114 protein-coding genes and 2 pseudogenes (2 of these 116 cut by a window edge) are annotated in these 111,587 nt (G+C 72.9%); 63 read left to right on the top strand and 53 right to left on the bottom strand.

All coding sequences use genetic code 11. The features are described 5' to 3' along the window. The 3 genes from O7622_RS02075 to O7622_RS02065 all read left to right on the top strand — a co-directional run. A protein-coding gene (locus O7622_RS02075) for a PPK2 family polyphosphate kinase (RefSeq protein ID WP_282311609.1) crosses the window boundary here: on the top strand, positions 1-346 show its 3' portion. It extends 605 nt beyond the left edge of the window; the window shows 346 of its 951 coding nt (coding positions 606-951); the start codon falls outside the window, past its left edge; the stop codon is at positions 344-346. Between the two features lie 149 nt (positions 347-495). Continuing rightward, positions 496-1,122 (top strand): DUF47 family protein, encoded by a 627-nt coding sequence (locus O7622_RS02070; protein WP_013288834.1) that lies wholly within the window; start codon positions 496-498, stop codon positions 1,120-1,122. Positions 1,123-1,126: 4 nt separating this feature from the next. Then, positions 1,127-2,131 carry an inorganic phosphate transporter gene (locus O7622_RS02065; RefSeq protein ID WP_262013238.1) on the top strand — a complete coding sequence of 335 codons (1,005 nt, stop codon included), beginning with the start codon at positions 1,127-1,129 and terminating at the stop codon, positions 2,129-2,131. Positions 2,132-2,179: 48 nt separating this feature from the next. On the opposite strand, the gene O7622_RS02060 is transcribed toward O7622_RS02065, so the two are convergent. From O7622_RS02060 to O7622_RS02050, 3 genes are read right to left on the bottom strand one after another with little or no spacing between them, the layout of a single operon-like run. Beyond that, the gene (locus O7622_RS02060) at positions 2,180-3,148 is read right to left on the bottom strand and encodes a Gfo/Idh/MocA family oxidoreductase (RefSeq protein ID WP_282311608.1); all 969 of its coding nucleotides are present in this window, start codon (positions 3,146-3,148) and stop codon (positions 2,180-2,182) included. 58 nt (positions 3,149-3,206) lie between these two features. After that, positions 3,207-3,398 carry a DUF397 domain-containing protein gene (locus tag O7622_RS02055; protein WP_282311607.1) on the bottom strand — a complete coding sequence of 64 codons (192 nt, stop codon included), beginning with the start codon at positions 3,396-3,398 and terminating at the stop codon, positions 3,207-3,209. Beyond that, complete coding sequence (locus O7622_RS02050; RefSeq protein WP_282311606.1) at positions 3,389-4,192, bottom strand: helix-turn-helix transcriptional regulator; 804 nt, start codon at positions 4,190-4,192, stop codon at positions 3,389-3,391. The genes O7622_RS02055 and O7622_RS02050 overlap by 10 nt, the downstream gene beginning before the upstream one ends. A 350-nt stretch (positions 4,193-4,542) precedes the next feature. Between O7622_RS02050 and O7622_RS02045 the strand changes: the two genes are divergently transcribed. Beyond that, positions 4,543-4,854, top strand: a complete 312-nt coding sequence (locus O7622_RS02045; protein WP_282311605.1) for a hypothetical protein — start codon at positions 4,543-4,545, stop codon at positions 4,852-4,854. Positions 4,855-5,214: 360 nt separating this feature from the next. After that, positions 5,215-6,042, top strand: a complete 828-nt coding sequence (locus O7622_RS02035) for an NUDIX domain-containing protein (RefSeq protein ID WP_282311604.1) — start codon at positions 5,215-5,217, stop codon at positions 6,040-6,042. A gap of 71 nt (positions 6,043-6,113) precedes the next feature. On the opposite strand, the gene pstB is transcribed toward O7622_RS02035, so the two are convergent. From pstB to O7622_RS02000, 7 genes are all read right to left on the bottom strand, one after another. Continuing rightward, entirely contained in the window at positions 6,114-6,890 is a 777-nt protein-coding gene (gene pstB / locus O7622_RS02030; protein WP_013288829.1) for a phosphate ABC transporter ATP-binding protein PstB, read from the bottom strand. 20 nt (positions 6,891-6,910) lie between these two features. Next, the gene (gene pstA / locus O7622_RS02025; protein ID WP_282311603.1) at positions 6,911-7,999 is read right to left on the bottom strand and encodes a phosphate ABC transporter permease PstA; all 1,089 of its coding nucleotides are present in this window, start codon (positions 7,997-7,999) and stop codon (positions 6,911-6,913) included. Then, on the bottom strand, positions 7,996-9,081 hold the full coding sequence (gene pstC / locus O7622_RS02020) for a phosphate ABC transporter permease subunit PstC (protein ID WP_282311602.1): 1,086 nt from the start codon (positions 9,079-9,081) through the stop codon (positions 7,996-7,998). The genes pstA and pstC overlap by 4 nt, the downstream gene beginning before the upstream one ends. Before the next feature lie 41 nt (positions 9,082-9,122). After that, entirely contained in the window at positions 9,123-10,220 is a 1,098-nt protein-coding gene (pstS, locus tag O7622_RS02015; RefSeq protein ID WP_282311601.1) for a phosphate ABC transporter substrate-binding protein PstS, read from the bottom strand. 233 nt (positions 10,221-10,453) lie between these two features. Further along, entirely contained in the window at positions 10,454-11,392 is a 939-nt protein-coding gene (gene mshD, locus O7622_RS02010; protein ID WP_282311600.1) for a mycothiol synthase, read from the bottom strand. A gap of 67 nt (positions 11,393-11,459) precedes the next feature. Beyond that, positions 11,460-12,311, bottom strand: a complete 852-nt coding sequence (locus tag O7622_RS02005; protein WP_282311599.1) for a polysaccharide deacetylase family protein — start codon at positions 12,309-12,311, stop codon at positions 11,460-11,462. Between the two features lie 151 nt (positions 12,312-12,462). Next, positions 12,463-13,182 carry a response regulator transcription factor gene (locus tag O7622_RS02000; RefSeq protein ID WP_282311597.1) on the bottom strand — a complete coding sequence of 240 codons (720 nt, stop codon included), beginning with the start codon at positions 13,180-13,182 and terminating at the stop codon, positions 12,463-12,465. 245 nt (positions 13,183-13,427) lie between these two features. On the opposite strand from O7622_RS02000, the gene O7622_RS01995 reads away from it, so the two are divergent. The 6 genes from O7622_RS01995 (at position 13,428) to O7622_RS01975 (ending at position 17,844) form a co-directional block, all read left to right on the top strand. Further along, positions 13,428-14,477 carry a hypothetical protein gene (locus tag O7622_RS01995; protein ID WP_282311596.1) on the top strand — a complete coding sequence of 350 codons (1,050 nt, stop codon included), beginning with the start codon at positions 13,428-13,430 and terminating at the stop codon, positions 14,475-14,477. A 79-nt stretch (positions 14,478-14,556) separates the two neighbouring features. Continuing rightward, positions 14,557-15,339, top strand: a complete 783-nt coding sequence (locus O7622_RS01990; RefSeq protein WP_282311595.1) for a DUF2993 domain-containing protein — start codon at positions 14,557-14,559, stop codon at positions 15,337-15,339. A 20-nt stretch (positions 15,340-15,359) separates the two neighbouring features. Further along, positions 15,360-15,488 (top strand): Ms5788A family Cys-rich leader peptide, encoded by a 129-nt coding sequence (locus O7622_RS29165; RefSeq protein WP_348774047.1) that lies wholly within the window; start codon positions 15,360-15,362, stop codon positions 15,486-15,488. A gap of 205 nt (positions 15,489-15,693) precedes the next feature. Next, positions 15,694-16,545 carry a sulfurtransferase gene (locus O7622_RS01985; protein ID WP_282311594.1) on the top strand — a complete coding sequence of 284 codons (852 nt, stop codon included), beginning with the start codon at positions 15,694-15,696 and terminating at the stop codon, positions 16,543-16,545. Further along, the gene (locus O7622_RS01980; RefSeq protein ID WP_135242226.1) at positions 16,542-16,880 is read left to right on the top strand and encodes a DUF1416 domain-containing protein; all 339 of its coding nucleotides are present in this window, start codon (positions 16,542-16,544) and stop codon (positions 16,878-16,880) included. Before O7622_RS01985 ends, O7622_RS01980 begins: the two co-directional genes overlap by 4 nt. 112 nt (positions 16,881-16,992) lie before the next feature. Next, on the top strand, positions 16,993-17,844 hold the full coding sequence (locus O7622_RS01975) for a hypothetical protein (RefSeq protein WP_282311593.1): 852 nt from the start codon (positions 16,993-16,995) through the stop codon (positions 17,842-17,844). Between the two features lie 2 nt (positions 17,845-17,846). On the opposite strand, the gene O7622_RS01970 is transcribed toward O7622_RS01975, so the two are convergent. From O7622_RS01970 to O7622_RS01960, 3 genes are all read right to left on the bottom strand, one after another. Beyond that, the gene (locus O7622_RS01970) at positions 17,847-19,925 is read right to left on the bottom strand and encodes a glycogen debranching N-terminal domain-containing protein (protein WP_282311592.1); all 2,079 of its coding nucleotides are present in this window, start codon (positions 19,923-19,925) and stop codon (positions 17,847-17,849) included. Continuing rightward, on the bottom strand, positions 19,922-20,311 hold the full coding sequence (locus tag O7622_RS01965) for an SCP2 sterol-binding domain-containing protein (RefSeq protein WP_282311591.1): 390 nt from the start codon (positions 20,309-20,311) through the stop codon (positions 19,922-19,924). Before O7622_RS01965 ends, O7622_RS01970 begins: the two co-directional genes overlap by 4 nt. A 73-nt stretch (positions 20,312-20,384) precedes the next feature. Then, positions 20,385-20,747: a DsrE family protein gene (locus O7622_RS01960; RefSeq protein ID WP_282311590.1), complete on the bottom strand. Its 363-nt coding sequence runs from the start codon at positions 20,745-20,747 to the stop codon at positions 20,385-20,387. A 23-nt stretch (positions 20,748-20,770) separates the two neighbouring features. On the opposite strand from O7622_RS01960, the gene mtfM reads away from it, so the two are divergent. Both mtfM and O7622_RS01950 read left to right on the top strand, forming a co-directional pair. Next, a complete protein-coding gene (gene mtfM, locus O7622_RS01955; RefSeq protein WP_013288813.1) occupies positions 20,771-20,875 on the top strand; it encodes a small membrane protein MtfM in 105 nt (34 codons plus the stop codon). A gap of 55 nt (positions 20,876-20,930) precedes the next feature. Further along, positions 20,931-21,521 (top strand): FABP family protein, encoded by a 591-nt coding sequence (locus O7622_RS01950; RefSeq protein ID WP_282311589.1) that lies wholly within the window; start codon positions 20,931-20,933, stop codon positions 21,519-21,521. Between the two features lie 80 nt (positions 21,522-21,601). Here the strand turns inward: O7622_RS01950 and O7622_RS01945 are convergent, their stop codons facing one another. Further along, positions 21,602-22,474 carry an aminotransferase class IV gene (locus tag O7622_RS01945; protein ID WP_282311588.1) on the bottom strand — a complete coding sequence of 291 codons (873 nt, stop codon included), beginning with the start codon at positions 22,472-22,474 and terminating at the stop codon, positions 21,602-21,604. 92 nt (positions 22,475-22,566) lie between these two features. On the opposite strand from O7622_RS01945, the gene O7622_RS01940 reads away from it, so the two are divergent. The 4 genes from O7622_RS01940 (at position 22,567) to O7622_RS01925 (ending at position 26,089) form a co-directional block, all read left to right on the top strand. Beyond that, on the top strand, positions 22,567-22,974 hold the full coding sequence (locus O7622_RS01940; protein WP_282314005.1) for a Fur family transcriptional regulator: 408 nt from the start codon (positions 22,567-22,569) through the stop codon (positions 22,972-22,974). After that, on the top strand, positions 22,971-24,080 hold the full coding sequence (locus tag O7622_RS01935; protein WP_282311587.1) for a folate-binding protein: 1,110 nt from the start codon (positions 22,971-22,973) through the stop codon (positions 24,078-24,080). Before O7622_RS01940 ends, O7622_RS01935 begins: the two co-directional genes overlap by 4 nt. Positions 24,081-24,192: 112 nt before the next feature. After that, positions 24,193-25,035, top strand: coding sequence for a 3-keto-5-aminohexanoate cleavage protein (locus tag O7622_RS01930; protein ID WP_282311586.1), 843 nt, complete (start codon positions 24,193-24,195; stop codon positions 25,033-25,035). Between the two features lie 94 nt (positions 25,036-25,129). Beyond that, positions 25,130-26,089 carry an asparaginase gene (locus O7622_RS01925; RefSeq protein WP_282311585.1) on the top strand — a complete coding sequence of 320 codons (960 nt, stop codon included), beginning with the start codon at positions 25,130-25,132 and terminating at the stop codon, positions 26,087-26,089. Positions 26,090-26,188: 99 nt separating this feature from the next. Here O7622_RS01925 and O7622_RS01920 read toward each other — a convergent pair whose 3' ends face one another. Further along, positions 26,189-26,986 (bottom strand): alpha/beta hydrolase, encoded by a 798-nt coding sequence (locus O7622_RS01920; protein WP_282311584.1) that lies wholly within the window; start codon positions 26,984-26,986, stop codon positions 26,189-26,191. Positions 26,987-27,099: 113 nt separating this feature from the next. Between O7622_RS01920 and O7622_RS01915 the strand changes: the two genes are divergently transcribed. The 5 genes from O7622_RS01915 (at position 27,100) to O7622_RS01895 (ending at position 30,561) form a co-directional block, all read left to right on the top strand. Then, entirely contained in the window at positions 27,100-27,735 is a 636-nt protein-coding gene (locus O7622_RS01915; protein ID WP_282311583.1) for a helix-turn-helix transcriptional regulator, read from the top strand. Beyond that, positions 27,732-28,541 (top strand): hypothetical protein, encoded by an 810-nt coding sequence (locus tag O7622_RS01910; RefSeq protein WP_282311582.1) that lies wholly within the window; start codon positions 27,732-27,734, stop codon positions 28,539-28,541. The genes O7622_RS01915 and O7622_RS01910 overlap by 4 nt, the downstream gene beginning before the upstream one ends. 72 nt (positions 28,542-28,613) lie before the next feature. After that, positions 28,614-28,928 carry a DUF2516 family protein gene (locus O7622_RS01905; protein ID WP_013288803.1) on the top strand — a complete coding sequence of 105 codons (315 nt, stop codon included), beginning with the start codon at positions 28,614-28,616 and terminating at the stop codon, positions 28,926-28,928. Continuing rightward, positions 28,925-29,812: an alpha/beta hydrolase gene (locus tag O7622_RS01900; RefSeq protein WP_282311581.1), complete on the top strand. Its 888-nt coding sequence runs from the start codon at positions 28,925-28,927 to the stop codon at positions 29,810-29,812. The genes O7622_RS01905 and O7622_RS01900 overlap by 4 nt, the downstream gene beginning before the upstream one ends. Before the next feature lie 11 nt (positions 29,813-29,823). Beyond that, the gene (locus tag O7622_RS01895; protein WP_282311580.1) at positions 29,824-30,561 is read left to right on the top strand and encodes an alanyl-tRNA editing protein; all 738 of its coding nucleotides are present in this window, start codon (positions 29,824-29,826) and stop codon (positions 30,559-30,561) included. Position 30,562: 1 nt separating this feature from the next. Here O7622_RS01895 and O7622_RS01890 read toward each other — a convergent pair whose 3' ends face one another. After that, positions 30,563-31,162 (bottom strand): ABATE domain-containing protein, encoded by a 600-nt coding sequence (locus tag O7622_RS01890; protein WP_282311579.1) that lies wholly within the window; start codon positions 31,160-31,162, stop codon positions 30,563-30,565. Between the two features lie 43 nt (positions 31,163-31,205). On the opposite strand from O7622_RS01890, the gene O7622_RS01885 reads away from it, so the two are divergent. Further along, on the top strand, positions 31,206-31,655 hold the full coding sequence (locus O7622_RS01885; protein WP_282311578.1) for a VOC family protein: 450 nt from the start codon (positions 31,206-31,208) through the stop codon (positions 31,653-31,655). A gap of 4 nt (positions 31,656-31,659) precedes the next feature. On the opposite strand, the gene O7622_RS01880 is transcribed toward O7622_RS01885, so the two are convergent. Next, positions 31,660-32,331, bottom strand: coding sequence for a nucleotidyltransferase domain-containing protein (locus O7622_RS01880; RefSeq protein ID WP_282311577.1), 672 nt, complete (start codon positions 32,329-32,331; stop codon positions 31,660-31,662). A 76-nt stretch (positions 32,332-32,407) separates the two neighbouring features. Between O7622_RS01880 and O7622_RS01875 the strand changes: the two genes are divergently transcribed. Then, positions 32,408-33,322, top strand: coding sequence for an SDR family oxidoreductase (locus tag O7622_RS01875; RefSeq protein WP_282311576.1), 915 nt, complete (start codon positions 32,408-32,410; stop codon positions 33,320-33,322). Here the strand turns inward: O7622_RS01875 and O7622_RS01870 are convergent. Beyond that, complete coding sequence (locus O7622_RS01870; protein WP_282311575.1) at positions 33,313-34,305, bottom strand: YafY family protein; 993 nt, start codon at positions 34,303-34,305, stop codon at positions 33,313-33,315. The genes O7622_RS01875 and O7622_RS01870 overlap by 10 nt on opposite strands. Positions 34,306-34,345: 40 nt before the next feature. Between O7622_RS01870 and O7622_RS01865 the strand changes: the two genes are divergently transcribed. After that, positions 34,346-35,137, top strand: a complete 792-nt coding sequence (locus O7622_RS01865) for an EI24 domain-containing protein (protein ID WP_282311574.1) — start codon at positions 34,346-34,348, stop codon at positions 35,135-35,137. A gap of 1 nt (position 35,138) precedes the next feature. Continuing rightward, a complete protein-coding gene (locus O7622_RS01860; RefSeq protein WP_282311573.1) occupies positions 35,139-35,657 on the top strand; it encodes an O-acetyl-ADP-ribose deacetylase in 519 nt (172 codons plus the stop codon). On the opposite strand, the gene O7622_RS01855 is transcribed toward O7622_RS01860, so the two are convergent. From O7622_RS01855 to O7622_RS01825, 7 genes are all read right to left on the bottom strand, one after another. Continuing rightward, positions 35,650-36,555: a GNAT family N-acetyltransferase gene (locus O7622_RS01855; RefSeq protein ID WP_282311572.1), complete on the bottom strand. Its 906-nt coding sequence runs from the start codon at positions 36,553-36,555 to the stop codon at positions 35,650-35,652. The two genes, O7622_RS01860 and O7622_RS01855, sit on opposite strands and share 8 nt — an antisense overlap. Before the next feature lie 123 nt (positions 36,556-36,678). Continuing rightward, positions 36,679-37,686: a LacI family DNA-binding transcriptional regulator gene (locus O7622_RS01850; protein WP_282311571.1), complete on the bottom strand. Its 1,008-nt coding sequence runs from the start codon at positions 37,684-37,686 to the stop codon at positions 36,679-36,681. Between the two features lie 19 nt (positions 37,687-37,705). Then, the gene (locus tag O7622_RS01845; protein ID WP_282311570.1) at positions 37,706-39,073 is read right to left on the bottom strand and encodes a GH1 family beta-glucosidase; all 1,368 of its coding nucleotides are present in this window, start codon (positions 39,071-39,073) and stop codon (positions 37,706-37,708) included. After that, positions 39,070-39,903, bottom strand: coding sequence for a carbohydrate ABC transporter permease (locus tag O7622_RS01840; protein WP_282311569.1), 834 nt, complete (start codon positions 39,901-39,903; stop codon positions 39,070-39,072). The genes O7622_RS01845 and O7622_RS01840 overlap by 4 nt, the downstream gene beginning before the upstream one ends. Further along, positions 39,900-40,889, bottom strand: coding sequence for a sugar ABC transporter permease (locus O7622_RS01835; RefSeq protein WP_282311568.1), 990 nt, complete (start codon positions 40,887-40,889; stop codon positions 39,900-39,902). The genes O7622_RS01840 and O7622_RS01835 overlap by 4 nt, the downstream gene beginning before the upstream one ends. Before the next feature lie 70 nt (positions 40,890-40,959). Then, a complete protein-coding gene (locus tag O7622_RS01830) occupies positions 40,960-42,267 on the bottom strand; it encodes an extracellular solute-binding protein (protein ID WP_282311567.1) in 1,308 nt (435 codons plus the stop codon). Positions 42,268-42,442: 175 nt separating this feature from the next. Next, entirely contained in the window at positions 42,443-43,198 is a 756-nt protein-coding gene (locus tag O7622_RS01825; protein WP_282311566.1) for a maleylpyruvate isomerase family mycothiol-dependent enzyme, read from the bottom strand. A gap of 70 nt (positions 43,199-43,268) precedes the next feature. On the opposite strand from O7622_RS01825, the gene O7622_RS01820 reads away from it, so the two are divergent. Next, entirely contained in the window at positions 43,269-44,360 is a 1,092-nt protein-coding gene (locus O7622_RS01820) for a UDP-N-acetylmuramate dehydrogenase (RefSeq protein ID WP_282311565.1), read from the top strand. Positions 44,361-44,545: 185 nt separating this feature from the next. Here O7622_RS01820 and O7622_RS01815 read toward each other — a convergent pair whose 3' ends face one another. Further along, positions 44,546-45,328 (bottom strand): class I SAM-dependent methyltransferase, encoded by a 783-nt coding sequence (locus O7622_RS01815; RefSeq protein WP_282311564.1) that lies wholly within the window; start codon positions 45,326-45,328, stop codon positions 44,546-44,548. Further along, positions 45,328-46,092: an SDR family NAD(P)-dependent oxidoreductase gene (locus tag O7622_RS01810; RefSeq protein ID WP_282311563.1), complete on the bottom strand. Its 765-nt coding sequence runs from the start codon at positions 46,090-46,092 to the stop codon at positions 45,328-45,330. The genes O7622_RS01815 and O7622_RS01810 overlap by 1 nt, the downstream gene beginning before the upstream one ends. A 171-nt stretch (positions 46,093-46,263) precedes the next feature. On the opposite strand from O7622_RS01810, the gene mshA reads away from it, so the two are divergent. From mshA to O7622_RS01795, 3 genes are all read left to right on the top strand, one after another. Next, entirely contained in the window at positions 46,264-47,625 is a 1,362-nt protein-coding gene (gene mshA, locus O7622_RS01805) for a D-inositol-3-phosphate glycosyltransferase (RefSeq protein ID WP_282311562.1), read from the top strand. 45 nt (positions 47,626-47,670) lie between these two features. Beyond that, the gene (locus tag O7622_RS01800; protein ID WP_282311561.1) at positions 47,671-48,204 is read left to right on the top strand and encodes a YbjN domain-containing protein; all 534 of its coding nucleotides are present in this window, start codon (positions 47,671-47,673) and stop codon (positions 48,202-48,204) included. A gap of 77 nt (positions 48,205-48,281) precedes the next feature. Then, a complete protein-coding gene (locus O7622_RS01795) occupies positions 48,282-49,253 on the top strand; it encodes a hypothetical protein (RefSeq protein ID WP_282311560.1) in 972 nt (323 codons plus the stop codon). Between the two features lie 377 nt (positions 49,254-49,630). Here O7622_RS01795 and O7622_RS01790 read toward each other — a convergent pair whose 3' ends face one another. Then, positions 49,631-50,881, bottom strand: a complete 1,251-nt coding sequence (locus O7622_RS01790; RefSeq protein ID WP_282311559.1) for an MFS transporter — start codon at positions 50,879-50,881, stop codon at positions 49,631-49,633. 80 nt (positions 50,882-50,961) lie between these two features. After that, complete coding sequence (locus O7622_RS01785; RefSeq protein ID WP_282311558.1) at positions 50,962-52,287, bottom strand: MFS transporter; 1,326 nt, start codon at positions 52,285-52,287, stop codon at positions 50,962-50,964. Positions 52,288-52,438: 151 nt separating this feature from the next. Here O7622_RS01785 and O7622_RS01780 point away from each other — a divergent pair, with 151 nt between their 5' ends. Then, complete coding sequence (locus tag O7622_RS01780) at positions 52,439-53,206, top strand: phosphoglyceromutase (RefSeq protein WP_135242194.1); 768 nt, start codon at positions 52,439-52,441, stop codon at positions 53,204-53,206. A 106-nt stretch (positions 53,207-53,312) separates the two neighbouring features. Here O7622_RS01780 and phoU read toward each other — a convergent pair whose 3' ends face one another. After that, positions 53,313-53,957: a phosphate signaling complex protein PhoU gene (phoU, locus tag O7622_RS01775; protein WP_282311557.1), complete on the bottom strand. Its 645-nt coding sequence runs from the start codon at positions 53,955-53,957 to the stop codon at positions 53,313-53,315. A gap of 200 nt (positions 53,958-54,157) precedes the next feature. On the opposite strand from phoU, the gene O7622_RS01770 reads away from it, so the two are divergent. Then, positions 54,158-55,450, top strand: a complete 1,293-nt coding sequence (locus O7622_RS01770) for an ATP-binding protein (protein WP_282311556.1) — start codon at positions 54,158-54,160, stop codon at positions 55,448-55,450. A 21-nt stretch (positions 55,451-55,471) separates the two neighbouring features. After that, complete coding sequence (locus tag O7622_RS01765) at positions 55,472-56,155, top strand: response regulator transcription factor (protein WP_030272198.1); 684 nt, start codon at positions 55,472-55,474, stop codon at positions 56,153-56,155. A 201-nt stretch (positions 56,156-56,356) separates the two neighbouring features. Here the strand turns inward: O7622_RS01765 and O7622_RS01760 are convergent, their stop codons facing one another. Beyond that, positions 56,357-57,163 carry a hypothetical protein gene (locus O7622_RS01760; protein ID WP_282311555.1) on the bottom strand — a complete coding sequence of 269 codons (807 nt, stop codon included), beginning with the start codon at positions 57,161-57,163 and terminating at the stop codon, positions 56,357-56,359. Between the two features lie 74 nt (positions 57,164-57,237). On the opposite strand from O7622_RS01760, the gene O7622_RS01755 reads away from it, so the two are divergent. Beyond that, a complete protein-coding gene (locus O7622_RS01755) occupies positions 57,238-58,182 on the top strand; it encodes a Ppx/GppA phosphatase family protein (protein WP_282311554.1) in 945 nt (314 codons plus the stop codon). 75 nt (positions 58,183-58,257) lie between these two features. Next, the gene (locus tag O7622_RS01750) at positions 58,258-59,064 is read left to right on the top strand and encodes a sugar phosphate isomerase/epimerase (RefSeq protein ID WP_282311553.1); all 807 of its coding nucleotides are present in this window, start codon (positions 58,258-58,260) and stop codon (positions 59,062-59,064) included. Between the two features lie 57 nt (positions 59,065-59,121). Here O7622_RS01750 and O7622_RS01745 read toward each other — a convergent pair whose 3' ends face one another. From O7622_RS01745 to O7622_RS01735, 3 genes are read right to left on the bottom strand one after another with little or no spacing between them, the layout of a single operon-like run. Continuing rightward, entirely contained in the window at positions 59,122-59,688 is a 567-nt protein-coding gene (locus tag O7622_RS01745) for a CGNR zinc finger domain-containing protein (protein WP_282311552.1), read from the bottom strand. A gap of 19 nt (positions 59,689-59,707) precedes the next feature. Next, positions 59,708-60,874: a glutathionylspermidine synthase family protein gene (locus O7622_RS01740; protein ID WP_282311551.1), complete on the bottom strand. Its 1,167-nt coding sequence runs from the start codon at positions 60,872-60,874 to the stop codon at positions 59,708-59,710. A 1-nt stretch (position 60,875) separates the two neighbouring features. Continuing rightward, a complete protein-coding gene (locus O7622_RS01735) occupies positions 60,876-61,151 on the bottom strand; it encodes a hypothetical protein (RefSeq protein ID WP_225853304.1) in 276 nt (91 codons plus the stop codon). 118 nt (positions 61,152-61,269) lie between these two features. Here O7622_RS01735 and O7622_RS01730 point away from each other — a divergent pair, with 118 nt between their 5' ends. Further along, on the top strand, positions 61,270-62,190 hold the full coding sequence (locus O7622_RS01730) for a proline dehydrogenase family protein (protein WP_282311550.1): 921 nt from the start codon (positions 61,270-61,272) through the stop codon (positions 62,188-62,190). Position 62,191: 1 nt separating this feature from the next. Here the strand turns inward: O7622_RS01730 and O7622_RS01725 are convergent, their stop codons facing one another. Further along, complete coding sequence (locus tag O7622_RS01725; RefSeq protein WP_282311549.1) at positions 62,192-62,596, bottom strand: VOC family protein; 405 nt, start codon at positions 62,594-62,596, stop codon at positions 62,192-62,194. A 77-nt stretch (positions 62,597-62,673) separates the two neighbouring features. Between O7622_RS01725 and O7622_RS01720 the strand changes: the two genes are divergently transcribed. The 11 genes from O7622_RS01720 to O7622_RS01670 all read left to right on the top strand — a co-directional run bounded on the left by O7622_RS01720 (position 62,674) and on the right by O7622_RS01670 (position 72,696). Next, positions 62,674-63,468, top strand: coding sequence for an alpha/beta hydrolase (locus tag O7622_RS01720; protein WP_282311548.1), 795 nt, complete (start codon positions 62,674-62,676; stop codon positions 63,466-63,468). Beyond that, positions 63,461-64,030, top strand: a complete 570-nt coding sequence (locus O7622_RS01715) for a TetR-like C-terminal domain-containing protein (RefSeq protein WP_282311547.1) — start codon at positions 63,461-63,463, stop codon at positions 64,028-64,030. Before O7622_RS01720 ends, O7622_RS01715 begins: the two co-directional genes overlap by 8 nt. Beyond that, positions 64,027-64,362, top strand: a complete 336-nt coding sequence (locus tag O7622_RS01710) for a YrdB family protein (RefSeq protein WP_282311546.1) — start codon at positions 64,027-64,029, stop codon at positions 64,360-64,362. The genes O7622_RS01715 and O7622_RS01710 overlap by 4 nt, the downstream gene beginning before the upstream one ends. A 115-nt stretch (positions 64,363-64,477) precedes the next feature. Continuing rightward, positions 64,478-66,085, top strand: coding sequence for a hypothetical protein (locus O7622_RS01705; protein WP_282311545.1), 1,608 nt, complete (start codon positions 64,478-64,480; stop codon positions 66,083-66,085). A 29-nt stretch (positions 66,086-66,114) separates the two neighbouring features. Beyond that, the gene (locus O7622_RS01700) at positions 66,115-67,512 is read left to right on the top strand and encodes an efflux RND transporter periplasmic adaptor subunit (RefSeq protein WP_282311544.1); all 1,398 of its coding nucleotides are present in this window, start codon (positions 66,115-66,117) and stop codon (positions 67,510-67,512) included. Then, positions 67,509-68,396 carry an ABC transporter ATP-binding protein gene (locus O7622_RS01695; protein WP_282311543.1) on the top strand — a complete coding sequence of 296 codons (888 nt, stop codon included), beginning with the start codon at positions 67,509-67,511 and terminating at the stop codon, positions 68,394-68,396. Before O7622_RS01700 ends, O7622_RS01695 begins: the two co-directional genes overlap by 4 nt. Beyond that, the gene (locus O7622_RS01690) at positions 68,393-69,577 is read left to right on the top strand and encodes an ABC transporter permease (RefSeq protein WP_013288760.1); all 1,185 of its coding nucleotides are present in this window, start codon (positions 68,393-68,395) and stop codon (positions 69,575-69,577) included. Before O7622_RS01695 ends, O7622_RS01690 begins: the two co-directional genes overlap by 4 nt. A gap of 202 nt (positions 69,578-69,779) precedes the next feature. Beyond that, positions 69,780-69,989: a helix-turn-helix domain-containing protein gene (locus tag O7622_RS01685; protein ID WP_013288759.1), complete on the top strand. Its 210-nt coding sequence runs from the start codon at positions 69,780-69,782 to the stop codon at positions 69,987-69,989. Positions 69,990-70,210: 221 nt separating this feature from the next. Beyond that, positions 70,211-70,312, top strand: coding sequence for an AURKAIP1/COX24 domain-containing protein (locus tag O7622_RS01680; RefSeq protein ID WP_007465623.1), 102 nt, complete (start codon positions 70,211-70,213; stop codon positions 70,310-70,312). 120 nt (positions 70,313-70,432) lie between these two features. Continuing rightward, complete coding sequence (locus tag O7622_RS01675) at positions 70,433-71,506, top strand: NAD-dependent epimerase/dehydratase family protein (RefSeq protein WP_282311542.1); 1,074 nt, start codon at positions 70,433-70,435, stop codon at positions 71,504-71,506. A gap of 332 nt (positions 71,507-71,838) precedes the next feature. After that, positions 71,839-72,696, top strand: a complete 858-nt coding sequence (locus O7622_RS01670; RefSeq protein WP_282314004.1) for a lysophospholipid acyltransferase family protein — start codon at positions 71,839-71,841, stop codon at positions 72,694-72,696. A gap of 15 nt (positions 72,697-72,711) precedes the next feature. Here O7622_RS01670 and O7622_RS01665 read toward each other — a convergent pair whose 3' ends face one another. From O7622_RS01665 to O7622_RS01655, 3 genes are all read right to left on the bottom strand, one after another. After that, entirely contained in the window at positions 72,712-73,590 is an 879-nt protein-coding gene (locus tag O7622_RS01665) for an HAD-IB family hydrolase (RefSeq protein WP_282311541.1), read from the bottom strand. Positions 73,591-73,701: 111 nt separating this feature from the next. Then, a complete protein-coding gene (locus tag O7622_RS01660; RefSeq protein WP_282311540.1) occupies positions 73,702-74,559 on the bottom strand; it encodes a DUF5667 domain-containing protein in 858 nt (285 codons plus the stop codon). Positions 74,560-74,841: 282 nt separating this feature from the next. Beyond that, positions 74,842-75,813 carry an ECF subfamily RNA polymerase sigma factor, BldN family gene (locus O7622_RS01655; protein WP_282311539.1) on the bottom strand — a complete coding sequence of 324 codons (972 nt, stop codon included), beginning with the start codon at positions 75,811-75,813 and terminating at the stop codon, positions 74,842-74,844. Positions 75,814-76,308: 495 nt separating this feature from the next. Here O7622_RS01655 and O7622_RS01650 point away from each other — a divergent pair, with 495 nt between their 5' ends. The 3 genes from O7622_RS01650 to O7622_RS01640 are packed head-to-tail and all read left to right on the top strand — an operon-like array spanning position 76,309 to position 78,895. Continuing rightward, positions 76,309-77,985: an AMP-binding protein gene (locus tag O7622_RS01650; protein ID WP_282311538.1), complete on the top strand. Its 1,677-nt coding sequence runs from the start codon at positions 76,309-76,311 to the stop codon at positions 77,983-77,985. Beyond that, positions 77,975-78,229: a glutaredoxin family protein gene (locus tag O7622_RS01645; protein WP_013288752.1), complete on the top strand. Its 255-nt coding sequence runs from the start codon at positions 77,975-77,977 to the stop codon at positions 78,227-78,229. Before O7622_RS01650 ends, O7622_RS01645 begins: the two co-directional genes overlap by 11 nt. A 24-nt stretch (positions 78,230-78,253) precedes the next feature. Further along, a complete protein-coding gene (locus O7622_RS01640) occupies positions 78,254-78,895 on the top strand; it encodes an HAD hydrolase-like protein (RefSeq protein WP_282311537.1) in 642 nt (213 codons plus the stop codon). A gap of 9 nt (positions 78,896-78,904) precedes the next feature. Here O7622_RS01640 and O7622_RS01635 read toward each other — a convergent pair whose 3' ends face one another. Together O7622_RS01635 and O7622_RS01630 are read right to left on the bottom strand one after the other, a co-directional pair. Then, positions 78,905-79,561, bottom strand: a complete 657-nt coding sequence (locus O7622_RS01635) for a response regulator transcription factor (RefSeq protein WP_282311536.1) — start codon at positions 79,559-79,561, stop codon at positions 78,905-78,907. Positions 79,562-79,663: 102 nt separating this feature from the next. Continuing rightward, entirely contained in the window at positions 79,664-80,968 is a 1,305-nt protein-coding gene (locus O7622_RS01630; RefSeq protein ID WP_282311535.1) for a sensor histidine kinase, read from the bottom strand. 390 nt (positions 80,969-81,358) lie between these two features. Between O7622_RS01630 and O7622_RS01625 the strand changes: the two genes are divergently transcribed. Genes O7622_RS01625 through hemB form a run of 5 tightly spaced genes read left to right on the top strand, consistent with a single transcriptional unit; the run spans position 81,359 to position 87,056 of the window. Next, positions 81,359-82,129: a redox-sensing transcriptional repressor Rex gene (locus O7622_RS01625; RefSeq protein ID WP_282311534.1), complete on the top strand. Its 771-nt coding sequence runs from the start codon at positions 81,359-81,361 to the stop codon at positions 82,127-82,129. Further along, complete coding sequence (locus tag O7622_RS01620) at positions 82,126-83,499, top strand: glutamyl-tRNA reductase (protein WP_282311533.1); 1,374 nt, start codon at positions 82,126-82,128, stop codon at positions 83,497-83,499. The genes O7622_RS01625 and O7622_RS01620 overlap by 4 nt, the downstream gene beginning before the upstream one ends. Beyond that, a complete protein-coding gene (gene hemC / locus O7622_RS01615) occupies positions 83,496-84,482 on the top strand; it encodes a hydroxymethylbilane synthase (protein WP_282311532.1) in 987 nt (328 codons plus the stop codon). The genes O7622_RS01620 and hemC overlap by 4 nt, the downstream gene beginning before the upstream one ends. After that, positions 84,479-86,059 (top strand): uroporphyrinogen-III synthase, encoded by a 1,581-nt coding sequence (locus O7622_RS01610; RefSeq protein WP_282311531.1) that lies wholly within the window; start codon positions 84,479-84,481, stop codon positions 86,057-86,059. Before hemC ends, O7622_RS01610 begins: the two co-directional genes overlap by 4 nt. Positions 86,060-86,072: 13 nt before the next feature. Next, entirely contained in the window at positions 86,073-87,056 is a 984-nt protein-coding gene (gene hemB / locus O7622_RS01605) for a porphobilinogen synthase (protein WP_282311530.1), read from the top strand. 253 nt (positions 87,057-87,309) lie between these two features. Here hemB and O7622_RS01600 read toward each other — a convergent pair whose 3' ends face one another. The 3 genes from O7622_RS01600 to O7622_RS01590 form a co-directional block, all read right to left on the bottom strand. Then, on the bottom strand, positions 87,310-90,579 hold the full coding sequence (locus O7622_RS01600) for a lamin tail domain-containing protein (RefSeq protein WP_282311529.1): 3,270 nt from the start codon (positions 90,577-90,579) through the stop codon (positions 87,310-87,312). 91 nt (positions 90,580-90,670) lie between these two features. Then, positions 90,671-91,687: a GNAT family N-acetyltransferase gene (locus tag O7622_RS01595; protein ID WP_282314003.1), complete on the bottom strand. Its 1,017-nt coding sequence runs from the start codon at positions 91,685-91,687 to the stop codon at positions 90,671-90,673. Between the two features lie 67 nt (positions 91,688-91,754). After that, entirely contained in the window at positions 91,755-92,972 is a 1,218-nt protein-coding gene (locus tag O7622_RS01590; protein WP_282311528.1) for a murein transglycosylase, read from the bottom strand. A gap of 38 nt (positions 92,973-93,010) precedes the next feature. On the opposite strand from O7622_RS01590, the gene O7622_RS01585 reads away from it, so the two are divergent. Continuing rightward, positions 93,011-93,226: a zinc ribbon domain-containing protein gene (locus O7622_RS01585; protein ID WP_282311527.1), complete on the top strand. Its 216-nt coding sequence runs from the start codon at positions 93,011-93,013 to the stop codon at positions 93,224-93,226. A gap of 155 nt (positions 93,227-93,381) precedes the next feature. Further along, complete coding sequence (locus tag O7622_RS01580; protein ID WP_282311526.1) at positions 93,382-96,198, top strand: adenylate/guanylate cyclase domain-containing protein; 2,817 nt, start codon at positions 93,382-93,384, stop codon at positions 96,196-96,198. A 97-nt stretch (positions 96,199-96,295) separates the two neighbouring features. Here the strand turns inward: O7622_RS01580 and O7622_RS01575 are convergent, their stop codons facing one another. Beyond that, positions 96,296-96,838, bottom strand: coding sequence for a phospholipase (locus tag O7622_RS01575; protein ID WP_282311525.1), 543 nt, complete (start codon positions 96,836-96,838; stop codon positions 96,296-96,298). A gap of 172 nt (positions 96,839-97,010) precedes the next feature. Then, positions 97,011-98,678 (bottom strand): family 10 glycosylhydrolase, encoded by a 1,668-nt coding sequence (locus O7622_RS01570; protein WP_282311524.1) that lies wholly within the window; start codon positions 98,676-98,678, stop codon positions 97,011-97,013. Between the two features lie 284 nt (positions 98,679-98,962). Between O7622_RS01570 and O7622_RS01565 the strand changes: the two are divergent. Next, positions 98,963-99,064: pseudogene (locus O7622_RS01565) on the top strand (hypothetical protein); the annotation flags it as partial. Positions 99,065-99,172: 108 nt separating this feature from the next. Further along, positions 99,173-99,523 (top strand): amino acid permease C-terminal domain-containing protein, encoded by a 351-nt coding sequence (locus O7622_RS29160; protein ID WP_348774065.1) that lies wholly within the window; start codon positions 99,173-99,175, stop codon positions 99,521-99,523. A gap of 21 nt (positions 99,524-99,544) precedes the next feature. Here O7622_RS29160 and O7622_RS01555 read toward each other — a convergent pair whose 3' ends face one another. The 4 genes from O7622_RS01555 to O7622_RS01540 are packed head-to-tail and all read right to left on the bottom strand — an operon-like array spanning position 99,545 to position 104,228. Beyond that, the gene (locus O7622_RS01555) at positions 99,545-100,369 is read right to left on the bottom strand and encodes a carbohydrate ABC transporter permease (protein WP_282311523.1); all 825 of its coding nucleotides are present in this window, start codon (positions 100,367-100,369) and stop codon (positions 99,545-99,547) included. Positions 100,370-100,378: 9 nt separating this feature from the next. Next, the gene (locus tag O7622_RS01550) at positions 100,379-101,341 is read right to left on the bottom strand and encodes a sugar ABC transporter permease (RefSeq protein WP_282311522.1); all 963 of its coding nucleotides are present in this window, start codon (positions 101,339-101,341) and stop codon (positions 100,379-100,381) included. Positions 101,342-101,347: 6 nt separating this feature from the next. Beyond that, positions 101,348-102,679 carry an ABC transporter substrate-binding protein gene (locus tag O7622_RS01545; protein WP_282311521.1) on the bottom strand — a complete coding sequence of 444 codons (1,332 nt, stop codon included), beginning with the start codon at positions 102,677-102,679 and terminating at the stop codon, positions 101,348-101,350. Positions 102,680-102,716: 37 nt separating this feature from the next. After that, complete coding sequence (locus O7622_RS01540) at positions 102,717-104,228, bottom strand: alpha-N-arabinofuranosidase (protein ID WP_282314001.1); 1,512 nt, start codon at positions 104,226-104,228, stop codon at positions 102,717-102,719. Between the two features lie 150 nt (positions 104,229-104,378). Between O7622_RS01540 and O7622_RS01535 the strand changes: the two genes are divergently transcribed. After that, positions 104,379-105,377 (top strand): LacI family DNA-binding transcriptional regulator, encoded by a 999-nt coding sequence (locus O7622_RS01535; RefSeq protein ID WP_282311520.1) that lies wholly within the window; start codon positions 104,379-104,381, stop codon positions 105,375-105,377. A gap of 128 nt (positions 105,378-105,505) precedes the next feature. On the opposite strand, the gene O7622_RS01530 is transcribed toward O7622_RS01535, so the two are convergent. The 3 genes and pseudogenes from O7622_RS01530 to O7622_RS01520 all read right to left on the bottom strand — a co-directional run bounded on the left by O7622_RS01530 (position 105,506) and on the right by O7622_RS01520 (position 108,747). Further along, positions 105,506-106,231 carry a methyltransferase domain-containing protein gene (locus O7622_RS01530; protein WP_282311519.1) on the bottom strand — a complete coding sequence of 242 codons (726 nt, stop codon included), beginning with the start codon at positions 106,229-106,231 and terminating at the stop codon, positions 105,506-105,508. Positions 106,232-106,819: 588 nt separating this feature from the next. Next, positions 106,820-107,071: pseudogene (locus tag O7622_RS01525) on the bottom strand (hypothetical protein); the annotation flags it as partial. A 38-nt stretch (positions 107,072-107,109) separates the two neighbouring features. Then, positions 107,110-108,747: an ABC-F family ATP-binding cassette domain-containing protein gene (locus tag O7622_RS01520; protein WP_282311516.1), complete on the bottom strand. Its 1,638-nt coding sequence runs from the start codon at positions 108,745-108,747 to the stop codon at positions 107,110-107,112. Positions 108,748-108,832: 85 nt separating this feature from the next. On the opposite strand from O7622_RS01520, the gene O7622_RS01515 reads away from it, so the two are divergent. The 3 genes from O7622_RS01515 (at position 108,833) to O7622_RS01505 (ending at position 110,387) form a co-directional block, all read left to right on the top strand. Continuing rightward, entirely contained in the window at positions 108,833-109,603 is a 771-nt protein-coding gene (locus O7622_RS01515; RefSeq protein ID WP_282311515.1) for an ROK family protein, read from the top strand. Positions 109,604-109,690: 87 nt separating this feature from the next. Beyond that, positions 109,691-110,053 carry a tetratricopeptide repeat protein gene (locus O7622_RS01510; RefSeq protein ID WP_282311514.1) on the top strand — a complete coding sequence of 121 codons (363 nt, stop codon included), beginning with the start codon at positions 109,691-109,693 and terminating at the stop codon, positions 110,051-110,053. A gap of 79 nt (positions 110,054-110,132) precedes the next feature. Continuing rightward, positions 110,133-110,387, top strand: a complete 255-nt coding sequence (locus O7622_RS01505; RefSeq protein ID WP_013288724.1) for a Smr/MutS family protein — start codon at positions 110,133-110,135, stop codon at positions 110,385-110,387. Positions 110,388-110,475: 88 nt separating this feature from the next. On the opposite strand, the gene O7622_RS01500 is transcribed toward O7622_RS01505, so the two are convergent. After that, a protein-coding gene (locus O7622_RS01500) for a helix-turn-helix domain-containing protein (protein WP_282311513.1) crosses the window boundary here: on the bottom strand, positions 110,476-111,587 show its 3' portion. The gene runs 85 nt beyond the window's last position; the window shows 1,112 of its 1,197 coding nt (coding positions 86-1,197); its start codon lies beyond the right edge, outside the window; it ends in the stop codon at positions 110,476-110,478.

The raw sequence follows: 111,587 nt of genomic DNA, 5'->3' as shown, positions 1-111,587 counted from the left end.
GGTCACAGTGGTGAAGGTCATGCTGCACATCTCGTACGCCGAGCAGGGCGAGCGACTGATGGAGCGGCTCACCGACCCGACGAAGTTCTGGAAGTACAACCCGAGCGATCTGGACACCCGGGCCCGTTGGGGCGACTACCAGGCCGCGTACGCCGAGGCCCTGGAGCGTTGTGGCACGGACGCCGCGCCCTGGTTCGTGGTGCCGGCGGACCGCAAGTGGTACCGGGACTGGGCGGTCGCCCACCTGCTGCGGGAGACGTTCGGCGGGTTGGATCTGGGGTATCCGCCTGCCGATTTCGACGTCGAACGGGAGCGTGACCGGTTACGGAGTCAGCGCCGTCCGTGATCAGGTGAACGGAAGGTTAACGAGCGGTGAATCGGGCCTGACCAGGGGTGGGCCGATCGACAGTGGGTTCGGCGCGGTCCCTAGCATGCGCAGAGCAGACGCCCGGGGGGCGACGGCCACCCTTCCACCGACACGACGAGGTCCGTGCTGTGAAGTTTTCCTTCCGTCCCACCGAGGGCGCCTTCTACGAGCTCTTCACCAGGGCCGCGCAGAACCTGGTGAAGGGGACCGAACTGCTCAACGAGCTGGGTCTGCCCGGTGCCGACGTGCAGTCGATCAGCGAGCGGCTGACCGACATCGAGCACGACAGCGACCAGATCACGCACGAGCTGTACAAGAAGATCAACTCCACGTTCATCACGCCGTTCGACCGGGAGGACATCTACCGGCTGGGCTCGCTGCTCGACGACGTGATGGACCACCTGGAGGCGGTCGGCAACCTGCTCTACCTGTACGGCCTGACCAAGCTCCCGTCGCTTCCGCGCGAGCTGCACGAGCTGGTCAACGTGCTCGACCTGCAGGCCAAGCTCACGGCCGAGGCGATGCCCCGGCTGAAGTCGATGAAGGACCTCGAGGACTACTGGATCGAGTGCAACCGGCTCGAGAACGACGGCGACCAGGCGTACCGGATGCTGCTGGTCCGCCTCTTCTCCGGTGAGTACGACGCGCTCACGGTGCTGAAGATGAAGGAGGTGGCCGACGAGCTGGAGGCCGCCTGCGACGCCTTCGAGCACGTCGCCAACACCGTCGAGACCATCGCGGTCAAGGAGTCCTGATCCAGTGACACCCGAACTCATCGCCGTGCTGGCGGTGATCGCGGTCGCCATGGCGTTCGACTACACGAACGGCTTCCATGACGCGGCCAACGCCATCGCCACCAGCATCTCGACCCGGGCGCTGACCCCCCGGATCGCGCTCGCGCTGGCCGCCGTCGGCAACTTCGTCGGCGCGCACTTCGGCGCCGGGGTGGCCAAGACTGTCGGCGACGGGCTGGTGACGTTGCCGACCGGGGTGGAGAGCCTCGGCGTGGTCTTCGCCGGCGTGCTCGGCGCGATCATCTGGAACCTGATCACCTGGTACTTCGGCCTGCCGTCCTCGTCCTCGCACGCCCTCTTCGGCGGCCTGGTCGGCGCCACCCTGTTCGCCGCCGACGGCATCGTCCAGTGGGGCACCATCATCGAGAAGGTCCTCGTCCCGATGGTGCTCTCGCCGGTGGTCGGCCTGATCCTCGGCTTCCTGATGATGCTGGCGATCATGTGGCTGTTCCGGAAGGGCCAGCCCGGCAAGCTCAGCCGTGGCTTCCGGTGGGCACAGACCGCGTCCGCCGCCGCCATGTCGGTCGGCCACGGCATGCAGGACGCCGCCAAGACCATGGGCATCATCGTGCTCGCGCTCTACACCGGCGGTTTCCAGGAGAGCAAGACGCACATCCCGGGCTGGGTCTTCTGGACCTCCGCCGCGATGCTGGCGGCCGGCACGTACGCGGGCGGCTGGCGGATCATCCGGACGCTCGGCCGGAAGATTATCGACCTCGGCCCGGCCGAGGGCTTCGCAGCCGAGACCGTCGCCAGCGCGGTGCTCTACTTCAACGCGCTGGTGCTGAAGGCGCCGATCTCCACCACGCACACGATCACCTCGGCGATCATGGGTGTGGGCGCGACGAAACGGCTCTCCGCGGTGCGCTGGAACGTGGCCGGCAACATCGTGATCGCCTGGATCATCACGTTCCCGGCCGCCGCCGCGATCGCCTGCCTCGCGTACCTGCTGGTCCGGCCCCTGTTCTGAGTTCCGCGCGGTGACGTCGAGGGGTTCCCCGCAGTGGCGGGGAACCCCTCACGCGTAGGAGACGCCGATCCGGGCCTTGATGTCGTCGATCAGGCCCATCACCTCGAGCGTGGCGGCGTGCGGCACCAGCGGGCTCTCGGTCAGCCCGGCCGCCAGGCAGCGCTGCACCTCGATCGCCTCGTACTGGTAACCGCCGCCGGTCAGGTCCGCCGGGATCGTCTCCGGTCCGGCGCCGGCCCGGTGCAGCACCGCGTGCGCGGGCCGGAAGAACGGCTCGGGCAGGTCGATCCGGCCGGTCGTGCCGGTGATCGACGCGGTGATCGCTGTCGCGCCGACCATGCCGCAGCTGAGCGTCGCCACCGCCCCGGAGTCCCAGCCGAGCACCATGCCGGTGTTCTCGTCCACCGCCTCCGGGGTCAGCTTGGCCCACACCTGCAGATGCTGCGGCACGCCGAGCACCAGGTGGGCCAGGCTCAGCGGGTAGACGCCGAGGTCCAGCAGCGCGCCACCGCCGAGCGTGCGGGCCCGCATCCGGTGCTCCGGCGGGAACGGGCCGGCCACACCGAAGTCCGCCCGTACGTGCGTCACCTCACCGATCGCGCCGTCCCGGATCAGCTCCAGCACCCGCAGGATCAGCGGGTTCGTCCGCATCCACATGGCCTCCATGAGGAACAGGCCCCGGGCGCGGGCCGTCTCCACCAGCTCGGTGGTGGTCGGCAGGTCCAGCGTGCACGGCTTCTCCACCAGCACGGCCTTGCCGCCGGCCAGGCAGGCGAGCGCCGCCTCGTGGTGCGCGGCGTGCGGCGTGGCCACGTAGATCGCGTCCAGGTCCGGGTCCGCGGCCAGTTCCGCCCATGAGGCGTACGCCCGCGGCACGTCGTGCCGGCGCGCGAACAGTTCGGCGCTCTCCCGGGTACGCGAGCCGACCGCGACCAGCTCGGCGTCCGGCACCAGCCGCAGATCCTCGGCGAAGCGGGCGGCGATGTTGCCGGTGGCCAGGATTCCCCAACGCGTCATGCCGGAACGCTATCCCGGCCAACTCCGCCATCGACGGGCTGATCCACCCGTCGGGACGTCAGGGCCGCGCCGAGACCTGCGCGACGAACGCGCGCCAGGAGGCCGGGGAAAAGGCCAGCGCCGGCCCGGTCGGGTCCTTCGAATCGCGTACGCCGACCAGGTGGTCCAGGTTGTCAGCGACCTCGACGCAGGCCCCTTGGTTGCTGCCGCTACGGGTGCTCTTGCGCCAGTGAGCGCCGGTCAGGTCCATGACTTTGCCACTTCCGTTATCAGCTCGATGGACTGTTGCAGGGTCAGCGCCTCGGCGAGGGTAGCTTCCCATTGCTCGCGCAGGGCTGCTACCTCGGCGGTCCGCTCGACCACCTGACCCCGTAGCCGGTTGTCGAGGTAGCCCACGTCAACCAAGTCCGCCAGGGTCGCGACGACGAACGGCCCGTCGAGACCAGCGTACGCGCCGGCTCCGCATGGCACGACGTGGATTCTCACGCGCCGCCGGTCCTGACTGAGCTGCGCCAGGTGAAAGAGTTGCTCGCGCATCACCGCCGAGCCGCCGACCGGACGCCGAAGGACCGCGTCGTCCAGAATGGCGACGAGGTGCGGCGGGTCGTCGCTGGTGAGAATTTGTTGCCGTGTAAGCCGCCGGGTTACTCGGATCTCGACCTCCTCGGCACTGACCCTGCCGTCGCTACCGAACACGGCGCGGGCGTATGCCTCGGTCTGCAAGAGACCCGGCACCCACGCGACCTCATACCATCGCAGCGAGCGGGCCTGCTGCTCGAAGGTAATCCACTCGCGTAGCCAGAGCGGTGCGGCGTCAAGGGCGGAAAGCCGATCGAGTAGCCGAGCGAATATGCCCCCGGTCTTCAGCGCCCGATCGACGGCGGCGGCGTAGTCGCCTGTCGGCGGGCGCGTTCCGGTCTCAACGGCGCTGACGTGCGTGCCCGAGTAGCTGATGAGCTTCCCGAAGTCGTCCTGATTGAGCCCACGCGATGCACGTGCGTGCCGCAGCTCATCGAGCAGGATCTCCGCGGCCGTCATGCTCATGTCCCCAGCCCTTCCCCATCGTCAGCCCGCGTTCCCCCACGGCTCCCCACCAGGGCAAACGCCGACCGTCGCGGTCTCTCCAACGTGGCCGAACACCTTCCGACACTAAGCGGTCACGCACAAGAGTGGAACCAGGCGGCGCGGCCGGCAGGGACCACCCGAGACCCGGCGGTCGCGTTCGTGCCGGGGTCGCCTCGCCGGGCAGGCACCAAGCGGGGCGACCCCCTCCAATCCTGAGAGGAGGGCGAAGCCGTGCCCGAGGAGAAGCCGAAGCCCGACCCGGCGCCGCCGCGTGTCCGGATGAACCGTGTCCCGCCGTCGCGCTGGGTCCCGCGCCGGGGCAACGTCCGGTGACCGCGACCCGCGCCGAGAACGTGCCGCCCGGCGTGTGGGCGATCCACGGGGGCGAAGTCCTACGCCTGACCCGCGCGGCGTCACCGCAGTTCGTCGTGCCGGTCGTGGTCCGCGTGATCCGCCTGTGTGACTTCCGTTCCCCGCCCCCGTACGGGTGGGAGTGGATCGACGCCTACCAGCTCAACCGGTCCGGCGACGCGGTCGCCCGCCGGGAGTTGTTCGTGCTGCTGGAGGGAGTGACCCGGCTGACCGATCCGCTGGGCCCACCGCTGGCCCGCCGCCGCACGCCGGCCCGGGTAGGTGCTTGATGCCCCGTCCCCGCCCTGCCGATCATGTTCCGTCGCGGCCTACCTGGCGCTGCCGCGTGTGCGGGGTGGCCTGGCCCTGCTCGACGGCGAAGTTGACGCTCCTCGCCGGTACCGCGACCGGAGGACAGAGCTGAAGGCACACCTCGCGACCCTGCGGGAGGAGGCGGCCGACCAGCTCGCCGCGCTGGACAGCGGGCACCGCCCGGCCGACCTCGAAGACCGTTTCATCGCGTGGGTTGAGCCCCGCGCTGAGGGTTGAGCAGCGCGCGCAGATCTTGGTACGAATGCACCCCTGCAAGGGCCGTTTGATACCAAGATCTCGGCGTGTGGCGTGACTTCGGCGGGAACTAGGCTCGGGGCATGACGATCGACGGCTTCGCCGCACCCCCCGCCCTGGTGGAGCACGCCCGCCGATTCCGGGCCGAGGGCGCCGTACCGGCCGTGCCCCGGGTCGCCGCCACCGTGCTGCTGCTCCGCCCGGCCGGCGACGGGTTCGAGGTCTACATGATCCGCCGGGTGGCGGCGATGACGTTCGGCGGCATGTACGCCTTCCCCGGCGGCGGGGTGGACCGCTCCGACTCGGAGGCGCACCTCGGCTGGGCCGGCCCGGACCCGGCGGCGTGGGGGGAGCGGCTCCGGCTCGACCCGGCCGCCGCGCAGGCGGTGGTGTGCGCCGCCGCCCGCGAGGTCTTCGAGGAGGCGGGCGTGCTGCTCGCCGGGCCGGACCCCGACACGGTCGTCGGCGACGTGAGCGGCGACGACTGGGAGACGGCCCGGCAGGATCTGGAGGGGCGGCGGGTCGGCTTCGCGGACCTGCTGGCCGGTCGGGGCCTGACGCTCCGGTCCGACCTGCTGCTGCCGTGGAGCCGGTGGATCACCCCGGAGTTCGAGCCGCGCCGCTTCGACACGTACTTCTTCGTCGCCCTGCTGCCCGAGGGGCAGCGGACCCGGGACGTCTCCGGCGAGGCCGACCACACGCTGTGGCTGCGCCCGGCCGACGCCCTGGCCCGGGCCGAGGCCGGGGAGTTGACCATGCTGCCGCCCACAATGGTCACGCTCGCCGAGGTCGCCGCCGCGGGCGACCTCGCCGGCGTGGCCCGCGCCGCGGCAGAGCGAGAGCCGGGTACGCCGATCCTGCCCCACATCGACGGCCTGGACGGTGCCGAGCCCCGCTTCCGCCTCAGCTGACCTCGGCCGGCGGTGTTAAGAGGGGCCCCTTCCTCTACCGGAGGCGTTAACAGGGTGCCCCTCCTTACACCTCAGCCGAAGCGGCCGGTGATGTAGTCCTCGGTCTTCTTCTGGCTCGGGTTGCTGAAGATCTTCTGGGTGTTGTCGTACTCGATCAGGCGGCCCGGGTCGCCGGTCTTCTCGATCGAGAAGAAGGCGGTCCGGTCGGACACCCGGGCGGCCTGCTGCATGTTGTGCGTGACGATGATGATGGTGAACTTGTCCTTGAGCTGGAACATCAGGTCCTCGATGGCCAGCGTGGAGATCGGGTCCAGCGCCGAGCACGGCTCGTCCATCAGCACGACCTGCGGCTCGACAGCGATGGTGCGGGCGATGCAGAGCCGCTGCTGCTGACCGCCGGACAGGCCCGCGCCGGGCTTGGCGAGGCGGTCCTTCACCTCGTCCCACAGGTTCGCCGAGCGGAGCGCCCGCTCGGCCGCCTCCTCCAGGATCGACTTGCGCCGTACGCCGTTGAGCCGCAGGCCCGCCACCACGTTCTCGAAGATGCTCATGGTGGGGAACGGGTTCGGCCGCTGGAAGACCATGCCGATCATCCGGCGGACCGCAGTGACGTCCACGTCGCGGTCGTAGATGTCCTGGTCGTCGATGGTGAGGCTGCCCTCGACCCGGGCGCCGGGCAGCACCTCGTGCATCCGGTTGATCGACCGCAGGAACGTGGACTTGCCGCAGCCGGACGGCCCGATCAGGGCGGTGACGGTCTTCGGCTCGACGGTCAGGTTGATGTTCTCGATCGCCTTGAACCCGCCGTAGTAGGCGGTCACGTTCGTGGCTTCGATGCGCTTGGCCATGGTGGCGGTACCTCCGGGGTTCATCGGCCGAGCCGGTTACGACGGGCCAGCAACTTCGCCGCGACGGTGAGGACGAGGACGAGGGCGACCAGGGTCAGCGCCGCGGTCCACGCCCGTGCCGGCGAGTACTTCGACGCCTCACCGGCCTGCTGGTAGACGAAGAGGGCCAGCGACGACTGGTTGTTCTCGAACGGGTTGAAGTTGATCGCCGCGCCGCCGCCGGCGACGAGCAGCACCGGCGCGGTCTCACCGGCGGCCCGCGCGATGGCGAGCATGATGCCGGTGACGATGCCGGGCAGCGCGGTCGGCAGCACGACCCGCAGGATGGTCTTCCACTTCGGTACGCCCAGGGCGTACGCGCCCTCGCGCAGCGGCGCCGGCACCAGGCGGAGCATCTCCTCGGTGGAGCGGACCACTGTGGGCAGCATCAGCACGCTCAGCGCCAGCGCGGCGGCGAAGCCGGAGAAGCCCGGCCGGCCGTCGTTGAACCACGGCGAGACGACCAGCACCCAGAAGGCCAGCACGAACAGGCCGGTGACGATCGACGGGATGCCGGTCATCACGTCCACGAAGAAGCGGATGGTGAACGCGAACCGGCCCCGGCCGTACTCGACGATGTAGATCGCGCAGAGCACGCCGAGCGGCACCGTGATCAGGGTGGCGATGCCCACCTGCTGCAACGTGCCGACGATCGCGTGGTACGCGCCGCCGTCGGCGTCCCGCGACCCGATGTTGTTCATCGAGGTGCCGAAGAAGTTCGCGTCCAGCCGCTCGGAGCCCTTGCTGACGAGTGTCCAGACCACCGAGGCCAGCGGCAGCACGGCGAGCACGAACGCGGAGTGGACCAGCGCGCTCCAGGTGCGGTTGCGGGCCGACCGGCGGCCCTCCACCGCGTTGGCCGCGGCGAAGAGGCCGGCCAGGTAGAGCAGTGCGCCGACCACCACGACCAGGACCGGGCCGCCGATGCCGGCGCCGTACACCAGGGCCGCCGCGAGCAGCAGCGCCGCGACGGCGATGGCCGGAGCGGCGTACGCGGGAAGCCGCCTCGCCCGCAGCGTGGCCGGCTGGGCCGGCGGGCGCGGGCGGCGGGGGGTGAGGGTAGTGGTCATGCGGCCGACTCCGTGAACTCGCGCCGCCGGTAGATGATCGCCCGCGCGGTGATGTTGACGATCAGCGTGATCGCGAACAGCACCAGGCCGGAGGCGATGAGCGCGCCCCGGCCGGTGTCGTTCGCCTCGGCGAACCGGTTGGCGATGTTCGCGGCGATCGAGTTGCCGCCGCTCTGCAGGATGTTGAACGAGATGGCGTACGTCGAGCCGAGCGTGAGCGCCAGCGCGATGGTCTCGCCGAGTGCCCGGCCCAGGCCGAGCATCACCGCGGCGATCACCCCCGGCCGCCCGTACGGGAGGACCGCGGTGCGGATCATCTCCCAGCGGGTGGCGCCGAGCGCGAGAGCGGCCTCCTCGTTCGCGGTCGGGGTCTGCCGGAACACCTCGCGGGACAGCGAGGTGACGATCGGCAGCACCATGATGGCGAGCACCACGGAACCGAGCAGGATCGAGTTGCCGTACGGGCCGTCGCCGAAGATCGGGATCCAGCCGAAGTACCTGTTCAGCCACGCGGACAGGTCGGCGACCGGCTGGGCGAAGTAGTCCCGGCCCCAGAGGCCGAAGACCACGCTCGGCACGGCGGCCAGCAGGTCGATCAGGAAGCCCAGGGTGTTGCCGAGCCGCCGGGGCGCGTAGTGCGACAGGTACAGGGCGATGCCCAGCGCGACCGGCACCGCCATGAGCAGCGCCAGCAGCGAACTCAGGACGGTGCCGAAGGCGAGCGCGCCGATGCCGAACTGCGGCGGGTCGTCGTTCGGGAACCAGCCCTCGAACGTCCAGAACGACTCGGTGTTGGCCCGCAGCGCCGGGACGGCCTTGGCGATCAGGAAGATCGCGATGGCCGCGATGACCACCAGGACCGTGGTGCCGGCGGCCAGGGTCAGGCCGCGGAACGCCCGTTCCGCGCCGAAGGCGCGGGCCCGGGGGAGGGCACCGCCGCCGCCGAGGCCACCGTCGGGGCGGCCCGGGTTGCCGGGGCGCTCGGCCACACGCGCCGAGGCACCGGCGGGTCGCTCGTGACTCGTGGTCACGGGGTTCCCGCCGGTGCCGGCGTGGGCCGAGCGGTGAGGGGTGTCACCCATCTGCTCGCTCGCTTCGTGTTGAGGAGGTGTCGGTCAGAGCGTCAGGAGAGGCTCTTGACCGCGGCCTCGACCTTGGTGCGGACGGTCTCGGGCAGCGGCGCGTAGCCCAGCTCGACGAGCTCCTTCTGCCCCTCGGCGCTGGCGGCGTGGCCGAGCAGGCCCTTGACCAGCGGCAGCTTGTCGGCGGCGAGGCCCTTGCTGCAGACGATCTCGTAGGTCGCCAGGACGATCGGGTACGCCCCGGCCTCCTTGGTGTTGTAGTCGATCGACATCTTCAGGTCGTTGCCCTGACCCTCGAACTTGGCGCCCGCGATGGTCTTGCCGGCCGAGTCGCCGGTCAGCTCGACGAACTCGCCGTTGCCGTTCTTGATCTTCGCCATCTTCAGGTCGGAGTTCTCGGCGTACGACCACTCGACGTAGCTGATGGTGCCGTCGGTGCTCTTGACCTTGCTGGCCACACCGTCGGACTTGGCCGCGCCGACGCCGCCCGGGGCCTTCCACGCCTTGGAGTTGCCGAGCGTCCAGTCCGCCTCGGCGGTCTTCGAGAGGTACTTGGTGAAGTTGTCGGTGGTGCCCGACTCGTCGGAGCGGTGCACCGCCTGGATCGCGGTCGACGGCAGCTTGGCGTCCGGGTTGTCGGCCTTGATCGCCGGGTCGTCCCACTTGGTCACCTTGCCGGCGAAGATCTTCGCCAGGGTGGCCGGGCTGAACTGGAGGTTGTCCGCGCCGTTGACGTTGTAGACGACGGCGACCGGGCCGATGACCATCGGCAGGTTGAGCGCCTGGCCGCCGGTGCACTTGGCGTCGGCCTGCGGCTGCTCCTCCGGCTTGAGGGCGGAGTCCGAGCCGGCGAAGTCGGCGGTGCCGGCGATGAAGGCCTGGATACCGGCGCCCGAGCCGCTGGGCTCGTAGTTGATCGTGGTGCCGGCGCACTTCTGCTGGTAAGCCTTGATCCACTCGGCCATGGCGTTCTTCTGGGCGGAGGAGCCCTGCGCGTTCAGCGTGCCCGTCGCGCAGTCCACCGCGGCGGTGGAACCGGAGGCGCCGGCCGGCTCGTTGTTGTCCGAGCCGCAGGCGCTGAGACCGAGAACCGCGGTAAGAGCGAGACAGGCGATGGCGCCGTGCCGCTGGAGCTTCACTTCAGGGGTTTCCCTTCACGTCTTTGGTCAGGTCGCCCGGAGTGCCGGGGGCCGGCGCTGACCGGCTGACACGAAAGGTAGGAGGGCCAGGTGGACGGTTCGCCGGACGCAAGTGAACGCGCGGTGAACACGTTCAGCCGGCGAGGTGGCCGTACGCTGAGGAGGGGTTGTCCAATTCGTGAACTAGCAGCCTGCCATCGCCTTTGTGGCGATTTTCCCGGGCCGGCGAGCGCTCAGCCGAGCTGGTAGTTGACGTGCGCGGACCAGCGCGCGAAGCCCAGCCGCTCGTAGAGCGCCACGGCGGCGGTGTTGCTCTCGTCCACGTAGAGCATCACCCGGTCCAGCCCACGCTCGTCGCGCAGGTGGGTCAGGCCGGCGGCGGTGAGCACCCGGCCCAGCCCGCCTCGGTGCGCGGACGGGTCGACGCCGAGCACGTAGACCTCGCCGATGCGGGCCGAGCCCCGCTGCTCGTGCACCTTGGTCCAGTGGAAGCCGAGCAGCCGCCTGGTGGCGGAGTCGACGGCGAGCAGGAATCCGGCCCTGTCGAACCACGGCTCGGCGATGCGTACGCGCAGGTCGTCGAGCGTCCACCCGCCCTGCTCGGGATGCTGGGCGAAGGCGGCGTTGTTCACCGCCAGCCAGGCCTCGTCGTCCTCGCCGGGACGGAACGCGCGCAGCGTCACGCCGTCCGGCACGACCGGTGCCGGCAACTCGGCGGTGAGCGGACGGCGCATCTGCCACAGCACCCGCGCCCGGGAGAAGCCGAGGTCGACGGCCAGCGCGGCGGCCGACGGGTGGTCGCCGTGCGCCCAGGCGCGCAGCGGTCCGGACGCGGCGGCCACCACGCCACGGGCCAGCGCCCGGCCGGAGCCCCGCCGCCGGTACGCCGGGTGCACGACCATCTCCACGCCGACTCCCTCGGCCGGGGCGGTGGTGTCGAGGTGCGCGTACCCGGTGAGGGTGCCGTCGGTGGTGCGGGCGGTGAGGTGCACGGCGGGCGCCTCGGGGTCGCGCAGCCGCAGCAGCACGTGCTCGTCGAGCGGGTCGGCGCCGTCGGCGTCACCGGCGGCGCGGGCCAGCGCCAGCACCTCGGCGACCTCGTCCGGCGTCAGCCGGCCCGTCCGGGCGATCCGGTCGGCGGCGGGACCACTCGTCGGCTCGGTGCTGCTCATCCGAGTCACGGTAGCGGCAGGCGGGCCGCGGTTCGCGTCTGCCGACGACGGTGAACGGTGGCGCTCGTCACGGGCTGCCGACGGGCAGCGGCTCCAGCTCGAACCGGGCCAGCAGTTCGGGCAGCAGTTGCTGCAACGCGGTGACCGTGCCGGACCGGTCCCCGCCCGCGTCGTGCATGAGCACTATCGCGCCGGGCCCCATCTGCGAGCGGACCATCGCCTCGATGGTGGTGGCGCCCGGCGCCTTCCAGTCCGACGGGTCCACGCTCCAGTGCACCGGGGTGAGGTTCAGGTCGGCGCAGGCCGACATGACGGACGGCGTCCAGGCCCCGCCGGGCTGGCGGTAGTACGCGATCCGCGCGTCGGGCGCGGCGGCCAGGATCGCGTCGTTGGTGCGCAGCAGGTCGGCCCGGATCGTCGCCGGGGATCGCTTGCCCAGGTTGATGTCGTGGTTCCAGGAGTGGTTGCACAGCGTGTGGCCCTCGGCCACGATCGACCGGACCAGGTCCGGGTGGGCCTCGACGTTCTCGCCGACGACGCAGAATGTCGCCCGTACGCCGTACTGGGCCAGCAGTGCGAGCACCTGCGGGGTCCAGCGGGGATCGGGGCCGTCGTCGAAGGTGAGCGCGACCCGGGACGAGCCGGTGGCGACCAGGGCGCCGTACGGGCCGTCACCGTCGGGCTTGACCGGTGCGGCGTCCGGCGCGGCGTCGGGGCTCGGCCGGGCGCTGGCCGTGCCGCCCGGGAAGTCGGTGCTGGGTGGCTGCTCGCCGTAGCGCGGCCCGAGGGTGGTGGCGACTCCGGCGGCCGACGGATGCGGGTCGGGCATCAGGCTGCGGCCCAGCGCGAACGCCGATCCGAGCAGGCCGGCCAGTACGACGGTCACGAGCCCGGCGGCGCGCAGCGTAGAGCCCCGCATCAGCGGCACCGGCCGTTCGTCGCCCCCGTGGTCACCGCACGCACCGTCGCCCCCTTTAGCCCGACAATTCCGGCAGCCAGGATATGGCTGACCGATCGGGCAAAAAGGGCATATGAGAAAAGTGCCCCCTAGCGGGGTGGAGCGTGGGCGGTCAGACCGGCAGCGGGGCGGGCTCCGGCTCCGGCAGCGCGCGCGACGGCGGGACGACGAACTTGTAGCCCACCTGGCGGACGGTGCCGATCATCGACTCGTACTCCGAGCCGAGCTTGGCGCGCAGCCGCCGCACGTGCACGTCCACCGTCCGGGTGCCGCCGAAGTAGTCGTAGCCCCAGACCTCGCGCAGCAACTGGTCCCGGGTGAACACCCGCCCCGGGTGCTGGGCCAGGAACTTCAACAGCTCGAACTCCTTGTACGTGAGGTCGAGCGGCCGGCCCTTCAGCTTGGCGGCGTACGTGTCCGGGTCGATGTTCAGCTCGCCGGCCCGGATCGAGCCGCCGGCGCCGGCGGTGGCGTTGCTGAGCCGGCCGACCGCGAGCCGCAACCGGGCCTCCACCTCGGCCGGTCCGGCGCCGGCCAGGATCACGTCGTCGACGCCCCAGTCCGCGTTGAGCGCGATCAGCCTGGCCTCGGTGACGACCGCGACGAGCGGTACGCCGAGCCCGGTGGCGTGGAGCATCCGGCAGGTGGCCCGCGCCTCGCTCAGCTCGGAGCGGGCGTCCACCAGGACGGCGTCCGGGGTCGGGCCGGAGACCAGCGTGCGGACGTCGCGGGGTGCGGTGCGAACCGAGTGCGGCAGCAGGTCGAGTGCCGGCAACACCGCCGACGGCTCACCGGCCCGCGCGGTCACGAGCAGCAGGAGCTCCACGATCACCTCCGTCCCGGCGGCCTTCCGGCCGCGCGCGACCAGCGACACGCCCGGGTGCGGGCGGCACTGTGAACTTGCGTGGGTCCCGGCGTCGTCGACGGGCGGGTAACGGCCTGAGCCTAACCGATGGACCGGCCGTCACCTTCGCGCGATTTACCCTTTGCCCTTTCTGCCCTCGATCGCGGCGTAGGTTTTAACGTCGCCGAAACCGGGACCTCCGCCGAGCCGCCCGGGTCTGGCACGATCGGGGCGTGTTTCCCTCCACCTCACGCGACACCGGTCGTGAACCGTGGGCCGACGACCCGTCCGCCGGGCCGTCCGGCCCCGCCCGTGGCTACCCGCCCGCCCCGCGTACCGGCCCCGCCGACGACGAGGGCGAGCGGCCGGAGCGCAAGGGCCCGCGCCGGCTGCGCAAGGGCGGTCCCGGCCGGCGCTCCGACGACGAGTCGGACGAGGTGCCCGAGGAGGAACTGCCACCGGTTCCGGTCCGGCGGTCGCTCGCGCTCACCGTCGCCGGCTTCGCCGCGCTGCTCGGCGTCGGCCTGGTGCTCGGCGCGCAGACCTCCGGCCCCGGGCACCGGCTGCCGTTCGCGGCGATCATCTTCGGCGTCCAGCTGCTGTTCGTGCTGGCCTGGACGATGGCCATGCGGCCGCCCGCGCTGCTCGTCGTCGCGCTCGTCAGTGCCGCGACGGCGGTGATCGCCGACGTCGCCGCCGTGCAGTCGGACATCGCCGGCCTGGCCCCGCTCGGCTACGCCGCCGCAGCCGGGTTCCTGCTGGCCGTGCTGGGGCAGCTCGTGCGGCGGGTGGACCGGGTCCGGGTGACCGACTCGCTCGGCGGCACCCTGCTGATCGTCGTGGGCGTGGTCGCCTTCGCCACGCTCGTCGTGCTCAGCCGGATCCCCAAGGGCACCCAGGCGATCACGGTCTGCCTCACCGCCGCCGGGGTGGCGCTGCTCGTCGCCCGGCTCACCGACGCGGTCGCGCCGTGGCCACGGCTCGCCCCCCAGGTGCCGCGTGGCGCGACGGGTGTGGTCGCCGGCGCCATGATCGGCACCCTCACCAGTGCCGTGCTCGGCAGCTACCTGGTCGGTTTCACCCCGACCAGCGCCGCCCTGGTCGGGGTGGTCAGCGCGGCCACCGCCGTCCTGGCCGACCTCGCGGTGGGGTACGCCGAGGCGGGCCGCCTGATGGCCGGTGAACCGCCGACGATGTGGGTGGCCCGGCACATGCAGGGACCGCTGGGCGGGTTCGCGCTGGCCGCGCCCGCCGCGTACGCCATGTGCGTGCTGTTCCTCTGACGCGGTTGGGGAGGATTCGCCTCGGGTAAGTACGGTTGCGCCGCGAGGCGCGGTGACGGCGGCGAGGACTGGAGGCGGCGTGGCAGAGGCTTATCCGGCGGAGGGCCGACCCCGGCGACGGGGCCGGAAGGTGCTGATCGGCTTCCTCGTCCTGCTGCTGGTGCTGGCCGGGCTGCTCGTCGTCGCCGACCGGGTGGCCGCCGGGGTGGCCGAGCGCGCCATCGCCGACCAGGTCCGGCAGGAGATCGCCAAGCAGAACGCGCAGTCCGCCGCGCCGCAGGTCGAGGTCGGTGGCTTCCCGTTCCTCACCCAGGTGCTCGACGGCCGGTACGAGCGCATCTCGATCCAGCTCACCGACGTGCGCGGCGACGTGCAGGGCGACGCGGTCGAGGTGCCGAAGCTCGACGTGGACGCGCGCAACGTGACCGCCTCGCTGGACACGCTGCGCTCCGGCCGGGGCGACGTGGTGGCCGAGAGCGTCGACGGGCGGGGCACAGTCACCTACGAGAGCCTGGCCAAGCTGCTGGACCGGCCCGGGCTGACGCTGGGCGAGCGCAACGGCAAGCTCGCCGTCACCGCCCCGGTGGACGTCCTCGGCATCAAGCTCACAGTCAACGGCACCGCCGACGTCACGGTGGCCGGTAACAAGGTGGCGCTGCGCTTCAACGACCTCACCGCCGACGGCCTGCCGAACGTGCCGCTGGCGCGGGCCGCGCTGACCCGGTACGCGCAGGGCATCTCGATCGACGTGCCGCTACCGGAGCTGCCGTTCCAGCTCAACCTGCGCAAGGTGGAGCCGAAGCCGGAGGGCCTGGTGGTCACGGCGGACGCGGCGAACGTGCCCATCAATTCAGCCGGCTGAAAGCCGGCCGGCCGTCCCGGATGCTGGTCGGCCTGGTGGCGGCTGTCGCTCGGCTGGTAATCTCCCTGCCCATGGGGACCCTCCTCACCAAACGGCGCGCGGTCGACCTGTGCCGCGTGGCCACCTGCCTGTGTCGCCCCGTCATCTGACGGCGGGGCTGTCTCCGGCCGCCTGAACGGCGGCCACCAGGGTCCACGAACCTCTCCCGGTTCCCCCTCCTCAACGCCCGGCAGCGGCGCCGTCGCACGTACCCGTGATCCGTTCCTAGCTCAGGGTCCGCGTGTGGTGCGACAACCATCGACATCGATCTCCACGCGCAGGCTCACCAAACCATCCTCACCAGGGAGTGATCTGATGAGTCGCGACACCGCACTCGTCTCGGCCGAGTGGGCCGAGAAGAACCTCGGCGCCCCGGGCGTCGTCTTCGTCGAGGTCGACGAGGACACCTCGGCCTACGACACCGGGCACATCGCCGGCGCCGTCAAGCTCGACTGGCGCACCGACCTGCAGGACCAGGTCCGCCGGGACTTCGTCGACAAGAGCCAGTTCGAGGCGCTGCTGTCCGACCGGGGCATCGCCAACGACGACACCGTGATCCTGTACGGCGGCAACAACAACTGGTTCGCCGCGTACGCGTACTGGTACTTCAAGCTCTACGGCCACCGCGACGTGAAGCTGCTCGACGGCGGCCGCAAGAAGTGGGAGCTGGACGCCCGCCCGCTCGTCACCGACGCGGTGGAGCGGCCGAAGACGCAGTACGTCGCGCAGGAGCCGGACACCTCGATCCGCGCGTTCCGCGACGAGGTGGTCGACGCGATCGGCACCAGGAACCTGGTCGACGTGCGCAGCCCCGACGAGTACGCGGGCCGCCTGCTCGCCCCCGCCCACCTGCCGCAGGAGCAGGCGCAGCGGGCCGGCCACATCCCGACCGCGATCAGCGTCCCGTGGTCCAAGGCGGCCAACGAGGACGGCACGTTCAAGTCCGACGACGAGCTGCGCAAGATCTACGCCGACGCCGGGCTGGACGACGGCAGGGAGACGATCGCGTACTGCCGGATCGGCGAGCGCTCCTCGCACAGCTGGTTCGTGCTCCAGGAGCTGCTCGGGCACCGCGACGTGAAGAACTACGACGGTTCCTGGACCGAGTACGGCTCGCTCGTCGGCGTGCCGGTGGCACTCGGCGACGAGCCCGGGGAGGCCCGATGACCGCCGCCTCCGCCGCCTCGACGGCAGCCGCCGGCTGCGCCGCGCCGGACCAGTCCGCCCCCCTCCCGGCGAGCCTGGACCTGGAGAAGGAGACAGTCATCACCGGCCGCGTGCTGGCCGAGTCCGGTGAGGTCGTGCCGGGTGCGTACGTGCGCCTGCTCGACTCGACAGGCGAGTTCACCGCCGAGGTGGTGACGTCGGCGGCCGGGCAGTTCCGGTTCTTCGCCGCGCCGGGCTCCTGGACGCTGCGCGCGCTGTCCCGCCACGGCAACGGCGACACCGCCGTGGCCGCGGCCCGCGGGATCAACGAGGTGACCGTCTCGGTCGCCGCCTGACCCACGCTCTGATCGTGGCCCGCCACCCGCCCGGGTGGCGGGCCACGAGCCGTTCCGGGCACGTGTCCGAGGCGCGGCCGGGCGGCTCGCCGGTCCGTGACACCATGGCCGGGTGACTGCCGTCGAGACGGGCTACGCCCCGCCCACCCCGCCCGGCCGGCCCGGCCCCGGTGGCCGACGCCGGCTGCGCCGGCTGACGGTCGCCACCGTGGCGTGGGCCGTGCTGCTCGCGGGTCTGACCTGGTGGTCGGTGCGCACGGACGCGCCGACGGTGAAGGAGCAGCGGTCGCTGGACCGGGCCGGCCCGGTGGTGGACCGGGCGATCGGTGAGCTGACCGCCGCGGTCGGCGCCGGGGGCGTACCGGCGCTCCTGCCGGACCGGCTGGAGCGCGGCTGCCGGATCACGCCGATGGACGACGGCGCGACGCTGGAGCGCGGCGTCGAGGTGGCGATCGGCGGCGGCGACGTACGCGAGGTGCTGCGCGGCATCGCCGACCGGCTGCCGTCGGGCTGGCGGGCGGGCGTGTCGACGCTCGACGGCGAACCGCTGCTGCGCGCCGACGCGGGCGAGTTCGTCACGGTCGAGGGCCGGGCCGGTGGCCCGGGCCGGGTGCTGCTCACCGCCGGCACCGGCTGCCGTCCGACGGGTTCCGGCTACCGCGCCCCGTCCGCCGACGCCGCCGCCGAGTCGGCCGTGCTGGCGTCGGCGCTGGGCCGGTGGGGCGGCGCGACCGGGCCGGTCCAGGCGCTCGCCGCGCCCTGCCCGGGCGGCGGGACCGCCCGCACGGCCCGGTCCGAGGCGGCCGTGCCGGCTGATCAGTCGCTGGCCACCGCGTTCGGCGGCGGCGCCGCGCCGGTGGTGGACTCGGCCGATGCGTACGCGCGCCCGGGTGACCCGGCGGTGCTGGCGCAGCGGGCCGGGGAGCGGGTCCGGGTCGCGGTGACCACGCCCTGTCCCGCCTGAGGTCAGCCGCCGGGCAGGGGGAGCGCCGGCGGCGAGGGCTGTTCCTCGTGCGCTTCCCGGCTGCGGCCCAGCGCGTCCACCCGGCCCCAGCGGCCCGGGATGTCGAGCAGTTCCACCCGGCCCATCCCGGGCGGTACGGCCGGGTCGATGATCAGGTGATCACCCTGCGGTTCCAGTCCCAGGATCACCCGTAGCAGCAGCAGCGGCGCGCCGGCGGACCACGCCTGCGGGCTGCACGCGGTGGGGTACTCCACCGGGTAGTCGGTGAGGCAGCGCTCGTAGCCGGCGAACACCTCGGGCAGCCGCCCGTCGAAGTAGTGCGACGCGCTGAGCAGGGCGTCGCAGATCCGGCCGGCCTCCTGGCGGAAGCCGTACCGCCACAGGCCCCAGGCGATGATCGAGTTGTCGAACGGCCACACCGTGCCCACGTGGTAGCCGACCGGGTTGTACCGGCCCTGGTCGTCGGCGAGCGTCCGCACACCCCACCCGGAGAACAGGCGCGGGCCGAGCAGATGGGCGGCGACGGCGGGGGCGCGGGACTCGTCGACGATGCCGCTCCACAGCAGGTGACCGATGTTGGAGGTGAGCGCGTCCACCTGGCGGCCGCGCGGGTCGAGCGCCAGCGCGTAGTACTCGCGGTCCGCGATCCAGAAGTCGCGGTTGAACCGTTCCTTCAGCGCCGCCGCCTCGTGTTCCAGCCGGCCGGCGTACGTCGGGTCGTTCCAGTAGGTGCGAGCCAGGCGGGCGCCGCGCAGCTTCGCGTCGTACGCGTACCCCTGGAGTTCGCACGTGGCCCGGGGGAACTCGGGCATCCGCCCGTCGGCGTAGGAGATGGCGTCCGGCGAGTCCTTCCAGCACTGGTTCGGCAGCCCGGTCTCCGGGTTCCGCGACATGTACCAGACGTAACCGGTGCCGAGCAGGTCGCCGTACGTGTCCAGCCAGGTCAGCGCCGCCCGCGTCTCGTTCTCCAGCTTGCGCACCAGGTCGGCGTCGCCGGTCCACCGCTCGTACTCGTCGAGCAGGATCACGAACAGCGCCGTGGTGTCGGCGGCGCCGTAGTACGGCGAGTGCGGCTGCTCCTCGAAGCCGGCGGTCTCGCCGTAACGCAGCTCGTGCAGGATCTTGCCGGGCTCCTCGTCCCGGAAGTCGTCGACCCGGCTGCCCTGGAGGCCGGCGAGCATGACGATCGTGGGTTTTACCAGCTCGGGCAGAAACGGCAGCACCTGGAGCGAGGTGAAGATGCTGTCCCGGCCGAACAGCGTCATGAACCAGGGCAGGCCGGCGGCGAGCAGCCGGACGCCGAGCGTGATCGACTCGTACCGGAGCGCGGCCAGGTCGTTGAGGCTGCGCCGGTACGCCCCGGCCAGCGGCTCGCAGTCACAGCCGAGCTTCGGCGCCCGGCTGATCAGGGCGCTCTGTTCCGCCTCGATGTCGGCCGCCGTCCGCTGGCCGCCCAACGGCAGGATGGCCCGGATGTCCTCGCCCCGGGCGCCGTAGATGACGGTGTCGACGTGCAGCCGGGTGGTCCACTCGCCGTGCGGGCCGACCCGGATCCGGAACGTCATCCCGCTCTCGTCGACCTCGGCCGGCGCGCTGCTGGTCACCATCGTCTCGCGGTGGAACGCCTGCCTGCGGTAGGTCAGCCGCAGCGCGTTCATCTCCACGGTGGGCGTGGTGGTGCCCTGCTTGTCCCGCTTGTGCTTGATCTCGAATAGGTCGGCGAAGTCGGAGCCGATCTCCAGCCGGAGCCGGAACTCCTTCTCCTGCTCGGAGTGGTTGAGCAGGGTCAGTTCCTCGTCCAGGCTGCCGCCGATCGCGCGGCTGCGGATCACCGAGACCTTCGCGTCCAGGTAGTGCGTCGGCTCGCCGGGGACCAGGAAGAACCGCGTCTTGTACGACAGCGAGTCGTCGATGGAGAGCGCGTGCAGGGGTTCCCCGTCGAGAGTGAGCATCCAGGTGGACAGGAACCGGGTGTCGAAGCAGAACAGCCCGGTGGGGAAGTCGTACGACGGCTGGATGTTGCCGCGATCGTCGCTGACCAGGAACGTGTTGCCGTCGAGGATGCTGACCCGGTCCTTCACGCCAGCCGCCGGACGTGGTCGCGGGCGGCGTCCCGCGGATCCCGTACGTCGGGCCGGGTCGGCAGGAACCGGCGGAACGCCAGGAACAGCACGACGTGCCCGCTGAACGTGGCCTCGTTGCGCAGCACCGCGGCCATGCCGGCCTCCCGGCCGGTGACCAGCTTCTCGAACAGCTCGGTGGAGAGGGTGAGCACGCCGTCGGCCTGCCCCTGCTCCTCCCGGCTCACCTGGGCCGATCCGGGTGCCAGTCGCACGTACCAGTGCTCGGTCCGGTTGCCGTCGGCCAGGTCGATCTGGAGCGTGCCGCCGATCGGGCTGTTCAGCACCGATACGGCGCGCGCCGGTAGCGACGCGAAGAACTGTTGGATCGCCTCACTCACGTCCACATGGTAGGCGTAATCCGGACATGTCGGGTCAGGATCGGCTCACCGGTCAGAGTGGACGACCTGGGCGGGTCGCTCAGTAGACGAGCGCCTGTGCGCCCTCCGCCATCGCCTCCTCGACGAACACCGCGGCGCCCGCGATGCGTACGCCGGGGATGACGTCGCCCGGTCCGATGTCCCGCCGGGCCGCGCACTGGGTGCAGGCGGTCACCCGGCCCGTGGCCAGGACCACGTGCAGCAGTTCGCCGAGCGGCGCGGAGTGCGGCAGCTCGAACGTCTCCGCCCGCCCGGGCAGTGCGAACCAGGTGGATTCGCCGGTGAGCCAGAGCGACACGTCCACCCCGGCCGCGGCTGCGGTGGAGGCGACTGTGAACGCCTGGGCGCAGCGTTCCGGTGAGTCCGCGCCGGCGGTGGCCTTGACGACGAGAGTGCGCGCCATGACGCCAGCATAGGATGGTCCGGATGGTTACCGAGATCGGGTTCGTCAGCCTGCTGGTCGCCGGCCTGGGCGCGCTCGCCGGTGGCCTGGTCTATGTCGCAGTGCGAATCGCTAGAGGTAAATGGTGAGCGCGAGGAGTGTGCCGGTCTTGCGAGCCCCGCAGTCGCGAACGAAGGTGGCGCTGTGAACAGTGAGAATCCGCTCCAGCCGCCGTGGTTGAACGCGCCGCCGGTCGACCCGTACCCGTACGAGGAGAGCCACGACCTGCGCGTCGGCCCGAAGCTGCACCCGAGCCTGGACGGCCTGCTGCCGTACATCGGGGTGTGGCGTGGCCGGGGCCGGGGTGGGTTCCCGACGATCGAGGACTTCGACTACGCGCAGGAGATCCGGATCAGCCACGACGGCCGGCCGTTCCTGTTCTACGAGTCGCGGGCGTGGATCCTGGACGAGCAGAGCCGCCCGGTCCGCCCCGCCGGCCGTGAGGTGGGCTGGTGGCGTCCGGTGCTCGACGGTGAGCGGGTGACCGACGAGCTGGAGGCGCTGATGACCACGCCGACCGGCGTGATGGAGCTGCATGTCGGCAAGCGCAAGGGCACCCAGATCGAGTTCGCCACCGACGCGGTCGTGCGTACCGCCACGGCGAAGGAGGTCACCGCCGGTGCCCGGCTGTTCGGCATCGTCGAGGGCGCCCTGCTCTACGCGCAGGAGATGGCCGCCGTGGGTCACCCGCTGAGCCCGCACCTCTCCGCCCGCCTGATCCGGGTGGCCGGCTGACGCTCTTGTCTCGCCGCTGTCCCCGGCGATCATGAAGTTGGCGGCGGCAAATCGGGCACCCGACGCCGCCAACTTCATGATCAACTGGGTGAGGGTGAGGGGTCGGGTGGGCGGGGGAAATTCAGGAGGGCCTGCAGGCGGGGGGTCAGGGGGGAACTCGGGCGGGGGGTTCCGTTCAAGGTGGTGACCTCGGCCGGGCCGCGGAGGGAACTGGTCAGCCAGATGGCCTCGGCCCCGTGCAGGTCGGGCACGGTGGGCAGGTGCTCGCCTGCGGTCAGGCCCAGCTCTCCGGCGCGGCTCAGCAGGTGGTGGGCGGTCACGCCGGGCAGGATCCCGGTCGGTGCCGCCGGCACCGTGAGGAGACGGCCGCCACTCAGCCACACCACGTTCGCGGTCGGTCCCTCCAGCACGTAGCCGTCGGTCGAGACCCAGAGCACGTCGTCCACGCCCGTCCGCTGCGCCCACCGCCGGGCGGCGGTGCTGAGCGCGTACGAGGTGGACTTCACGCCGCTCGGCAGCCACCCCAGTTCCGGGCGGGACCGGGCGGCCACCCCGAGCGGCAGCGTGGCCGCCGTCACCCCGTCCCGCCGGGCCAGGCGGGCGGGCGCGGGCACCTCGCCGAGCGTCGCGTACACCGTGGGTGTCCCACCGCCCTCCGGTCCCCGCGTGCAGACCAGCCGCAACGCGCCCTCGGTCCGGGCGGGCCAGCCGGCGCACACCGCGTCCAGCAGCTCGACGAGCGCGGCATCAGGGGGCAGCGGCAGGTCGATCGCCGCCGCGCCGGCCCGCAGCCGGGCCAGGTGGGCGTCGCGCAGCCAGGGGTGGCCGTCGCGCAGGTGCAGCGTCTCGAACAGGCCGTCGCCGTGCAGGACGCCCCGGTCGTCGCCGCGCAGCACCGGCTCACCCGCCGGTACGAGCCCCCGGCCGAGCACCGCCACCCGTGTCGTACCCACTGGCGCAGCGTAGTGGCGTACCCCCGGCGGTGGACCGGCCGGCGCGGCGGCCGAACTATGATCGAAGGGTGTCCGAATCCTCCCTCGCGGAAATGCTCCGCTCGCGCGGGCTGCGGCTGACGGCGCAGCGTCAGCTGGTGCTCCAGGCCGTCCTGGATCTGGGGCACGCCACCCCGGAGCAGGTGCACACAGCGGTCCGCGAGGTCGCGGCCGGAGTCAACATCACCACCATCTACCGCACGCTGGAGCTGCTGGAACGGCTCGGCCTGGTGACGCACACGCACCTGTCGCACGGCTCGCCGACCTATCACGCGGCGGGTGAGCACCAGCACGTGCACCTGGTGTGCCGGGAGTGCGGGGCGATCGACGAGATCCCCCCGGAGATGCTCCGCCCGCTCGCCGACCAACTGGACGAGCAGCGCGGGTTCACTGTCGACATCGGGCATGTCGCGCTCTTCGGGGTCTGCGGCCGCTGCGCACAGAACGGGGAACGCACATGATCGACATCGCGGGCGCGGTGACCACCGACGCCATCGACGACCAGACCCGGGACCAGCCGGAACCGGCCCACCGGGCGGCGGGCGTCGGCCCGGTGGCCGCCCACTACGGCGACCCGATGCGCGAGCAGCGGCTCCTGGCCACCGGCGTGGGCCTGGTCGACCGCTCGCACCGGGGCGTGGTCGCGGTGCCCGGTGAGGAGCGGATCGGCTGGCTGCACACGCTCACCAGCCAGCACCTGGCCGCGCTGGCGCCGTGGCAGGGCACCGAGCTGCTGGTGCTCTCCCCGCACGGGCACGTCGAGCAGCACGCGATGGTCGCCGACGACGGCGAGACCACCTGGCTCGACACCGAGCCGGGGATGACCGAGGGCCTGTTGTCATACCTGGAGAAGATGCGGTTCTTCAGCAAGGTCGACCCGCGCGACACGACCGCCGGCCACGCGCTGCTGTCGCTCGTCGGGCCGGAGGCGCCCGGCGCGCTCGACACGCTCGGCGTCACCGGGCTGGCCGCTCCCGACGTGGCAGCGGTGCCGGGTCCGAAGTTCCGTTCCGGCGAGCTGCCCGCGCGGCCGTCAGCGGTGTACGACGTCAAGCCGCTCCCGGTCGGCGGCTGGGCCCGGCGGGTGGCGCTCGGCGTCGACCTGCTCGTGCCCCGGGCGGCCATGGACGAGGTGGTGGCGGAACTGCGCGGCGCCGGGGTGCCGGTGGCCGGGCTGTGGGCGTACGAGGCGATCCGGGTGGCCGCCAAGCGGGCCCGGGCCGGCGTGGACACCGACCACCGGACGATCCCGGCCGAGGTGGACCTGATCGCCCCGGCCGTGCACCTGGACAAGGGCTGCTACCGGGGGCAGGAGACGGTGGCCCGGGTGCACAACCTGGGCAAGCCGCCCCGCCGGCTCGTCCTGCTGCACCTCGACGGCGTGGCGAGCGACCAGCCGCCCGTCGCCGGTACGCCGGTGACGCTCGACGGCCGGACCGTCGGCTTCGTGGGCACCGCCGTGCAGCACTACGAGCTGGGTCAGGTGGCGCTGGCAGTGCTGAAGCGCAACACGCCCGACGACGCCCGACTGCTGGTGGGCGAGAGCGCCGCCGCCATCGATGTGTAAGGAAGGGCACCCTGTTAACGCCTCCGGTAGAGGAAGGACCCCTTCTTAACGCCGCCTGCACCGGAAATCCTCCGGTCGACCCGGCGTCGGGCACCGGTCTAGGATCCGGGGCATGACGACAGGGACGTTGATCACGGTTGCCCCCACCGGCGCGGAGTCGGCGAAGGCGGAGGTGCCGGCGCTGCCGGTGACGCTCGACGAGCTGCTGCTGACCGCCAAGGAGTGCGAGGCGCTCGGCGCCGCCGTGATCCACGTCCACATCCGCGACGACGACGCGCGGCCCACGCTCGACCAGGGGCGGCTGCGCGACACGGTGGCCGCGCTGCGGGAGAGCACCGACCTGATCGTGCAGCTCTCCTCGGGCGGCGCGGTGACCGACCCCGAGTCGGCCCGGCTGGCGGTGCTCGACGCCGCGCCGGACATGGCCTCCTGCACCATGGGCACCGTCAACTTCGGCGACGACGTGTTCCTCAACCGGTGGGAGTTCATCGTCGACCTGCACACCCGCATGCAGGAGCGGGGCGTCGTCCCCGAGTACGAGATCTTCGACCTGGGCCACCTCACCGCATTGCAGCGGCTGCTCGGCAAGTACGGCCTGCCGCACGGCGGGCACGTGCACGTCGACTTCGTGATGGGTGTGCCGGGCGGCATGCCTGGCACCACTGCGACCCTTGTCGCGGCCCAGCAGATGCTGCGCGACCTGCCCGAGGGCACCACGTTCTCGGCCACCGGCATCGGGCGCAGCACCATCCCGGTGATGCTGGCCTCGCTGTCGGCCGGTGGTCACCTGCGGGTCGGCATGGAGGACACGGTCACGTACGCCAAGGGGCGTCCGGTGGAGTCCAACATGCAGCTCGTCGCGCGGGCGGTCGGCTTCGCCCAGCTCGCCCAGCGGCCTCCGCTGACCACCGCCGAGGCCCGTACGCTGCTCGGCCTCCCGGCTACCGTCCGGTAAGCGGCGCACCCCGCTCCGGCCCCGTACCGCCTCGGCCGACGTCGCAGGTCACCCCACCGCCGACCGGGTCCGTCCCCTCGGTACCGTCCATACCGTGGGAAAAGCGTACGAGGGCGGTGTGCCGCTCGCCGAGGTGGTCCGGTCCGGCTTCGTGGAGGGCGTCCACCGGGGTTCCGTGGTGGTGCTCGACGCCACCGGTGAGCCGGTCGCCGGGGCCGGTGACGTCACCTCGCCGATCTTCCCCCGCTCGTCGAGCAAGCCGATGCAGGCGATCGGGATGCTCCGGGCCGGCCTGCCGCTCACCGACCCGGCCGACATGGCGCTCGTCGCGGCCAGCCACGCGGGCGAGGAGTTCCACGTCGAGCGGGTGACAGCGCTGCTGCGCGACGCCGGCCTGTCCGAGGAGGCGTTGCACTGCCCGCCGGACCTCCCGTTCGGCGAGGCGGCCCGGGAAACGGTGCTGCGGACCGGCGGCGGCCCGGCCCGGGTGCTGATGAACTGCTCCGGCAAGCACGCCGGCATGGTGCGCACCTGCCTGGCCGCAGGCTGGCCGCTGGACGGCTACTGGCGGCCCGAGCACCCGCTCCAGCAGTGCCTGACCGCCACGATCGAGGAGTTCGCCGGGGAGCGGGCGGCGGCGGTCGGGGTGGACGGCTGCGGCGCGCCGGTGCTCGCCGTCTCGCTGACCGGGCTGGCCCGGGCGTTCCTGCGACTGGTCGCGGCCGAGCCGGGCACCGTCGAGCGGACGGTGGCGGACGCGATGCGGGCGTACCCGGAGCTTGTCGGCGGCACCCAGGCGGAGGACACGCGGCTGATGCGCGGCGTACCGGGTCTGCTCGCCAAGATCGGCGCGGAGGGTGTGATCGCGGCGGCGATCCCGGAGGTCGGCGCCGTGGCCGTGAAGATCGACGACGGCGCCGCGAGGGCCCGCACGCCCGTCCTGGTGTCCGCCCTGGCTCGCCTGGGCGTGCGCGCCCCCATCCTCACCGAGTACGCCGAACCACCCCTGCTGGGCGGCGGCCTCCCGGTAGGAGCCATCCGCCCCACCTGGTAACCCCGCCCCCGCCCTCTACCCCCGGCGAAACGCGCGTTCCAGGCGTGCCGAGGGCCGCAAGTGCAAGATCAACGCGGCAGAGGGAGAGGGGCGGAGCGGTCAGGGGAGGAAGGGCAGGAGGGCGGCGTTGGTCTCGGTGGGGCGCTCCAGGGGGAGCAGGTGGGCCGCGTCGGGGACGTCTCGCATGCGTACGCCCTGGGGGGCCTCGTCGGCCATGCGGTCGGCCAGGCGGCGGAGGTCGGCCAGGTCGTCCGCGCCGGTGCCGACCAGCACCGGTACGCGCAGCTCGCCGAGCCGGTCGACGGCCGGCGGGTCCAGCTCGCCCACCTCGATCGCGCTCAGCGCCTGCTCGGCGGCGAGCGCCCGGCGGTCCATCTCCTCGGCGAACCGGATCAGCTCCGGGTCGACGTCCTCCGGGCGGCGGGTCGGGCCGACCACCCAGAACCGCACCTCGCCGGCGGCGGTGGCGGCGATGTCCTCCGGGTCCACGTCGCCGACCAGTTCCTCCCAGAGCTGCTCGGTCTCCTCGGACCACTCGTTGCCGGAGACCGGGGCGCCGAAGAGCGCGAGCGCCGAGACCCGCTCCGGATGGGCGAGCGCGGTGTCCACCGCGACCCGGCCGCCGAACGAGCAGCCGACGAGCGCGGCCCGCTCGACGCCCAGCGCGTCGAGCAGCCCGACCACGTCGTCGTGGTGGGCGAACGGGGTGGGCGGCAGCTCCGACTCGCCGTAGCCGCGCAGGTCCAGTGCGATCACCCGATGCTGCTGCGCGAGCGCCGGGACCTGCCCGCGCCACATCCGCCGGTCGGCGATGCCGGCGTGCAGCAGCACCACGGCGGTTCCGGTGCCGCTCTCGTCGTACGCGAGCCGGGCACCGTTGATATCGATCTTGGTCACGGGGGAGGACGGTACGGACCGGACATGGCCTCCGCAACCCACCTTGGGTGACCCTGCTAACTCTGGCTAGCGTTTTGCTTGCAGGAGTTAGCGGCCCGGGCTAGCGTTGAGTCATGGCCACCAGCAAGGACCTTCCCGATGTCGGCGGGTTCATTCGCGACCTGCGGCGTAACGCGAAGATCTCACTGCGCCAGCTCGCCGAGCAGGCGGGCGTCAGCAATCCCTACCTGAGCCAGATCGAGCGCGGGCTGCGCAAGCCGAGTGCCGAGGTGCTCCAGCAGCTCGCCAGCGCACTTCGGGTCTCCACCCCGGCGATGTACCTGCGTGCCGGGCTGCTGGACGACAAGGAGGGCCAGGGCGTGCTCGCGGCGATCGCCGTCGACCCCGAGCTGACCATGGCCCAAAAGCAGTCGCTCACCCAGATCTACGAGACGTTCCGGCGCGAGAACGCCCGCCTGGCCGAGGCGACCGAGGCGGCCACGACGGCGGAGACGGCCGCCACGGCCGCCACGGCCGAGAAGACCGCCGCGACCGAGCCGGCCTCCGCGCCGGAGGCCCCGGCGACGGTGGCGGCGGCCGCGACCGGTCCGGTCACGCCGGAGGGCACGCCGACCGAGGCGGTCCTCGAATCGGTAGCCGTCACCGAAGCGGGCGCCGCGCCCGCCCCGACCACCGCCGCCCCGCAGGACACGACCGCCCGCCGGGCGGCCCGGAAGGCCGCCGGTGCGGCCGAGGAGGAGCAGTCATGACCACCCAGCCGAAGACCAACCGCATCCCCGCACCCCTCTACGCCGCCGCCGGCGCCGGTGAGCTGGCCCTGGAGCAGCTGCGCAAGCTGCCGACAGTGGTCAGCGGCCTCGGCGCCCGGGTCGTGACCGACCTCGGCGGCAAGGCCGTCGTCACCGGCTTCGAGCTGCGCCAGAAGGCCACCGAGACGCTGAAGACCGCCAACCAGACCGCGACCGGGCTGCGCGAGCGGGCCGTCGCCACCGACCTCGACCAGCTCCGCGAGGCCGCCAACCTGGAGAAGCTGCGCGAGGCGGCGAACCTCGAGAAGCTGCGCGAGGCCGCCAACCTGGAGAAGCTCCGCGAGGCCGCCACCCGCAACGCCGCCGTCGTGGTGGCCGGGGCGCACGCCGCGCAGGAGCGCGCGCTGGCCGCGTACGCCGAGCTGGTCGCCCGCGGTGAGCGCGTCGTCGGCGCCGGGGTGCTGGAGGCCGCGGACACGGTGAACGCCGACATCGAGGCCACCGAGGCCACCGGCACCGAGGTCGCCACGAAGACCGAGGTCGCGACGAAGACCGAGGCCGCCCCGAAGAAGACCGAGGTGGCCCCGAAGCCGGAGACCGCGCCGAAGGCCGCCGCGACGACCGAGGTGCCCACGCCGGCTGAGGTGGCCGAGGCGGTGGCCGCCAAGCCGGCCGCGGTGAAGCGCACCCGCGCCACCAAGGCGACCGCGACCAAGGCCGCCACGAAGACGCCCGCCGCCAAGCCGGCCACCCCGTCGGCGAAGCTGCCGAAGGCCACGAAGCGGACCCGCCCGGCCGCCGAGTGACCCGAAGCTCCACCGAGACCCCGGACAACGTCCTGTCGGACGTTTCCGGGGTCTCGGCATAAGCTTGCCCCCATGGCCATCGCCGCGCCGATCTTCGCGTTCGCAGTCCAAGACGTGATCCAGCTGATCCTGCTCGTCTTCGCCCTGGTCGTACAGGGAGTGGCGCTGGTGCACGCGGTCACCCAGCGCGGCGACGGATTCGCCGCGCTCGGCACGCTGCCCAAGGGCGGCTGGGTCGCCATCCTGGCGGTCTGCCTGCTGCTGACCCTGCTCGGCTTCGGCCCGATCAGCCTGTTCGGACTGATCGGCATCGCTGCGGGTCTCATCTACCTGCTCGACGTGCGGCCCGGCCTGCGGGACCTGCACGACGGCCGAGGGTCCTGGTGAGAGGTTTCCGCTGGCCTCCGCCGCCGGACGGCGGTCCCCGCACCTGGGGGCCCGGCCCCGGCGCGCCCCGGACCGGGCGTCCCGCGCTGCCAGAGCCGGAGACGGAGATGGTCGCCACCCCGCACGGGGTGAGCCTGGAACGGCTGGTCACCGGCACCGGCGACCCGGTCACCGTATTCGCGCACGGGCTGGGCAGCGGCATCGCCACCACCCGCCCGTTCGGCAGCGGCGTCGCCGGGCGGCGCATCTTCTTCCAGTTCCGCGGGCACGGCCGCTCCGACTCCCCGTCCGGGCCGTGGAGCTACCTGGATCTCGCCCGCGACCTGCGAGCCGTCGCCGACCTGGGCGGCGCGACCCGGGCGTTCGGCGCCAGCCTCGGCGCGGGCGCGCTCTGCCGGCTGCTCGCGGAGAGCCCGGAACGCTTCGAGAGACTCGTCTTCTTCCTGCCCGCCGTGCTGGACACGCCGCGCGGCGAGGTGGCACGCGCCCGGCTCACCGGCCTGCTCGACGCCGTGGCCGAGGGCGACGCCTCGGCACTGGCCGACGCGGTGTCGCTGGAGCTGCCGCCGCCGGTGCGCAACACCCCGGCCGGGTGGGCGTACCTGCGTCAGCGGCTCGACCAGTTGCTGCGCGACGGGCTCGCGCCGGGGCTGGCCGACCTGCCCGCCCAGGCCCCGCTCGACGACGCCGGGTCGCTCGCCGCGGTCACCGCGCCGGCCCTGGTCATCGCCGCCGCCGAGGACGACCTGCACCCGGTCGCCGTCGCCGAACGGCTCGCCGCCGCGCTCCCGAACGCCACACTGCACGTGTACGACCGGCCCGGTGTGCTCTGGACCGAGCGCGCCGATCTGCGGGAGCGCGTCTCGGAGTTCCTGAACGGGTAACGTCGGCGCCCATGGGCGTCACACACCACGGCCGTACGCACCGGCTCGACCTCGCCGACCCGACCCTGCGCGAGTGGACCTGCCGGGTGCTGGCGGCCGATCCCGAGCAGGGCATCGTGCTGGACCGGTCCGCGTTCTACCCGGGCGGCGGCGGGCAGCCGCCGGATCACGGGGTGCTGCTCTGGCAGGGCGTACAGACCCGGATCGTCGGCACCCGCAAGGGCGACGACCTCTGGCTGGTCCCGGACGAGGGTGACCCGCTGCCGCCGGTCGGCACCGAGGTCGTCGGCGCGGTCGAGGACGGGCGCCGGACCATGCTGATGCGTACCCACTCCGGGCTGCACGTGCTCTGCGGCGTGGTGTTCCGCGACTTCGGCGCGCTCGTCACGGGCGGCAACATGGAGCCGGGCGAGGCGCGGATGGACTTCAACCTCCCCGAGGTGCCGCCGGACTTCAAGGTCCGCATCGAGGAACTGGTGAACGCCGAGGTGGCCGCCGACCGGTCGGTGGCGGTGCGGGTGCTGCCGCGCGCCGAGGCGCTGGCCCTGCCGGACATCATCCGCACCCAGTCGAACCTGATCCCGCCGGAGGAGCAGGAGGTGCGGATCGTCGACATCGTCGGGCTGGACGTGCAGGCCGACGGCGGCACGCACGTGGCCTCCACCGCCCAGATCGGCAAGGTCCAGGTGGTCAAGGTGGAGAGCAAGGGACGGGCCAACCGCCGGGTACGCGTGCGCCTGGCGGACTGAGTCACCCGGGCGCGCGCCGGGACCGCAGGGCGCGCGCCTTCTGCCGGTTGCCGCAGCGTTCCATCGCGCACCAGCGGCGCTGCCCCGGCCGAGAGGTGTCCACGAAGACCAGTTGGCAGTCGTGCGCGCCGCACTCCCGGATCCGGGCCGCGTGCGGGCCGGTGAGCAGGTCGACCGCGTCCCGGGCGAACGTCGCGACCACCTGCGCGCCGGTCAGCGGCGTACGCCAGGACCGGCTGCCGTCGGGACCGGCCTGCGGGCTCAGCGGCAGCCCGGCCGCCGCGTCGTTCACCACGGCCAGGTCCGCGTCGGGCGGGGTCTCGTCGCGGGTTCGCGCCTGCGTCACCCGCCAGAGCGCGTCGCGCAGCCGACGGGCGGCGGCCAGGTCGTCCGCGTCGACTGTGACGGCGGCGGGGTCGAGGCGCAGCCGGGACGCGGCCAGCCAGCCCGCGAGGTCGTCCGGCCGGTGCAGCATCTCGTAGCGGGCGAACGCGCCGGGACCGCCGGTGGTCAGCAGTTCCAGGCAGAGCGTCCCCGGGTCGAAGCGGTATCGGGTGCCTTCGGGACTGATCAGGGTGAGTCCGCTTGCGCCTTCCGTCATGTAACCACTATAACTGGTTACATCAGCTGACCACGGAGGACACATGGCGCGGGACTGGAAACTCGTCATCGACTGTGCCGACCCGATCGGGCTGGCCCGCTTCTGGGCCGAGGCGCTCGGCTACCAGGTCGAGGACAACAGCGTGCTCATCGAACGGCTGGCCGCCGCCGGTGCGGTGCCACCGGAGGCGTACGTCGAGGTGGACGGCCGCAAGGCGTGGCGCGAGCTGGCGGCGGTACGACACCCGGACGACCCGGTCGACCCGGTCAGCGGCAGCGGGCTGGGCCGGCGGTTCCTGTTCCAGGCCGTCCCCGAGCCCAAGCGGGTGAAGAACCGCCTCCACGTCGACCTGCACGTCGGGCCGGAGGGGCGGGCGGCCGAGGTGAGGCGGCTGACCGCGCTCGGCGCGACGGTGCTGGCCGAGGTCGCCGAGCGGGGCAGCGAGCACACCACGATGGCCGACCCGGAGGGCAACGAGTTCGACGTGCAGTGACCGCTCACCGCGGCAGGTACGCCGCCCGGACGGCGAGCAGCCAGCGTTCCACGGTCTCCTCGTCCGGGCGGTCCGGCAGCGGCGAGCGGAGCCGGTCGAACTCCGCCTCGGTGTCCGCCACCAGGGCCTGCGCCTCGTCCAGCGCACCACCGGCGACCCGCTCGCCGAACGCGCGGAACCACTCCGGGTCGGCGAGGCGGATCTCCAGCACGCCCGTCGCGTACAGCGCCCGGCCCTGGTGCAGCAGCCGGGCCAGGTGCCGGGCGTGCTTCGCCGAGCGCCGCCGCCCGCCGCTGTCCGCCGGGGCGGCGGCGAGCTTGCGGAACTGCTGCGAGGCGTACCCGAGGTAGGCGTCACGGACCCGCGGCGCGCTCAGGAACGCCGACCGGATCGCGATCAGCTCCTCGCCGAGCCCGGTGCGGGTCTCGTAGCAGTCGTCGGGCAGCCACATCAGCTCGGTGGCGGTCGGGTTGCCGCTCAGCGCCAGCAGCGCGTACTTGCGCGCCTCGTGCAACGTGACGTCCGGTTCGGTCGTCACCACCGACTCGCGGGGCGGGCGCAGGCCGTGGAACGCGACTGTGGGCGCGGCGAACACGCCGATCCGGTCGGTGTCCGAGCCGGGACCGGCCAGCCCGTACGCGACCGAGCCGACGATCCCGGACAGCAGGAGGTGCATACCGGTGATGATCGCCCATCCGGCTCTCTCGGGAAACCGGACTTCCGCTGTCAGGTATCGGTGACACGGTGATCCCATGAACTCACCACTGACCGGGACCGTCGCGCTCGTCGCGGGCGCGACCCGGGGCGCCGGCCGGCAGATCGCCGTGCAGCTCGGCGCCGCCGGGGCCACCGTCTACGCCACCGGCCGCACCACCCGCGGGCGCCGCTCCGAGATGGACCGGCCGGAGACCATCGAGGAGACCGCCGAGCTGGTCACCGCCGCCGGGGGCACCGGGATCGCCGTCGCGGTCGACCACCTGGACCCCGAGCAGGTACGCGGCCTGGTCGAGCGGATCGACGCCGAGCAGGGCCGCCTGGACGTGCTGGTGAACGACGTCTGGGGCGCGGACCCGCTGATCACCTGGGAGAAGCCGGTCTGGGAGCAGCCGCTCGACGCCGGTTTCCGCACGCTGCGGCTGGCTGTCGACACGCACATCATCACCAGCCACTTCGCGCTGCCGCTGCTGATCCGCAACCCGGGTGGCCTGGTCGTCGAGGTCGGCGACGGCACCAAGGAGCACAACGACAGGGAGTACCGCCTGTCGGTCTTCTACGACCTGGCCAAGGTGTCGGTGAACCGGCTCGGCTTCAGCCAGGCGCACGAGCTGGCCCCGCACGGCTGCACCGCCGTCGCGCTCACGCCGGGCTGGCTGCGCTCGGAGGCGATGCTCGAACACTACGGCGTCACCGAGGCCACCTGGCGCGACGCCGCGAAGACCGAACCGCACTTCGTCATGTCGGAGACGCCGGCGTTCGTCGGGCGCGCGGTCGCCGCCCTGGCCGCCGACCCGGACCGGGCCCGCTGGAACGGCCAGTCGCTGGACAGCGGCGGCCTGTCCCAGGTGTACGGCTTCACCGACGTCGACGGCAGCCGCCCGCACTGGGCCCGCTACTACGAGGAGGTGGTCAAGCCGGGCAAGCCGGCCGACCCCGACGGCTACCGCTGACCGTCTGACGGCGGATCGGTGTAGAGCGCCGCCGCGCGGCGGGCCGCCTCGGCGAAGCGCGCCCGCAGCTGCGGCGGCGCCAGCACCTCCGCCTCCGGGCCGAGCGCCAGCAACTGGCCGTACGCGACGTCGACCGACTCGACAGGCAGCCGCAGCACCAGCCGGCCCTGCTCGTCCGGCGGCCCGGCCGCGTCCACCGCCTCGGTGTAGACGAACGGCGCGTCCACCAGATGCCGCAGCATCCGCAACCCGGCCGGGCCCAGCCGCACCGTCACCCGCTCCCGCAGCAGCTCGCGCAGGAACGCGCCCGCCTGCCCCCGCCAGTACGCCCCGAGGTCGAAGTCCTCGTCCCGGTCGAACCCGTCGGTGCCCACCTCGACCGCCACCACCCGGTCCACCCGGTACGTCCGCCAGGCGTCACCGACCCGGGCGACCAGATACCAGACCCCGTTCTTCAGCACCAGCCCGTACGGCGCCAGCCTGCGGGTCACCTCCCGGTCCCCGCGCCGGTAGCGCAGCTCCACCATCAGGTCCCGCCAGACCGCCCGGGCCAGCTCGGCGAGGGCCGGCGGCGGCGCGGTCTCCCGGAACCAGCCGGGCACGTCCAGATGGAACCGCTGCCCGGTACGCGCGGGCGCGTCCCGCAGGCTCGGCGGCAGCGCGGCGAGCACCTTCAGCTCGGCGGCGGCCACCGAGTCGGCCAGTCCCATGTCCCCTGCGGGCCCGGGCAGCCCGGCCAGGAACAGCGCCCCGGCCTCGTCCCGGCTCAACCCGGTCAGCCGGGTCCGGTAGCCGCCGAGCAGCCGGTAGCCGCCGGCCCGGCCGCGGTCCGCGTACACCGGGACACCGGCGGCGGAGAGCGCCAGCACGTCCCGGTAGACGGTCCGCTCGGACACCTCCAGCTCGCGGGCCAGCTCGGCGGCGGTCATCGCCTCCCGCGACTGGAGCAGCAGCACAAGCGAGATCAGCCGGGACGCACGCACAGGCCCATTGTGGTGCACCGGCGGATTAGGCTGTGCCGTCGTGAACGCCTCCCGTACCGTCGCGCCCGTCACCGGCGCGGCCACCCGCTTCCTCGGCGGCGCCGGGCTGCTGCTGCGCGGCTTCGGCATGTACGTCCGCAGCCCGAAGCTGATGCTGCTCGGCGTGATCCCGGCGCTGATCACCGGCGCGCTCTACGTGGCCCTGTTCGCCACGCTGCTCTACTTCGTCGACGACCTGGCGGGCTGGCTCACCCCGTTCGCCGACGACTGGTCGTCGCCCTGGCGCGGGCTGCTACGGGTCGCCGCCGGGCTGGCGGTGGTCGGGGTCGCCGGGCTGGTCGGGGTGCTCACGTTCACCGCCGTCACGCTGGTCATCGGCGACCCGTTCTACGAGGCGATCTCCGAGCGGGTCGAGGACCGCCTCGGCGGCACCCCCGGCGCCGTGGACGTGCCGTTCTGGTCCTCGCTGCGGCGCAGCCTCGCCGACTCGCTGCGCCTGGTGGCGCTGTCCGTGCTGATCGGCGTACCCCTGTTCGCCGCCGGTTTCATCCCGGTGGTGGGACAGACGGTGGTCCCGGTGGTCGGTGCCCTGGTGGGTGGCTGGTTCCTGGCGCTGGAGCTGGTCGGCGCGCCGTTCTACCGGCGCGGGATGCGGCTGCCGGACCGGCGGGCGCGGCTGCGGGCCGACCGGCCGGCGGCGCTCGGCTTCGGGGTGGCGGTCTTCCTGTGCTTCCTGATCCCGCTCGGCGCGGTGCTGGTCATGCCGGCCGCCGTCGCCGGCGCCGCGCTGCTGGCCCGCCGCTCGCTGGGCCAGCCCGTCGAGGAGAGCTGAGATGGATACCGTGCTGATCGAGGGGGACATCACCGCGCAGCAGGTCGACGCGGTGGTCAACGCCGCCAACTCGTCACTGCTCGGCGGCGGGGGAGTGGACGGCGCGATCCACCGGCGCGGCGGGCCGGCGATCCTGGCGGAGTGCCGGGCCCTGCGCGCCTCCCGCTACGGGCGCGGGCTGCCCACCGGCCAGGCGGTCGCCACCACCGCCGGCAATCTGCCCGCGCGCTGGGTGGTGCACACCGTCGGCCCGGTCTTCGCGCCGGGCGAGGACCGGTCCGCGCTGCTGCGCGACTGCTACGCCAACAGCCTGCGCGTCGCCGACGGGCTGGGCGCGACCCGGATCGCGTTCCCGCTGATCTCCGCCGGGATCTACGGCTGGCCGGCCGAGGACGCGGTGGCGCAGGCGCTCACAGTGCTGCGCGCGGCTACCCCGGAGCACGTCACCGAGGCCCGGCTGGTGCTGTTCGGCGCGGACACGTACGCCACGGCGGTGCGGGTGGCCGCCGGGCTCAGCTGAGCGTGCGCCGGCACGACCACTGGCTGTCCACCGGCCGGTAGCCGAGCCGCTCGTTCACCGCCAGCATCGGCGCGTTCGCCTCGTCGTTCGAGGTGTACGCGGTGCGTACCCCGCGCGCCGCGGCGGCGTGCAGCGCGGCCTGCTTGGCCAGCCGGGCCAGCCCTCGCCCCCGGTACGCGGGCAGCGTGCCGGTGAAGTCCGACCACATCCGGTCGCCGTCCCGCTTCACCAGGCTGAGTGCGACCAGCTCGCCGTCCACCTCGGCGAGCGTGCTGGCCTCCCGGTCCAGCCCCGGGTTGTCCCAGCACTCGTGCCGCCACAGTTCGAAGTCGAGCGAGTCCGTCGGCACGTCGCCCGGCTCGTCCCGGGACGCCTCGGCGTCGACCCGGTGCACCTGGCGCGGGTCGAGCCCGGCGGCGGACACCAGCCGTACGCCCGGAGGCGGCTGCGGCATCGGCGGGGCGGTGCTCAGGTCCAGCGCCGAGTAGCGCAGCTCTCGGCTGGGCGTGAAGCCGTGCCGCTGCGCGAACGGCAGCGACTCGGTACGCGCATGGGTCAGCACCCGGGTGGTCCCGAGCGTCCGCAGGTGGTCGAGCGCGGTCTCGAACAGCGAGGTGCCGGTGCCCCGGCGGCGATGTTCCGGGTGCACGTGCAGCAGGGAGATCTCGCCCACGCCGGGCGTCGACGTCTGCGTGTTGCGGTACGCCGACACCCAGCCCGCGACCTGTCCGTCCGCCTCGGCGACCCAGGCCGCCCAGTCCTCGCCGGCCGGTGGTTCGGCGATCATCCGGCGGGTCGACTCGACCCCACGCACCAGGTACGGGTAGACGAGCGCGCGCAACGCCACCACTGCGGGCGCGTCCTCGGCACGGGCGGGACGGATCTCGGCTCCACTCATCCGGCGGACCCTAGCCCCGCCGCCGTCCGCACCGCGACCGGTTAACGCGCGGCGGGCTGTCACCCGGCGGGCTGTTAAGAGGGGCCCCCTCCTCTACCTGAGGCGTTAAGAGGGGGCCCTTCCTTACGCGGACTCGCGCCGCACCAGCTCGGTCGGCAGCATCAGCGCCTGCTCGACGTCCTCGCCCGCGGCGATCCGCAGCAGTTGCCGGGTCATCGACCGGCCCAGCTCCACTATCGGCTGCCGCACGGTGGTCAGCGGCGGCTCGGTGTAGGCGGCCGTCTCGATGTCGTCGAACCCGATCACCGCCACGTCCTCGGGCACCCGCCGCCCGGACTCCCGCAGCGTCCGCAGGGCGGCGTGCGCCATCAGGTCGGAGGCGGCGAACACGGCGTCCAGTTCCGGGTCGGCGGCGAGCAGCTCGCGCATCGCGGCGGTGCCGGACTCCCGGGTGAAGTCGCCGTACGCGACCAGCTCCGGCAGCCCGGCGCCGGTGATCGCGTTGCGGTAGCCGATCAGCCGCTCGATCCCGGCGACCATGTCCTGCGGCCCGGCGATGGTGGCGATGCGCCGCCGTCCGCCCGCGATCAGGTGCTGGACCGCGATGCTCACGCCGCCGGTGTGGTCGACGTCCACGTACGGCACGTCGGCGCCGTCGAGCGGCCGACCGCTGCACACCACCGGGATGCCGAGGCGGGCCAGTCGGCCGGGCAGCGGGTCCTCGCCGTGCAGCGAGGCGAACAGCACCCCGTCGACGTGCCGGCCGGTGGTGTACCGCTCGACCCGTTCGTGCCCGGCCGGCGACCCGGCGAGCATCAGGACGAGCTGCTTGTCCGCCGCCTCCAGCTCCTGTGCCGCGCCCCGGATGATGCCCGGGAACACCTGGTCGTCGGAGAAGACCCGGGTGGCCGCCTCGGGCAGCACCAGCGCGATCGAGTCGGTCCGCTGGGTGACCAGGCTGCGGGCGGCGAGGTTCGGGACGTACCCGAGTTCCTCGACCGCACGGCGTACCGCCTGCCGGATCGGCTCGGCGACTGTGGTCGAGCCGTTCACCACCCGGGAGACGGTGGCCCGGGACACGCCGGCCAGCCGGGCCACCGCCTCCAGGGTCGGTCGCTGTGCCGTCGTCATCCCCGTTACCACCACCTCGTCACAGCCCGTTCCGGGCGATCACCTCCTGGTACCAGCGGGCACTGTGCTTTGGTGTGCGCCGCTGGGTCAGGTAGTCGACGTGGACGATCCCGAACCGCTTCCGGTAACCCTCGGCCCATTCGAAGTTGTCCAGCACCGACCATACGAGATAGCCGCGCAGGTCCACGCCGCGGGCGATGGCTTCGTGCGCCGCCCGCAGGTGTCCGTCGAGGTAGGCGACCCGGTCGGCGTCGGCCACTCCGCCCGGCTCGTCGAGGTCGGTGTCCGGGAACGCCCCGCCGTTCTCGGTGATCATCAACGGCAGCCCGGGATAGTCGGCCGCCACGCGTTCCAGCAGCCGGGTCAGCCCGGCCGGCTCGATCGACCAGCCCATCTCGGTCAGCGGCCCGGCCGGCGGCAGGAACTCGACCGCCCCGGCGGTACCCGGGTACGCGGCACCTCCCGTACCGTCTGCCCGCCCGGCCACGTAGGTGGGTGCGTAGTAGTTCAGGCCGAGCAGGTCCAGCGGCGCGGCGATCAGCTTCTCGTCCCCGTCCCGGACGAAGTCCGGCGCGACGATCCGGCTGACGTGGGCCAGCACGTCCGCCGGGTAGCCGCCGCCGGTGAGCGGGTCCAGGAAGATCCGGTTGTGCAGGCCGTCGACCAGCCGGACCGCCTCGGCGTCAGCGGCGCTGCCCGCGTCGGCCGGCTGCACGTCGGCCAGGTTGAGCGTGATCCCGAGCGTCTCCGCGCCGGCCGCGCGCAGCGCCCGCGCCGCCAGGCCGTGGCCGAGCAGCAGATGGTGTACGGCCCGGAACGCGGCACCGGCGTCGCGGCGCCCCGGCGCGTGCACGCCCGAGCCGTACCCCAGGTAGGCCGAGCACCACGGCTCGTTGAGCGTCGTCCAGGTGCGCACCCGGTCGCCGAGACGGCCGTGCACGGCGAGCGCGTACTCGGCGAAGTGCTCGGCGGTCTCCCGGACCGTCCAGCCGCCCCGGTCCTCCAGCGCCTGCGGCAGGTCCCAGTGGTAGAGCGTGACGATCGGGTCGAGGCCGGCGTCCAGCAGCGCGTCGGTCAGCCGGTCGTAGAAGTCGAGCCCGCGCGGCTCGACCGGCCCGGTGCCGTCCGGCCGCACGCGGGGCCAGGACACCGAGAACCGGTACGCCCGCAGTCCCAGGTCGGCCATCAGCGCGACGTCCTCGGCGTACCGGTGGTAGTGGTCGCAGGCCACGTCGCCGGTGTGGCCCTGGAACACGGCGCCCGGCGTACGGCTGAAGGTGTCCCAGATCGACGGGCCGCGACCGTCGTCGCGGGCGGCGCCCTCGATCTGGTACGCGGCGGTGGCCCCGCCCCAGACGAAGCCCTCCGGGAATCGGACGTTGCTCATGCCTTGACCGCACCTTCCATGATGCCGCCGATGATCTGGCGGCCGAAGACGACGAACACCAGCAGCAGCGGCAGCGTGGCGATGGCCGTGCCGGTGAACACCTGCGACATGTCCTGGTAGTACCCGTCGGAGAGGGCCCGCAGCGACAGCTGCACCGTCGGGTTCTCCGGGTCGTTCAGCACCGCGTACGGCCACAGGAAGTCGTTCCAGGTGGTCATGAACGTGAGCAGGCCGAGAACGGCGGCGGCCGGGCGCAGCGCGGGCAGCACCACGTTCCAGTAGATCCGCGCGGTGTTGCAGCCGTCCATCCGGGCCGCCTCGATCAGCTCGGTGCTGACCGCCTGGCCGGCGTACTGGCGCATCATGAACACCCCGAAGCCGGTGACCAGCGCCGGCACGATCACGGCGGGCAGCCGGTCGTTCCAGTTCAGCTTCGTCATCAGCAGGTAGAGCGGGATCACGCCGAGCTGGGTGGGGACCATCATGGTGGCGACGATGACCAGCAGCAGCGCGTTGCGCCCGCGGAAGCGCAGCTTCGCGAACGCGAACCCGGCCAGCGTGGAGAAGAACACCACCGAGATCGTCACGGTGGTGGCCACGACGGCCGAGTTGATCAGGCCGGTCAGGAAGTACGCGTCGGTGTTGTCGAACAGCCGGGCGATGTTGGCGCCGAGGTTGCCGCCGGGGGTGAGCGGCGGCGGCACCTGCCCCATCGTGTCGCTGGTCCGGCTGGCCACCACGAACATCCAGTAGATCGGGAAGATCGACAGGACGGCCGAGAGCGTCAGCGCCAGGTAGGTGAGCCGGCTTGCCGACCAGAGTCGGGTCATCGGGAGACCTCCTTGCGGGAGCCGCCGCCGAGCCGGCGCAGGAGCAGGACGTTGATCGCCGCGACCACAGCGATGAGTGCGAACAGCAGCCAGGCGACCGCCGAGCCGTAGCCGAAGTTGTAGTGCGGCGCGAAGGCGTTCTCGAACATGTACATGGTCACCGTCTGCGACTCCCGCAGCGGCCCGCCGCGGATCGCGTTGGTGCCGGAGTTGAACATTCGCGGCTCGGTGAAGAGCTGGAGGCCGCCGATGGTGGAGATGATGACCGCGAAGATGATCGTCGGCTTGAGCAGCGGCACCGTGATGGACCAGAACTGGCGGGCCCGGCCGGCGCCGTCGATCGCCGCCGACTCGTACAGGTCGCGGGGGATGGCCTGCATGGCGGCCAGGAAGATCAGCGCGTTGTAGCCGGTCCAGCGCCAGTCGACCATCGTGGAGATGGCGACCCATGCGGCGAACCGGTTCGCCTTCCAGTCGATCGCGTTGATCCCGACGTGGTCGAGCAGCCAGTTGATCATGCCGAAGTCGCGGCCGAACAGCACCGCGAACACGATCGCCACGGCGGCGGTCGAGGTGACGTTCGGGATCAGCACGGCCATCCGCCAGGTGGTACGGGCGCGCAGCTGCCGGTTGAGCAGGTTGGCCAGCCAGAGCGCGGCCAGCAGCTGGGGGACCGTGGAGATCACGAAGATGCCCAGCGTGTTGACCACCGAGTGCCAGAAGTCCGAGTCGGCGAGCAACTGGGTGTAGTTGTCGAAGCCGATGAACGGGTGCTCGGCGCCGAGCAGGTCCCAGTCGTGCAGCGAGACCCAGAACGTGTACGCCAGCGGGTACGCCCCGAAGACGCCGAACAGCAGGAAGAACGGGGCGATGAACAGGTACGGCGAGTATTTGGTGTCGATCCGGCTGAGCCGGTTGCCCAGGCCGGGACGGGTGGGGCGGGGTGCCGGTGCGACCGGCGGGCGGGCGTCGAGCTGGACGGCCATGACCCGGGACTCCTTTCCGCCGTGCGGGCGGCCCCCGTGGCCGGGTGGCCGCCCGCACGCGCTGCTCGGGTTACTTGGCGGCGGCCTTCTCGGCGTTGGCGACCGCGTCGGTCCAGCCCTGCTCCGGGGAGCGCTTGCCCAGCTCCACGCTGCGGACGGCGTTCTCGACCTCGGTGCGTACGGCCTGGTTCTTCGGTCCCATGTAGACCGGCTTCAGGCTCTTGGCGCCCTCGGCGAAGATCTTCCCGACCGGCGCATCGGAGAAGTAGGCGTTCTTCGAGTCGATGATCGCCGGGTCCTCCAGCGCCTGCGGGGACGAGGGCAGCGGCCCCTTCGCCTTGAACGCGCCGATCTGACCCTTGGCGCTGGTCAGGAACTTGGCCAGCTCGATCGCCTCGGCCTGGTGCTTGCTCTGCTTCGGCACGGCGAGGAACGAGCCGCCCCAGTTGCCGCCGTTGCCGGGAACCTGGGCGATGTCCCACTTGCCCTTGGCGCCCGCGCCGGCGTTGCCCTCGATCACGCCGGTCATCCAGGCCGGGCAGGCGATGGTGGCGAACTTCGACTGCTTGAACGCCGACACCCACTCCTCGGACCAGGAGCCGTACTTGCCGGACAGCCCCGAGTCGATGATGTCCATCGTGGTGTCGTACGCCTGCTTCACCGCCGGGTTGCTGCCCACGACGAGGTTGTTGCCGGTGTCGTAGTAGCTGTAGCCGCTGCTGTTGCCGGCGGTCTGGAGCACGATCGTGTTGAACGTGTTCGTCGCGGCGTCCAGGAACGAGGCGCCCGTCTTCTTCGCGGTGAACTGCTCGCCGACCTTGATGTAGTCCTGCCAGGTGGGCCAGAGCTTGGACACCGCGTCGCGGTCGGTGGGCAGGCCGGCCTTGGCGAACAGGTCCTTGCGGTAGCACATCGCCATGCCGCCGACGTCGGTGCCGAGGCCGATGAGCTGCTTGCCGTCGGCGGTGAGCCCCTGGTTCCACTTCCAGTCGAGGAAGTTGCCCTTCAGGTCGGCCGCGCCGTGGTCGAGCAGGTTGACGAAGTTCTGCGGGTTGGCCTTGTACTCGACGAGCAGGCCCTCCTCGATGGCCACCACGTCACCGGCGCCCTTGCCCGCGGCGAGCCACTGGGTGAGCTTCGGGGAGTACTCGTCGAGGTTGCCGCCGGTGCCCCGCTCGACGATCTTCACGCCGGGGTGGCTGGCCATGTACTCCTGGTAGAGATCGGCGTAACCGAACTGGCCGAAGACGTCGACGGTGAGCGTTATCGGCCCGTCGGCGGCGGTATCGTCGCCGCCGCCGCAGGCGGTGGTGCCGAGCAGTGCGGTGGCGGCCACCAGGGCCACCGCCGCCAGGCGGCGGCGCGTGAAGGTGAGCATGCTGTCCTGACCTCTCGGGTCGTCGAAACGGGTGGTGGAAGGCGGTTCCGGAACTTAGAGAGCGCTCTCACGACAGCGTGGTGGAGGGTCGTGGACGTTGTCAAGAGAGCGCTCTCAGAGGTGTCCGAAAAGAAGGAGAGGGGCGACTGTCGCCCCTCTCCGTCCGTGCCCTTCGTCAGCCGACCCGCAGGCCGCCCAGCAGGGCACGGTCGCCCGCCACGTCCAGCGCGTCGAAGCTGATCCGGCCCATCAGCGCCAGCAGCAGATCGCTCGCCGTGCCGGCCACCTGCGCCCGCGCGCGGTGGTCGTCGTGGTCGAGGATCGTCGCGGTGTCCAGCAGCGCGACCCCCTCACCCCGCAGCCGCAGGTACCACTCCTGCGCGGCATCGGTCGCGTTCAGCTGCACCACGCCGCGCCACTGCCCGGCATGCACCCGCCGTCCCGCCGGCAGCCAGGTGTCCAGCACCTCACTCACCCCGTCGGCCGCGAGCTTCGCCTCGATCGGATCACCCGCACCGATCGCGAGCTGGGCGTCCCAGCGGTGCACAGCCGTCTCGTGCGCCAGCCGGCGAGGCCAGAAGACCGCCTTCTTCGGCTGCGGCGCGAAGTTCCAGGCCGGCGCCTCCGGGTCCGTCGACTCCAGCAGCGCGCTGATCCGCTCGTACTCCTGCGTGTACCACTGCGCCGCGGTCAGGCCCGCCGGGGGCTCCGGGTCGTGCCGCTCCGGGCGGGTCGCGATGCCCGCGGTCAGCACTGTGCCCGCCCAGGCGTACGCGCGCGTCAGGTGATGAGCGAGATCGGTGACAGTCCAGCCGGGACAGGACAGCACGGGTGTCTCGGGCGGCGCCTCCGCCACCGCCGTGGCGAAGGCGGGGCCCCCCGTGCGCAGCGCGCCGATCCAGAAGTCCTTCGTGTGGTGCAGTCTGCTCATCGCCATCCTCCCGGGGGTGACCGGGCCACCAGTGGGTGCTCCGGCTACCCCTCAGCCTAGGGTGAAAGGCGTGTCAGACGTCTACGCCGAACCGGCTACTGCCGGTGAACCGACCGATCCGGCCACCCTGGCGCGCTACACCACGCTCCGGCTCGGCGGACCCGCCGGGCGGCTGGAGACCGCCGAGGACGCCACCCAGATCGTACTGAAGGTGCAGGAAGCGGAAGCCCGAGAGCAGGCCGTGCTGGTGCTGGCGGGCGGCAGCAACGTCGTGATCGGCGACCAGGGCTTCCCCGGCACCGTCGTGCTCGTCCGCTCCCGGGGGTTCCGGACCGTCGCCGAGGACGGCGACACCGTCACGGTACGTGTCGAAGCCGGCGAGCCGTGGGACGACCTCGTCGCAGCCACCGTCGAGCGCGGCTGGTCCGGGCTGGAGTGCCTCTCCGGCATCCCCGGATCGGCCGGCGCGACCCCGATCCAGAACGTCGGCGCGTACGGCCAGGAGGTCGCCGAGACGATCGTCGCAGTCGAGGCGTACGACCGGACGGAGCGCCGGGTGGTCCGGATCCCGGCGGCCGAGTGCGGGTTCGTCTACCGGGGCAGCATCTTCAAGTACAGCGACCGCTGGGTGGTGCTCACCGTCGACTTCCGGCTCACCCGGTCCCCGCTGTCCGGCCCGGTCCGCTACGCCGAGCTGGCCCGGGCGCTCGGCGTCGAGGTGGGGAACCGGGTGCCGCTCGCCGACGCCCGCGCCACCGTGCGGAGACTGCGCGCCGGCAAGGGCATGGTGCTGGACACGGCCGACCCGGACACCTGGTCGGTGGGCTCGTTCTTCACCAATCCGGTGCTGCCGGGCGAGGTGTTCGAGCAGGTACGGGAACACGCCGCCGACCTGGGGGAGCCGCCGAACTGGCCGGGCGCCGACGGGGCGGTGAAGGTCAGCGCGGCGTGGCTGATCGACAAGGCCGGGTTCGGCAGGGGGTACGAGGGCCCGGAGGGCGTCGCCATCTCCAGCAAGCACACGCTGGCGCTCACGAACCGTTCCGGCACCGCCAGTACGGCCGCACTGGTGGCGCTGGCGCGCGAGATCCGCGACGGCGTGGAGTCCCGCTTCGGCGTGACCCTCCACCCCGAGCCGGTCCTCATCAACTGCACCATCTGACCCCCTGCCACCTCCCCCGTCCCGCGCCCCCGCAGCCCCCGCGCCCCTCCCGGCCCCGCCCCACCCCCGCGATCTTGCACTTCCTGCCCTCGGGGCGTGCGGTTCAGGGCGTTTTGCCGGGGCGGCAAGTGCAAGATCACGCGCCGTGAGGGCTTGACGGGGGGCGGGGAGGGCGGGGCGGTGGGTCAGCGGGGGGCTACGGCGGGCCAGGGGAGCGTCAGGTAGCCGTGGCGCCACGTGCGGGGGGTGTCCTGGATCGGCCAGCCTGACCCCTTCGCCGCCTCGACCGTCCGCAGCCATCGCTGCCGAGGGCCGAACGGGGCGTAGCCGGCGGCCGAGCGCCACGCGTGCTCCAGCGCCTCGATCAGGTCGTGGACGCGTTCACCCGGCGCGTTGCGGTGGATGAGCGCCTTCGGCAGCCGCTCGGCGAGCGTGGCAGGGCTCTCCAGCGTGGTCAGCTTCGCCGACAGTGTGAGCGTGCGCGGGCCGGTGGCGTCGAGCAGCACCCAGGAGCCGAGCCGCCCCAGTTCGTCGCAGGTGCCCTCGACCAGCAACCCGCCCGGCGCGAGCCGCCCGGTGATCGTGTGCCAGGCGTCGGCCACCTCGCTCTCGTCGTACTGGCGGAGCACGTTGAACGCCCGCACGAGCGCGGGACGCAGTCCGGCCAGCTCGAAGCCGCCCCGGGCGAACGTCAGCCCGGGCGGGTCGGCGGCGGGGCGGGCGGCGGCCACGCGTACCGGATCGATCTCCAGGCCGACCACCCGCACGTCGGGGCGGACCCCGGCCGCGAGACGGGCCCGCAGTTCGACGGGTGTGACAGGGGTGGCGCCGTAGCCCAGGTCCACCACGAGCGGGTCGGCGGCGGCGCGCAGCGCGTCGCCGCAGGTCCCGACGATCCAGTTGTCCACCCGCCGGAGCCGGTTGGGGTTCGTCGTGCCCCGGGTGGCCACGCCGAGCGGACGCTCCATTAGGACGTCCGGTGCACCTTGTGCTGCGCGGCCTGGGCCAGCGGGCGGACCACGAGCCGGTCGATGTTCACGTGGTGCGGGCGGGTCGCGCACCAGGCGACGCAGTCGGCGACGTCGTCCGCGACGAGCGGTTCGGCGACTCCGGCGTAGACCGCCTCGGCCCGGTCGGTGTCACCGCCGAAGCGCACCAGGCCGAACTCCTCGGTCTTCACCATGCCGGGGTCGATCTCGATCACCCGGACCGGGCGCCCGCACAGTTCGAGCCGGAGCGTGCCGGCGATCGCGGTCTGCGCGTGCTTGGCGGCCGTGTAGCCGCCGCCGCCCTCGTAGACCACGTGCCCGGCGGTGGAGCTGACGATCACGATCGTGCCGGCGCCGGAGTGCTCCAGCGCCGGGAGCAGCGCCTTGGTGACGCGCAGCGTGCCGAGCACGTTGACGTCGTACATCCATTGCCAGTCGCCCACGTCGGCCGTCTCGACCGGGTCCAGGCCGCGGGCGCCGCCGGCGTTGTTCACCAGCAGCGTGACCGGCCCGGGGGCGGCCTCGGCGGCGGCGGCCAGGCCGGCGACCGACTCGTCCGAGGTCACGTCGCAGGCCACCGCCGTCGCCGCGCCGCCGGCCGCCTCGATCTCCGCCACGAGCGCGGCCAGCCGGTCGGTACGCCGGGCGGCGGCCAGCACGTGGAATCCCTCGGCGGCGAGCCGGCGGGCGGTGACCGCGCCGATCCCGCTGGACGCCCCGGTGACGATGGCGACTGAAGTCATCCGGTCATTGTCTCCCGTCGCCGGGCCGGGCGGCGGGATGAGGTCCGTCACGCCCGAGACCCGGCGGAAAGCATTTCCGTACCCCGATGGGGAAGATGACATCCGGCACACGGGTTGACCGAGAAGCGCCGGTCGTGCGGGACGGCATCAACCGTGACAGAGGGAGCGGACGTGGCGGATTTGCACACCGGTGTCGGTCGTCAGCGAGGTGCCCTTCCGTGGCCGCGGCCCCGCCGTATCGCCACCCTCTCGGTGCACACGTCGCCGCTGCACCAGCCCGGCACCGGCGACGCGGGCGGCATGAACGTCTACATCCTGGAGGTCGCCCGGCGGCTGGCCGAAGCCGACGTCGAGGTGGAGATCTTCACCCGTGCCACCGCCGGTGACCTGCCCCCGGTGGTCGAGGTGGCACCCGGCGTGTCCGTCCGGCACGTCACCGCCGGGCCGCTGGAAGGGCTGACCAAGGAGGAGCTGCCGGGTCAGCTTTGCGCCTTCACCGCCGGGGTGCTGCGTGCCGAGGCGGCCCGCCCGCCGGGCCACTACGACCTGATCCACTCGCACTACTGGCTCTCCGGTCAGGTCGGCTGGCTGGCCAAGGAGCGCTGGGGCGTACCGCTGGTGCACACCGCGCACACGCTCGCCAAGGTCAAGAACGCCCGCCTCGCCGCCGGGGACCGTCCCGAGCCGAAGGCCCGGGTGATCGGCGAGGAGCAGGTGGTCACCGAGGCGGACCGGCTGGTCGCCAACACCCGGGTGGAGGCCCGCGACCTGCTCGACCGGTACGCGGCCGAGCCGGACCGGGTGGCGGTCGTGGAGCCCGGCGTCGACCTGGACCGGTTCCGTCCCGCCGCGGGCGACCGGGACGCCGCGAGCCGGGCCGCGCGCCGCCGGCTCGGCCTGCCGGCCGACGGGTACGTGGTCGCGTTCGTCGGCCGGATCCAGCCGCTGAAGGCGCCGGACGTGCTGGTCCGCGCCGCCGCCGCGCTGCGCGAACGGGATCCGGCGCTGGCCGGTGAGCTGACAGTGGTGATCTGCGGCGGTCCGAGCGGCACCGGCCTGGACCGGCCCACCGCACTGATCGAACTCGCGCACGCGCTCGGCATCGCCGACCGGGTGCGTTTCCTCCCGCCGCAGACCGGCGCGGACCTGCCCGCCCTCTACCGGGCCGCGGACCTGGTCGCGGTGCCGTCGCACAACGAGTCGTTCGGGCTGGTCGCGCTGGAGGCCCAGGCGTGCGGCACACCGGTGCTGGCCGCCGCCGTGGGCGGCCTGGTGACAGCGGTACGCGACGGCGTCAGCGGCATGCTCATCGACGGGCACGACCCGGTCGACTGGGCCCGCGCGCTGGCCCGGCTGCTGCCCGACCGGGTACGCCGTGCCGCGCTGGGCTCGGGCGCCGAGCGGCACGCCCGGGACTTCTCCTGGCACCGCACCGCCTCCGGCCTGCTCGCGGTCTACGGGGAGGCGGTCACCGAGCACCGGGCCCGGCTGGCGCGGCGGTGCGGCGACCCGGCCCTGCTGTGCTCCTGGTGATCGGCCACCGGGCGGCCCCGGTACGCCGGTCGTAGAGTGGGTGCGATGAGCCGCAGGAGTGAGGTCGCCGCGCTGATCGAGTCCGTCTGCGCGGAGCGTGAGCTGGAGTGGGAGTCCACCGGCGAGGCGTCGTACGCGGTGACGCTGCCCGGCACGCACAAGCTCAAGACGATCTGCAACCTGATCGTGGGTGAGCACGCGCTGCGGGTCGAGGCGTTCGTGATGCGGCAGCCCGACGAGCGCCGCGAGGAGCTGTGGGCCTGGCTGCTCCAGCGCAACGCCCGCATGTACGGCGTCTCGTTCTCCATCGACTCGGTCGGCGACGTCTACCTGACCGGGCGGGTCAACCTGGCCGGGATCGACGCCGACGAGCTGGACCGGCTGCTCGGTTCCGTGCTGACGTACGCCGACGAGTCGTTCGACAGCATGCTGGAGATCGGCTTCGGCACCGCCATCCGCCGGGAGTGGGAGTGGCGGGTCAAGCGCGGTGAGTCGACAGCCAACCTGGCCGCGTTCGCGCACCTCTTCGAGCCCTCGGCCACGGCCCGATCGTCCGCCGGAGGTTCGGAGCCCTCCTGACGGGTATGCCGCCCCGCGCGGTGCGGAGCACTGGGACCCACCGCGGGCCGAGGACGGACTGTCGAGGAGCGTGTCCCATGGCTCAGCGCAACAGCTCAGGTCGCGGCACGACTGCGACCCGGACCAAGCGGCAAACCGGCAATCAGACGCCGAACACCCCGAGGGTGTCGGAGTCGGCGATCTCCCGGATGAAGGTCGACGACCTCCGCAGCCAGCTCAAGCGGCGCGGAATCTCGGGGATCTCCGCGCTGCGGAAGCCGGAACTGGTGAAGACCCTGGCGCGGACCATGCGCGGGGAGGGCGGCTCCGCCCGGCGGAGCACCGGCCCGGCCGGCCGTCCGTCGGCGACCCGCAAGAGCACCGCCGCCAAGAAGACCACTGCGGCGAAGCGGACCACGTCGGCCCGCCGCAGCGCCACGTCGCCGGCCAAGGCCGCGCCGGCCGCACGTGCCACCGGTGCCAGGGCCAAGGCGACGGGTACGCGCAAGGCGGCGCCCGCCCGCGCGAAGGCGACCTCGTCCCGCGCGAAGGCGACGGCGGCTCGGGCGAAGGCGGCTCCGTCGCGCGCCAAGGCTGCCCCGTCGCGCGCCAAGGCGGCTCCGTCGCGGGCGAAGGCTGCTCCTTCGCGCGCCAAGGCGGCACCGGCTCGGAAGACGTCGTCCGCCCGGGCGCAGGCGGCGCCGACCCGTGGGCCGGCGTCCAGCCGGTCGATCGGATCGTCGCAGCTCATCACGTCGCTCGCGGACCGGCCGGAGCGTCCGGGCCGGAGCCTGGTCACCCGTAACCACGAGGTGATCCAGCGCTGGGCGCGGGCACGGGGTGCCAAGCCCGCCACCATCGCGGGTACCGAGCGCGAGGGCCGGGCCGGGGTGCTGACGTTCAACATCCCCGGGTACCGGGAGAGCAGCCGGATCCGCGAGATCACCTGGGACGACTGGTTCCGCACGTTCGACCTGCGACGGCTGAACCTGATCTACCAGGAGCAGCTGCGGGACGGCCGGCAGAGCAACTTCTTCCGGACCGAGAACCCGAATCGTGAGGACGGCTGAGGTTTACGGGAATGGACCCCGGGAACCCGGTGTTTGCCATCCCAGGGACCACAGCACGGGCAGCCGGGTTTCCGACACGGGCGCTGTGACGGGCAAGACAGCGATCCGGGTTGAATCCGGAATCCGGGCGAACTAACTTTATTGCACCGCGTCACGCTTGTTTACGTTCGGGGGAGCGGTGGATCGATCAGATCCGCGCAGGCGAGACGCGAAGATCGGGTGGAGCACGCCGTTGGGGGACGGTGCCACCCGTGGAACCGGCGGCGCGAGCGGGCGACGCTTACGGGGGTGAGTGTCGCCCGCCGCCGCCGGGCGTACGGTACGAGCGCCCATCTCGACGGGGGTCGGGGTGGGCGCTCTGCCGTTGTTCCGGGCCCTCAGTGAGCGGCCCTGACCGGTTCCGCCGCCGCGGCCCGCAGCGCGGCGACCCGCCGCTCCCGGCGCGGCCCGGCGAGCAGGTGCCCGGCGGCGGCCAGCAGGCCGAGCGCGCCCACCACCAGCCAGTGCCGCTCGCCCAGGTGTTCCAGGCTGAGCCCGCCGAGCGCCGGCGCGACGAACGACGCGGCCGGGAACGTCAGGTAGAACACCGACTGGTAGCGCGCACGCAGGTCGGGTGGCGCGAGGTCCGCGTTGATCTGCGCGTTCGGCGGCGCGGCGAGCATCTGCCCGACCGTCCAGACCACCGCCGCGCCGAGATAGAGCGGCAGCCGGTCGGCCACCGTGAGCGCGCCGAACCCGAGCGCCATCAGGCCGGTGGAGACGGCCAGCACGCTCGACTTCCGGTACGGCTCGATGAGCCGGGGCACGAACAGTTGCCCGGCCACGATGAGCGCCCCGCCGAGCGCCACCACCAGCCCGTACGCCGATGGGCGCAGGCCGTCCGCGCGCATCGCCAGCGGCATGATCGTGGAGGTCTGCATGGTCAGCACGGCCAGCAGGAACGTCAGCCCGGCGAACACCAGGAACGTGCGGTCGGTGAGCGCGGTGTGCAGCCCGGGACGGCGTCCCACCACCGCCTGCGGCGTGAGCGCCGGCCGCCGGGTGAGCGTCTCCGGCACCTTCAGCGCGATCACCACCGCAGCCGCCAGGGTGGCTCCGGCGTCGACCAGGAACAGTGCCGTGAAGCTCGCCTCGGCGAGGATGCCGGCCAGCAGCGAGGCCACCGCCATCCCCAGGTTGAACGCCCAGAACTGGAGGTTGAACGCGCGGGAGCGGCGCGCCTCGGGCACCACGTCCACGATGGCGGCCACGAACGCCGGGCCGGGCATCGAGTGCGCCACCCCGACCAGCGTGGCGAGTACGGCGATCACCGCCAGGTGCGTGCTGAACGCCAGCGCCGCCATCAGCCCGGCGGCGGTCAGGTGGGCGGCGAGCAGCGTGGCCCGCCGTCCCCACCGGTCGGCCAGGACGCCGCCGAGCAGCGTGCCGGCCGCGCCGCCGATCCCGTACGCGCCGACCACCAGCCCGGCCAGCGACGGCGGTGCGCCCCGCGCGGCGGTCAGGTAGAGCGACAGGAACAGCAGCGCGAACGCACCGGCCCGGTTGATCAGCAGGCCGGACCAGAGGTACCAGAACGTGGCTGGTAGTCCGCCGGCCGTGTCGTCCCACCAGCGCCGCAGGCCGTGCACCAGTCCTCCAGGAAGGTTTCCTTACCGATACCTTCCCGTACCGTATCCACCCGCCTCGGGGCGGTCGCGCCGGGGCGTACTCAGGAACCGGCCCGGATCGGTTCGGCGGGTGCGGTCGCCGCGGCCTCGGCCGACTCGGGCGCCGGGGAGGCGGTGACGGTGACCGGCGCGACCGGCGTGCCCACTGTGCGCAGCGTGGCCGCGCGGCGTTCCCGGGCCGGGCCGGAGATCAGGTGGGCGACCGCCGCCACGACGCCGATGCCCGCGCAGCCGAGCCAGAGCGCGCTGTTGCCGGCGTGCTCGCGGACCACGCCGCCGAGGATCGGCGCGGCGGCCCCGGCGAGCTGCCAGGACAGCGAGAAGACGCCCTGGTAACGCCCGCGCAGCGCAGCCGGGGACAGCTCCGCGATCAGGGTGGCGTTGGACGGTGAGTTGAGCATCTCGCCGACGGTCCAGATCAGCACGGTCAGGCCGTAGAGCCAGACCGTGTCGGCGAGCGCGGTGAGCCCGAACCCGGCACCCATCACCAGTGCCGCGAGGGCCAGTACGTGCGAGCGGCTGCGACCCTTGATGAGCCGGGGCACGAAGAGTTGGCCGACCACGATGAGCACGCCGTTGAGTGCGATCACCGAGCCGTACGTGGCCGGGCTGAGCCCGGAGTCGCCCATCGCGATCGGCAGCATCGAGATGTGCTGGAGGAACACCAGCGCGGCGAGCAGGTTGAGTGCGACGAAGCCGAGGAACACCCGGTCGGCGAGGATGGTGCGCAGCGCGCCGGCCGGTGCCGGCATCCCCTTGACCGGGAGCGCGGTGACCGGGCCCCGGGTCTCGCCGACCCTGGCGAAGATGATGAGCGCGGTCACGAGTGTGGTGGTCGCGTTCACCAGGAACAACAGCAGGTAGCTGCCCTGGGCGGCGAAGCCGGCGAGCACCGCGGCGCAGGCGAAGCCGAGGTTGATGGCCCAGTAGTTCAGCGAGAAGGCGCGCAGCCGGTCCTTGTCCGGCACGACGTCGACCATCATCGCGCCGAAGGCCGGGCGGGCCGCCTCGGCGAACGCGCCGAGCAGCAGCGCGCCCACTGCCACCGCCCAGAGCGGACGGGCGAGGCCCAGCGCGATCATCATGCCCGCCGCGCCGACGTGCGCGGTGAGCAGCGTGGGCCGTCGTCCCCAGCGGTCGGTCAGGGTGCCGCCGATGGTGGTGCCGACCGCGCCGCCGGCACCCCAGAGGCCGATCACCAGGCCGGCCTGGGAGGCGGAGAAGCCGCGTTCCTGGGTCAGGTAGATGGCCAGGAAGATCAGGACGAACGAGCCGAGCCGATTGATCAGCGTGCCGGCCCAGAGGTACCAGAACGTCCGTGGCAGGCCACCCGCCGTGTCCTGGAACCAGCCCCGTACCGTCCGCATCCCGACGTCCCCCGTTCGGTAATGACCAATATCTTTGAGACGCCTTACAACCTAGTGCCGGGCCGGAGCCGTGGTCATCAGGTTTTCCACGTGGTGGTCGTCACCACAGGTCGCCGCGTGTCCGCCCACGCCGTACGGCAGGATGATCGGCATGACTGCGAGCGAGGGGCCCACCGTCGGGACGCTGGTCCTGCTGCGGCACGGCGAGAGCGACTGGAACGCCAAGAACCTCTTCACCGGCTGGGTCGACGTCGACCTGACCGCCAAGGGGGAGACCGAGGCGCGGCGCGGCGGCGAACTGCTGCGCGAGCACGACCTACTGCCCGACGTGGTGCACACGAGCCTGCTGCGCCGGGCCATCCGCACCGCCGAACTGGCGCTGAACGCCGCCGACCGGCACTGGATCGCGGTGCGCCGGTCGTGGCGGCTCAACGAACGCCACTACGGCGCCCTGCAGGGCAAGAACAAGAAGCAGACCCTCGACGAGTACGGCGAGGAGCAGTTCATGCTCTGGCGCCGCTCGTACGACACGCCGCCGCCGCCGATCGACGACGCGGACGAGTGGTCGCAGGTCGGCGACCCCCGGTACGCGCTGCTGCCGACCGAGCTGATGCCGCGCACCGAGTGCCTGAAGGACGTCGTCGACCGGATGCTGCCCTACTGGTACGACTCGATCGTGCCGGACATCCTGGCCGGCCGGACGGTGCTGGTGGCCGCGCACGGCAACTCGCTGCGCGCCCTGGTCAAGCACCTCGACCAGATCTCCGACGACGCGATCGCCAAGCTGAACATCCCCACCGGCATCCCGCTGCGCTACGACCTGGACGCCGACCTGCGTCCGCAGGTGCTCGGCGGGACGTACCTGGACCCGGAGGCCGCCAAGGACGCCGCCGCCGCGGTCGCCAACCAGGGCCGCTGACCTGGGTGTAAGGAAGGGCCCCTTATTAACGTCTGCGGTAGAGGAAGGGCCCCTTGTTAACACCGCGGTGTTAACAAGGGGCCCTTCCTTGCATGCGGGGCGGGGGTCAGGCGGACGTGGAACCGGTGATCAGGTAGACCACGTGCTCGCCCGCGTTCACCGCGTGGTCGGCGAAACGCTCGTAGAAGCGACCCAGCAGCGTCGCGTCGATCGCCGTCTCCACCCCGTACGGCCAGTCGTCGCCGAGCAGCACACCGAACAGGCTCTTGTGCAGGTCGTCCATCGCGTCGTCGTCGCGGTCCAGTTCGGCGGCCACGTCGGCGTCCGGCTTGGCCAGCACCGAGCCGATCTTCTCGGCCATCCGGTCGGCGATCCCGGCCATGTCGGTGAAGACCGGCCGCAACTCCGCCGGCACCGCCGGGGAGGGGTGCCGGCGCAGCGCCGTCTTGGCCACGTGGTCGGCCAGGTCGCCCATCCGCTCCAGGTCGGCGGCCACGTGCAGCGCGGTGATCATGGCGCGCAGGTCGGAGGCGACGGGCGCCTGCCGGGCCAGCAGGTCGCAGACCCGCTCCTCCACGTGCCGGTACAGCTCGTCGATCTCGGCGTCCCGCGCGATCACCGTCTCGGCGGCCGGCCGGTCGGCGGTGAGCAGCCCCTTGGTGGCCTGGCGCATGGCCGCGCGTACCGCCTCGGCCATGTCCACCAGCAACTGGCTGACAATCTGCAGGTCGGCCCGGAACTCGTCGCGCATCGTCACTTCCTGGGGTCGGTGGCCGCCACCCCATGGGGTACGGCAGGAGCAGGTGCGCGCCCCACGCTAGGCCGAACGGTCGGCACCAGGGTGAACGCGGATGAACGACGCGGGGCCCGCAGGTGAACTTTGCCGAAAGCGAGAGTGGTTCGTCCCCTTGTGCCCGATCTCAGGGTTAACAATGACCCTACGATCGCCGGGTGGAATGGGCGGTGGCCGCCGTGGTGGCCGGAGCGCTGGTGACCGGGCTGGTCGCCGGGGCGCTGCTGTCCGGACCCGTTGACGAATGGCGGCGCCGCCGGGCGTCGCGGGGCGGCGGGCTCGTCCGTCGTGACGCAGGGAGGACGACCATTCCGGACGACCAGCAGGGGGGCCTATCCGGGCTCGGCCGCAAGACGATCGACTCGCTGCGCGCAGGCGTGGTGGTGCTCGGCCCGGACGACGTGCCGGTGCTGGTGAACCCCGCCGCCCGGGCGATGGGTCTGCTCCGTACCGGGGCGACGCCGGGGTCGATCGCGGCGCACCCGTTGATCCGTACCCTCGCCGGGCAGGTCCGCCGCACGGGCGTGCGGCGCGAGATAGAGCTGGACCTGCCCCGGGGCCGCGACAGCGGCGGTGACAACCCGCTCGGCGTGCACCTGCGGGCGATGGGACTGGGCTCCGGCTACGTCTCGATCGAGGCGGTCGACGTCACCGAGTCGCACCGTCTCGCGCGGGTACGCCGGGACTTCGTCGCGAACGTCAGCCACGAGCTGAAGACGCCGATCGGCGCGCTGCAACTGCTCGCCGAGGCGCTCGTCGACGCCACCGAGCCGGCCGCCGACGGCGCGCCCGACCTGTCCGAGGACCTGGTCGCCGCGCGGCGGTTCGCCGAACGGATCCAGCACGAGTCGACCCGGCTCGGCCGCCTCGTGCAGGAACTGCTGGAACTGACCCGCCTCCAGGGCGCCGAACCGCAGCCCGCGCCCGAGCCGGTCTCGGTGGACTGGGTGCTCGCCGAGGTCGTCGACCGCACCCGCACCGCGGCCACCGCGCGCCGGGTGGAGATCGCCGTGGGTGGGCAGCGGGGCCTGACCGTGTACGGCAGCGACAGCCAGCTCGCCACCGCTGTGGCGAACCTGGTGGAGAACGCGATCAACTACTCCGGCGAGGACACCACGGTCCGGGTGACTGTCACCGGCACCGAGGAGCACGTCGAGATCGCCGTGGCCGACCAGGGCATCGGCATCGCCCCGAACGAGGTCGACCGGATCTTCGAGCGCTTCTACCGGGCCGACCAGGCCCGCTCCCGGTCCACCGGCGGCACCGGCCTGGGCCTGGCCATCGTCAAACACATCGCCAGCAACCATGGCGGCCGGGTGGACGTGTCGAGCACTCTTGGTGGGGGGTCGACGTTCACCCTGCGGTTGCCCGCACGCCCCCCGGACGACCTGGAGGCGACACTCGCCTCCGCTGGGATCGAGGCCGGCCCGGCCGAGCTCCGGCAGGTCTGACCACAGGAAAGGAAACACCCGTTGAGCCGCGTACTGGTGGTCGAGGACGAGGAGTCGTTCTCCGACGCCCTGTCCTACATGCTCCGCAAGGAGGGGTTCGAGGTCTCCGTCGCCGCGACGGGCCCCGCCGCCCTCACCGAGTTCGACCGGACCGGCGCCGACATCGTGCTGCTCGACCTGATGCTGCCGGAGATGTCCGGTACCGAGGTCTGCCGGCAGCTCCGCCAGCGCTCGCACGTGCCGATCATCATGGTCACCGCGCGGGACAGCGAGATCGACAAGGTGGTCGGCCTGGAGATCGGCGCCGACGACTACGTGACCAAGCCGTACTCGCCGCGCGAACTGGTCGCCCGCATCCGGGCGGTGCTGCGCCGGCAGAGCGCCGAGTCGAACGAGACGGGCGCGCCGACGCTCGCCGCCGGCCCGGTCCGGATGGACATCGAACGGCACGTGGTGACGGTCGGCGGCGCCGGGGTGCAGCTCCCGCTCAAGGAGTTCGAGCTGCTGGAGCTGTTGCTGCGCAACGCCGGGCGGGTGCTCACCCGGGGCCAGTTGATCGACCGGGTCTGGGGCGCCGACTACGTGGGCGACACCAAGACGCTGGACGTGCACGTGAAGCGGCTGCGCTCCAAGATCGAGCCGGAGCCGTCCGCGCCCCGCTACATCGTCACGGTCCGCGGCCTGGGCTACAAGTTCGAGCCCTGATCCCCGGCCCCATCCAGGGCCTGTTCCAGCAGCGTCCCTCCTCCGGTTGGGGCACGGTGGAGCAGATCACCGACACCGAGTACTCGACCACGGCGTTCCTGAAGGGCCTCAAGCAGGCCGCCGACCTCGTCGCCGAACACTGGAACAAGTAAGTAAGACACAGTGAGAAGGCCGGCACCCGAACCAACGGGGTGCCGGCCTTCACTCGCTTGCGGGGTGCGGGGCGATCTGACCCTGGCGCAGTCGGGCGGCGCAGAGTTCGGCCAGCTTCGCGTACGCGGGCGCACCGATCAGCGCGGTCAGCTCCGGCCCGTACGAGACGTACATCGGCTCGGCGCCGACGTGCGCGTCGGTGGAGGACGTGCACCACCAGTCGAGGTCGTGCCCGCCGGCGCCCCAGCCGCGCCTGTCGAACTCGGCCAGCGTGGAGATCAGCACCTTCGTGTTGTCCGGGCGCTTGTGCCACTCCTGGTCGCGGCGTACCGGCAGTTGCCAGCAGACGTCCGGCTTGTACTCCAGCGGGTGCACCCCGTCGCGCAGCGCCTGGGCGTGCAGCGCGCAGCCGCCCCCACCGGCGAAGTCGGCGTCGTTGAGGAACACGCACGGGGCGTCCACGTCGCGGGTGGCGGTACGCCGGGCCGGCGTCTTGCCGTCGACCGTGTCGTTCTCGGTCCAGTTCTTGAACCCGCGCCGGAAGTGCTGCCACGTCTGCGGCGTCAGCCGCTTCACCGCGGCCCGGACGCGCTTCTCGTCGTCGGAGTCGGTGAAGAAGGCGCCGTGCGAGCAGCACCCGTCGGCGGCCCGCCCGGCGATGATGCCGTGGCAGCCCTTGCCGAAGATGCACGTCCAGCTGGACAGCAGCCAGGTCAGGTCGGCGCGGACGACGTGCTTCGCGTCGGCCGGGTCGACGAACTCGATCCACTCCCGTGGGAAGTCCAGCCCGACCTCGCGGCTGCGCGGGTCCTCCGGGTCGTCCACCAGCACGTGAAGCTCGATCTGCCCTGTCACTCGGACCAGCGTACGCGCGGTGACCCCGCCCGGCCGCCGAGCCGACGAAACGTGTTGGCCCTATGGTCTTCCCCATGCGACTGGGTGTCCTCGACGTCGGTTCCAACACGGTGCACCTGCTGGTGGTCGACGCCCACCACGGGGCGCATCCCTGGCCGGCGCACTCGGAGAAGGTGGTGCTGCGGCTGGCCGAGCAGATCGGGCCGGACGGCGCGCTCACCGCCGGCGGCGCGGACGGCCTGGTCAAGGCGGTCGGCATGGCACGGGCGGCGGCTGACGGGCTGGGCGCCGAGGATCTGCTGGCGTTCGCCACGAGCGCGGTCCGCGACGCCACGAACGCCGCCGACGTGCTGGCGCGCGTCCGCGACGAGACGGGCGTACGCCTGGAGGTGCTCTCCGGCGCGGACGAGGCGCGGATGACGTTCCTGGCGGTGCGGCGGTGGTTCGGCTGGTCCGCCGGGCGGCTGCTGGCGATGGACATCGGCGGCGGCTCGCTGGAGCTGGCCGCCGGCATCGACGAGCACCCGGACGTGGCGATCTCGCTGCCGCTCGGCGCGGGGCGGCTCAGCCGGGAGCGGCTCGCTGTCGATCCGGCCGGCGCGGCGCCGCCGTCGGCCGAGGCCGTGGAGGAACTGCGGGCGTACGTGGACGCGCAGCTCGACCCGGTGGTCGAGCAGTTGACAGCGGTGGGCTGGGAGCGTCCGGTCGCCACCTCGAAGACGTTCCGCACGCTGGCCCGGCTGGCCGGTGCCGCGCCCTCCGGTGCGGGTCTGTGGGCGCGCCGCAGCCTGACCCGTACCGGGCTGCGGCAGGTGCTGGGGTTCATCAGGCACATCCCGCCGGGCCAGTTGCCCGAGCTGGAGGGGGTGAGCGCGCAGCGGGCCCACCAGCTCCTCGCCGGTGCTGTGGTGGCGGAGGCGGTGATGCGCCGCCTCGACGTGGACTGCGTGGACATCTGCCCGTGGGCGCTGCGGGAGGGCGTCATCCTGCGCCGGCTGGATCAGCTCGCGCCGATGTGACAGTACGAGCGCTCTGGGTTGCTTTGCGGTTGCTCGTCCCGATGCTCGCTGGCGGTTGGAGCTACCCTCGGAGGTGTGACTTACCGCGTTCCGGTGCTCCTGTCCACGTCCTCGGTCTTTCCCGAACGGACCGCGGCGGCGTTCCAGCTCGCCGCCGAGCTCGGCTACGACGGCATCGAGGTGATGGTCTGGACCGATCCGGTCAGCCAGGACGCGGGCGCGCTGCGCGGCCTCGCCGAGCACTACGGCGTCCCGGTGCTGTCGGTCCACGCCCCGTGCCTGCTCGTCACCCAGCGGGTGTGGAGCCCCGACCCGTGGGAGCGGCTGCGCAAGGCCGCCGAACTGGCCGAGACGCTGGAGGCGCCCACCGTCGTGGTGCACCCGCCGTTCACCTGGCAGCGTGACTACGCGCGCACCTTCGCCGACGGGCTCGACACGATCGCCGGGCAGTTCGGCGGCGTGCACTTCGGGGTGGAGAACATGTACCCGGTGCGGATGGCCGGGCGGCAGTTCGTCCCGTACGCGCCGGGCTGGGATCCGACCGAGATCGGGTACGCCTCGTACACGCTGGACCTGTCGCACTGCGCGGCCTCGCACACCGACGCGATGGCGATGGCCGACCGGATGGGTTCCGGGCTGGCGCACGTGCACCTGGGCGACGGCACCGGCGAGGGGCGCGACGAGCACCTGGTGCCCGGTCGCGGCGGTCAGCCCTGCGCGGAGATGCTGCGCTCGCTCGCCGGGCGGGGGTTCACCGGCTCGGTGGCGGTGGAGGTGACCACCCGGGGCGCGAAGAGCCGCGCGGTCCGGGAGGCGGACCTGCGGGAGTCGCTGGAGTTCGCCCGGGCCAACCTGACCGCGCCGTCGCCGGTCGACGTCTGACCGGGGCGCGTCACTCCGGCCGCTCGCACACGGGCGGCGGCCGGAGCGCTGCGGAGGTCAGCTCACCGGGGACAGCGGCTGCGCCGGGACGGCCTGCTCGCCGACCGCGGCCCGCTTGCGGGCCCGGTGCGCTGCCACGTGGGAGCGGGTGGCGCAGCGCTCGGAGCAGAACCGCCGGCAGCAGTTGGACGAGGTGTCCAGGTAGACGTTGCCGCAGCGGTCGTCGGCGCAGACCCCGAAGCGGGCGCTGCCGTACTCGCAGAGCCACACCGACAGGCCCCAGACCGCGCCGGCCAGGTATTCGGAGGAGACCGACGCGCCCCGGCTGGTCACGTGCATGTGCCAGTCGGAGGAGTCGTGCCCGGAGATGCGCGGCTGCACCGGGAACGCCTCCAGCATCGCGTTCAGCTCGGCGACCGCGTCGGCGTCCCGGCCCGAGGTGCCGTACTCGAAGACGTCCCGGAGGCGCTTCTGCGCCCGCCGGAAGATCGCCAGGTCCCGTTCCGCGACCTCGTCGCGCATCCAGCCCTGCTCGTCCGAGAAGACGGCCCGCAGGCCGTCCAGGTCGTCCAGCCGGGCGTTGACGAGCTCGACCCCGGTCCGGGCGTACGCGTCGAAGTTCACGACACCAACGGTAGACGACTCAGAGCACACGCGGTGCGTCGATGTAGTGGGGCAGGAACCGCGCGTAACCGTCAGTGATGAGGCTCTCGCTCTCGCGGACCCCGGCGCCGGCCGACCCGCCATCCACGATCCAGCTCCCGAGGACCGTCCGGTTGCCCTCGAACTCGGGCAACGCGCGGAACTCCTGGAAGCAGAAGCCCTCGTCGCCGTAGATCCCCGGGTTGGTGATCTCCGTGTCGCCGGTCACGATGCGTACCGAGCCGCCCTCCCGGCCGAGCAGCGGCTTGGCCACGTACTCGGTCATGCCGCGCGGTGAGTCCAGGTACGCGGGGAGCAGGTAGTCGTGCCCCGGGTACATCTCCCAGAGCACGGCGAGCAGCGCCTTGTTCGACAGCAGCAGCTTCCAGGCCGGCTCGATCCAGGTCGTGGGCGTGCCCGGGTCGAGCGCCGGGCGCCCGTACGGCTCGGCCAGCATCCACTCCCAGGGGTAGAGCTTGAAACAGGTGGTGATCGGCCGGTCGCCGGCGTCGACGAAGCGCCGCCCGTCCCAGCCGACCCGCTGGATCGGCATGAGCGTCACGTCCAGTCCGGCCTGGCGGGCCGTCTCGGCCAGGTAGCCGGCGGTGATCTGGTCCTCGCCCGACTCCTCCTCGGAGGACCAGAGCACGTGCGCCCGCGGCTCGTGCAGCCCGGCGCCGATCTTGGCCCAGGCGCCGACCAGCCGCTCGTGCAGGCTGTTCCACTGGTCCGCGTCCGGGCGGGTGTGCTCCAGCCAGTACCACTGCACGATGCTCGCCTCGACCAGCGCGGTCGGGGTGTCGGCGTTGTACTCCAGCATCTTCGGCGGCCCGCTGCCGTCGTACCAGAGGTCGAACCGGCCGTAGAGCGTCGGCGGGGACTCCCGCAGCGAGCGGGCGACCGCCTCGGCGGCCCACTCGGGGATGCCGAACTCGGCGTACCGGCGGCGGGCCACCACGTGCTCGGCGGCGGCCACCGACATCCGGTGCAGCTCCTCCGTGGCCTCCTCCAGCCGGAGCACCTCGTCCAGCGTGAAGGCGTACGCCGCCGTCTCGTCCCAGTACGACATGATCTCGCCGTCGGGCAGCTCGGTGTCCACGTACACCAGGCCCTGGGCCCGGATGGTCTCGTCCCAGCCGGGGCGCGGCGTGCTCGCCTCGCGGCGCACGTCAGCCGCCGCAGGAGGCGAGGTGGGTGCCGAAGCCGCCGCGCTCGGGCAGCGCGGCGGTCGGAGCGGGCTCGCCGCGCGCGGCGGTGGCCGGTGCGGGCACGCGCAGGGCGACCGCGACTGTGTCGCCGCCCCCGCCGGCCGGTCCGAGCGCGCAGTCGTCATCGTCGTCGTCGTAACCGTTGTTGCAGCCGGAGAGCGCGAGGGCCAGCGCGGTCAGCGCGCCGAGCTGCACGGAGGCCGAGCGGAGCCGGCGCCGGGGGTGTCGTCGATCCACGTGAACGTTGTAGCCGATCCCCGCCAGCCGGGGGTGCCCGGCCCAGGCCGGAGGGCGGGACGGAGCGGGCCCCGGACGCACCCGGCGGGGGCCCGGTGGTGAGCGTTACGCTCGGCTCATGCTCCGTTCCGTCATCCTCGCCGCCTCCCGGTCTTCCCAGGTGGAGCGGCTCGTCGCGACGGCCCCGTTCACCCGGGACGTCGTCCGCCGGTTCGTCGCCGGCGCCGCCACCGACGACGCGCTGCGCGCCACCCGCGAGCTCGTCGCCGACGGCCAAGCGGTCACCCTCGACTACCTGGGCGAGGACACCACCAGCCCGGAGCAGGCGAACGCCACCCGGGACGAGTACCTCGCGCTGCTGAGCCGCCTCGCCGCCGCCGGGCTCACCCCGGCCGCCGAGGTCAGCGTGAAGCTGTCCGCGCTGGGCCAGATGTTCGACGAGCAGCTCGCGTACGACAACGCGCGGGCGATCTGCGCGGCGGCCGACGCGGCGGGCACCACTGTCACGCTGGACATGGAGGACCACACCACCACCGACTCGACGCTGGACATCCTGGCGAAGCTGCGCAAGGACCACCCGGGCACGGGCGCGGTGCTCCAGGCGTACCTGCGGCGGACCGAGTCGGACTGCCGGGAGCTGGCCTCAGCCGGGTCGCGGGTGCGGCTGTGCAAGGGTGCGTACAAGGAGCCGGAGTCGGTGGCGTACCAGTCCGCCCGCGAGGTGGACAAGTCGTACGTGCGCTGCATGAACGTGCTGATGTCCGGCGACGGCTACCCGATGCTCGCCACGCACGACCCCCGGCTGATCGCGATCGGCGAGGACCGGGCGCGCTGGTTCGACCGCGATCCGGGCCGGTTCGAGTTCCAGATGCTCTACGGCATCCGCCCGGAGGAGCAGCAGCGCCTGGTCGGCGAGGGCTACACGGTGCGGACGTACGTCCCCTACGGCGACCAGTGGTACGGCTACCTGATGCGCCGGCTCGCGGAGCGTCCGGCCAACCTGGCGTTCTTCGGCCGCGCGGTGCTGTCGAAGAAGTGAGTCAGTCGTTCGACCAGGCCCGGGTGCACAGCACGAGGCGGTAGCCGTCCGGGTCGGCGAACGCGACACCCCACCTGTCCCAGTACGGGCCGGCGGAGACCCTGGTCCCGCCGGCCCCTTCCAGTCTCGGGACCAGCTCGTCGTCGGCCGGACCGTCGAGGTAGAGCACTAACAGGTCCTCCCCGGTGGGACGCGGCTCGACCGCGAGCGTCGTGCCGCCGACCAGCTCCAGGTGCCAGCCCGCCCCGGGCAACCCGAGCATCACCAGGTCGTGCTCGTCCGCGTGACCGCCCTCGTTCCGGTAGAGGACGTCCAGGCCCAGTCCTTGCGTCCAGAACCGTTCGGCGGCGGCGAGGTCGCGGCTCGGGCGGGCGAGGCGTACGTGGGTGTCGGCGGTGATCGGCATGCCCGGGATCGTGCGACCTCATCCCGGGTCGAGGTCAAGCTTGACGGCGGTTGGCTAATGACATTAGCTTTAAAGCTATGACGGTTAGCCAGGTGGTGCGGGACGGCGGCACGATCGCGTACGAGGCGCACGGGACAGGACCGCTCGTGGTCCTCTCGCACGGCATGGGGGAGAACCGGGCGGCCTTCCGCCACCTGACGCCCCGGCTCGTCACGGCCGGCTACCGGGTCGCAGCGGTCGACGTACGCGGGCACGGCGACTCGAGCCCGCACTGGCCCACGTACGCCCCGGAGCAGGTCGGCGGCGACCTGCTCGCCGTGGTGCGGGCGCTCGGCGGCGAGCCCGCCACCCTGGTCGGCAGCTCGTCCAGCGCCGCCGCCGTGGTCTTCGCCGCCGCCGAGGCGCCCGACCTGGTCAGCGGCATCGTGCAGGTCAGCCCGTTCGTCGGCACGCCCAAGCCGAACCCGCTGATGCGTGTGGCGCAGGCGGCAGTCCTGCGTAGCCCCCGGCTGTTCGGGCTGTTCCACAGCACGCTGTTCCCCTGCGGACGGCCGGCGGACGACGCCGCGTACCGCAAGGAGCTGGTCGCCAAGCTGCGCGGGCGGATGGCCGCGGTGCGCGGCGTGATCGCGCCGGCCGACCCGCACTGGACGGCGCGGGCACCGGAGGTGCGCCGGCCGGTGCTGGTGCTGATGGGCACGAAGGATCCGGACTTCCCCGACCCGGGCGCCGAGGCGCGGGCCGCGCGCCGGCTGTTCGCCGTCGCCGAGGCGCGCATGGTCGCCGACTCCGGGCACTACCCGCACGCCGACCAGCCCGACGCCACCGCCGTCGGCCTGGTCGAGTTCCTGGCGGTGACCACCGGTGCCTAGGGCGGGCCTGACCCCGGCGACTGTCGTGCGGGAGGCCGCCGCGCTCGCCGACGAGGTCGGCTACGAGAAGCTGACCCTGGCCGCGCTCGCCGCCCGGCTCGGTGTCGCGCTGCCGAGCCTCTACAAGCACGTCCGGGGCGCGGACGCGCTGCACCAGAAGCTCGCCGTGCTCGCCACCGCCGAGATCGCCGACGTGCTCACGGCCGCCGCCGGGGGCCGCTCCGGTGGCGACGCGTTGCGTGCCGTCGCCGCCGCCTACCGGGAGTATGCGCGGCAGCACCCCGGCCGCTACCCGGCCGCCCAGCGGGCACCCGACCCGGCCGACCCCGACCACCTGGCCGCCGGGCAGCGCGCGGTCGGCGCGGTCCGCGCCATCCTGCTCGGGTACGGCCTCGACGGCGACGCCGCCACCGACGCCATCCGGATGTTCCGGGCCGCCGTGCACGGCTTCGTCGCGCTGGAGGCGGCGGGCGGATTCGGGCTGCCCCGCGACACCGACCGTTCCTTCGGCGAGATGATCGCCGGCCTGGACCGCGCCTACCTCTCCTGGGAGAGCCGATGAAGGCGCTGCTGCTCGGTGTGATCTTCCTGCTGGAACTGGCCCTGCTGGGCTCGGCCGGACACTGGGGCTTCACGCTCGGCGCCGGCTGGCCGGTACGCCTGCTGGCCGGGCTCGGCACGCCGCTGGTGATCGCCGTGATGTGGGGCCTGTTCTGCTCGCCGCGTGCCGCCGTGACGCTGCCCGACCCGGCCAAGCTCGCCGTCCAGGCCGCCTGCTTCCTGACCGGCGGCGTGCTGCTGACCCTGGCCGGCCACGCGGCCCCGGGAGTGGCCCTGGTGGCCCTGTGGGCGGCAGACAAGACCGCGTTGACGCTGACCGGCACCCCGATCTGAGAGATCCTGGACGGATCCGGCCCCGCCGGGGCACTTTCCTACCAAGATCTCGGAGCGGGGCGGAACAGCGGCGGGACTCTTTCCCGGAACGCCCGATTGGTCGTACCCTTCGCCGGTGACCGACGGCGACGAGCAGCCTCCCGGCCGGACGACTGACGGCGACGAGCCTCGTCCCACCGTCGATGCCGCCGACACGAGCGCCGTCTACGCCGGCGCCGACCCCGCCGCCGACGCGGTCGCCGACAACCTCAGCGCCGACGCCGACGGCGAACCTGACGACACCCGCGCCGACGCCGCCCACACCGCCGATGCCGGCGCCGACAGCGCCGCCACCCCCGCCAGCCTGGACCCCGCCGTCGACACCATCGCACCGGCACCGGCACCGGCACCGGATGAGGCGTCGTCGCACCCCGCCGCCGGTCCGGCCCCGTACCCCGTACCGCCGGCGCAGCCGAGCCAGGCGGAGACGCGGGCGGTGCGGGGACGACGGCGGTGGCTGCTCTGGACCGCGCTCGGACTCGCGCTCGGCCTGGTGGCGGGGGTGGTGCCCGGCGTACTCCTGCGGGAGTCGGCGCCTGACGCGGCCGGGCGGTCGGCCGCGAACGCCGACCCGGGCACGGCGGCGCAGCGGCGGCTCGGCGAGCGGATGCTCGCGCTGCTGGACCGGCAGGCCGCCGCGCTGGTCGGCGCGGACCGGGCCGGCTTCCTCACGATCGCCGAGCCGGCGGCCCGTCCGGCGCTGAGCCGCCGGTACGCCTCGCTGCGGGCGCTGCGGGTCACCGTGTGGCGGCCGGCGGCCGACGGGGTGCCGGAGGCCGTCGAGGGGCGGCCGGGGGAGTGGCGGCAGACGGTGACTGTGGGCTACTGCTTCGTGGTACCGGACTGCGGGCCGAGCACTGTGGAGCTGGGCGCGCGCTGGCGGCTGACGGGGGAGGAACCCCGGCTGACCGCGCTGGAACCGTCCGAGGCGGACCCGGCCGGTGTACGGCCGTGGCAGGCGGACGACCTGGCCGTGACGGTCGGCAAGCGGGTCGTGGTGGCCACCACGCCGGCCCAGCGGCGCAAGTTGCCCGGCCTGCTCGCCCAGGCCGAGGCCGCGGCCCGGGCCGCGGACCGGTACGCGGTCGGCGGCAGCCCGCCGGACCGGTACCTCGTCTACTACGCCGGGAAGGGCGAGTGGCAGCGCTGGTACGGCGGCGGGCGGCCGAAATGGACAGCCGGTTACGCCGTGGGTGTCGGGGGCGGGCGCCACGACGTGGTGCTCAACGCCCAGATCGTCACCTCGGCCGGCATGGACGACCTGCTCCGGCACGAGCTGACCCACGCCGCCTCGCTGCCCGACCGGGGCTATGCCGACCGCGCGGACTGGTGGCTGGTGGAGGGGCTGGCCGAGTACGCCGGTGCCGACGGCCAGCCCGTGCACCGCTACGACGGCCTGGCCGAGGTGCGGGACCTGCTGCGCGGCGGCTGGTCCGGGCGGCTGGAGGCGGTGGCGCCCGCCGACGACGCGAGCGACGACCGGGTCGGCGGCGCGTACGGCGTCGGCTACCTGGCCGTACGCCATCTGGTCGACAGGTACGGCGAGCAGCGGATGCTGGACTTCTACCGGGCCGTGGTGCATCAGGGCCGGACCCCGGAGCAGGCCGCCGACGAGGTGTTCGGCGACCCGTGGTCGATGCTGCACGACGACTGCGTGGCCTACGTGCGGGCCGTCGTCGGCTGACCCGTCGACGCCTGTCGACGGGTCGTAGCATGGGCCGGGTGGCCCGCACTCCCTCGCCGCGGCTGCCCGCGGCCCGCCGCCCCCGTCTCGTCACCGCGGTGCTCGCCGTCGTCGCGCTGACCGGCACGACCGCCGCGTCCTGCGGGGACGACGCCCCGGCTGTCGCAGTCGCCGAGGTGGGCCGCGCGCCGGTCAGCGAGGTGATCGACGCCCCGGCCACAGTCACCGCGCGGGCCGCGGCCACCCTCACCGCCCCCGCCGACGGCACGCTCGCAGGTCTGCGGGTGCAGCCGGGGCAGCGGGTGAGCCGGGGACAGGTACTCGCGGTGATCGACTCACAGCCGGCCCGGGACCGCCTGGCGAAGGCGCGGGACGCGCTGCGCGCGGCGAAGCGGGCCGGGCGGGGTGCCGGCACCGGCGACCTGGGTGGCAGCCGGCGCGGCACCGACCGGGCCGCGGACGAGGCGTTCGCCGCCGCCCGCGCCGCCGCCGGCAAGGTCGGCGATCCGCGGGTACGCGCCGCGCTGCTGCTCCAGGTCCAGTCGGCGCAGCGGCAGTACGAGTCGGCCGCCCGCGCCGCCGACCGGGCCGTGGCCCAGGTGCAGCGCGGGGTCGCCGGCCTGAACAGCGCCGTCGGCGCGCTGTCGGCCGCGCAACGACTCCAGGCCCAGCAGGCGTACGACCTGGCGAAGGCGACTGTGGACGCGTTGACGTTGCGTGCGCCGATCGCCGGTGTGGTGCAGCCGGGCGGCACCCGGGCGGTGGCTCCGGCCGACCTGGCCGGGCTGCTCGGTGCGGCGGGTGGCGCGGCGGTGCCCGGTCTCGACCCGTCGGCGCCGGGCAGTGGTGGGCAGGGTGGCCCGCCGCCGGGGGTGGACGACGCGATCCCGGCCGGTGGCCGGGTCACCGCCGGCACGCCGGTGCTCACAGTTGTGGACATCGGCCGGCTCGGCCTGCTCGCCGAGGTGGACGAGACCGACGTGCTGCTGGTCCGGGCCGGGGTGCCCGCGTCGGTCGAACTGGACGCGGTGACCGGCGCGACGTACGACGCGACTGTGCGTTCGGTCGACGTGCTGCCGACCAGCTCGGCCCGGGGCGGCGTCACCTACCGCGTCCGTCTCGACCTGGGCGCCGGCCGGCTCGGTGAGGCCGAGGCCGCTCCGGCCCCACGGCCGGGTATGAACGCCGTGGTGCGGCTGCGGGTGCGGGAGGCCGCCGACGCGGTGGCGGTGCCGGCGTCGGCGGTGTTCTCCGCCGACGGGCGGGACGCGGTCTGGGTGCTGCGGGACGGCCGGGCCGACCGGGTGCCGGTGACGGTGGGCGTGCAGGGGCAGGACCTGGTGCAGATCGTCGACGGCGTACGGGCCGGTGACCGGGTGGTGGTGCGCGGCGCCGACCAGGTGCGCGACGGCCAGGAACTCCCGTGACCGTACCGGCGGTCGAGGCGGTCGACGTCTGGCGCACGTACGAGCTGGACGGTGTCTCGGTGTCCGCGCTGCGCGGGGTGTCGCTCACCATCGACCAGGGCGAGTACGTGGCGGTGATCGGCCCGTCCGGCTCGGGCAAGTCGACGCTCATGCACCTGCTCGGCGGGCTGGACCGGCCCAGCGGCGGCCGGCTGGTGATCGGCGGGCGGGACGTGACCACGCTCACCGCGCCGGAGCTGGCGACGCTGCGCAACGAGACGATCGGCTTCGTGTTCCAGGCGTTCCACCTGCTGGCCCGTACGTCGGCAGTGGACAACGTGGCGTTGCCGCTCGTCTACCGGGGCGTCGGGGCGCGGCAGCGGCGGGAGCGGGCGGCGGCGATGCTGGGCCGGGTCGGGCTCGGCCACCGGCTGCACCACCGGCCCAACCAGCTCTCCGGCGGCGAGCAGCAGCGGGTGGCGATCGCCCGCGCGCTGGTCACCGAACCGGCGGTGCTGCTCGCCGACGAGCCGACCGGCAACCTGGACAGCGCCACCGGCGAGGCGGTGCTGGAACTGCTGGAACGGCTGAACGCCGAGTCCGGGGTGGCGCTGGTGATGGTGACCCACGACCAGGAGGTGGCCGCCCGGGCACACCGGCGCATCGCGGTGCGGGACGGGCTGATCCGGTCCGACAGCCTTCATGATCGACCGCCGTCGGACGGCTCCGGCGTACCTGCGACACTGGACCCCGCTCCCAGCGCGGAGCCCCGGTCCGCGTCCGGAAGCGGCCCGGGGCACCCGCCCGGTGGCCCCGGTGGCGCCACCGGGGCCACCGGGCGCCTTCCGCGGGCCGGGGAGCGGCCCCGGGCCGCAGGCGGCCGTCAGCAGGGCGACGCCGGATGAGGCTGGCCGAGGCGTGGCGGGTGGCGTCGGACGCGCTGCGGGCCAACCGGATGCGCAGCCTGCTGACCATGCTCGGGGTGATCATCGGGGTGGCCTCGGTGGTGATCCTGGTGGCCATCGGTACCGGTACGAAACAGCAGGTCGAGCAGCAGGTCGAAGGGCTCGGCTCGAACCTGCTGCTGGTGGTGCCGGGCCGGATCGAGGTGGGCAACGCGCCCGTGGTCTCGCCGCTGGACCTCAGCGACGCCGACGCGGTCTCCCGGGTGGTCGGCGACCCTGGCAGGGTCGCCGTCACGGTGGCCTCCGGCGCTACCGCGCGGGCCGGCAACCGGTCCGACTTCACCACCGTGCAGGGCGTCCTGGAGACCACCCCGTCGGTGTTCACCAGGTCGCTGTCGCGGGGCCGCTACCTCACCGGGGCGGACGTGGACACCAGCCGCCGGGTGGCGGTGCTCGGCGACTCGGTGGCCCGGGCGCTCTTCCCCGACCGGGATCCGCTCGGCCAGCAGGTCACGCTGGCCGGGGTGCGGTTCCGGGTGATCGGCGTCTTCGCCCCGCTCGGGCAGAGCCTCGGCGTGGACCGGGACGACGAGGTGCACGTACCGGTGACGGCGGCGCAACGGCTGTGGGGCACCCAGCGCATCGACGGCATCGCGGTGAAGGCCCCCGACCGGGAGCGGATCGACGAACTCGGTGACCGGATCGTCGCGGAGCTGTCCCGCCGGCACCCGGACACCGAGTTCAGCGCCGTCACCCAGCGGCAGATCCTCGGCGTGCTCGGCGACATCCTGGGTGTCCTGACCGGCGTGCTGGCCGCCATCGCGGGCATCTCGCTGCTCGTCGGCGGCGTCGGTGTCTCCAACATCATGCTGGTCTCGGTACGCGAGCGGACCCGCGAGATCGGCCTGCGCAAGGCGGTCGGCGCCCGCCCCCGCGACATCGGCGTGCAGTTCCTGCTGGAGGCGGTGCTGCTCACATCGGTCGGCGGCCTGACCGGGATGGCGCTGGGCGTGGGCACCGCGCTGCTCGTGGACGCGTTCTCGCCGATCCCGGCGGCGATCACCTGGTGGTCGCTGGCGCTGGCGTTCGGCGTCTCCGCGGCGGTCGGCATCGTCTTCGGCGTGGTGCCGGCGCAGCGGGCCGGACGGCTCGACCCGGTGGTGGCGCTGCGCGCCGAGTAGCCGGATCGGACGAGACACCCGTCCGGGCGAAAAAGCCCTGGTGGACATCGGGTGAACGGCTGCCTCGCCATGATCAAAGGGTGGAAGGGATCGCGCAGGTCACAGCCGTCCCGCTACCGTACTGGTTACACGCGCGTCGCTCGTCGAGGCGGGAACACCTGCCCGGTGACACGCGCCGGGCACGGGAATGGGTCGGTGAGCCATGGCCGGGTCGCAGTCCGACGCACGGCTGTCGGATGTCAGGTTCCTGACCGTCGCCGAGGTGGCGACGGTCATGCGGGTCTCCAAGATGACCGTCTACCGCCTCGTGCACAGCGGTGAGCTGACCGCGGTACGGGTGGGCAGGTCGTTCCGGGTGCCCGAGCACGCCGTGCACGAATACCTCCGGGGCGCCTTCCAGGAGTCCGCCTGAGCCCTCGGCGCGCCGGTACGCCGAGTGCGACGAAAAGGGGCATCGACGGGGGCGCGTTGGTCCTGATGACGCACTCCGGTTAGGCTGGGCCACGACCGTGACCGCCCTCTGGTGTGCCCTGCCCACCACGCTGGTCCGGTCCGTTGTCCGCAAGCGGTCACGGCGCCACCCGCGGTGGTGCCGTCCGGTCCGCCCCGCACGTTGCATCGAAAGGCTGTCGTATGGGCTCGGTGGTCAAGAAGCGCCGCAAGCGCATGGCTAAGAAGAAGCACCGCAAGCTGCTGCGCAAGACCCGCGTCCAGCGTCGCCGTCTCGGCAAGTGACCGGGGCCGGGCACTGGCCCGGCACCCGGCACCACTTGCCAACTGTCGACCCTCGGAGGCTCAGGTGATCAGGCCGTGGACGTCCCGGCTCGATCCCGCCTGCCGCGCTAGGCGCACGACATGACCCCCGGTGACACCTCCGGTGCCCCGGGGGTCGTCGTCGTCACCGGGGTCGGCCGCTGGCTCGGCGCCCACGTGGCCGCCCGGCTCGCCGCCGACGAGCGGATCGAGCGCGTCATCGGGGTCGATCCGGCACCACCCAACCCCGAGCTGACCGACCTGCTCTCCGACGTCGAACGGATCCGCCTGGACCTCGACTCGCTCGGCGGCCTCCTGCACGACCTCGACGTCGACACGGTGGTGCACCTGGCGCTCGTCACCGCCCCCGACCCGCAGCAGGGTGGCCGGGCGGGGATGAAGGAACAGAACGTCATCGGCACCATGCAGCTGCTCGCCGCCGCGCAGCGCGCGCCCCGGCTGCGCAAGCTCGTGGTCCGCTCGTCCACCGCCGCGTACGGGGTGTCGTTCCGCGATCCGGCCGTCTTCACCGAGGAGACCGAGCCGCGCGAGGTGCCGCGCGGCGGTTTCGGCCGCGACATCCTCGACATCGAGGGGTACGTCCGCGGGTTCCGCCGCCGCCGGGCCGACGTCACCGCGACGGTGCTGCGCTTCGCGCCGTTCATCGGGTACGCCGCCGACACCACGCTCACCCGCTACTTCTCCCAGCCGGTGGTGCCCACCGTCTTCGGCCGCGACCCGCGCCTGCAGTTCGTGCACTTCGACGACGCGCTGGAGGTGCTGCACCGGTCGGTCGCCGAGGACCATCCGGGCACGTACAACGTCGCCGGGCCGGGGGTGCTGTCGTTGTCGCAGGCGATCCGCCGGGCCGGCCGGGTGGCGGTGCCGGTGCTGGAACCGGGCCTGGCCGGGGTCGCCGCGATCGCCCGCAGCCTGGGCTTCGGCCGGTACGGCCTGGACCAGGTGGACCTCTTCGTACACGGTCGGGTGGTGGACACCAGCCGGCTGGAGCGGGAGTACGGCTTCACGCCCCGCTCGACCGCCGCCGCGTTCGAGGACTTCATCCGCGCCCACCACGGCGGCGTCGTGGTCACCCGCGATCAGCTCGCCGCCGCCGAGCAGTTGGTGCTGGAGAGCATCCGGCAGGTCCGCTCGACCGTACGGGAGCGTTCGTGAGCAGCCCCGACGAGCGGCGTGACGGGCGCTTCGACGTACCGCTGGGTGTGCCGGATCCGGGCGCGGAGCCGGCGCGGCGCAACGGGCACCGCCGGGTGACCGCGCCGTCCGCCCGCCCGGCCGCGGCGCCGGACGAGCCGGACACCTCCGCCGACGAGCCGGGCGGCGCGGGCGTTCCGGGCCCGGCCACGCCCCACCAGCCGGCGAGGAAGACGGTCGCCAAGAAGACCGTCGCCAAGAAGGCTGTCGCCAAGAAAGCGGTGGCGAAGAAGGCAGTGGCTGAGCCGACGGCCGGGAGCAAGCCGGCCGGTGAGACGCCGAACGGGCCGGCGGTGGCCGACCGGCCGGGGGACCGCTGGGACCGCAAGGTGGCCCAGGGGCTGGCGTTCCTGCGGCGGCGGCTCGCCGGCGACTACGAGGTCGACGAGTTCGGCTTCGACCCCGACCTGACCGACGCGGTGGTCCACCCGCTGGTCCGGCTGCTCTACCGGGACTGGTTCCGCACCGAGGTCACCGGCATCGAGCACGTGCCCGACGAGGGTGCCGGTCTCGTCGTCGGCAACCACTCCGGCACCGTGGCGATCGACGCGCTGATTCTCTCCGCCGCGCTGCACGACCGGCACCCGGCGCACCGCTACCTGCGGCTGCTCGGCGCCGACCTGGTCTTCCGGATGCCCGTCGTCTCCGAGATAGCCCGCAAGACCGGCGGCACCGTCGCGTGCAACCCGGACGCGGAGCGGCTGCTCGGCAACGGGGAACTGGTGGGCGTGTTCCCGGAGGGCTTCAAGGGCGTCGGCAAGCTCTACGCCGACCGCTACAAGCTCCAGCGCTTCGGCCGGGGCGGGTTCGTCTCCGCCGCGCTGCGCACCGGCACGCCGATCGTGCCGGTGGCGATCGTCGGCGGCGAGGAGATCTATCCGATGCTCGCCGACATCAAGCCGCTGGCCCGGCTGCTCAAACTGCCGTACTTCCCGGTCACGCCGACGTTCCCCTGGTTGGGGCCGCTGGGCATGGTGCCGCTGCCGAGCAAGTGGCTGATCGAGTTCTGCCCGCCGATCCCGACCGCGCACCTGCGCGACGCGGCGGACGACCCGCTCGTGGTGTTCAACCTCGCCGACCAGGTGCGGGAGACGATCCAGCAGACGCTGCACAAGCTGCTCGAACGCCGGCCGGACCCGTTCGGCCCTTGAGCCGGGCCGCGCCGGTCAGGCGTCGCGGTGGCGGCGCCGGTGCAGCGCCAGGCCGGCAGTGACCGCGCCGGCGAGCAGCCCGGCGGCCGCGGTGGAGGGCACGGCGATGCGTACGGCCCGCCGCCCGGAGCGGAAGTCGCGCACGTCCCAGCCCCGCTCGCGGGCCTGCCGCAGCAGCGCCGGATCGGGGTTGACGGCGACCGCGCGGCCGACCGCGCAGAGCATCGGCAGGTCGTTCGCCGAGTCGCTGTAGGCGGCGCACCGGGCCAGGTCCAGCCCTTCCACGGCGGCGAGCTGGGTGACCGCCTCGGCCTTCGCCGGCCCGTGCATCAGGTCACCGACCAGCCGCCCGGTGTACGCGCCGTCGACCACCTCGGCCACAGTGCCGATCGCGCCGGTCAGGCCGAGCCGGGCCGCGATCACCCGGCCGATCTCCACCGGTGCGGCGCTGACCAGCCAGACCCGCTCGCCCGCGTCGAGGTGACGCTGGGCCAGGCGACGGGTGCCGGCCCAGATGCGCGGTGCCATCAGCTCGTCGAAGATCTCGTCGGTGAGGCGTTCCATGTCGTCGACCCGCCAGCCCTGGACGAAGGCGAGCGCGGCCTCCTTGGCCTGCGACATGTCGCCCGCGTGTTCGGTGGCGAGCAGCCGGAACCGGGCCTGCTGCCAGGCGAACCGGGCCAGGTCCCCGGTGGTGAAGTACTTCCGGGCGGCCAGCCCGCGGGCGAACCAGTAGATCGACGCGCCCTGCATCATCGTGTTGTCCACGTCGAAGAACGCGGCGGCGGCGGGGTCGGGCGTGACTGTGGTCGCCGGCGCCGAGGGGGTCTCCGACCAGCCCGCGGTGTGCCCGTGCGCGTCGGTGCTGACGGTCACCTTCCGGCTCCCGGCCACGGCGACCTCCCTGCCTCGACGACGCGTACGTGCTCCGAGTCGAGCGTATCCGGCACGGTGTGACGGCCGGGTGTCCGCCGGGCGAAGTGTGGCGCGGTAGGCGTCGACCGCTCAGCGGCCGGCCGGGCAGGTGGACGGAGCGGGCCCGAGCATGTCGCTGGCCTGCGGCGCGGGCAGCCCGCAGGCGATCGCCTCGCGGAGCGCGTCGGCGCGCTTGCCGGCCGCGTCGAGCAGGGACAGCGAGCGGCGGGTGCGGTCCCGGTCGGCGTGGTCGGGCCGGTCGAGCAGGCCGCTGACCACCCGGCGCTGGCCGGCGAGGAAGGTGTCCACCGCGTCCAGCGCCGTCGGGTCGGAGCGCTGTGCGGCGACAGTGGTCAGCAGGCGTACGCCCTGGCGGGTGTCCGCGTCCATGTCGTCCAGGACGGCACTGAAACCGAGCCGGTCGTCGCGCACCGAGGCGGCCTCGTCGAGCCGGGTGCGGGCGAAGTCGAGGAAGAGCTGCCCACGGCTGATGTCCGAGCTGGCGAGCGCGAGCTGGGCGCGCTCCGTGGAGCGCTTCATGCCGTACAGGGCGTCACCGGGCAGCGCGTTCTCGCTGGCGGCGGAGATGCCGGAGAGGGCGACCGCCCCGGCGGCCACGCCGACCAGGATCGCGCCCCGGGCCCGCGCCCGGCGGCCGGTGATGGCCGGTAGCAGCGCACCGCGTACGCCGGAGATGCCGGTCTTGTCCGGAGCGCCGACGCCCTCGCGGTCGGCGGTGGCCACGAGCATCGCCCGCAGGCCGGTACGGAACTCGGCGTCCACCTCGACGTCGGGCCGCTCGGCGGTGATCCGGCGGCTCACCTCGACGAGTGCGGTGAGTTCACCGTCCGCCTTGGACCGGACGTGGTGCCGGCGTCCGCCGTTGGCCTCGTCGAGGAGTTGCGCGAAGCGCTCGGCTCGCCGACGGGAGAAGAGGTCGCTGTCCACCGCGGCACCCCCTCTCGCTGGTCACGGCCGGGCGGCCGTCGTCGTCACCAGCGACCGGTGGCAGCGTGTGGCCCGGGCCGACCGGAACGGCCGACCTGACCCGCCGGACCGGGTGGCCCGGGGGACGCCGGGACAACCACTGGTCGCACCCGGAGAAACGGACCGCGCCGGTCGCCGGTTACGGCTGGGGCGGCGGCGAAATCACCGGGAGTGAGGGGCGGGTGGGGGTACGTCGGGCATGCGACACCGCCCGGCGAGCGTGCGCCGGCCGGGTCGGGACCGTCAGGAGTGGAAGCCGTCGGGCAGCAGCCGGGCCAGCGCCCGGACCGCCCGGTACTGCAGGGCCTTGATGGCGCCCTCGTTCTTGCCCATGGCGCGGGCCGTCTCGGCCACCGAGAAGCCCTGGAGGAACCGCAGGACGATGCACTCCTGCTGCTCCGGGTTGAGCTGCTTGACGGCGGTGAGCAGGGCGACGTTCGTGATGTGCTCCACCACCGCCGCCTCGGGGCTGCCCTCGGGGCCGCGGTCCTCCCGGTCGGCGTCCAGGACGTCACCGGTGGTGACCTCCAGCCGGTAGCGCCCGGACTTGAAGTGGTCGGCGACCAGGTTGCGGGCGATGGTGACCAGCCAGGCGCCGAGGTCGCGCCCCTGCCAGGTGAAGCTGCCGATCCGCTTGAGCGCCCGCAGGAACGTGTCGGAGGTGAGGTCCTCGGCGAGCTGGCGGTTGCCGACGCGGAAGTAGACGAACCGGAAGACGGTGTCGACGTACCTGTCGTAGATCAGCCCGAACGCCTCGGACTCGCCCGCCTGCGCGCGCTCGACCAGCGTCCACACCTCGGTGGCCGGGTCGGACGGGTCGGGGCGGCTGGGGAAGCCGGTGGCGGGCGCGGCGGCCGGCACGGCGGGCAGGACGGCGGTGTCACCGGTGGTCACCGCCGGCAGGACCGCTGTCTCGGCGGCGGACGGCTCGGCCCCGGTCGCCGCGTCGCCGCGTCGCGCCTGGGCCGGCATGGCCGGGCGGGCCGGGCTGCCCAGGCGGCCGGTCGCGGGCTTCGCGTTGCCGACCGGGGACGCGGGGCGGGGCGGTGCCTCGTTCGTGTGGTGCGCGCGGCTGCGGACGCGCCGCCCGTCACCGCGTACCGCGAGCTGGCCGTCGGCGCCCCGGGGGCCGGGGTCCGCGCGCTCGTTGAGCGGGTTGCGCTGGGCCGGGCCGGTGACGCCGGCCGGTCGTTCGGCGTAACCGAAGGTGGTCACCGCGCCTCCCCAGGCCGAGCGGACAGTGACCGCGCCGGAGGACCGGGTAACACCCGGTCGGGCACGGCCGGGTCGGGACGTGCCGGCGGGCGGCAGATCCCCTTGAGGTGCTGGTCCAATGCGCTCACGGGCACGGGGGCCTCCTCGGGCTGAGGGGTGTCGACTCACGGCAAATGGGGTGAGCCGACCCGAGTGATGATAGGGCCAACGTCACCCACGCGTGGCAAGTCCGTTACACAGAGCGGAAGTATTTCCCGCCAGGTCGCACACATGGCGGACCGGTTGTCCGTCGCGTGTGGTTGACTTTCGCGCCGGAACCTGGTCCGCAATGGAAAGTCCTGGTCGGAGCCGATTTTCTTTTCGCTCGGCGTGTCGCGGCAGCGGTGCGGCCCGGTCGCTTCCGGCTGTCCGCCCGGGTACCGGCGGAGATCCTCATCCCGTGGCTAGGAATCCCACCCTACGGCAATTGCAGTCCCGTGCGGCGGACCCGGCGCCGTGTCCGGGCATGGCCTGTCGGGCACCGCTGTGCCAGACTCAGCCACCGTGCAGGACGCCGCCGAAAGCTCCGCGCCGAACCTCGCCGACCGGCTCCGCCACGCCGCCACGCAGCGGGGCGACCGGGCCGCGCTGCACTGGCGCGACCGGACGCTGACCTGGTCCGAGCTGGACGACGCGGTCACCGCCACCGCCCGCGCGCTGCTCGCCGACGCGCCGCCGGCCGACCGAACCGGCCACCCGCCCCGGGTGGCGATCGCGTTCGGCAACACCCCCGACTTCGTGGTCACCTGCCTCGCCGCGCTCCGGGCCGGCCTGGTGGCCGTACCTGTCAACCCCACGCTGACCGCCCGCGAGCTGCGGCACGTCCTCGCCGACTCCGGCGCCGCCGTGCTCGTCGGCGCGCCCGAGGTGACCGGCCGCGTGGACCCGGCCGAACTGCCCGAGCTGCGTGCCGTGCACACCGCTCCGCCGGCGGCCGGCGACGACACCCCGCCCCGGTTCCCGGCCCGTTCCGGCGACGACCTCGCCGTCCTGCTCTACACCTCCGGCACCGAGGGCCGGCCCAAGGGCGCGATGCTGCCGCACCGGGCGCTCGCCGCCAACCACGACCAGGTCGACCGCATCGAACCGCCTGTGGTCGGCCCCGGCGACGTCGTGCTGCTCGCCCTTCCGCTGTTCCACGCGTACGGGCTGAACTCCGCACTCGGTGCCGTCGTGCGGCACGGCGCGACAGGTGTGCTCGTCGACGAGCCTGGCCCGGCCGGTGCGCTGGACGACATCGCCCGGCACCGCGTCACAGTGCTCGTCGGCGTACCGTCGATGTTCCTGACCTGGGCCGAGGCGGAGCGTGACCCAGCCGCGGCGCTCGCCTCGGTACGCGTCGCGGTGTGCGGCGCGGCGCCGCTGCCGCTCGCGGCCGGCGCGCGCTTCACCGAGCTGACCGGGCATCCGGTGCACGTCGGCTACGGGCTCACCGAGACCGCGCCCGTGCTCACCTCGACGCTCGTCGGCGGCGAGCCGAAACCGGGTTCGATCGGCCGCCCGCTGCCCGGCGTCGGGCTGCGCCTGGTCGGGTCCGACGGCACCGAGCTGTGGCGCGACGGGGTGCCGGCCGACGCCCCCGACGAGGACGAGATGGATCTCTCCGACGAGCCGACCGGCACCGACCCCGGCCAGATCGTGGTACGCGGCCCGAACCTGTTCGCCGGTTACTGGCCGGACGGGCGGGGCGGGCCGGACCCGGACGGCTGGTGGCCCACCGGCGACGTGGCGTACGCCGACGGCGACGGTGACCTGTTCCTGGTCGACCGGCTCGGCGAGCTGATCCTGGTCAACGGCTTCAACGTCTACCCGCACGAGGTGGAGCTGGTGCTCCGGGCGCACCCCGGCGTGGCCGAGTCGGCGGTCCTCGGTGTGCCGCACCCGCGGACCGGCGAGACTGTGCGGGCGTACGTGGTCCGGGCGGCCGGTCCGCCGGTGACGGCGGAGGACCTGCTCGCCCACTGCGCGCGTAACCTGGCCCGGTTCAAGTGCCCGACCGCCGTCGAGTTCGTCGACAGCCTGCCGTACTCGGCGATCGGGAAGGTACGCAAGACCGAGCTGCGCCCGGCGCCCGCGGTGCCGTCGCCGGCCTCGCCGACCGAGATCCGCACGGAGGTATCCGATGTCCAGTGACCCGAGGCTCATCCTGATCACCCGGCCCGGCTGCCACCTGTGCGACGACGCGAAGGCCGCGCTCGACCGGGTGGTGGCGGTCACCGGCGACCGCTGGGTGGAGCGCGACGTCACAGGCGACCTGGAGATGGAGCGCGACTACGGCGACCGGCTGCCTGTGGTGCTGCTCGACGGCAAGGAGCACGGCTACTGGCGGGTCGAGGAGGACCGGCTGCTGCGCGATCTGACCACGCCGCAGCTCTAGCACTATGGTGCTCGGGTGACGGGTATGCGACGCCACCTCGTGTGGGACTGGAACGGAACGCTCCTCGACGACCTCGACCTGGTGGTCCAGGCCACGAACGTCGCCTTCGCCAGCGCCGGCGGGCCGGCGGTCACCGCCGCCGAGCACCGGGTCCGGTTCCGGCGGCCGATCGCCGACTACTACGCCGAGATGCTCGGCCGGGCCGTGGACGCCGAGGCGTTCGGAACGCTCGACCGGGTCTTCCACGACGCGTACCGGGCCGGGCTGACCACCTGCGCCCTGGCCGCCGACGCCACCACCGCGATCGAGTCCTGGAAGGGCAGCCAGTCGCTGCTGTCCATGTGGTTCCACGACGAGCTGGTGCCGACCGTGCACACGTACGGGCTGACCCCGCACTTCCGCCGGGTGGACGGGCTGCGCGCCACGGTCGGCGGCGGGCACAAGGCCGAGTGGCTGGAGAAGCACCTGGCGGAGCTGGGGCTGGGCGGGCACGAGGTGGTGCTGATCGGTGACTCGCTCGACGACGCCGACGCGGCCGCCTCGGTCGGCGCCCGCTGCGTCCTCTACACCGGCGGCCTGTCCGACCCGGACCGGCTGCGCGGCAGCGGCCACCCGGCCGCCGACACGCTCACCGAGGCGGTGACGCTGGCCCGCACGCTCGCCTGACCGGCCCGGTCAGGCGCGCAGGTGGGTCAGGACGGCCAGCACGCGGCGGTGGTGGGTGGTCGCGTCCGGGGGCAGGCCGAGCTTGGTGAAGATGTTGCGGACGTGCTTCTCGACCGCACCGTCGCTCACCACGAGCGCGCGGGCGACGGCGGTGTTCGAGCGGCCCTCGGCCATCAGCGCCAGCACCTCGCGCTCGCGCGGGGTCAGCGACGCCAGCGGGTCGTCGCGCCGCCGCCGGACCAGCAACTGGCTGATCACCTCCGGGTCGAGCACGGTTCCGCCGGCCGCCACCCGGGCCAGGCCGTCGAGGAACTCGTCGATCGCGGCGACCCGGTCCTTGAGCAGGTAGCCGATCCCGCCGCCGCCCCCGCCCGCGGTGTCCAGCAGGTCGTCGGCGTACGACACCTCGACGTACTGGGACAGCACCAGGATCGGTGTGCCCGGCGCCCGGCGGCGGGCCTCCACCGCGGCGCGCAGTCCCTCGTCGGTGTGTGACGGCGGCATCCGCACGTCCACCACCGACACGTCGGGCCGGTGCGCCACCACCGCCTCGACCAGCGCCTCACCGTCACCGACGGCCGCCACCACCTCGTGCCCGTACTCGGTCAGCAGCCGGACCAGCCCCTCCCGGAGCAGTACGGCGTCGTCCGCGATCACCACCCGCATGGGTCCGGTGTCTATCACGCCCGGACCCGGTGGCCGCCCGGCGGCCCGGACGCCGGGCGCGCCGCGCCACCGCGCGACGGCCCGGAGTGCGGGCGAACCGGGTCACCTCGGCAGTTCGGCGTGGATCCGGGTCGGGCCGCCGGCCGGGCTGGCCACCTCCAGGGTGCCGCCCGCCGCCCGGACCCGGTCGGCGATGCCGCTGAGCCCGTGCCCCTTGGCCAGGTGCGCGCCGCCGGTCCCGTCGTCGGTGACGGTGATCTCCAGCCGGCCCACCTTCCGGGTTACCTCCACCCGGCAGGTGTTCGCCCGGCTGTGCTTCGAGACGTTCGTCAGGGCCTCGGCCACCACGAAGTACGCGGTGCTCTCCAGTCCCGGGTCGAGCCGCCCGGCGGCGGTGCCCAGGTCGTCGTCCACGGTCAGCTCGGTGGGCACCAGGGCGCGGGCCGCGAGTGCGGCGAGCGCGCTGGGCAGGCCCCGGTCGACCAGGATCGGCGGCGCGATGCCCCGGGACAGAGCACGCAGCTCGTCCAGCGTCTCCCGGGTCTGCGCGACCGCCTCGTCGAGCGTCTGCCGGGCCGCCTCCGGGTCGGCGGCGAGCTGGTGGCGGGCCCGGCCGAGGTCCATGGCGAGCCGGACCAGCCGCTGCTGCGGGCCGTCGTGGATGTCGCGCTCCAGCCGGCGCAGCGCGACCGCCTCGGCCGAGGCGGCGGCCCGCTTCTGCTCCTCCAGCGTGACGATCCGCTGCCGCATCTCGGCCACGCCGGTGAGCAGCGAGTACGCCAGCCCGGCCTGGAGCCGGGCGCACCCGCGCGCCACCAGCGGGAGGGTGAACAGGGCGAACAGCCCGATCGCGGTGTTCAGGGCGATCCGCGCGCCGGGGCCGTCGCCCATCCCGAGGAGCTGGCTCAGGTCCTGGTCGTCCGCGCCGCGCGGGATGGCCCAGTCGTACGCGATGTAGAGGGTGCCGCCGAGGGCCAGCACCCACCAGACCACGAGCAGCACGAACGTGGGCACCGCCACGAGCAGCCGGACGAAGGCGTGCAGCAGGTCGAGCCACGACTGCGCGTCCCGGATCGGGGTGAACACCCGGCGCCAGAAGCCGGCACCCGGCTCCGGCCGGCGGTAGACCGGGCGTACCCGGGGCCGGTCCTGCACCCCGGCGAGCCGGAGCCGCTCGATGTCGGCCAGCCCACGGGCCGCGTAGAGGAAGCCGGCGAGGATCGGCAGGCCGAGCGTGGTCACCAGCAGCCCGGCGCTGAGTGAGATCCCCACCACTGCCAGCACGAAGCTGACGATCGCCAGCGGGAAGCCCACGAGTACGTAGGTGGTGTCGCGGGCGAGGCGGCGCAGGAGCCCGCGGACGGGGGACAGGGGAGTGGGCGCGGTGGCGAGTGGTGCGGCGGTCATGATTCGAGGCTATGGGTGCGCGCCCCGCCGACCCATCCCGCACGCTGGCCTGTTCGGGGTGGGGTTCTCCCTACTCGAAAACGTGAGACTGGCCTCGCCACGCCGGTCACGGAGCGCTACGAGACCCGCGCGATTGGTCGGGGAAGTCTGGATTGAGCAATAATCGCCATGCGCCGCCGAGAGACGCGGTTGATCGATCTTGCGGGAATGGAGGGGCAGGTGAAGGCGCGTCGCGAGCTTTCAAGATCGCGATTTGTGCACCCCTTCACAAACACCTACTCTGTAGTTCCGACGCGCCCTGCTAGCACAGCCGGCAATCTCGGTCGCCAGCGGGAGTCCCGAAACGACCGGCCCCCGTCGCTGGTCGAGGATCGCACCGCACGGAGTCTCATGAGCCAGCACCGTCAACCAGGCGCGCCCGGTCGCACCGGTGCCGTACCGGCGCTTCCGGACCTGCCCGAGGCGACCGTGTCCCGGCTCCCGGAATACCTGCGTGCGCTGCACGCACTCGCCGACGCCGGGCACGAGACGGTGTCCAGCGAGGGCCTCGCCAACGCCGCCGGCGTGAACTCCGCGAAGCTCCGCAAGGACCTGTCCCACCTCGGCTCGTACGGCACCCGTGGCGTCGGCTACGACGTGGCGCTGCTGGTCGACCAGATCTCCTCGGTGCTCGGGCTCACCCAGTGCCGGACCGTCGCGCTCGTCGGCGTGGGTAATCTCGGTCACGCCCTGGCCGGCTACGACGGCTTCGCCAACCGCGGATTCCGCATCGCCGCGCTGGTCGACGCCGACCGGTCCCGCGTCGGCGAAGTGATCAACGGCCTGGTCGTACGGCACGTCGACGAGCTGCCCCAGATCGTCGCCGAGGAGTCGATCTCGATCGGCGTCATCGCCACCCCCGCCCCGGCCGCCCAGGCGGTCGCCGACCAGTTGGTCGCCGTCGGCGTGACGAGCATCCTCAACTTCGCGCCCTGCGTACTCTCGGTTCCGGACGGGGTCGACGTGCGCAAGGTCGACCTCGCCATCGAGCTGCAGATCCTGTCCTTCCACGAGCACCGCAAGGCATCGCTGACCGCGCTCCCCGCCACCGGCGGGTCCGCCCTCACCGCCCTGCCCGGCGGACTCGCGGCAACCGAAACCCAGGAGGCGATCGGCACGTGAAACTGCTCGTCGTCGGCGCGTCCTACCGCACCGCCCCGGTCGCCACCCTGGAACAGCTGGCCGTCCCGCCCGCCGACCTCACCCGCACGCTGGACCGCCTGATCGCCCAGCCGTACGTCGCCGAGACCGTCCTGCTCTCCACCTGCAACCGGGTGGAGGTCTACGCCGCCGTCTCCGGGTTCCACGGCGGACTCGGTGACATCTGCGCGGTCCTGGCCGACCAGGCCGGCTGCCAGCCCGCGGCGCTCGCCCCGCACCTCTACGTGCACTACGACGCCGCCGCCGTGGACCACGTCTTCCGGGTGGCCGCCGGGCTCGACTCGATGGTGGTGGGCGAGGCGCAGATCCTCGGCCAGCTCCGCGACGCGTACCACTCCGCCGGTGGCGCCGACTCCGCCGGGCGGCTGCTGCACGAACTGATGCAGCAGGCGCTGCGGGTCGGCAAGCGCGCGCACGCCGAGACCAACATCGACCGGGCCGGGCAGAGCGTCGTCACCGCCGCCCTCGACCTCGCCGCCGACCTGCTCGACGGCGACCTGGCCGGCCGGCCCGCCATGGTGGTCGGCGCCGGCGCGATGGGCTCGCTGGGCGTGGCCACGCTGTCCCGGCTGGGCGCCGGCCCGCTCACCGTGACCAACCGGGGCGCCGCCCGTGCCGTCCGGCTCGCCGAGTCGTACGGCGCGTCCGCCGTGCCGATGACCGAGCTGATCACCGCGCTCGCCGACGTCGACGTCGTGGTCGCCGCCACCGCCGCCACCGAGCCGGTGCTCACCCGCGACGTGGTGACCCGGGCGCTGGCCCGCCGGGACGCCGACCGCGGCCCGCTGGTCCTGCTCGACCTGGCCGTCCCGCGCGACGTCGAGCCCGGCGTCGCCGAGCTGCCCGGCGTCGAGGTGATCGACATCGACCGGATGGCCGCCGTCCTCGCCGACGGACCGGCCACGGCCGACGCCGCCGAGGTGGCCCGGATCGTGACCGGCGAGGTCGAGTCGTTCCTGAACTGGCTGCGCGGCGCCGACGTCGCACCGACGGTGGCCGCCCTGCGCGGCCGTGCCGAGGACGTCGTCACCGCCGAGCTGCGCCGGCTCGGCCAGCGCCGCCCCGACCTCAGCGACGACCAGCGCGCCGAGGTCGCCCGCACCGTGCACCGGGTCGTGCAGCGGCTGCTGCACCAGCCGACCGTACGGGTGCGCCAGCTCGCCGCCGAGCCCGGCGGCGACCAGTACGCGGCGCTGCTGCGCCAACTGTTCGACCTGGACGTCCCGCAGACCTCCCCGGTCGACACCGTCCCCGACGTGGTCGTCACCGACCTCGACGGCCGGCCGTCGTTCGACGCCGCCGACGTCCCGCCCACCGGAGGTGCGCGATGACCGCCCTCCTTCGCCTCGGTACCCGGGGCAGCGCCCTGGCGATGGCCCAGTCCGGCCACGTCGCCGAGGCCCTCACCGCGGCCACCGGCCGCCCGGTCGAGCTGGTCGAGGTGGTGACCGCCGGCGACAGGTCCACCGCCCCGGTGCAGCGGCTCGGCGTCGGCGTGTTCGTCTCCGCGCTGCGCGACGCGCTGACCGCTGGCGAGATCGACTTCGCGGTCCACTCGTACAAGGACCTGCCCACCGCGGCGGCGCCCGGCCTGCACGTCGCGGCCGTACCGCCCCGGCAGGATCCGCGTGACGCGCTGGTGGCCACGAACGGGCGTACGCTCGCCGAGCTGCCGCCCGGCGCCCGCGTCGGCACCGGTGCGCTGCGCCGGATCGCCCAGTTGCACGCGCTGGGCATGCAGTTGGAGGTCACCCCGATCCGGGGCAACGTCGACACCCGGCTCGGCCGCGTGCTCGGCCCGGACGCCGACCTCGACGCCGTCGTGCTGGCCCGCGCCGGGCTCAACCGGATCGGCCGTGCCGACGTCATCACCGAGACGCTCGACCCGATGCTCATGCTGCCCGCGCCCGCCCAGGGTGCGCTGGCCGTCGAGTGCCGGGCCGACGACCAGGACGTGGTCGAGCTGCTCGCGCTGCTCGACCACGCACCGTCACGTGCCGCGATCACCGCGGAACGGGCGCTGCTGGCCACCCTGGAGGCAGGGTGCAGCGCACCCGTGGCCGCGTACGCCGTCCTCGCCGAAGGCGAGCCCACCGACGAGGGCGACGTCAATCAGGAGATCTACCTGCGCGGTGCGGTGATCAGCCCGGACGGTACCCGTGACCTCCGGCTGTCCCGCACCGGAACGCCCGCCGACGCGGCGGAGATCGGCAAGGCACTCGCCGCCGAACTCCTCGAACTCGGCGCCGACTCGATCCTCGGCCAGGACGCACAGGCCGGCCCGGGGACCCAGCAACTTGGGAGCACAGAATGACCCGCACCCGTAAGCCCGTAGGCCAGATCGCATTCGTCGGGGCCGGTCCCGGCGACCCGGGCCTGCTGACCCGCCGGGCGCTGGACGCCCTGGTGGAGGCCGACCAGGTGGTCTACGACCGGGGCGTACCCGAGTCGCTCCTGGCGCACGTCCGCGCCCAGGCCCGGCCGGACGCCGAGTTCAGCCCCGCCGAGGGCGTGCCGGGGGACGTGGCGAAGGTGCTGATCTCCGCGGCCCGGTCCGGGCAGAACGCCGTGCACCTGGTCGCCGGTGACCCGTTCGGCCACGACTCGGTGGTCAAGGAGGTGCAGGCGGTCGCGCGTACCGCCGCGCACTTCGAGGTGGTGCCGGGCGTCGGCCAGGCCGAGGGCGTGGCCACGTACGCGGGTGTCCCGCTGCCGGGGGTCCGCACCGCCGCCGACGTCGAGGACGTCACAGCGCTGGACTTCGAGGCGCTCGCCACCGCCGTCGGGCGGGGTTCGCTGGCGCTCGCCGTGGACGCCGGTGACCTGGCCGCCGTCCGGGACGGCCTGCTGGCCGCCGGGGTCGACGGGACCACAGCGGTCGGGGTGACCGGCGACGGCACCGGCGAGACGCAGTACACCACCACGTCGAGTGTCGACTCCTTCGTCGCGGCGGCGCTCGGCTTCACCGGCCGGGTGGTGCTCACCGTCGGCGCGGCCGTCACCGACCGCGACAAGCTGAGCTGGTGGGAGAACCGCCCGCTGTACGGCTGGAAGGTGCTGGTGCCCCGCACCAAGGAGCAGGCCGGCGTGATGAGCGCGCGGCTGCGCGCGTACGGGGCGATCCCGTGCGAGGTGCCGACCATCGCGGTCGAGCCGCCGCGTACCCCGGCGCAGATGGAGCGGGCGGTCAAGGGCCTGGTCGACGGCCGGTACGCCTGGGTGATCTTCACGTCGGTGAACGCGGTCCGGGCGGTGTGGGAGAAGTTCGCCGAGCACGGCCTCGACGCCCGCCACTTCGGCGGCGTGAAGATCGCCTGCATCGGTGACGCCACCGCCGAGGCGGTCCGTGCCTTCGGTATCCAGCCCGAGCTGATCCCCGCCGGGGAGCAGTCCTCCGAGGGCCTGCTGGCCGAGTTCTCGCCGCACGACGAGATCCTCGACCCGGTCGGCCGGGTGCTGCTGCCGCGCGCCGACATCGCCACCGAGACCCTGGCCGCCGGCCTGACCGAGCGGGGCTGGGAGGTCGACGACGTGACCGCGTACCGGACCGTGCGCGCGGCGCCGCCGCCCGCCGAGATCCGCGACGCGATCAAGTCCGGCGGGTTCGACGCGGTGCTGTTCACCTCGTCGTCCACGGTGCGGAACCTCGTCGGTATCGCCGGGAAGCCGCACGCGCGGACCGTTGTTGCAGTGATCGGGCCCAAGACGGCGGAGACCGCCTCCGAGTTCGGCCTGCGCGTCGACGTGCAGCCGCCGCACGCCTCGGTGCCCGACCTGGTGGAGGCGCTCGCCGCCTACGCCGTCGAGCTGCGGGAGAAGCTCGCCGCCATGCCGGCGAAGCAGCGCCGGGGCTCGAAGGTGCAGGGCCCGACCGCCCTGCGGTTCCGCTGACAGGAGGCCCGTCATGCCGTACCCCGAGATCCGGCCCCGCCGGCTGCGCCGCAACGCGGCCGTGCGGCGGCTGGTCTCCGAGACCCGCGTCGACCCGGCCGAGCTGGTCGTGCCGATGTTCGTCAAGGAGGGGCTGACCGAGCCGCGGGCCATCGCGTCGCTCCCGGGGGTGCTCCAGCACTCCCGGGAGTCGCTGCGCAAGGCCGCCGCAGAGGCGGTCCAGGCCGGGGTCGGCGGGATCATGCTGTTCGGGGTGCCGGCGACGCGGGACGAGACCGGCTCCGGTGGCATCGACCCGGCCGGCGTGCTCAACAGGGCGATCCGGGACGTGGTCGCCGAGGCCGGCGACTCGACCGTGGTGATGAGCGACCTGTGCCTGGACGAGTTCACCTCGCACGGGCACTGCGGCCTGCTCACCCCGGACGGCGGGGTCGACAACGACGCCACGCTCGCCGCGTACGCCGACATGGCGGTGGCCCAGGCCGCCGCCGGGGTCCACGTGGTCGGGCCGTCCGGGATGATGGACGGCCAGGTCGGCGTGGTCCGCAGGGCGCTCGACGCCGCCGGGCACCAGGACGTCTCGGTGCTCGCGTACGCGGTGAAGTACGCCTCCGCCTTCTACGGCCCGTTCCGCGACGCGGTGGAGTCGGCGCTGGAGGGGGACCGGCGCACCTACCAGCAGGACCCGGCGAACCTGCGCGAGTCGCTGCGCGAGGTCGAGCTGGACGTGGCCGAGGGCGCCGACATGGTGATGGTCAAGCCGGCGCTGCCCTACCTCGACGTGGTGTCGGCGGTCCGGGACGCGGTGAACGTCCCGGTCGCCGCCTACCAGGTCTCCGGCGAGTACGCGATGGTCGAGGCCGCCGCCGCGAACGGCTGGATCGACCGGGAGCGGGTGATGCTGGAGACGCTCACCTCGATCCGCCGGGCCGGCGCCCAGATCATCCTCACCTACTGGGCCGTCGAGGCCGCCCAGTTGCTGCGCGAGCGCTACTGACCGCCGCCCGGCCGACCGTCGACCCTCTGCTGCCGGCACGTGCGGCGGCGGGCTCGCCTCGCTGGCCGCGCGCTTCCCGGTGTGGTCGCCGCACGTTGTCCACAAACTGGCTGCGCCGCCGCAGCCAGTGGGAGGTGCGGGTAACCAAGTACCGGAGCGTGCCGCCTCCGCCCGATCCGCAGCGGTGCGGATACCGCGGCGGCCCGCCGATCCGCCTATGAGCGAGTCGACGGGCCGCCGCGCGGCACACCGCTCAGTCGTCGTTCAGGATCGTCCCGACGCCGGACGGGTCGGCGAGCCGCAGGCCCGGCACCCCGGCCACGTACAGCGTGAGCTTCTCGTCCGCCTCGCGTTTGCGGTCGCCGCGCACGGTGACCGGGAACGTCAGCGAGGTCTTGCCCGCGGCCAGCACCCGGCAGCCCACGTACGGGTCGTAGTCCGACCCGGCCTGGGCGGTGGTGCCGTAGGTGGCCGCGCAGATCAGGGCCGGCTCGGAGAGCGGGCGGGACACGGTGACAGCGAACGTCATCGTGCTGGTGCCCTTGTCGCCCTCGGTGACCGAGGTGTCCGCGACCCGCAGCGAGGCGCGCGACCGGAACCGGGCCACCTGCGGGTCGTGGTCGCTGGCACCCCGGTCGCCCAGCTCCGGCGCGTCGGTGGGGTAGTCGGCGTTGATGTGCGCCGTCCGTACCTGCACCAGGTCGTCGTGCATCGGGTCGTTCACGAACAGGTTGTCCAGCGTCTGCGCCTGACCGCTGAAGGTGTACGAGTACGCCGACGCCGGCGAGTCCTTCACCAGGTCGTCCCAGAGGTTGTGCAGCCCGGCCTCGTACAGCGGGGCGAGCTGGTCCGACGGGGTCGGGTTCTGGGCGGTGGCGATCGGGTCGTCCGGCCGGGGGAAGACGTTCAGGTCCCCGCCGTAGACCACGCGGGCGTCCGGGTCGCTCGCCTCGACCGCCTGCACGATCGCCGCTCCGTACGCGGCCTGCTCGCGGCGCTGCCCGACCCGGCTGTCCGGTCCGGACGAGAAGTGGTTGGCGACCGCCCAGAGCGTGAACCGCTCGGCCGATCCGGGGCCCGCCTTCACGGTGAACCGGGCCACCTGCGCCGCGCGGGTGTAGACGTTGCTGCCGTCCACCCCGGTCGACCGGTCGACGTCGGCCGGCAGCACCGCGTTGAGCGCCTTGGGGTTCTGCACGTCGCTGTTGGACGGCAGCGCCGCCGAGCGGTACTGGACGGTCGGGGCGGAGCCCAGCAGCGGGTCGGCGGCGGTCGCCTCGGCGAGCGTCAGCCGGTCGGTCCGGTAGAGGAACGCCGAGGCGATGCCCCGGGCGTCCGCGCCGGTCCGGTCGTACGCGGCGGCGTACACCGGGCCGCCGTTCGCCGCGATGGCGAGCGCCAGCTCCTGCACGGTGTCCGGCGCGCCGTCGGCGTTGTTGGTGTCACCGCAGGCCAGAGCGCCGTCGACCACCGAGCAGATGTCCTGGTCCTCGGCCTCCTGCACCAGGATCAGATCCGGGCTGTGCAGCGACTGGACGATCTGCCGGGCCTGTACGGCCAGCTTGGCGGCGTACGCCTCCGGGCTCGCCGGCACGTAGTCGAACGGCGGACTGACGCCGGGGCACCCGTTGTTGCCGGCGAAGTCGCAGCCGTCGAACGGGTCGTCGCGGTAGTCGTACAGGTTCTCCACGTTGTAGGTGGCGATCGCGACCTCGCTGCCGCGGTCGGCCGGCTGCGGCGGGTGGTTCGCGGCCGGGTCCGCGCCACCGGTCAGCGTGAGCTGCTCCGGCTGCACGCTGTACTTGCTGAACGCGTACGAGACGGAACCGTAGGCGTCCTCGGTGAGCGTGTCGAACGTGCGCGCCTCGGGCAGCAGCGCCCGGGAGTCGCCGGCGGTCGCCTTCACGCCGCCGGCACCCAGCAGGATGCGCTGGTTGTTGCCGTTGTCGAACAGCGTGCCGGGGATGTCGTCGAGCGGGTGTGCGTCCCGGAACACCCGCCGGGCGTACGGGTCGGACCGCTTCATCACCGGATCCTCGCGGTCCAGCACGTAGATCTCGGAGTCGGCGGTGGAGGAGTAGATGTGCCGGGGCGCGGAGACGCCGCTGCCGGCGCGTACCCGCATCCGCTCGCCCTCGTGCCGCTCCCAGAACAGGTCGGCGGCGGCCGCCTCGGCCGGCGGGACCGCGTCGTCGACCCGGACCACGGTGTCCACGTCGAGGCCGGAGTCGAGCTTGCGGACCAGCGAGGCGCTGGACAGCTGGGTCTGGTTGAAGTACTCGGAGACCCGGCCGCGCAGCACGACCTCGTCACCGACGGTCGGGGCGTACCCGCCGATCAGCGTGGTGAACGAGCCCATGAAGACGAACAGGCCGTCGGAGGTCAGCGGGTCGCCGTCCTCGGTGCCGAGCCGGCTCTGGAGGTAGAAGCCCCACTGGTCGGCCCCGGCCGAACTGCGGGTCAGCGACATGCCGGTGATCACGCCGCGTACGTCGTACAGCGTGGAGCTGGTGCCGTTGCCGCTGGCCGGCGCGAGCGGCGACCGGTCGGTGCGGCCGTCCTCGTCGTCGGCGGTGCGGCCCTGCACCTCGCCGATCGACAGCACGCTCGTGGCCTGCACGGTGAGCGTGCAGGTGGCGCTGTCGCCCTCGGCGTCGGTGGAGGTCACCGTGACCGCGTAGCTGCCGGCCGGCAGGCCGGTGGCGGTGAGCGTCGCGGTGGCCGTGCCACCGTCCGCGGTCGCCGGGGTGAACGCGGTACGGCTGATCGAGCCGCTCGCCGGCACCGGCACGACCGAGGTGACCGCCAGGTCGGTGATCGTGTCGTCGACGTCGGTCGCGGTCACCTCGCGGGTCGCGGTGGCGCCCGCCGACAGCGTCAGCGCACCGCCGCAGGCCAGGGTGGCCGGCTGGTCGACCGGCCCGCCGCCGACGGTGTGGCTGCCCAGCCCGTCGAACGTGTCGGTGGCGAAGCCGGCCCACTGCGCTGCCGGGTCGAACGGGTCCGCCGGGTCGGTGTCGCCGGCGGCCACCGAGGGCAGCCGGCGCAGCGTGTTGTCCGCGGTGCTGGTGAGCCCGCTGCCCCACTCGGTGCCCGGGTCGACGCCGACCTGGCCCAGGGAGTCGACCACCGCGTCGCCCTTGCGCAGCACGATCGCGTCGTCGCCGTTGAACAGCGAGCCGGAGTACGTCTGGTCGGCCTGGGCGAGGATCGCCGGGGCGGCCGCCGCGGCGGCGAAGACGAACACGTCACCGGCGGCGACGGTGCCGGTGAGGGCCACGTTCGTCGAGGTGGTGGCGCCGTTGAAGTAGAGCTGGAGCTGGTAGCCGCGGGCGGCCAGGTCGATCGGGGCGCCGGTGCCGTTGTACAGCTCCACGGCCTTGTTGTTGGACGATCCCTCGACGTACTCCGAGATGAACAGGTCGGTGGGCGCGGCGCTGGCCGCGGTGGGTGCGACAGCGATCGCCGTGAGGGTGACGGCGGCGGTGGTCGCGAGCGCGGCGAGGGTGCGGCGCGGGCGCATGGGGCCTCCACGATGGGTGGACAGGAACTAGCGAACGTTAAGGCTCTCGTGGGTACACCGTCCAGCCCTTCGACGGCCGGACGGTGAACTGTCAGCGGTGACTGTCCAGCCGGTGCACCAGTTCGGCGACGTCCACACCGTATTCGCACCAGTCGCGGTCGGGGCGGTAGCCCAGCTCCGCGTTGACCTTCAGCATCGACTCGTTGTCCTGCGCGTTCCAGGTCTGCACCTCGGCCACCTCGGGCTCGGCCGAGCGCAGCTCCAGCAGCATCCGCGCCTTGATGGCCCGGTCGATGCCGTAGCCGCGGTGGTCGTGGACGACGATCGTGTCGTACTGGTCGGCCCGGGTCGGGTGCTGCGCCGGCACCACCACCTCGGTCAACCCGGCCACCTCGCCGGTCTGCTCGTGCAGCGCCAGCACGATGTACGGCTTCATGCCGCGCCTGTGCAGCGTGGCGAGGCTGTCGCGCAGCCGGTCCGGGTCGTAGGAACTGGGCCGCAGCTCCACGTCGTCCACGTCGCGCACCTCGGCCTTCGCCCGCGCGTACGCCTCGATCAGCTCGTCCGGCGGGCCACCCGGCCAGAACTCCACGTGGTAGCCCGCGCCGACCTCGGCGGCCATCTCGGTGAGCGCCGGCCAGTCCACCGTGCGCAGGTCGAGCACGCTGCGGGTCTCCACGTAGTCGCGGGTGAAGCCCAGTGACTCGTAGAACGCCACGGCCGGGGTGTCGCCGACCACCTCCACGCCGATCGACTGGAAGCCCTCGTCCCAGACCCGGCGGGCGGCCACCCGCACCAGCTCCCGGCCGATGCCGCTGCGCCGGATCGTCGGATGCACCAGCACTTCGAGCACGCCGATCCCGCCGAGCAGCAGCACGTGCACATGCCCGACGACCGCCCCGGGCGTGCCGTCCGGGGCGGCGTCCTCCTGCGCGACCCACGAGATCCGCCGCTCGCCGGGCATCACCTCGGAGAGATACTCCCGCATGGAGTCCTCCCGCCATGGCGGATCCTGCGGCAGATCGGCCGCCAGGACCGCGTTCAGCGTGTCCAGCAGGGACGCGATCTCGGCGGACGACGCGGTCCTGGGATCCCACTCGCGCACCATCACCCGTCTAGCTTGCCGTCAACGGCAGCCGGGGGGAAGGGTTCAGTCCGCGAATGTACGCGAGCCGTCACCTCACGTCGCGGCTGAGCCTGCCGTACTCGTCGGCCTTGTCGAAGACGGCCTGGGCGTACCGACGCACATCGTTGTAGGAGAGGATGGCGCCCCACCAGTCGCCCGGGATGGTCATGTTCCGGCCGCCCTTGCACAGGTAGAGCCCGGCGGCCAGCGCCGCGTCGTCGATGTCGTGCGGGTTCTTCACGCCGTCACCGTCGGCGTCCGCGCCGATCTCCTGCCAGGTGGTGGGGATGAACTGCATCGGGCCGAGCGCCCGGTCGTGGACGCGGTCGCCGTCGAGCAGCCCCTGGTCGGTGTCGAGGATCCGGGACCGGCCGCCCTGCCCGTCGAGCGGCTCTCCCCTGATCTCCGGCAGGGCCCGCCCGTCGGCTTGCAGGGTGGCGCCGTTGGCCGCGCCGTGGCGCGACTCGACGTACCCGATGGCGGCCAGCGTGGTCCAGCTCAGCTGGCAACCGCGGTTGGTCTGGGCGAGCACCAGTTCGGCGTAGGCGTACGCCTGGAGCGCCACCGCGGGGATGCCGGTCACCGCGCTGACCCGCTGCGCCCAGCCGGCGAGCGCGTCGGCGGGACGCCCGGCGGGCAGCACCGGAGCTGTGGTCGCCCCGGGCAGCGGGGTGCCGGTCGGTGCGGTGGTGCCGGGCAGGCCGGTCGGCTCCGGCAGCGGGGGCGTGGCGGGCGCCGCCGCGGTCTGCGGCACGGTCTGCGAGGGGGTGGCCTCGGTGACCGGCTCCGACCGGCCGGCCGCGGCGGGCACGATCACCGCACCGGCGGTGGTGGCGGCGGTGACCAGCGCGAGCAGGAACAGCGCGGGCAGGGCGGTGCGGCCGCCGGGTCGCCGGGACCAGGCGCGGGTGGCCCGGGCCGCGTCGACGGTGAGTTGCCCCGGGCGGGTCCGGACGGCGTGCGCGAACGGCATCCGCCGACGCCGCCCGCCGCTCTCGGCCGCCGACTCGGGCTCGGCCGTCGGCCCGGAGCCCGGCTGCTCGTCGCCGCCCGGCCCGGGCTCGCCGTCCGGGGCGGCCGCCGCCCCCGCGCCGGCTGCGGCGTCCGTGTCGCGGGCCGGGTCGGCGGGCGACTTCGGGGGGAGGGAATCGCGCTCGCGGCGGGGCTGCGGGATGGACCGGGTGCCGTCGTCGGGTGGCGCGGCGGGTCGCAGGGGCCAGGCCGTCGCTCGCCGTTCGCCGTCCACCACCCGTCGAGTATCACCCATCCGGGTGACGACGTCAGGCCCGGCCGTACGCTTGGGACATGCCCCGGTACGAGTTCCGTTGCCGCGCGTGCGGCGGCACCTTCGAGGTCAACCGTCCGATGGCCGAGGCCGACCGGCCGGCCACCTGCCCGCAGGGCCACGCCGACACGGTGAAACTGCTGTCCACGGTGGCCGTCACCGGACGGGGCGGCTCCGCCCCGAGCGGTGGGATTCCCAGCGGCGGTGGTTGCTGCGGCGGCTCCTGCGGCTGCTGACTTTCCGCCGTCCGTCCCGCGGGTCGATCGGGGTCTTGCCGCCGGTGTGATCCTTTGGCACCTTGGGGCGGAATCTGCCCAGCCGTTCTCACGATGCGTGACGGCACGACCATAGGGCAGCATGAACCCGACGTCACCGGGCGGAGGTTCGACGTATGCCGCAAGGACACCACCTCCCCACCGGGTGGGTGACCTTCGTGTTCACCGACATCGAGGGCTCGACGCGGCTGGCCCGGATGCTCGGCCCGGTCTACCGCCCGGTCCTGCACGAGCACCGGCGGCTGCTGCGCGACACCCTGGCCGGCACCGACGGCGCGGAGCTGCTGACCGAGGGGGACTCGTTCTTCCTCGCGTTCCCCGACGCCGCCGCCGCGGTCCGCGCCTGCCTGACCGCGCAGCGCGCGCTCGCCGGCCACGAGTGGCCCAACCCGGACGCCACCCCCCGGGTACGGATGGGGCTGCACACCGGCTACGCCGAGCCCCGCGACGGCGAGTACGCCAGCCCCGAGGTGCACCGGGCCGCCCGGGTGGCCGCGGCCGCGCACGGCGGGCAGGTGCTCTGCTCGGCGGCCACCGCGCGGCACGCCGACCCGCTGCCGGACGGAGTGTCGCTGCTGGACCTCGGGCTGCACCGGCTGCGCGGCTTCGACGACCGGGAGCGGCTGTTCCAGCTCGTCGCGTCCGGGTTGGAGCGGCGGTTCCCGCGTCCGCGTACCGCCGAAGCGACAGCACACAACCTGCCCACCCAGGTCACCTCGTTCGTCGGCCGGCAGGCCGAGCGCGCCGAGCTGGGGCGGCTGGTCGAGGCGTACCGCCTGGTGACCGTGCTCGGCGCGGGCGGTGCCGGCAAGACCCGGCTGGCGGTGGAGCTGGCCTCCGGGATCGTCGAGGACTACCCGGACGGCGTCTGGTTCGTCGACATCGCCGCGGTGACCGACCCGGGGCTGGTGGCGTTCGAGATCGCCGCCGTGCTCGGCCTGCGCCCGGAGCCGGGCCGGCCGATGGTCGACACCCTCGTCGAGTACGCGGCGCCGCGCCGGATGCTCGTGCTGCTGGACACCTGCGACGCCCAGACCGCCGCGTCGGCCGAGGTGATCGGCCGGCTGCTCGCCGGTGGCCGGGGTGTGCGGGTGCTGGCGACCAGCCGGGAGTCGTTCGGCGTACCCGGCGAGGTGGTGTGGCGGATCCCGCCGCTGTCGGTGGACGAGGGACCCGACGGCGGGGGGAGCGACGCGGTGGCGCTGCTGCTGGACCGTACCGCCGTTGCGCGGGGCGGCCGGGCGCCGGAACCGGCCGAGCAGGCCGACCTGCACCGGGTGGTACGCCGCCTGGACGGGCTGCCGCTGGCCATCGAGCTGGCCGCGGCCCGGCTGCGGGTGCTCTCGGCCGGGCAACTGGCCGAGCGGCTCGACGACATGCTGGGCACGCTCGACGCCGGGCGGGAGACGGCGGAACCACCGCCGGTGGAGGCCGGCTGGAGCGGCAACCAGCAGGACACGGTGGACCTGGTGGCCGCCGCGACCGGCGCCGCCCCGCCCACCCCGGCGACCCGGGCGGTGCAGCGTTCGGCGAGCGAGCGGCACCTGACCATCCAGGCCACAGTGACCTGGTCGTACCGGACGCTCGGCGCGCGTTCGGCCCGGCTGCTGCGCTGGATGGCGGTGTTCGCCGGCCCGGTGGACCTGCCCACAGTGCAGTGGCTGCTCGACGAGGACCCGCTCGACCCGCTCTCGGTGCTGGTGGACAAGTCGATGGTGCTGGCCGAGCCGCACGCCTCCGGCAGCACCTACCGGATGCTCGACCCGATCCGGGCGTACGCGGCTCGGCGGCTGGTCGAGGCGGGCGAGGAGCAGGGCGCCCGGGACCGGCACGTCGCCTGGTGCCGGCATGCGCTGGACCGGGCGCACCTGGGCCCGGACGGCCGCCCGGTGACGCTCTCCCTGTACGCGCTCGACCCGCTGGCGAACGAGTTGCGGGCCGCGTTGCGCTGGTGCGCCACCGGCGGCAGCGCCCGCTCGGGCCTGTCGCTGGCGGGTGACCTGGACCAGTGGTGGCGGGAGCGCGGGCTGGCCCGGGAGGGACGGCTCTGGCTGTTCCGGCTCTACGGCCGGCTCGCCGAGACCGGCGAGGTGATGCCGGACGCCGAGCTGGCCGCCGCGTACCACATGCACTCGCTGCACGCGGGCGCGGACGGCGAGTTCGGCGAGGAGCTGCGGTACTCGCAGCGGGCCGAGGCGGCCGCCCGGCAGTCCGGCGACCGGGGGCTGCTGGCGCGGGTGCTGGCCGGGCGCGCGGCGCCGCTGGTCGACATGGGGCAGTTCGCCGAGGCGGAGCGGGTCTGCCGTGAGGTGATCGACTGGGCGTACGCGCAGGACGTGGTGGGCGACGCGCTCCTGGCCGTGTACAACCTCGCCGAGCTGCTCTGGCGCCGGGGCGCGCTGGACGAGGCGGCCGATCTGCTCGCCGCGGCCCGTCCGGTCGAGGCGGCCCGGCCGGCCGAGCGGGGTGGCCGGTCGGTGGACATGCTGCTCGGGGTGGTGGCCCTGGCCCGGGGCGACCTGGTCGCCGCGCACGAGCACCTGCTGGTGGCGTTGCGGTCCCGGATGAGTCACGGCTACCTGGGCCGGGCCTGCGACACGATCAACGCGATAGCGGTTCGCTGCGCGCTCGCCGGGGACGCGCTCTGCGCGGCCCGGCTGTTCGGGGCGGCGCAGGCCACCCGGGCGAACCTGCGGGCCACGCCGGGGATATACGGCCCGTACTGGGCGGCCCGGCAGGCGGAGTTGCGGCGGGTGCTGGGCGACGAGGCGTTCGACGCCGCCTACGGCGCCGGGACGGGGCTGCGGCTGGACGAGGTGGCCGCGCTGGCGCTGCACGTCGAGCATCCGGACCTGGCCGCCGACTCGCCCCGGTTCGGCGCGTCAGCCGCCGGCTCCTGGCCCGCGTTCCAGCCCCGCAGCACGGCGGGCTGAGCCGGAGGACCGCGCCGCACGACCGCCGGGCGGACGGCGAGCCCGCCGCGCCGACCGGGCGGGGAGCCCGCCGAGCGGCGGACTCCCCGGTGGCGCGTCAGGCGCGTGCGACGGCGCGGTGTTCGGCGTCGGCCTTCATCCGGGCGGCGCGGTCGAGGTCGGCCTGCGACACGGCGGCGACCGAACCGAACACGCTCACCGCCTGGTAGTACGTCCAGGCCAGGCTGTAGCAGGCGGGCCGGACCGCCGCGTTGTACGTGGCGCAGACCCGCTTGAGGTCCTCGTAGAAGGCGCTGTCCAGCCGGGACTTGTTGGCCGAGAAGACGCCCATCGCCTTGTGGTTGCGGTAGCCGAAGTCGTGCCGGTAGCAGGAGAGCTTGAAGTTGAAGCCGATCGGGTTGTCCGGGCTGGACGAGCAGTAGTCGGTGGACCAGTCGAAGCCGTACCCGGACCAGGGGGCCCGGTTCAGCCGGGCGCTGTTCCAGGCGTTGTAGCTGGAGGCGCTGGTCTGCGTCCAACTGGTCAGGACGGAGAGCTTCTGCTGGGTGCTCACCGCGGCCGTGGCCGGTGTGGCCAGGCCGAGCATCGTGAACAGGGCGAGTGTGGCGGCGGCGAGGGTGGTGGCGAGGCGACGGGACAAGGGAAACCTCCGCGGGGTACGCGTGGGGCGGGCTCCGGGATCTCCGGATGCCGATCAGTGTTGATCAATGAGGTGACGCGGGGCGATGCTCCGGGAAACGGCTTACTGCCATTTGCCCAAACAGACGAATGCCCCCGGGCCGTCGAGGCGGCCCGGGGGCATCCGGCGGGGATCAGCGCACGAAGCGCGGCGGGCTCGCCAGGCTCTCGTTCGCCAGCCGGTCCAGCGCGGTCACGTAGTAGGTGTACCGGGCGCCGTCGGTCGCCGTGGTGTCCACCCAGGACTGCACGGCGCCGTCGGTGGCCCGGACGGTGCCGACCAGGTGCGAGGCGTCGGCGAAGTCGCAGCGCCGGGCCAGGCCGTGCCCGTCGAACCGGTAGATCGCGTACGACGCGGCGGTGCCGAGCGGGCCCTTGCCGTCGGCCGGCTGACGCCAGCTCAGGCGTACCCCGTCCGCCTCCCGCTGGGCCTTGGTGACCACCGGGAACAGCAGCGGCTTGCGCGGCAGGTGCGTCATGGTGGGCACCAGCGCCGGGCGGGAGTAGTGCTCGGCGGCGTAGATGTCGGTGGCGCCGAGCCGGTTCGCCCGGACCTGCACCGCGGAGAAGTGCACGTTGCCGAGCACCTCCGGGTACGACCGGTTGAGCGTCAGGTGGTTCGACAACTCCTGCGGGTTCATCCAGAACGATCCGTACGCCGGGTCACCGCTCTTGTAGTCGGCCTGGCCGATGTAGAGCTGCACCCGTGTGCCGCGCACCTGCTCGGCCCACCACGGCACCAGCCGGGCGTAGTCGGCGGCCGGGTACTGGCCGATGTACCAGTAGAGCTGCGGCACGATGTAGTCGATCCACTCCTCCTTGACCCACTTGCGCGAGTCGGCGGAGATGATGTCGTACGACTGCGAGCCGGTGGTGTCCGAGCCGTTCGGGTCGGCCGACGCGTTGCGCCAGATGCCGAACGGGCTGACGCCGAACTTCACCCACGGCTTGACCGCCTTGATCTTGGCGTTCATCTCCTGGATCAGCAGGTTGATGTTGTCCCGCCGCCAGTCGGCCTTGTCGGTGAAGCCCCTGTTGTACGCCGCGAACGTGGCGTCGTCGGGCACCTGGTGGGTGCCGCTCGGGTACGGGTAGAAGTAGTCGTCGAAGTGCACGCCGTCGATGTCGTACCGCTTGACCGCGTCCATCATCGCGGTCTGGACGAACTCGCGGACCTCGGGGATGCCGGGGTTGTAGTAGAGCCGGCTGCCGGCGACGCCGGCGGGCGGGTAGGCGAAGACCCAGTCGGGGTGCTGGCGGGCCGGGCTGTCCGGGGCCAGTTGCGACAGGTCGGCGCCGGCGCCGCCGGGCGCGGGCATGGAGACGCGGTACGGGTTGAACCAGGCGTGGAACTCCAGGTTGCGCTTGTGCGACTCGGCGACCAGGAAGTCCAGCGGATCCCAGCCGGGGTTCTTGCCGCGTACGCCGGTCAGGTACTCCGACCACGGCTCGTACGGCGAGGGCCAGAACGCGTCCGCGGTCGGGCGGACCTGGACCACGACGGCGTTGTGGTTGAGCTTCTGGGCCAGGTCGAGCCAGGCCAGGTATTCGGCCTTCTGCTTGGCCACCTGGTCCGGCGCGGTCCAGGAGTCCTTGCTGGGCCAGTCGATGTTCGTCACCGAGGCGATCCACATGGCCCGGAACTGGCGCTTGGGGGTGGCCGGGTCGGTGACGCAGTCGGTGGAGGGGGAAGTGGCGGTGCCTGTGTTGTCGCCGGGGGCGGCCTGCGCCGGTGTGCCGGCGACCAGCGTGCCGAGCAGCGCCGCGGCCAGCGCGGCGGCTCCGAGCCGAGTTGCCTTCATGCGGTGCGGTCCCTTCGTCGGGTCCGGGGGGACGGTCGGCGGCGGGGCGTCGCGGCAAGTTTCGCCGCGCTGCCCATGCCACCGGTAGAAAACTTTCATCTATCCGTGCCCGGCGCAAGACCCTGACGGCCGATCGATGTCCGGCATCGTCCGATCGGCCGGATCGTGACGATTCCGATACCTGCGGCGCCGGCCCGGCGCGGTCGACCTGATCGGCATCGTGATCGGCACCGGCATCTTCACGCTCGTCGTCAACCTCGGCGCCGTCGGCATCGTGTTTCTTCGTCGGCGTGCTCACCGCAGCCGCAGTGGTGTTCTTCGCGTACACCGGGTTCGAGGCCGTGGCGAACCTGGGTGAGGAGACCCGCAAGCCCAAGCGTGACCTGCCACTGGCCTGCTCGGCACGCTGCTCATCTCCACGGTGCTCCACATCGGCGTCTCGCTCGTCGCCCATCACGTCCGCGTTCCGGGCGGCCGGCGCCGGCTGGGCCGCGGTGCTCGTCTCCATCGCCGCCGTCGCCGGGCTCACCAGCGTGATCCTGGTCGACCTGGTCAGCATCGGCGCGCTCTGCGCGTTCGCGCCGGTCGCCATCGCGGTGCCGATCCCGCGCGAGCGCCGCCCCGATCTGGAGCGGCCGTTCGAGGTGCCGTTCCCGCCGGTGCTGCCGACCGTCACCGCCGTGGCCCGCCTCCACCTGAGCCTGAACCTGTCGGTGGAGACCTGGCTGCGGTTCCTCGCCTGGACGCTGATCGGCGCGGTCATCCACGTCGGGTACGGCCACCGCAAGAACCGGCCGGCCCGTCGCGAGCACTCGGACACCCCCGAGCCCGCCCCCACCCCCTGAGGCGGGCCCTCCCTTACCCGGTCACCCCTTCAGGCCGCTACGGGAGACGCCCTGGATGACGTGCCGCTGGGCGAACACGAACAGGATCAGCACCGGCACACTCGCCAGCACCGCACCCGCCATGATCACTGGATAGTCGGTCACGTACGCGCCCTGGAGCAGGCCCAGGCCCGCCGGCAGGGTCAGCCGTTCCGGGCTGAACAGCACGTACACCGGCCAGAGGAAGTCGTTCCAGTTGGTCAGGAACGACAGCACCGCGAGCGTGGCGAAGGCCGGCTTCGACAGCGGCAGCAGCACCTGGCGGAAGACCTGCCAGTGGTTCGCGCCGTCCAGCACCGCCGCCTCCTCCAGCTCGGTCGGGATGGAGAGGAAGAACTGGCGCAGGAAGAACACCCCGAACGCGCTCGCCGCGCCCGGCACGATCACCACTGTCAGCGTGTCGATCCAGTTCAGCCGCTCGGCGATGATGAAGTTCGGGATGATCAGCGAGGTGGGCGGCAGGAACAGCGTGCCCACGATCAGCGCGAACAGCAGCCTCCGGCCGCGGAAACGCATCCGGGCCAGCGCGTACGCTGCCATCGACGCGGTCACCAGCACCAGCAGCGTGTGCAGGGTGGCCGCCAGCATGCTGTTGACGAACCACCGCAGCACCGGGTTCGCCGCGTTGTCGACGATCTGCTGGTAGCCGTAGGTGGAGAACGGGTTCGGCAGCCAGCCGGGCGGCACCCGCTGCGCGTCGTCGTACGTCTTCACCGAGGTCAGCAGCATCCAGACCAGCGGGGTCACGAAGATCGCGGTGATCAGCAGCAGTACGCCGTACCGCGCCACCGCGCGCATGTTCCTCATGTCGTCCCCTCAGTCTTCCCGGTAGCGGAACAGCCGGAAGTTGACGACGCTCACCACGGCCAGCATCAGCGCGAAGAACACGCTCATCGCGGCGGCCCGCCCGGCGTCGTAGTCCCGCAGCCCCTCGTCGACGATCCGCCAGACCACCGTGCGGGTCTGCTCGCCGGGCGCGCCCTGGGTGATCAGGAACGCCTGGCCGAACACGTTCGCCGAGGCGAGGATCGTGGTGGTGAAGACGAACAGCATCACCGGGCGCAGGCCGGGGATCGTGACGTGGCGGAACCGGTCCCAGCCGCCCGCACCGTCCACCTTGGCCGCCTCGTACAGCTCGGCCGGGATGTCCTGGAGCCCGGCCAGGTAGATCACCGCGTTGAAGCCGCACGTCCACCACACGGTCACGCCGACAAGCGACACCCAGGCCCACGGCACGTCGGTCACCCAGGGCGTGTCCGAGGGGAGGCCGACCACGCCGAGCAGCCGGTTGACCAGGCCCAGGTTGGCGTCGAGCAGGAACCGCCAGAGCAGGCCGATCACCGCCACGCCCAGCACGTACGGCGCGAAGAACGCGGCCCGGAAGAACGTCCGGCCGGGGAACGAGCGGTTGAGCAGCAGCGCCAGCCCGAGCGGGACGACCACCAGCAGTGGTACGGAGAACAGCGTGAAGATCCCGGTCGCCCGGACGCTGGACCACCAGTCCCCGTAGATCGCCGAGTCGCTGGAGAACAGGTCCCGGTAGTTGCCGAGCCCGACGAACGGCCGGTTGGGCAGTTGCAGGTCCCACTGGTGCAGGCTGATCCAGACCCCGAACAGGATCGGCGCCAGGCCGAACACGCCGAACAGGATCAGGTACGGCGCGAGGAAGAGGTACGGCGTCGTCCGGTTGCCGCGTTCCGTCGCGCCCCGGCGGCGGGCGCGCGCCGCCGGGGGCGGCGCGCCGTCACGCGCCGCCTCGACCTCGATCACGTCCGCCACGGCGGATCAGTTCCCGTACTTCTTGCGGTTGTCCTCCAGCTGCTTGTTCGCCTTGGCCACGCCGTCGTCGAGCGCCTGCTTCGGCGACTTCTTGCCCAGCGCCGCCTCGTTGAAGGCGCTGTAGAAGGTCAGGATGACCTCGCCCAGGCCCGGCGCGGCGGGCGGGAAGGCGGCGTACTCCAGCTCCGGGGCGAGCGCGTTGACCTCGGTGAGCGCGGTGAACTCGCTGCTCTCGCGGACCGCCTTGCGGGCCGGCACCTGGCCGCCCTTGGCCCAGTCCAGCGAGTGCTGGCTCAGCCAGTTGATGAACACCTTGGCCCCGGCGGTCCGGTCGGCGTTCGCGGAGCGCTGCTTGACGATGGTGAAGTTGTGCGAGTTCGCCCAGGCGGCCTTCTGGCTGCCGATCTGCGGCAGCGGCGCGACGCCCCACTGCACGTTCGGGCTCTTCTTCAGGTCGTTGATCTGCCAGATGCCGTTCCAGGTGAACGCGTTCTTGCCGCTCTTGAACGCCAGGTAGTCGGCGTCCTGGCCGACGTTGGCAGGGGAGTGGCCCTGCTTGATCAGGTCGACCAGCCAGGTGCACGCCTCGACCGCCGGGCCGGAGTTGAACGTCGCCTTCGCCACCTCGGCGTCGAAGACGGTGCCGCCCCACTGGTGCAGCAGGCTGTAGAAGGTCATGCCGCCGGTGAACTGGAACGGGCTGACCCAGAAGCCCTGCACGCCCGACTTCTTCAGCTCGGTGAGCGCGGCTGTGTACTCGTCCCGGGTGGCCGGCGGCTTCTCCGGGTCCAGGCCGGCCTTCTGCATGACCGCCTTGTTGTAGTAGAAGCCCAGCGGGTGCATGTCCAGCGGGATGCCGTACCGCTTGTCGTTGTAGAGGCCGCCCTTCCACACGGTCGGGGCGAAGTCGCCCTCGCTCAGCTCCAGCGCCTTCGCCACGTCGTCCAGTTCGGTGATCACGCCGCGGGCGGCGAACGTGGCGAGCTGGTCCATGTGCATGACCGCGATGTCCGGGCCGTTGCCGCTGGAGACCGCGCCGGGGAGCTTGCTGTAGTAGTCCTCCCACTGGTACGTGATCACGCTGACCGCGATGTTCTGGTGCTCGCCGTTGAACCGCTGGACGAGCGCCTTGAAGATGTCGCCGTCGCCGCCGGTGAAGCCGTTCCACAGCTTCAGGTCCACCTTCGGGCCGGTGTAGTCCTTGCCGCCGTTGCCGGAGGCGCCGGAGCTGTCGGAGCTGCTGCCGCCGCCGCAGCCGCTGAGCGTCAGCGTGGCCGCCGCGCCGAGCCCGACGCCGAGCCCGAGCAGGCGTCGCCGGCTCATCTCGTTCTGGATCATGGGAACTCCTTGGGGGACGGGATGGAGTATTCGCTGGTCACAGCGCCGGCACGAAGCGCAGCAGGTTCCAGGAGGTGGCCGGCAGCAGCACGGAGGCCCGGCCGCCGTCGACAGTGGGTGTGGTGGGGTCCCGGGGCGTGACCCGCTCCGGGTCCGCTTCGGTGTTCGTGGCGTCCGGGTCGGTTCCGGCCGCCACCGTGGTGTGCGCCTCGGCCCGCAGGCCGGGCAGGCCGCGCAGGTCCAGGTCGAGCGGGAGGTCCTGCGAGCTGCGGTTGACCGCGAAGACGGCCAGAGCGCCGGTCTCCTCGTCGTGCACGGCGACGGTGTCCAGCGCGGGCACGTCGCCGTACCGCCGGGTCTCGTAGGTGGGGCCGGTGGGCTCGGTCCGCAGTACGGTGCCGCGGGCGTACCGGGCGGTCAGGGCGAACGGGTGGAAGATGCTCTGCCGCCAGGCCGGGCCGCCGTTGCGGGTACGGATCGGGGCGATCACGTTCGCGAGCTGCGCCTGGCAGGCCACGCCGATGCGGTCGGCGTGCCGGAGCAGGGTGATCAGCAGGTCGCCCACCACCACCGCGTCGACGGCTGTGTAGTCGTCCTCGATCAGCGCCGGCGCCTCGACCCAGCCGCGTCGGTCCAGGTCGGACTGGAGGCGGGACTGGTACCAGACGTTCCACTCGTCGAACGAGATCTTCAGCTTGCGCTTCTGGCGCAGCTTCGCGCCGACGTGGTCGGCGGTGGCGACGACCTCGGTGATGAAGGCGTCCATGTCGACGGCGGAGGCGAGCAGGCTGGCTCGGTCGCCGTCGGACGGGTCGTAGTAGGTGTGGGCGGAGATGTAGTCCACGTGCTCGTAGGTGTGCTCCAGCACCGTCGCCTCCCACGCGGCGAACGTGGGCATGCCCCGGTTGGAGCTTCCGCAGGCGACCAGGCTGATCGAGGGGTCGATCATCTTCATCGCGCGGGCGGTCTCGGCGGCGAGGCGGCCGTACTCGTCGGCGGTCTTGTGCCCGACCTGCCACGGCCCGTCCATCTCGTTGCCGAGGCACCACAGCCGCACCCCGTACGGCTGCTCGGCGCCGTGCTTGCGGCGCATGTCGGAAAGCTGGGTGCCGCCCGGGTGGTTGGTGTACTCCAGCAGGTCGAGCGCCTCGGTGACGCCGCGGGTGCCGAGGTTGACAGCCATCATCGGTTCGACACCGGCCTCGGCCGCCCAGGTCATGAACTCGTCCAGGCCGAACTCGTTGGTCTCGATGGTCTTCCAGGCCAGGTCGAGCCGGCGCGGGCGGTCGCCGACCGGGCCGACGCCGTCCTCCCAGCGGTAGCTGGAGACGAAGTTGCCGCCCGGGTAGCGGACCACCGACACGCCCAGCTCGCGGGTCAGGTCCAGCACGTCGCGCCGCAGACCCCGCGGGTCGGCGGCCGGGTGCCCCGGTTCGTACACCCCGCCGTAGACGCAGCGCCCCATGTGCTCGACGAAGGAACCGAAGATCCGGCGGTCCGCCGGCGCGATCCGGAACGCCGGATCGATCGTGAGCTGCGCGTTCGGCACGATGCCAACCTCTCCCTCGCTGCTGTTGCCGGTGATCGCGGTCACCCCGCTGTCAGTGGTTTCTACAACGTTGTAAGCGCTCGTGTAAAGGGGTTGTTACGTCGTCGTGACGCGGTACAGTGCGGCCAGCGTTCACCGGAAGGAAGTGCAGTGCGGCACAGGCTCAAGGACGTCGCGGAGCGCGCCGGAGTGTCGGTGAAGACCGTCTCCAACGTCGTCAACGGCTACCAGCACGTGCGCGCCGACACCCGGGCCCGCGTCGAGGAGGCCATCGCCGCGCTCAACTACCGGCCCAACCTGTCGGCCCGCAACCTGCGCAAGGGGCGTACCGGTGTGATAGCGCTGGCCGTGCCCGAACTGGACATCCCCTACTTCGCCGAGCTGGCCCGGCACGTCGTCACCGCCGCCGCCGACCACGGCTGGACCGTGCTCATCGACCAGACCGGCGGCGGCTCCGAGCAGGAACGCAAGGCCGCCAGCGGTATCGGCGACCACATGATCGACGGCCTGATCCTGAGCCCGCTCGCGCTCACCGCCGACGACCTCGCCGCGCTGGCCGGTCTGCCCATGGTGCTGCTCGGCGAGCGGGTCGACCACGGCCCCGCCGACCACGTCATGATCGACAACGTGGCCGCCGCCCGCGAGATCACCGCCCACCTGATCCGGCTCGGCCGCCGCCGGATCGCCGCCATCGGCTCCCAGCGGACCCCCGAGGGCGCCAGCGCCCGGCTCCGCCTGGCCGGCTACACCGCCGCGCTGGCCGAGGCCGGCATCGCCTACGACGACCGCCTGGTGGCGCCCGCGCCGGCCTGGCACCGCGCGGACGGCGCCGCCGCCACGCGGCACCTGCTCACCACGGGGGTACGCCCCGACGCCGTCTTCTGCTTCAACGACACCCTTGCGCTCGGTGCGCTGCGTGCCCTGCACGAGATGGGCCTGCGCGTGCCCGAGGACGTCGCGGTGGCCGGCTTCGACGACATCGAGGACGGCCGCTTCTCGATCCCGACGCTGACCACGGTCGCCCCCGACAAGGAGCGCATCGCCCGTCTCGCGGTCGAGCTGCTCGCCGGCCGCTTGGGCCCCGACCGTGAGTCCCCACCCCGAGAGCTGGTGGCCCCTCACCACCTGGCCCTGCGCGAGTCCGCCTAGCCCACCCCCACCCCACCCCACCCCCTCTTCAACCGCGTCGATCATGAAGTTGACGGCGAAGTCGATCTCCTTGGCTGCCGTCAACTTCATGATCGACGGGGTGGTCCCTGGGGTCGGCCGGCGCGGCGTCAGTCGAAGAAGCGGGCCAGGTGGGAGGAGGGCGGGGTGGGGGCGTCCGGCGGCAGCGGAGTCAGGTCGGCGAAGATCGAGGCACCGTCGCAGCCGACGTGCAGCGGATACCAGCGTGGCGTGCCCGGCGGGCGCTGACAGCAGATGCCCTTGAACGTCTGCACGTCCAGCAGGCGTACGTGCGTCGGGTCGGCCACCGCGTTGACGTGCCGCCACCAGGGACTCATCACGTGCAGCACCCCGCCCGGGCGCAGCACCCGGTGGCACTCGTCGAACAGCGGCAGGAAGTCGATCAGATGCTCGACGATGTGCACCGCGAAGAACACGTCCACCGAGTCGTCGCGCAGCGGCAGCGAGCCGGCCAGGTTGGCGACCGCGTTCACCCCCGGCGCCGGATAGATGTCCAGCCCCAGGTTGCCCGGCCACTGCTTGGTCGCGCCGCAGCCCAGGTCGACCACCACCGGCGCCCGCCCGGCCACGGTGACCCGGCACCAGACCCCGAATACGCCGGACAGCCGGCCGATCAACTCCCGTACCAGCCGTAGCTGTTCCGGGTCGGCGGCCTCACCGGTCAGGTGCGCGACTCCCCGGTCGAAGCGCACCTCGACCGCAGTTGCACGCAGCCGCTCGTCGTGCCGGACCATGTCGGCCCACGCCTCGGCGAGGAAGCCGTCGGTCTGCCGGAGTCGCTCACCCGAGAGCGCGGTCTGCCCCATCGCCACCATGCGCCACCTCCGGCGGCCCGTTACCCCCTTTTCACCCCCATATGCCCCACCCACCCGTCGTCCTCCCACCCCGGGCTGTTGCCCAACCGCCCTCCCGCCCTCGTCCGACCCGCCCTCGCCCTTCGTCGGCCCGGCCCCCCGCCTGTCGCCCGTGATCAAGGAGTTCGTGTCAGCAGAAGACGCCCTCGGAGACCCAAACTCCTTGATCACCGGAGCGCGCCCGAGATCTTGGAAGATTCCGGCCCTCATATAGGGGCACATTCCTTCCAAGATCTCCCGCGACCCGAGCCGCGGCGTTGATCAAGGAGTTTGTGTCCTGGATCGAGGGCGAAGCCGACGAGAACTCCTTGATCAACCCCGCAGGGCGGGTTGTGCGGAGGGGCGGGGCAGGCTCGCGGTCGGCCTTCGCCGAACTTGGAGTTGTGGCCCGTACCAAGCTCGCAAAGAGGACATGCGAGAGGCTGGATCTGCAAGATCAACGGGGAGGGCGGGGAGGGAAGGGGGGAGGGGTAGGGGGCACTGTCAGGGGGAGAGGGTTCGGCGGACTGTGCGGGAGCCTCGCATGCGCTGGCGGGGCTGGGCGGCGGCCGTCTTCGGGCGCTTGAGGTGGTAGCGGTGCAGCTCGTTGTTGCCCGGCAGCGACGGGTCCTCGCTCATCGCGACCAGTTCCCACCCCTGGTCACCGGCCCGGTTCAGGTGGGCCAGCGCGGTGTCGCCGTACGGCGTCACGTCGATCATGGAGCCGTCCGGGCCGTACCAGATGAAGACGACCTCGAACCCGATGTCGGTCGCGGCGGGTTGGCGGCGGCGGACCAGCAGCGCGTACTCCCACTTGAGCATGCGCTCATTGTGGACCCGCGCCGGCGACTCGGCACGGATCAGTGTTCGGCGATCCGTCCGTCCGCCACGCGCAGCCGCCGGTTCACGCTCACCGCGTCGAGCATCCGCCGGTCGTGGGTCACCAGCAGCAGCGTTCCCGGGTAGCTCGCCAGCGCCGACTCCAACTGCTCGATCGCGGCCAGGTCGAGGTGGTTGGTCGGCTCGTCGAGCACCAGCAGGTTGACGCCGCGCCCCTGGAGCAGGGCCAGCGCGGCCCGGGTCCGCTCGCCGGGGGACAGCGTCGCCGCCGGCCGCAGCACGTGGTCGGCGCGCAGCCCGAACTTCGCCAGCAGCGTCCGCACGTCCGCCGGGGCGAGATCGGGTACGGCGGCGGCGAACGCGCCGAGCAGCGGCTGGTCGCCGAGGAACAGTCCCCGGGCCTGGTCGACCTCGCCGACCACCACGCCCGGACCGAGCGCGGCGTGCCCCTCGTCCAGGGGGAGCCGGCCGAGCAGCGCGGCGAGCAGGGTGCTCTTGCCGGAGCCGTTCGCCCCGGTGATCGCCACCCGGTCGGCCCAGTCGATCTGGAGGTCCACCGGGCCGAGTGTGAAGCCGCCTCGGCGTACCACCGCTCCTCGCAGCGAGGCCACGACGGCGCCGGCGCGGGGCGCGGCGGCGATCTCCATCCGCAGCTCCCACTCCTTGCGGGGCTCCTCGACCACCTCCAGCCGCTCGATCAGCCGGGCGGTCTGCTTGGCCTTGGCGGCCTGCTTCTCGCTCGACTCGGCGCGGTACTTGCGGCCGATCTTGTCGTTGTCGGTGGCCTTGCGGCGGGCGTTCTTGACGCCCTTGTCCATCCACGCCCGCTGGGTGCGGGCACGCGCCTCCAGGCCGGCCTTCGTGTCGGCGTACTCCTCGTACTCCTCGCGGGCGTGCCGGCGCGTCACCTCCCGCTCCTCCAGGTAGGCCGCGTAGCCACCGCCGTAGTGGTTGACCTGCTGCTGGTGCAGGTCCAGCTCCACGATCCGGGTGACGGTGCGGGTGAGGAACTCGCGGTCGTGACTGACCACCACGGTGCCGGCGCGCAGGCCGGTGACGAAACGTTCCAGCCGGTCCAGCCCGGCCAGGTCGAGGTCGTTGGTGGGCTCGTCGAGCAGGAAGACGTCGTACCGGCTGAGCAGCAGCGACGCGAGCCCGGCGCGGGCGGCCTGCCCGCCGGACAGGCCGGTCATCGGATGGTCCAGGCCGACGTCGAGACCCAGCTCCGCGGCGACCTGCGCGGCCCGTTCGTCCAGGTCCGCGCCGCCGAGGTCGAGCCAGCGTTCCAGAGCGTTCGCGTACGCGTCGTCGGCGCCCGCCGCCCCGGCGGTGAGCGCCTCGGTGGCGGTGTCCAGCGCGGCCTGCGCGGCGCTCACCCCGGTCCGGCGGGCCAGGAACTCGCGGACCGTCTCGCCCGGACGGCGCTCCGGCTCCTGCGGCAGGTAGCCGACAGTCGCCGTGGGCGGGCTCAGCGAGACCGAGCCCTGCTCGCGGGGGGCCAGGCCGGCGAGGGTACGCAGCAGCGTGGACTTTCCGGCGCCGTTGACCCCGACCAGGCCGACCACGTCGCCGGGCGCGACGACCAGGTCCAGGTCCTCGAAGAGGCGGCGGTCACCGTGGCCGGCGGTGAGATCCTTGGCGATCAACGTGGCGTTCATCAGGTGATCAAGCCTACCGGCGCGCGCATCCGGATAACCGTGACCCGGGCTCGGTGCGGCACCGGTGTGAGGGAGACTCACAGCCGTGGTGACCACACTGGCGATCGACTGTGGTGGCGGCGGGATCAAGGCCTCCGTACTGGATGCCGCCGGAACCATGCGCGCGCGGCCGTTGCGCGTGCCCACGCCGTACCCGTTGCCGCCCGGCCTGTTCGTCAAGACGCTGCTGGATCTCGGCGCCCGGCTGCCCACGGCGGAGCGGCTCACCGTCGGCATGCCCGGCATGATCCGGCACGGCGTGGTGGTGGCCACGCCGCACTACGTGACCCGCTCCGGGCCGCGCAGCCGCGTCGACCCCGAGTTGCTGGCCGAGTGGTCCGGGTACGACGCGCGCACCGCGCTGGCCGAGGCGTTCGGCGTGCCGGCGCTCGTGCTCAACGACGCCGAGGTGCACGGTGCGGGGGTGGTCGCCGGGACCGGCTGCGAGCTGGTGCTGACGCTCGGCACCGGGCTGGGCAGCGCGCTGTTCGACGGCGGGGTGCTCGCGCCGCACCTGGAGCTGTCGCACGCGCCGGTGCGGTGGAACACCACCTACGACACGTACGTGGGGGAGCCGGAACGGCGGCGCCTGGGCGACGCCTTCTGGTCGCGGCGGATCCGGCAGGTGGTGGACGGCCTGCGGCCGGTGTTCCGCTGGGACCGGCTGTATCTCGGCGGCGGCAACTCCCGGCTGATCCGGCCCGAGCAGGTGGCCCGGATGGGGGACGACGTCGTGATCGTCCCGAACACGGCCGGAATAGTCGGCGGTGTCCGGGCCTGGGATCTGGTCGGTGGCCGGTACGACCCCACCTCCTGATCTTCGACCGCAGGAACACTCGCGCTTGCGCCGGTGTTGTGCCAGCGTCGGATCAAGGGCCTGGCGCGACACGAGGAGGTGGGTCGAGTGGATCTTCTGGCGGAGTACCGGCGGGCGACCATGTTCTTCGAAGCGGGTGACCCGACCGGAGCGGCCCGGCTGCTCGAACCGATCATCGAGGCGGAGCCGGACAACTCCTCGGTCCGGCAGCTGCTGGCCCGCGCGTACTTCCAGTCGGCCCAGCTCAACCGGGCTGAGGAGCAGTTGCGCGAGCTGGTCGACCGCGACCCGAGCGACCACTACGCGCACCACGTGCTCGGCCGCACGCTGGAGCGGATGAACCGGCCCCTGGACGCGCTGCGGCACCTGCGCATCGCGGCGGCGATGTACTCGACCAACACCGACTACGCCACCGCGCTGCGCCGGGTGGAGGGCAAGGTCGGTCGTTGACCGATCACGCCGGCCGTTCGCTGATGACGCGGAAGGGCAGCCCGGGCGGGCTGCCCTTCCGCGTACCTAGGATGGGACCGTGAAGCTCAAGCTCGATCTCCACGACATCTACAACAAGGGCCACGACATCGACCGTGCGCTGCGCGGGATCATGGACGAGGCGGTGGCGAAGAAGGCCACGCTCGTGGAGATCATCCCGGGCAAGGGGTCGGGCGCGCTCAAGAAGAAGGTGCTGCGCTTCCTCGACCAGAAGGACGTCAAGCAGCTCTACCACCGGGTCGAGAAGGACTCGAAGAACTTCGGCCGCCTGTTCGTCCACTTCCGCTGGAAGTGACCAGCCACGGCGTTTGATCCACTCCGATACGCCGAGGTGGCGGTATCCCGATCGCTCGGATGAAGCCATTTCCCCGAAAAGGTGTCGATCAAGCCACGCTGAGCGTTGCGGCGAGTTGGATGATCGTGGCCGGGGCGTACGGGTCTCGGGCAACCTGGGTGAGCACCGCGCGAGCGGCCGCACGGTGACGCAACTCCTCCGGCGCGATGTGGAATGCATCGATCAGGGCGCGGGCCGCATGAGCCGGTCGGTCGAAGCGAAGATTGGCGCGCGCGGCCCGCACGAGATGACCGGCGCGATGCTCGGCGGCCAACCAGCGCCAGCCGTCACGGCGCACTGCCTTCTCGTGCCACCCGACCGCATCACGGCCGTCACCGAGATCGAGAGCCGCCCGCGCCCGTGCCAGCATCACGGCCGTCGGCCCGAAGTCGGTCCGGTGGTGGTCGTGCCCGTCGCCCACCCGGGCGGCCAGAGCCTCGGCGTCGTCGAGCAGCCTTGCGGCGCCCCGGTGATCGCCGTGCCGCGCCGCTGCGAGTGCGCTCTGCATCAGCAGCGCTCCGCACAACGACAGTTCCTCGGCAGCGCCGTCGTCATTGTCAGGCGCTGCGATCCGGTATGCCGCGTGCAGCGCCGTGGACATGGCGGCCCTGCTGCGACCGCATGCCCGCAGCGCCTGACTGACCTGTATCGCTGCCATTGCCGTCAACCTCGGCTCGTCGGTCGCGCAGTGCATGGCCCGGTCGGCGGTGAGCCACGCCAGTTCACTCGCATCCAGCTTCGTCAGCAGCGACGCCGTCACCCGGTACGCTTCCACGAGTTGCGAGCGGCCCGCGTCGGGATCATCTGCGTAGGTGCGCTGCGCGTCGACAAGCAATTGCGGGGCGAGTGCGGTGACCTGTGAATAGCGAGCGTGCTGAAATGTCGTCCAGGCGTGCTCGACAGTGCGGGTCATTCGATCTGCGGGCACCAGCGGTCGACCGGTGGTCCGCCTGACGGCGATGTCGTAGGTCGACAGGGCAGCCGCGACTCGATTCACGCCTTCGGCTCGCTCGGTCCTGCCGACGGGCGTGGCACCGGGGCCGATCAAGACGGCCGCATCGATTCGTAGCACAGTGGCGATATCGCGGAGAGTGGACATTCGATCGAGGGACCGGACGCCGCGTTCGACCTTGTCCACCCAGCTCTTCGACTTGCCCAGTC

This window comes from Micromonospora sp. WMMD1076 (assembly GCF_029581475.1).
Classification (GTDB): domain Bacteria; phylum Actinomycetota; class Actinomycetes; order Mycobacteriales; family Micromonosporaceae; genus Micromonospora; species Micromonospora aurantiaca.
Note: the sequence above shows the minus strand (reverse complement) of the source record. Positions and strands in the feature narration are given on the sequence as shown.

Coding starts and splice junctions, on each gene's coding strand:
- O7622_RS01885 (WP_282311578.1), top strand. CDS start 31,206: ATGGCGCGGGACTGGAAACTCGTCATCGACTGTGCCGACCCGATCGGG.
- O7622_RS01915 (WP_282311583.1), top strand. CDS start 27,100: ATGGCCACCAGCAAGGACCTTCCCGATGTCGGCGGGTTCATTCGCGAC.
- O7622_RS01830 (WP_282311567.1), bottom strand. CDS start 42,267: ATGCTCACCTTCACGCGCCGCCGCCTGGCGGCGGTGGCCCTGGTGGCC.
- O7622_RS01520 (WP_282311516.1), bottom strand. CDS start 108,747: ATGAACGCCACGTTGATCGCCAAGGATCTCACCGCCGGCCACGGTGAC.
- O7622_RS01700 (WP_282311544.1), top strand. CDS start 66,115: ATGGGCCGGGTGGCCCGCACTCCCTCGCCGCGGCTGCCCGCGGCCCGC.
- O7622_RS01680 (WP_007465623.1), top strand. CDS start 70,211: ATGGGCTCGGTGGTCAAGAAGCGCCGCAAGCGCATGGCTAAGAAGAAG.
- hemC (WP_282311532.1), top strand. CDS start 83,496: ATGACCGCCCTCCTTCGCCTCGGTACCCGGGGCAGCGCCCTGGCGATG.
- O7622_RS01595 (WP_282314003.1), bottom strand. CDS start 91,687: ATGGTGCGCGAGTGGGATCCCAGGACCGCGTCGTCCGCCGAGATCGCG.
- O7622_RS01940 (WP_282314005.1), top strand. CDS start 22,567: ATGCTCCGCTCGCGCGGGCTGCGGCTGACGGCGCAGCGTCAGCTGGTG.
- hemB (WP_282311530.1), top strand. CDS start 86,073: ATGCCGTACCCCGAGATCCGGCCCCGCCGGCTGCGCCGCAACGCGGCC.
- mtfM (WP_013288813.1), top strand. CDS start 20,771: ATGGTTACCGAGATCGGGTTCGTCAGCCTGCTGGTCGCCGGCCTGGGC.
- O7622_RS01930 (WP_282311586.1), top strand. CDS start 24,193: ATGACGACAGGGACGTTGATCACGGTTGCCCCCACCGGCGCGGAGTCG.
- O7622_RS02035 (WP_282311604.1), top strand. CDS start 5,215: ATGACGATCGACGGCTTCGCCGCACCCCCCGCCCTGGTGGAGCACGCC.
- O7622_RS01590 (WP_282311528.1), bottom strand. CDS start 92,972: ATGGGTGATACTCGACGGGTGGTGGACGGCGAACGGCGAGCGACGGCC.
- O7622_RS01635 (WP_282311536.1), bottom strand. CDS start 79,561: ATGCGGGTGGTGATCGCGGACGACGCCGTACTGCTCCGGGAGGGGCTG.
- O7622_RS01580 (WP_282311526.1), top strand. CDS start 93,382: ATGCCGCAAGGACACCACCTCCCCACCGGGTGGGTGACCTTCGTGTTC.
- O7622_RS01645 (WP_013288752.1), top strand. CDS start 77,975: ATGTCCAGTGACCCGAGGCTCATCCTGATCACCCGGCCCGGCTGCCAC.
- O7622_RS01835 (WP_282311568.1), bottom strand. CDS start 40,889: ATGGCCGTCCAGCTCGACGCCCGCCCGCCGGTCGCACCGGCACCCCGC.
- O7622_RS01980 (WP_135242226.1), top strand. CDS start 16,542: ATGACCGCCGCCTCCGCCGCCTCGACGGCAGCCGCCGGCTGCGCCGCG.
- O7622_RS01630 (WP_282311535.1), bottom strand. CDS start 80,968: ATGACCGCCGCACCACTCGCCACCGCGCCCACTCCCCTGTCCCCCGTC.
- O7622_RS01845 (WP_282311570.1), bottom strand. CDS start 39,073: ATGAGCAACGTCCGATTCCCGGAGGGCTTCGTCTGGGGCGGGGCCACC.
- O7622_RS01860 (WP_282311573.1), top strand. CDS start 35,139: ATGGATACCGTGCTGATCGAGGGGGACATCACCGCGCAGCAGGTCGAC.
- O7622_RS01850 (WP_282311571.1), bottom strand. CDS start 37,686: ATGACGACGGCACAGCGACCGACCCTGGAGGCGGTGGCCCGGCTGGCC.
- O7622_RS01710 (WP_282311546.1), top strand. CDS start 64,027: ATGAAGGCGCTGCTGCTCGGTGTGATCTTCCTGCTGGAACTGGCCCTG.
- O7622_RS01800 (WP_282311561.1), top strand. CDS start 47,671: ATGAGCCGCAGGAGTGAGGTCGCCGCGCTGATCGAGTCCGTCTGCGCG.
- O7622_RS01720 (WP_282311548.1), top strand. CDS start 62,674: ATGACGGTTAGCCAGGTGGTGCGGGACGGCGGCACGATCGCGTACGAG.
- O7622_RS01985 (WP_282311594.1), top strand. CDS start 15,694: ATGAGTCGCGACACCGCACTCGTCTCGGCCGAGTGGGCCGAGAAGAAC.
- O7622_RS01910 (WP_282311582.1), top strand. CDS start 27,732: ATGACCACCCAGCCGAAGACCAACCGCATCCCCGCACCCCTCTACGCC.
- O7622_RS01935 (WP_282311587.1), top strand. CDS start 22,971: ATGATCGACATCGCGGGCGCGGTGACCACCGACGCCATCGACGACCAG.
- O7622_RS01880 (WP_282311577.1), bottom strand. CDS start 32,331: ATGCACCTCCTGCTGTCCGGGATCGTCGGCTCGGTCGCGTACGGGCTG.
- O7622_RS01725 (WP_282311549.1), bottom strand. CDS start 62,596: ATGCCGATCACCGCCGACACCCACGTACGCCTCGCCCGCCCGAGCCGC.
- O7622_RS01610 (WP_282311531.1), top strand. CDS start 84,479: ATGACCCGCACCCGTAAGCCCGTAGGCCAGATCGCATTCGTCGGGGCC.
- phoU (WP_282311557.1), bottom strand. CDS start 53,957: ATGCGCGACGAGTTCCGGGCCGACCTGCAGATTGTCAGCCAGTTGCTG.
- O7622_RS01530 (WP_282311519.1), bottom strand. CDS start 106,231: ATGGTGGCGATGGGGCAGACCGCGCTCTCGGGTGAGCGACTCCGGCAG.
- O7622_RS01585 (WP_282311527.1), top strand. CDS start 93,011: ATGCCCCGGTACGAGTTCCGTTGCCGCGCGTGCGGCGGCACCTTCGAG.
- O7622_RS01640 (WP_282311537.1), top strand. CDS start 78,254: ATGCGACGCCACCTCGTGTGGGACTGGAACGGAACGCTCCTCGACGAC.
- O7622_RS02055 (WP_282311607.1), bottom strand. CDS start 3,398: ATGGACCTGACCGGCGCTCACTGGCGCAAGAGCACCCGTAGCGGCAGC.
- O7622_RS01960 (WP_282311590.1), bottom strand. CDS start 20,747: ATGGCGCGCACTCTCGTCGTCAAGGCCACCGCCGGCGCGGACTCACCG.
- O7622_RS01625 (WP_282311534.1), top strand. CDS start 81,359: ATGAGCCAGCACCGTCAACCAGGCGCGCCCGGTCGCACCGGTGCCGTA.
- O7622_RS01570 (WP_282311524.1), bottom strand. CDS start 98,678: ATGAAGGCAACTCGGCTCGGAGCCGCCGCGCTGGCCGCGGCGCTGCTC.
- O7622_RS01780 (WP_135242194.1), top strand. CDS start 52,439: ATGACTGCGAGCGAGGGGCCCACCGTCGGGACGCTGGTCCTGCTGCGG.
- O7622_RS01855 (WP_282311572.1), bottom strand. CDS start 36,555: ATGAGTGGAGCCGAGATCCGTCCCGCCCGTGCCGAGGACGCGCCCGCA.
- O7622_RS01810 (WP_282311563.1), bottom strand. CDS start 46,092: ATGACTTCAGTCGCCATCGTCACCGGGGCGTCCAGCGGGATCGGCGCG.
- O7622_RS01815 (WP_282311564.1), bottom strand. CDS start 45,328: ATGGAGCGTCCGCTCGGCGTGGCCACCCGGGGCACGACGAACCCCAAC.
- O7622_RS01555 (WP_282311523.1), bottom strand. CDS start 100,369: ATGAGGAACATGCGCGCGGTGGCGCGGTACGGCGTACTGCTGCTGATC.
- O7622_RS01755 (WP_282311554.1), top strand. CDS start 57,238: ATGCGACTGGGTGTCCTCGACGTCGGTTCCAACACGGTGCACCTGCTG.
- O7622_RS01890 (WP_282311579.1), bottom strand. CDS start 31,162: ATGACGGAAGGCGCAAGCGGACTCACCCTGATCAGTCCCGAAGGCACC.
- O7622_RS29165 (WP_348774047.1), top strand. CDS start 15,360: ATGCTGGTCGGCCTGGTGGCGGCTGTCGCTCGGCTGGTAATCTCCCTG.
- O7622_RS01825 (WP_282311566.1), bottom strand. CDS start 43,198: ATGAGCAGACTGCACCACACGAAGGACTTCTGGATCGGCGCGCTGCGC.
- O7622_RS02050 (WP_282311606.1), bottom strand. CDS start 4,192: ATGAGCATGACGGCCGCGGAGATCCTGCTCGATGAGCTGCGGCACGCA.
- O7622_RS01685 (WP_013288759.1), top strand. CDS start 69,780: ATGGCCGGGTCGCAGTCCGACGCACGGCTGTCGGATGTCAGGTTCCTG.
- O7622_RS01895 (WP_282311580.1), top strand. CDS start 29,824: ATGGGCGTCACACACCACGGCCGTACGCACCGGCTCGACCTCGCCGAC.
- O7622_RS01675 (WP_282311542.1), top strand. CDS start 70,433: ATGACCCCCGGTGACACCTCCGGTGCCCCGGGGGTCGTCGTCGTCACC.
- O7622_RS01600 (WP_282311529.1), bottom strand. CDS start 90,579: ATGCGCCCGCGCCGCACCCTCGCCGCGCTCGCGACCACCGCCGCCGTC.
- O7622_RS01905 (WP_013288803.1), top strand. CDS start 28,614: ATGGCCATCGCCGCGCCGATCTTCGCGTTCGCAGTCCAAGACGTGATC.
- pstB (WP_013288829.1), bottom strand. CDS start 6,890: ATGGCCAAGCGCATCGAAGCCACGAACGTGACCGCCTACTACGGCGGG.
- O7622_RS01785 (WP_282311558.1), bottom strand. CDS start 52,287: ATGCGGACGGTACGGGGCTGGTTCCAGGACACGGCGGGTGGCCTGCCA.
- O7622_RS01730 (WP_282311550.1), top strand. CDS start 61,270: ATGCTCCGTTCCGTCATCCTCGCCGCCTCCCGGTCTTCCCAGGTGGAG.
- O7622_RS01840 (WP_282311569.1), bottom strand. CDS start 39,903: ATGACCCGACTCTGGTCGGCAAGCCGGCTCACCTACCTGGCGCTGACG.
- O7622_RS02005 (WP_282311599.1), bottom strand. CDS start 12,311: ATGCGGGGCTCTACGCTGCGCGCCGCCGGGCTCGTGACCGTCGTACTG.
- O7622_RS01545 (WP_282311521.1), bottom strand. CDS start 102,679: ATGATCCAGAACGAGATGAGCCGGCGACGCCTGCTCGGGCTCGGCGTC.
- O7622_RS01690 (WP_013288760.1), top strand. CDS start 68,393: ATGAGGCTGGCCGAGGCGTGGCGGGTGGCGTCGGACGCGCTGCGGGCC.
- O7622_RS02060 (WP_282311608.1), bottom strand. CDS start 3,148: ATGACGCGTTGGGGAATCCTGGCCACCGGCAACATCGCCGCCCGCTTC.
- O7622_RS01875 (WP_282311576.1), top strand. CDS start 32,408: ATGAACTCACCACTGACCGGGACCGTCGCGCTCGTCGCGGGCGCGACC.
- pstA (WP_282311603.1), bottom strand. CDS start 7,999: ATGACCACTACCCTCACCCCCCGCCGCCCGCGCCCGCCGGCCCAGCCG.
- pstC (WP_282311602.1), bottom strand. CDS start 9,081: ATGGGTGACACCCCTCACCGCTCGGCCCACGCCGGCACCGGCGGGAAC.
- mshD (WP_282311600.1), bottom strand. CDS start 11,392: ATGAGCAGCACCGAGCCGACGAGTGGTCCCGCCGCCGACCGGATCGCC.
- O7622_RS01795 (WP_282311560.1), top strand. CDS start 48,282: ATGGCTCAGCGCAACAGCTCAGGTCGCGGCACGACTGCGACCCGGACC.